The 96,550-nt window shown below is 63.7% G+C and carries 73 protein-coding genes, 3 rRNA genes and 1 pseudogene (2 of these 77 only partly in view); 35 read left to right on the forward strand and 42 right to left on the reverse strand.

All coding sequences use genetic code 11. From position 1 onward, the window contains the following. Both Q5Z11_RS20035 and Q5Z11_RS20040 read right to left on the reverse strand, forming a co-directional pair. Nucleotides 1-112, reverse strand: the 5' end (the start) of a protein-coding gene (locus Q5Z11_RS20035) for a two-component system sensor histidine kinase NtrB (protein ID WP_303748023.1). The gene continues 944 nt to the left of window position 1, outside the view; 112 of the gene's 1,056 nt are visible here — the first part of the coding sequence; it begins with the start codon at nt 110-112; its stop codon lies beyond the left edge, outside the window. Between the two features lie 28 nt (nt 113-140). Beyond that, nucleotides 141-887, reverse strand: coding sequence for an N-acetylmuramoyl-L-alanine amidase (locus tag Q5Z11_RS20040; protein ID WP_303748024.1), 747 nt, complete (start codon nt 885-887; stop codon nt 141-143). 234 nt (nt 888-1,121) lie between these two features. Here Q5Z11_RS20040 and Q5Z11_RS20045 point away from each other — a divergent pair, with 234 nt between their 5' ends. After that, a complete protein-coding gene (locus Q5Z11_RS20045; protein ID WP_303748025.1) occupies nt 1,122-1,343 on the forward strand; it encodes a DUF6500 family protein in 222 nt (73 codons plus the stop codon). Between the two features lie 120 nt (nt 1,344-1,463). On the opposite strand, the gene Q5Z11_RS20050 is transcribed toward Q5Z11_RS20045, so the two are convergent. From Q5Z11_RS20050 to glnA, 3 genes are all read right to left on the reverse strand, one after another. Beyond that, entirely contained in the window at nt 1,464-2,888 is a 1,425-nt protein-coding gene (locus tag Q5Z11_RS20050; protein WP_303748026.1) for an ammonium transporter, read from the reverse strand. A 90-nt stretch (nt 2,889-2,978) separates the two neighbouring features. Continuing rightward, nucleotides 2,979-3,317, reverse strand: coding sequence for a P-II family nitrogen regulator (locus Q5Z11_RS20055; protein ID WP_282269689.1), 339 nt, complete (start codon nt 3,315-3,317; stop codon nt 2,979-2,981). A 379-nt stretch (nt 3,318-3,696) separates the two neighbouring features. Continuing rightward, nucleotides 3,697-5,106 (reverse strand): type I glutamate--ammonia ligase, encoded by a 1,410-nt coding sequence (gene glnA / locus Q5Z11_RS20060; protein WP_282269691.1) that lies wholly within the window; start codon nt 5,104-5,106, stop codon nt 3,697-3,699. A gap of 212 nt (nt 5,107-5,318) precedes the next feature. Here glnA and Q5Z11_RS20065 point away from each other — a divergent pair, with 212 nt between their 5' ends. Then, the gene (locus tag Q5Z11_RS20065; RefSeq protein WP_303748027.1) at nt 5,319-6,113 is read left to right on the forward strand and encodes an undecaprenyl-diphosphate phosphatase; all 795 of its coding nucleotides are present in this window, start codon (nt 5,319-5,321) and stop codon (nt 6,111-6,113) included. An 83-nt stretch (nt 6,114-6,196) separates the two neighbouring features. After that, nucleotides 6,197-7,021 carry an META and DUF4377 domain-containing protein gene (locus Q5Z11_RS20070; protein WP_303748028.1) on the forward strand — a complete coding sequence of 275 codons (825 nt, stop codon included), beginning with the start codon at nt 6,197-6,199 and terminating at the stop codon, nt 7,019-7,021. A 174-nt stretch (nt 7,022-7,195) separates the two neighbouring features. On the opposite strand, the gene Q5Z11_RS20075 is transcribed toward Q5Z11_RS20070, so the two are convergent. Genes Q5Z11_RS20075 through Q5Z11_RS20090 form a run of 4 tightly spaced genes read right to left on the reverse strand, consistent with a single transcriptional unit; the run spans nt 7,196 to nt 11,784 of the window. After that, on the reverse strand, nt 7,196-7,807 hold the full coding sequence (locus Q5Z11_RS20075) for a YbhB/YbcL family Raf kinase inhibitor-like protein (RefSeq protein ID WP_303748029.1): 612 nt from the start codon (nt 7,805-7,807) through the stop codon (nt 7,196-7,198). A 13-nt stretch (nt 7,808-7,820) separates the two neighbouring features. Next, entirely contained in the window at nt 7,821-9,890 is a 2,070-nt protein-coding gene (locus tag Q5Z11_RS20080) for a tetratricopeptide repeat protein (protein WP_303748030.1), read from the reverse strand. Nucleotides 9,891-9,948: 58 nt separating this feature from the next. Next, entirely contained in the window at nt 9,949-10,935 is a 987-nt protein-coding gene (locus Q5Z11_RS20085) for a YheT family hydrolase (protein WP_303750094.1), read from the reverse strand. 57 nt (nt 10,936-10,992) lie between these two features. Further along, nucleotides 10,993-11,784 (reverse strand): lysophospholipid acyltransferase family protein, encoded by a 792-nt coding sequence (locus tag Q5Z11_RS20090; RefSeq protein ID WP_303748031.1) that lies wholly within the window; start codon nt 11,782-11,784, stop codon nt 10,993-10,995. Nucleotides 11,785-11,984: 200 nt separating this feature from the next. Here Q5Z11_RS20090 and Q5Z11_RS20095 point away from each other — a divergent pair, with 200 nt between their 5' ends. After that, nucleotides 11,985-14,555: an EAL domain-containing protein gene (locus tag Q5Z11_RS20095; protein ID WP_303748032.1), complete on the forward strand. Its 2,571-nt coding sequence runs from the start codon at nt 11,985-11,987 to the stop codon at nt 14,553-14,555. 298 nt (nt 14,556-14,853) lie between these two features. Here the strand turns inward: Q5Z11_RS20095 and Q5Z11_RS20100 are convergent, their stop codons facing one another. The 5 genes from Q5Z11_RS20100 to Q5Z11_RS20120 are packed head-to-tail and all read right to left on the reverse strand — an operon-like array spanning nt 14,854 to nt 18,995. After that, a complete protein-coding gene (locus Q5Z11_RS20100) occupies nt 14,854-15,282 on the reverse strand; it encodes a hotdog fold thioesterase (RefSeq protein WP_303748033.1) in 429 nt (142 codons plus the stop codon). Between the two features lie 29 nt (nt 15,283-15,311). Then, a complete protein-coding gene (locus Q5Z11_RS20105; RefSeq protein WP_303748034.1) occupies nt 15,312-17,297 on the reverse strand; it encodes a phospholipase D family protein in 1,986 nt (661 codons plus the stop codon). After that, entirely contained in the window at nt 17,294-17,824 is a 531-nt protein-coding gene (locus Q5Z11_RS20110; RefSeq protein ID WP_303748035.1) for a YceI family protein, read from the reverse strand. The genes Q5Z11_RS20105 and Q5Z11_RS20110 overlap by 4 nt, the downstream gene beginning before the upstream one ends. A 43-nt stretch (nt 17,825-17,867) precedes the next feature. Then, nucleotides 17,868-18,344 carry a SixA phosphatase family protein gene (locus tag Q5Z11_RS20115; protein WP_303748036.1) on the reverse strand — a complete coding sequence of 159 codons (477 nt, stop codon included), beginning with the start codon at nt 18,342-18,344 and terminating at the stop codon, nt 17,868-17,870. Nucleotides 18,345-18,362: 18 nt separating this feature from the next. Next, the gene (locus tag Q5Z11_RS20120) at nt 18,363-18,995 is read right to left on the reverse strand and encodes a ParA family protein (protein ID WP_303748037.1); all 633 of its coding nucleotides are present in this window, start codon (nt 18,993-18,995) and stop codon (nt 18,363-18,365) included. 134 nt (nt 18,996-19,129) lie between these two features. On the opposite strand from Q5Z11_RS20120, the gene Q5Z11_RS20125 reads away from it, so the two are divergent. Beyond that, nucleotides 19,130-20,611 carry an AAA family ATPase gene (locus tag Q5Z11_RS20125; protein ID WP_303748038.1) on the forward strand — a complete coding sequence of 494 codons (1,482 nt, stop codon included), beginning with the start codon at nt 19,130-19,132 and terminating at the stop codon, nt 20,609-20,611. Between the two features lie 179 nt (nt 20,612-20,790). On the opposite strand, the gene Q5Z11_RS20130 is transcribed toward Q5Z11_RS20125, so the two are convergent. From Q5Z11_RS20130 to Q5Z11_RS20145, 4 genes are all read right to left on the reverse strand, one after another. Beyond that, entirely contained in the window at nt 20,791-21,198 is a 408-nt protein-coding gene (locus Q5Z11_RS20130; RefSeq protein WP_303748039.1) for a hypothetical protein, read from the reverse strand. A 306-nt stretch (nt 21,199-21,504) separates the two neighbouring features. After that, nucleotides 21,505-22,569, reverse strand: a complete 1,065-nt coding sequence (locus Q5Z11_RS20135; protein ID WP_303748040.1) for a hypothetical protein — start codon at nt 22,567-22,569, stop codon at nt 21,505-21,507. Between the two features lie 41 nt (nt 22,570-22,610). Next, nucleotides 22,611-23,525, reverse strand: a complete 915-nt coding sequence (locus Q5Z11_RS20140; protein ID WP_303748041.1) for an AEC family transporter — start codon at nt 23,523-23,525, stop codon at nt 22,611-22,613. Nucleotides 23,526-23,630: 105 nt separating this feature from the next. Beyond that, nucleotides 23,631-24,269, reverse strand: coding sequence for a tetratricopeptide repeat protein (locus Q5Z11_RS20145; RefSeq protein ID WP_303748042.1), 639 nt, complete (start codon nt 24,267-24,269; stop codon nt 23,631-23,633). Nucleotides 24,270-24,437: 168 nt separating this feature from the next. On the opposite strand from Q5Z11_RS20145, the gene Q5Z11_RS20150 reads away from it, so the two are divergent. Next, the gene (locus Q5Z11_RS20150) at nt 24,438-28,148 is read left to right on the forward strand and encodes an indolepyruvate ferredoxin oxidoreductase family protein (RefSeq protein ID WP_303748043.1); all 3,711 of its coding nucleotides are present in this window, start codon (nt 24,438-24,440) and stop codon (nt 28,146-28,148) included. Between the two features lie 109 nt (nt 28,149-28,257). On the opposite strand, the gene Q5Z11_RS20155 is transcribed toward Q5Z11_RS20150, so the two are convergent. The 5 genes from Q5Z11_RS20155 to Q5Z11_RS20175 form a co-directional block, all read right to left on the reverse strand. Then, complete coding sequence (locus Q5Z11_RS20155) at nt 28,258-28,662, reverse strand: hypothetical protein (protein WP_303748044.1); 405 nt, start codon at nt 28,660-28,662, stop codon at nt 28,258-28,260. A gap of 309 nt (nt 28,663-28,971) precedes the next feature. Next, nucleotides 28,972-29,766, reverse strand: coding sequence for an SIR2 family protein (locus tag Q5Z11_RS20160; RefSeq protein ID WP_303748045.1), 795 nt, complete (start codon nt 29,764-29,766; stop codon nt 28,972-28,974). Next, nucleotides 29,763-30,323 (reverse strand): non-canonical purine NTP pyrophosphatase, encoded by a 561-nt coding sequence (locus Q5Z11_RS20165; RefSeq protein WP_303748046.1) that lies wholly within the window; start codon nt 30,321-30,323, stop codon nt 29,763-29,765. Before Q5Z11_RS20165 ends, Q5Z11_RS20160 begins: the two co-directional genes overlap by 4 nt. Beyond that, a complete protein-coding gene (locus Q5Z11_RS20170) occupies nt 30,320-31,321 on the reverse strand; it encodes an amidohydrolase family protein (RefSeq protein ID WP_303748047.1) in 1,002 nt (333 codons plus the stop codon). Before Q5Z11_RS20170 ends, Q5Z11_RS20165 begins: the two co-directional genes overlap by 4 nt. Nucleotides 31,322-31,789: 468 nt before the next feature. After that, entirely contained in the window at nt 31,790-32,734 is a 945-nt protein-coding gene (locus Q5Z11_RS20175; protein ID WP_303748048.1) for a 5'-nucleotidase, read from the reverse strand. 375 nt (nt 32,735-33,109) lie between these two features. On the opposite strand from Q5Z11_RS20175, the gene Q5Z11_RS20180 reads away from it, so the two are divergent. Continuing rightward, nucleotides 33,110-34,003: an NAD-dependent epimerase/dehydratase family protein gene (locus tag Q5Z11_RS20180; protein WP_303748049.1), complete on the forward strand. Its 894-nt coding sequence runs from the start codon at nt 33,110-33,112 to the stop codon at nt 34,001-34,003. A 78-nt stretch (nt 34,004-34,081) separates the two neighbouring features. Here the strand turns inward: Q5Z11_RS20180 and Q5Z11_RS20185 are convergent, their stop codons facing one another. Then, entirely contained in the window at nt 34,082-35,035 is a 954-nt protein-coding gene (locus tag Q5Z11_RS20185) for a helix-turn-helix domain-containing protein (protein WP_303748050.1), read from the reverse strand. A gap of 40 nt (nt 35,036-35,075) precedes the next feature. Continuing rightward, nucleotides 35,076-36,215, reverse strand: coding sequence for an IS30 family transposase (locus tag Q5Z11_RS20190; RefSeq protein WP_164170565.1), 1,140 nt, complete (start codon nt 36,213-36,215; stop codon nt 35,076-35,078). Between the two features lie 175 nt (nt 36,216-36,390). Between Q5Z11_RS20190 and Q5Z11_RS20195 the strand changes: the two genes are divergently transcribed. The 3 genes from Q5Z11_RS20195 to Q5Z11_RS20205 are packed head-to-tail and all read left to right on the forward strand — an operon-like array spanning nt 36,391 to nt 40,257. Continuing rightward, a complete protein-coding gene (locus Q5Z11_RS20195; protein ID WP_303748051.1) occupies nt 36,391-36,777 on the forward strand; it encodes a hypothetical protein in 387 nt (128 codons plus the stop codon). After that, a complete protein-coding gene (locus Q5Z11_RS20200) occupies nt 36,767-37,987 on the forward strand; it encodes an MFS transporter (protein ID WP_303748052.1) in 1,221 nt (406 codons plus the stop codon). Before Q5Z11_RS20195 ends, Q5Z11_RS20200 begins: the two co-directional genes overlap by 11 nt. A gap of 17 nt (nt 37,988-38,004) precedes the next feature. Beyond that, the gene (locus Q5Z11_RS20205; protein WP_303748053.1) at nt 38,005-40,257 is read left to right on the forward strand and encodes a TonB-dependent receptor; all 2,253 of its coding nucleotides are present in this window, start codon (nt 38,005-38,007) and stop codon (nt 40,255-40,257) included. A 255-nt stretch (nt 40,258-40,512) separates the two neighbouring features. Here the strand turns inward: Q5Z11_RS20205 and Q5Z11_RS20210 are convergent, their stop codons facing one another. Together Q5Z11_RS20210 and Q5Z11_RS20215 are read right to left on the reverse strand one after the other, a co-directional pair. Next, entirely contained in the window at nt 40,513-42,414 is a 1,902-nt protein-coding gene (locus Q5Z11_RS20210; RefSeq protein ID WP_303748054.1) for a M61 family metallopeptidase, read from the reverse strand. 48 nt (nt 42,415-42,462) lie between these two features. Then, nucleotides 42,463-43,098 (reverse strand): DUF938 domain-containing protein, encoded by a 636-nt coding sequence (locus Q5Z11_RS20215; protein WP_303748055.1) that lies wholly within the window; start codon nt 43,096-43,098, stop codon nt 42,463-42,465. Nucleotides 43,099-43,251: 153 nt separating this feature from the next. Here Q5Z11_RS20215 and Q5Z11_RS20220 point away from each other — a divergent pair, with 153 nt between their 5' ends. After that, on the forward strand, nt 43,252-44,892 hold the full coding sequence (locus Q5Z11_RS20220) for a TldD/PmbA family protein (RefSeq protein ID WP_303748056.1): 1,641 nt from the start codon (nt 43,252-43,254) through the stop codon (nt 44,890-44,892). A 161-nt stretch (nt 44,893-45,053) separates the two neighbouring features. Here the strand turns inward: Q5Z11_RS20220 and Q5Z11_RS20225 are convergent, their stop codons facing one another. Further along, on the reverse strand, nt 45,054-45,827 hold the full coding sequence (locus tag Q5Z11_RS20225; RefSeq protein WP_303748057.1) for an SDR family oxidoreductase: 774 nt from the start codon (nt 45,825-45,827) through the stop codon (nt 45,054-45,056). A gap of 107 nt (nt 45,828-45,934) precedes the next feature. On the opposite strand from Q5Z11_RS20225, the gene Q5Z11_RS20230 reads away from it, so the two are divergent. The 10 genes from Q5Z11_RS20230 to Q5Z11_RS20275 all read left to right on the forward strand — a co-directional run bounded on the left by Q5Z11_RS20230 (nt 45,935) and on the right by Q5Z11_RS20275 (nt 60,293). Beyond that, the gene (locus Q5Z11_RS20230) at nt 45,935-46,834 is read left to right on the forward strand and encodes a LysR family transcriptional regulator (RefSeq protein WP_303748058.1); all 900 of its coding nucleotides are present in this window, start codon (nt 45,935-45,937) and stop codon (nt 46,832-46,834) included. A gap of 296 nt (nt 46,835-47,130) precedes the next feature. Then, nucleotides 47,131-48,765: a TldD/PmbA family protein gene (locus Q5Z11_RS20235; RefSeq protein ID WP_303748059.1), complete on the forward strand. Its 1,635-nt coding sequence runs from the start codon at nt 47,131-47,133 to the stop codon at nt 48,763-48,765. Between the two features lie 21 nt (nt 48,766-48,786). Beyond that, complete coding sequence (locus Q5Z11_RS20240) at nt 48,787-50,121, forward strand: TldD/PmbA family protein (protein ID WP_303748060.1); 1,335 nt, start codon at nt 48,787-48,789, stop codon at nt 50,119-50,121. 263 nt (nt 50,122-50,384) lie between these two features. Beyond that, nucleotides 50,385-51,086 (forward strand): DUF4159 domain-containing protein, encoded by a 702-nt coding sequence (locus tag Q5Z11_RS20245; protein WP_293712417.1) that lies wholly within the window; start codon nt 50,385-50,387, stop codon nt 51,084-51,086. A gap of 16 nt (nt 51,087-51,102) precedes the next feature. After that, on the forward strand, nt 51,103-52,086 hold the full coding sequence (locus tag Q5Z11_RS20250) for an AAA family ATPase (RefSeq protein ID WP_303748062.1): 984 nt from the start codon (nt 51,103-51,105) through the stop codon (nt 52,084-52,086). A gap of 15 nt (nt 52,087-52,101) precedes the next feature. Beyond that, nucleotides 52,102-53,004 (forward strand): DUF58 domain-containing protein, encoded by a 903-nt coding sequence (locus tag Q5Z11_RS20255; protein WP_303748063.1) that lies wholly within the window; start codon nt 52,102-52,104, stop codon nt 53,002-53,004. Continuing rightward, nucleotides 53,001-54,149, forward strand: a complete 1,149-nt coding sequence (locus tag Q5Z11_RS20260) for a BatA domain-containing protein (RefSeq protein WP_303748064.1) — start codon at nt 53,001-53,003, stop codon at nt 54,147-54,149. Before Q5Z11_RS20255 ends, Q5Z11_RS20260 begins: the two co-directional genes overlap by 4 nt. After that, a complete protein-coding gene (locus tag Q5Z11_RS20265; RefSeq protein ID WP_303748065.1) occupies nt 54,146-56,302 on the forward strand; it encodes a hypothetical protein in 2,157 nt (718 codons plus the stop codon). Before Q5Z11_RS20260 ends, Q5Z11_RS20265 begins: the two co-directional genes overlap by 4 nt. Further along, a complete protein-coding gene (locus tag Q5Z11_RS20270; protein WP_303748066.1) occupies nt 56,299-58,029 on the forward strand; it encodes a carboxypeptidase regulatory-like domain-containing protein in 1,731 nt (576 codons plus the stop codon). The genes Q5Z11_RS20265 and Q5Z11_RS20270 overlap by 4 nt, the downstream gene beginning before the upstream one ends. A gap of 317 nt (nt 58,030-58,346) precedes the next feature. Continuing rightward, on the forward strand, nt 58,347-60,293 hold the full coding sequence (locus Q5Z11_RS20275) for an N-acetylmuramoyl-L-alanine amidase (protein WP_303748067.1): 1,947 nt from the start codon (nt 58,347-58,349) through the stop codon (nt 60,291-60,293). A 237-nt stretch (nt 60,294-60,530) separates the two neighbouring features. Here the strand turns inward: Q5Z11_RS20275 and Q5Z11_RS20280 are convergent, their stop codons facing one another. From Q5Z11_RS20280 to Q5Z11_RS20290, 3 genes are all read right to left on the reverse strand, one after another. Then, nucleotides 60,531-62,450: a M61 family metallopeptidase gene (locus Q5Z11_RS20280; RefSeq protein ID WP_450097589.1), complete on the reverse strand. Its 1,920-nt coding sequence runs from the start codon at nt 62,448-62,450 to the stop codon at nt 60,531-60,533. A gap of 304 nt (nt 62,451-62,754) precedes the next feature. Beyond that, nucleotides 62,755-63,927 carry an OmpA family protein gene (locus Q5Z11_RS20285; RefSeq protein ID WP_303748068.1) on the reverse strand — a complete coding sequence of 391 codons (1,173 nt, stop codon included), beginning with the start codon at nt 63,925-63,927 and terminating at the stop codon, nt 62,755-62,757. Nucleotides 63,928-64,012: 85 nt separating this feature from the next. After that, complete coding sequence (locus Q5Z11_RS20290) at nt 64,013-64,918, reverse strand: LysR family transcriptional regulator (RefSeq protein ID WP_303748069.1); 906 nt, start codon at nt 64,916-64,918, stop codon at nt 64,013-64,015. 124 nt (nt 64,919-65,042) lie between these two features. Between Q5Z11_RS20290 and Q5Z11_RS20295 the strand changes: the two genes are divergently transcribed. The 4 genes from Q5Z11_RS20295 to Q5Z11_RS20310 all read left to right on the forward strand — a co-directional run bounded on the left by Q5Z11_RS20295 (nt 65,043) and on the right by Q5Z11_RS20310 (nt 69,216). Continuing rightward, entirely contained in the window at nt 65,043-65,909 is an 867-nt protein-coding gene (locus tag Q5Z11_RS20295; protein WP_303748070.1) for a pirin family protein, read from the forward strand. 249 nt (nt 65,910-66,158) lie between these two features. Continuing rightward, on the forward strand, nt 66,159-66,848 hold the full coding sequence (locus Q5Z11_RS20300) for an isochorismatase family protein (protein ID WP_303748071.1): 690 nt from the start codon (nt 66,159-66,161) through the stop codon (nt 66,846-66,848). Between the two features lie 178 nt (nt 66,849-67,026). Next, nucleotides 67,027-67,653, forward strand: coding sequence for an isochorismate family cysteine hydrolase YcaC (ycaC, locus tag Q5Z11_RS20305; RefSeq protein WP_303748072.1), 627 nt, complete (start codon nt 67,027-67,029; stop codon nt 67,651-67,653). A gap of 135 nt (nt 67,654-67,788) precedes the next feature. Beyond that, nucleotides 67,789-69,216 (forward strand): short-chain fatty acid transporter, encoded by a 1,428-nt coding sequence (locus Q5Z11_RS20310; protein WP_405051709.1) that lies wholly within the window; start codon nt 67,789-67,791, stop codon nt 69,214-69,216. 131 nt (nt 69,217-69,347) lie between these two features. Here the strand turns inward: Q5Z11_RS20310 and Q5Z11_RS20315 are convergent, their stop codons facing one another. Next, nucleotides 69,348-70,127: a PIN domain-containing protein gene (locus Q5Z11_RS20315; protein WP_303748073.1), complete on the reverse strand. Its 780-nt coding sequence runs from the start codon at nt 70,125-70,127 to the stop codon at nt 69,348-69,350. Nucleotides 70,128-70,324: 197 nt separating this feature from the next. On the opposite strand from Q5Z11_RS20315, the gene Q5Z11_RS20320 reads away from it, so the two are divergent. Both Q5Z11_RS20320 and Q5Z11_RS20325 read left to right on the forward strand, forming a co-directional pair. After that, nucleotides 70,325-70,774, forward strand: coding sequence for a nuclear transport factor 2 family protein (locus tag Q5Z11_RS20320; protein ID WP_405051629.1), 450 nt, complete (start codon nt 70,325-70,327; stop codon nt 70,772-70,774). Between the two features lie 177 nt (nt 70,775-70,951). Then, entirely contained in the window at nt 70,952-72,133 is a 1,182-nt protein-coding gene (locus Q5Z11_RS20325; RefSeq protein ID WP_303748074.1) for a DUF3667 domain-containing protein, read from the forward strand. 163 nt (nt 72,134-72,296) lie between these two features. Here the strand turns inward: Q5Z11_RS20325 and rlmF are convergent, their stop codons facing one another. From rlmF to Q5Z11_RS20340, 3 genes are all read right to left on the reverse strand, one after another. Then, on the reverse strand, nt 72,297-73,277 hold the full coding sequence (gene rlmF, locus Q5Z11_RS20330) for a 23S rRNA (adenine(1618)-N(6))-methyltransferase RlmF (protein ID WP_303748075.1): 981 nt from the start codon (nt 73,275-73,277) through the stop codon (nt 72,297-72,299). A 161-nt stretch (nt 73,278-73,438) separates the two neighbouring features. Beyond that, nucleotides 73,439-74,101, reverse strand: a complete 663-nt coding sequence (tmk, locus tag Q5Z11_RS20335; protein WP_303748076.1) for a dTMP kinase — start codon at nt 74,099-74,101, stop codon at nt 73,439-73,441. A 76-nt stretch (nt 74,102-74,177) separates the two neighbouring features. Further along, the gene (locus Q5Z11_RS20340; RefSeq protein ID WP_303748077.1) at nt 74,178-74,678 is read right to left on the reverse strand and encodes a hypothetical protein; all 501 of its coding nucleotides are present in this window, start codon (nt 74,676-74,678) and stop codon (nt 74,178-74,180) included. On the opposite strand from Q5Z11_RS20340, the gene Q5Z11_RS20345 reads away from it, so the two are divergent. The 3 genes and pseudogenes from Q5Z11_RS20345 to Q5Z11_RS20355 all read left to right on the forward strand — a co-directional run. Then, nucleotides 74,610-77,111: an IgaA/UmoB family intracellular growth attenuator gene (locus Q5Z11_RS20345; RefSeq protein WP_303748078.1), complete on the forward strand. Its 2,502-nt coding sequence runs from the start codon at nt 74,610-74,612 to the stop codon at nt 77,109-77,111. The two genes, Q5Z11_RS20340 and Q5Z11_RS20345, sit on opposite strands and share 69 nt — an antisense overlap. Before the next feature lie 130 nt (nt 77,112-77,241). After that, nucleotides 77,242-79,725, forward strand: coding sequence for a DEAD/DEAH box helicase (locus Q5Z11_RS20350; RefSeq protein ID WP_303748079.1), 2,484 nt, complete (start codon nt 77,242-77,244; stop codon nt 79,723-79,725). Next, nucleotides 79,677-80,813, forward strand: a pseudogene (locus Q5Z11_RS20355) (ribonuclease H-like domain-containing protein); the annotation flags it as partial. The gene Q5Z11_RS20350 and the pseudogene Q5Z11_RS20355, both read left to right, overlap by 49 nt. Nucleotides 80,814-80,996: 183 nt before the next feature. Here the strand turns inward: Q5Z11_RS20355 and Q5Z11_RS20360 are convergent. From Q5Z11_RS20360 to Q5Z11_RS20370, 3 genes are all read right to left on the reverse strand, one after another. Then, entirely contained in the window at nt 80,997-82,826 is a 1,830-nt protein-coding gene (locus Q5Z11_RS20360; RefSeq protein ID WP_303748080.1) for a M56 family metallopeptidase, read from the reverse strand. 3 nt (nt 82,827-82,829) lie between these two features. Continuing rightward, entirely contained in the window at nt 82,830-83,216 is a 387-nt protein-coding gene (locus Q5Z11_RS20365) for a BlaI/MecI/CopY family transcriptional regulator (RefSeq protein ID WP_303748081.1), read from the reverse strand. Nucleotides 83,217-83,313: 97 nt separating this feature from the next. Beyond that, a complete protein-coding gene (locus Q5Z11_RS20370; RefSeq protein ID WP_303748082.1) occupies nt 83,314-84,429 on the reverse strand; it encodes a saccharopine dehydrogenase family protein in 1,116 nt (371 codons plus the stop codon). A 435-nt stretch (nt 84,430-84,864) separates the two neighbouring features. On the opposite strand from Q5Z11_RS20370, the gene Q5Z11_RS20375 reads away from it, so the two are divergent. Beyond that, nucleotides 84,865-85,194 carry a hypothetical protein gene (locus tag Q5Z11_RS20375; RefSeq protein ID WP_405051630.1) on the forward strand — a complete coding sequence of 110 codons (330 nt, stop codon included), beginning with the start codon at nt 84,865-84,867 and terminating at the stop codon, nt 85,192-85,194. 8 nt (nt 85,195-85,202) lie between these two features. On the opposite strand, the gene Q5Z11_RS20380 is transcribed toward Q5Z11_RS20375, so the two are convergent. Next, nucleotides 85,203-86,222 (reverse strand): DNA topoisomerase IB, encoded by a 1,020-nt coding sequence (locus Q5Z11_RS20380; RefSeq protein ID WP_303748083.1) that lies wholly within the window; start codon nt 86,220-86,222, stop codon nt 85,203-85,205. A 116-nt stretch (nt 86,223-86,338) separates the two neighbouring features. On the opposite strand from Q5Z11_RS20380, the gene Q5Z11_RS20385 reads away from it, so the two are divergent. The 4 genes from Q5Z11_RS20385 (at nt 86,339) to Q5Z11_RS20400 (ending at nt 94,311) form a co-directional block, all read left to right on the forward strand. Continuing rightward, nucleotides 86,339-86,725: an I78 family peptidase inhibitor gene (locus tag Q5Z11_RS20385; protein ID WP_303748084.1), complete on the forward strand. Its 387-nt coding sequence runs from the start codon at nt 86,339-86,341 to the stop codon at nt 86,723-86,725. 307 nt (nt 86,726-87,032) lie between these two features. Continuing rightward, a complete protein-coding gene (gene gltB / locus Q5Z11_RS20390; protein ID WP_303748085.1) occupies nt 87,033-91,487 on the forward strand; it encodes a glutamate synthase large subunit in 4,455 nt (1,484 codons plus the stop codon). Between the two features lie 134 nt (nt 91,488-91,621). Continuing rightward, entirely contained in the window at nt 91,622-93,067 is a 1,446-nt protein-coding gene (locus Q5Z11_RS20395) for an FAD-dependent oxidoreductase (protein ID WP_303748086.1), read from the forward strand. Nucleotides 93,068-93,438: 371 nt separating this feature from the next. Continuing rightward, nucleotides 93,439-94,311, forward strand: a complete 873-nt coding sequence (locus Q5Z11_RS20400; protein ID WP_303748087.1) for a methylglyoxal synthase — start codon at nt 93,439-93,441, stop codon at nt 94,309-94,311. A 430-nt stretch (nt 94,312-94,741) separates the two neighbouring features. Here Q5Z11_RS20400 and rrf (Q5Z11_RS20405) read toward each other — a convergent pair. From rrf (Q5Z11_RS20405) to Q5Z11_RS20415, 3 genes are all read right to left on the reverse strand, one after another. After that, a 5S ribosomal RNA gene (gene rrf, locus Q5Z11_RS20405) occupies nt 94,742-94,856 on the reverse strand. 131 nt (nt 94,857-94,987) lie between these two features. Then, a 5S ribosomal RNA gene (rrf, locus tag Q5Z11_RS20410) occupies nt 94,988-95,102 on the reverse strand. 124 nt (nt 95,103-95,226) lie between these two features. Continuing rightward, nucleotides 95,227-96,550: ribosomal RNA gene (locus Q5Z11_RS20415) — 23S ribosomal RNA — on the reverse strand; it runs 1,554 nt beyond the window's last position.

The raw sequence follows: 96,550 nt of genomic DNA on the forward strand, positions 1-96,550 counted from the left end.
CCAGCCAACGGCAGAACGCGGGGTTTGCACCCTGGATGCGCCCGTCCACACCACTCCAGACCAGCGGCGTGGCCAGCAACTCCGGGGTGGGCGAGAAATCGGCGTCGGTCATTGCACCAATATAGTGCAAAGCAGGCCGATCACTGCTTCTGCAACAACAGGGAATGCAGGATGCGGGCGTCTTCGGCGTCGAGTTCGGCGGGCAGGCTGTCGCTGCCACGGAAACGACGGTGGAAGGCGCGCGCAGCGGCAGCGCGATCATCCAGCGCGTAACCGAAGGCCTGCATCGCCATCCAGCTGTCGAAACCAGCCGGTGCCGGGCCGTGCGTTGGGTCCGGCCACAAGCCGAAGCCGGCTTCGGCCAGCTGCTGCCACGGGAAGTAGCGGCTGGGGTCGGCCTTGCGGGTCGGGGCCAGGTCGGCGTGGCCGATGATCTGGCTGCGCGGGATGTTGTAGCGCTTGCAGAGATCGTCGAGCAGGCGCAGCAGGCTGGCGATCTGCGGTTGGGTAAAGGGTGTGTCGCCGTTGTTGTCGATCTCGATGCCGATCGACGTCGAGTTGAGATCACTGAAGCCACCCCAGCGCCCACCACCGGCATGCCAGGCGCGTTCGCCATCGGCCACGAGCTGATAGAGCTCACCATCGCTGCCGACCAGGTAGTGCGAGCTGACCTTGCCGCCGCTGTTGGCGCTGCGCAGCGTGTCCAGGCTTTCCTGCACCGAATCCTGCTCGGTGTGGTGCAGCACGATCAGCACCGGCTGGCGATCGTTGTAGTTCGGCGACGGCACCCAGTGCGCGAGCGGATTGCGCTCCGGCGTGGAGGTGCAGGCAGTCAGCGTGGCCAACAGGGCGAGCGGCAGCAGCAGTTTGGTCTTCATGGGGGACATTGCACGTTGCCGGGCGCGGCATTGCAAGTGCGCTCGGGCATGGAACGACAACTGGGCCGATGACGGCGGCGATGTGGCTTGCGTGCATTGGAGGGCCTGCTCAGGGAGTTGGGGAGCCGACGTGGTGCCGGCACGGAACATGCGCTGCATGTCCAAAACGCTTTCCGCTGGGGATGGCTGGCCGATGTGGCTAGGCTATGCAGATGGGTGGTTCATCGATCTGCTGGAGCGGCAATGCGTGATTCACTGAAACAGAAAATCGTTGCGGTCTGCGATGCCAAGATCGCGGCGAAGGGGGCGACGGTTGGGTTGTCGTTCTATGCGTTTTTTGCGAATCGAAACGATGATCCCGAGCTGCTGATGGAAGCGGCTACCTGGTGGATCCAGATCCATCGGCTGGATCATTTTGAGAAAGCTGAGAAGGTGAAGGCGTTGGTATTGGCAGAGCGGCTGTAGTGCCGAGCCATGCTCGGCAGGGGCCTTACCGGTAATGCCTCAAAAGCTCCCCTCACCCCAACCCCTCTCCCGCTAGCGGGAGAGGGGCTTTGGTTTTCTGCGGGATCAGGGCTGAAGCGATTAGGCCTCGTAAGCCGACTCGCCGTGGGTGGTGACGTCCAGACCGGTGCGCTCTGCTTCTTCGCTGACGCGCAGGCCAACCAATGCACGGACCACCAGCAGGATGGCGGCGGTGACGACGGCCGACCACAGCACGGTGAAGCCGACGCTGACTACCTGCACCCACACCTGGTGGCCGATATCCAGATCAACCTTGGTGCCGCCCAGCGACTGTGCGCTGAACACGCCGGTAAGGATGGCGCCGACGATACCGCCCACGCCATGCACACCGAACACGTCGGCGGTGTCGTCGGCCTTAAGCAGACGCTTCAAGCCGGTCACGCCCCAGACGCAGACGATGCCGGTGACAAAACCAATGACGATGGCGCCCAGCGGACCGACAGTGCCGCATGCAGGGGTGACGCCAACCAGACCGGCCACGGCACCGGAAGCGGCGCCCAACGCTGACGGATGGCCCTTGGTGACGGCTTCGACCAGCGTCCAGCCCAGCACGGCTGCTGCGGTTGCCAGCACGGTGTTGATGAAGGCCAGCGAGGCAACGGTGTCGGCGGCGGCAGCGGAGCCGGCGTTGAAGCCGAACCAGCCCACCCACAGCAGCATCGCGCCAATCCAGGTCAGCGGCAGGTTGTGCGGCTTCAATGCGGTCTGGCCGTAGCCCAGGCGCTTGCCGACGAACCAAGCCGCCACCAGGCCGGCAACACCTGCATTGATGTGGACCACGGTGCCACCGGCAAAGTCGATCGCGCCCATCTCACCGAGGTAACCACCACCCCAGACGATGTGCGCCATCGGGATGTAGCTCAGGGTGAACCACAGCGCCGAGAACAGCAGCACCGCGCGGAACTTGATGCGCTCGGCGAAGGCGCCGACGATCAGTGCGGTGGTGATGCCGGCGAAGGTCGACTGGAAGGCAACGAACAGGAAGTCCGGCAGGCCGGCGATTGGCGTATTGCCCACCGAGTCCGGGGTGAAGCCCTTGAGGAAGGCGAATTCGGTGAACGAACCGAAGAACTGGTTGCCCGCACTGAATACCGCGCTGTAGCCGTAAGCCACCCACAGGATCAGCACCAGCGAGAACACCACCAGCACCTGGCTGAGCACCGACAGCACGTTCTTGGCCCGCACCAGCCCGCCATAGAACAGCGCAAGGCCGGGCACCACCATCATCAGCACCAGCAAGGTGGCGGTGAGCATCCACGCCACGTCGCCCTTGTCGAAGCTGGGTGCAGCTTCTGCTTCAGCAGCAGGTGCGGCTGCAGCCTCTGCCGGCGCGGCCGCCACTTCAGTGGCAGCTGCAGGTGGCGCCTGCGTGTCCTGTGCCCAGGCACTGCTGGTAAACATGCCCAGCAGCATCGCGGTGAGCATGAAAGACAGGCACAGGCCTCCGAGCCGGGCTTTCAACCCGGTGAAAAATTCCGTTCGCATTGTCGACTCCGGTTGTGGGGGTGGAACCTGCCAGCGACCTGTTGTCACCTGGCGGTCGCTGCCGCCGGAGGACGGGTCGGTAGCGGGTTCTTAAAGCGCGTCGGCGCCTGTTTCGCCGGTGCGGATACGCACCACTTGTTCAAGCGCGGTAACGAAGATCTTGCCGTCACCGATCTTGCCGGTGCCAGCTGCGCCCTGCAGGGCTTCGATCACCGCCTCGACGTTGTCGTCGGTGACGGCGGTTTCAATGCGGATCTTGGGGAGGAAATCGACGACGTACTCGGCGCCACGGTACAGCTCGGTGTGGCCTTTCTGCCGTCCAAAGCCCTTGACCTCGGTGACGGTGATGCCGGAAACGCCTGTGGCGCCCAAGGCTTCACGCACTTCGTCGAGCTTGAATGGACGGATGATCGCGGAGATTAATTTCATGCGCATGTCCCGATGTGGAGGAGACCGGCCTGCGGCTGCGGGCCGGCATCGTGTCTTCCACCGGCCGATGTGTGGCCGCTGGCTGTTGCGCCGAACGCATCATGGGCCTGGCTGTTGCCGCCGGCATTGCTGCCGGCGACCGCAACCACGCGGGAGGGAGGAGTGGCCCATGCCGCGCGCTCGGATTCTCTTGCCCCTGCAGGCGTGTTGCTGGCTGTTGCTTTGCCTGTGTGCTCCCCAGCAACAAAGGCGGCGGCGATGAACGCGGATGGGAGGGGGAGGGTCCACGCCACCGCCGCCTAAAAACAGCTAGAAACTACACCTGGTGTTGCCGGCGGCCAGCGCAACGCGGTGGCCGCCGTTACATCAGCTTGTCGACTCAGCTTGCGTAGTACAGCTGGTACTCGAGCGGGTGGGTCGCTGCGCGGAACGCAGTGACTTCCTTCATCTTCAACGCGATGTAAGCATCGATGAAGTCGTCGCTCATCACGCCGCCGGCCTTGAGGAACTCGCGGTCCTTGTCCAGTGCTTCCAGTGCCTGGTCCAGCGAGGAGCAGACCTGCGGGATCAGCTTCTCTTCTTCCGGCGGCAGGTCGTACAGATCCTTGTCACTCGGTGCGCCCGGGTCGATCTGGTTCTTGATGCCGTCCAGGCCGGCCATCATCAGCGCGGTGAAGGTCAGGTAGCCGGACTGGATCGGATCCGGGAAGCGCATTTCGATGCGGCGTGCCTTCGGGTTGGACACCCACGGAATGCGGCACGAGGCCGAACGGTTGCGCGCCGAGTAGGCCAGCATCACCGGTGCTTCGAAGCCCGGAACCAGGCGCTTGTAGCTGTTGGTGCCGGAGTTGGCGAAGGCATTGATGGCACGGGCGTGCTTGAAGATGCCGCCGATGTACCACAGCGCCATCTGGCTCAGGCCGCCGTAGCCGTCACCGGAGAACAGGTTGGCGCCGCCCTTGGCCAGCGACTGGTGCACGTGCATGCCGCTGCCGTTGTCGCCGACCAGCGGCTTGGGCATGAAGGTGACGGTCTTGCCATTGCGGTGGGCAACGTTCTTGATGACGTGCTTCATGCGCTGCAGTTCGTCGGCCTTGGTCACCAGGGTGTTGAACTTGGCGCCGATCTCGCACTGGCCGGCATTGGCCACTTCGTGGTGGTGCACTTCGACTTCGATGCCGACCTTTTCCAGCACCTTGCACATCTCGGCGCGGATATCGTGCAGCGAATCGGTCGGCGGCACCGGGAAGTAACCGCCCTTCACCGCAGGACGGTAGCCGGTGTTGGTGCCGTCATAGCTCTTGCCGGTGTTCCAGGAGCCTTCCTCGGAGTTGATCTTGAAGAAGGTGTGGCCCATGTCGTTGGCGAACTGGACCGAATCGAAGATGAAGAATTCCGGTTCCGGGCCGAAGAACGCCAGGTCGGCGATGCCCGAGGACTTCAGGTACGACTCGGCGCGCTTGGCGATGCCGCGCGGGCAGCGGCCGTAGCCCTGCATGGTGGCCGGGTCGAGCACGTCACAGGTCAGCACCAGGGTCGGGTCGGCGTAGAACGGATCAACGTAGGCGCTGGCCGGGTCCGGCATCAGCACCATGTCCGACTCGGCGATGCCCTTCCAACCGGCGATCGAGCTGCCGTCGAACATCTTGCCTTCTTCAAACAGCGACGGCTCGATGATCGACGCCGGGAAGGTCACGTGCTGCTCGATGCCACGCATGTCGACGAAACGCAGGTCGATGAACTCGATCTGGTTGTCCTTGATCAGCTTCTCAACGTTTTCCAGGGACATCGGGTGAAACCTCGGATGGATGAAGAATGTGTGTATTAAAGCAAACGCCGTGCCAACTTTAAAAACGACGTAAGCATTTGTTTTTAAATGGCAATGGTTGCACTTGCACCCTTATGTGCGCACCACGCTGGTGCATTTGGTGCGTCATGCACCGTTCGGGTGCGAAAAGCACAATGGACTATGCTGTGCCCGACTCCTCTCAATCCGCTTCCATGTCCGACCTGCTCTCCGCCCTGCTCCTTGGCATCCTCGAAGGCCTCACCGAATTCCTCCCGATCTCCAGCACCGGCCACCTGCTGATCGCCCAGCATTGGCTGGGTGAACGCTCGGATTTCTTCAACATCATCATCCAGGCCGGCGCAATCATCGCCATCACCCTGGTGTTCCGGCAGCGCCTGTGGTCCTTGGCCACCGGCCTGAACCAGCACGAAAACCGCGACTACGTGATGAAGCTGGGCGTGGCCTTCCTGGTCACCGCCCTGGTCGGCCTGCCGGTGCGCCTTGCCGGCTGGGAATTGCCCGAAACCGTTACCCCGGTGGCCTGGGCGTTGGTCATCGGCGGCGTCTGGATGCTGATCGCCGAGCGCTTTGCCGCACGCATGCCCGACAGCGAAACGGTGACCTGGAAAGTAGCCATCGCCGTTGGCCTGGCGCAGGTGGTGGCCGGCGTATTCCCCGGCACCTCACGTTCGGCTGCGGCGATCTTCCTGGCCATGTTGCTGGGCTTGAGCCGGCGTTCGGCGGCCACCGAGTTCGTCTTCCTGGTCGGCATCCCCACCATGTTCGCCGCCAGCGGTTATGCCTTCCTGGAACTGGCCAAGGACGGCAAGCTTGGCAGCGAGAACTGGACCGACGTCGGCGTGGCCTTCGCCGCCGCCGTGGTCACCGGTTTCATTGTGGTCAAATGGCTGTTGAGCTATATCAAGCGTCATTCCTTCAGCGGCTTCGCCCTGTATCGGATCGCCTTGGGCATCGGCCTGCTGTTGTTTTTGCCTGCTGGAAACTGAATGCGTCACTGCGGAGTTGACCCCGGCGCCCGCGCCGGTCCGTTTATCGCCCTGAATCTTTCCACGCTCCCAAGGAGTTCCAAATGAAGCGCATCCTCCTGTTGGCCCTGCCGTTCGCCCTGATGACCGCCTGCAGCAACCCGCCGGCCGCCAAGGACGCCACCGATACGGCCGCTCCTGCAGCCACGGCAGCGGCCGCCGCACCTGCCGCAGCAACGGCGAGCATCGACGCCAGCCAGCTCGGCGCCAACCACTGGCTGCTGGACAACGCCGTGGACGCCAGCGGCAAGCGCATCGACGGCCTGTTCGTGCAGGCTGACAAGCCGCTGACCCTGGACTTCAAGGACAACCGTCTGTCGGTCAGCAACGCCTGCAACAACATCGGTGGCGGCTACACGCTGGAAGCCGATGCCCTGACCGTCGGCAGCCTGATGTCCACCAACAAGGCCTGCCAGGGCCCGCTGATGGCGGTTGACGGCCTGATCAGCGAACGTCTGCAGGGCAAGCTGACCGTGCGTGCGCTGGATGCCTCGGCACTGACCCTGGTCACCGCGTCCGGCGACGTGCTGAGCTTCCGCGCCGAGCCGACCGCTGAAACCCGCTACGGCGGCCCGGGCGAGACGGTGTTCATGGAAGTTGAGCCGCAGACCAAGCCCTGCCCGCACCCGCTGATGAAGGACGCCACCTGCCTGCAGGTGCGTGAGGTGAAGTACAACGAGCAGGGCCTGGAACAGGGCAAGCGCGGTGCCTTCGAGAACTTCTACGGCAACATCGAGGGTTACACCCACCAGCCGGGCGTGCGCAACGTGCTGCGCCTGAAGCGCTACCAGATCAAGAACCCGCCGGCGGATGCACCGTCGCAGGCCTATGTGCTGGACATGGTGGTGATGTCGGAAACGGCCAAGTAAGCCCGAAGGGCTTACGCAAACAGCAAGGGCGCCGTCAGGCGCCCTTGCTGTTTTGTAGAGCCGAGCCATGCTCGGCTGGGGCATTCCGGTAAAGCCTCACCTGTAGAGCCGAGCCATGCTCGGCTGGGGCAATACCGGGAAAGCCTCTGCCGAGCATGGCTCGGCACTACCGATCTAGGCCAGCGCTTTGTTCAACGTATACGTGCCATGCACCGACGCTTCGGCCAGCACATGGCCCTGCATGGCGCGATGCACATCGGCGGCGGTGAATGCACCGTCGACCGGCAGGCGCTCCAGGTCCAGCGCGAACAGCCGGAAGAAATAGCGGTGCAGGCGTTCGTCGTTGAACGGCGGATACGGACCGTCGTAACCGAAGTACGTGCCACTCATCTGCGCATTGCCGGCAAACCAACCGGTGTAATCGTTGATGCCCTGGCGTGCACCGGCCGGGCCGGCCGGCTGGGTCTTGCCGTGCGCGGTGAAACCGTCGCTGCAGCTGCCGGCAGCGATTTCGCGCAGCTCCGCAGGAACATCCACCATCACCCAATGCACGAAGTCGGCACGCGGCTGGTCCAGCGGAATGCTGACGTCGTCACGGCCCACCAGCTCGGCCACGGTCGGCACATCCGGGTCCACGCAGATCAGCGCGAACGAGCGCGTGCCAGCCGGCACATCGCTCCACGCCAGCTGCGGATTGCGGTTGCCGGCGAAGCCATTGGCATCACCGGCGGCAAACTCGGCCGCGATCGGCTGGCCGTTCTGAAAACTCTGGCTGTCCAGTTTCATCATTGCTCCTTGATCAGGCTTCGGGATAGCCCAGGCGCACCGCGACCGGGGTCAACACTGCAAATTCGGATGCCAGCACCTGCGCGTAATTGCGCCAGTGGCCCGCCGGTACGGTGCCCGGGCCAAGGCTGCGCACGGCCGGGAAACGCAGGCCGAAGGCCTGCTCCAGCAATGCGCCCATCGCTGCCGGGTCGTTCACCGCGTCGTCGGTGCGGATGATCATGTGCGTGTACAGATCCTGCTCATGCAGCAGTGCGATCTGTGCCAGCGCGCGTGCCAGCCACTGTGCGGCCTCGCTGGACGAGGTCAGCGCCAACGGCGCCGGTGCACCCAGCGCCAGCCACTCCACCAGCATGTCGCGCGGATCACGCAGGGCAATGACCAGGCGGCCTTCCGGCAGCTGCGGGCGCAGCGCCCACAACAGCGCGTTGTCCCACCACAGCAGCCAGTCGATCACGTTGCCGTCTTCGATGCCGCGGGCAGGCAGCGCTTCGCGCCACTGCTGCACCAGCTGCTCCGGGCTGAGCTCGTCGTTGGCCAGGCGCTGCAGGGTCAGGAAGTTCTGGAAAGCATCTACGGGCGGGGTCGGCCCGAAGCGATCACCACGCAGCACGCGGCTGCCGGCCGCCATCACCGTGGCCACACGCTCCACGCCCGAGCCGGGCGCACCCCACAGGAACATCGGCCGCACCGGATTGTCGTCGGCGACCTCGCCCAGCGCCGGCCATTCGGCCGGTGCGCGTGCCTGCTGCGGCAGCGGCAGGCGGGTGGGTGCCAGTTCCGCATGCACATGCAGCCAGGTTGCCAGTGCACCGGCGCGATCGCCGGCGCGGTCCTGGGTGGCGCCCAGCCAGGTGCGCACGGCCGCGCGCGCCTGCTCGGGCGCGTTGTCCACCAGCCTCTGCACATGCGCGACCGCTGCGCTCGGCTCGCGCTGCAGCAGTGCTTCAACAATGCGCTGCTCGCCACTGACCCGGCCCGGCTCCAGTGCAACGATGTGCTGGGCGATTGCTTCGGCCTCTTCGGCCTGATCGTTCATGTCATGCAGGCTCATCCGCGCTTCCAGCGCCGGCAGATGCTCGGGCATCTGTGCCAACCAGCGCTCGACCACGTCGACCGCTTCTTCGCTGCCGACCTGGGCAACCGCCAGACGCGCCATCCACAGATCGTGGAACTGCGGGTTCGCCTGCACTGCGGCATCCAGCTCGCTGCGGGCTTCCTCGTCGCGGCCCAGGCGCTGCCAGGCCATCAGCAGCATCTGCAGCGTGGCACGGTCGCCCGGCACCTGCTGCAGCAACGGGCGCAGATGCTCCAGCGCCTGCAGCGGTTGCCCGGACACCAATTCCAGTTCGCCGGCCATGCGACGCAGGCCGGGGGTATCCCCCTCCGCCGTGGCCAGCACTTCGCGCATCATCTCCGCGGCGCGGTCGGCGTGGCCCTGGCGCAGGGCCAGCTGCACCACCATGCCGCGCAGCGCGTTGTTGCTTGGGTTCAATTCGATCACGCGGCGGAACGCCTGCTCGGCGAAGGCCAGCATGTCCTTTTCCAGATACGCGAAGCCCAGCGCGTACAGCACACGGACATCGTCCGGCAACCTCGCACTGGCAGCCGACAGGATGGCCAGCGCACGGTCGGCATCACCGCGACGCAGCGCGACCATGCCTTCGATCGCGCCCAACTCGGCGCTGTCCGGATCAACACGCGCGGCCATGCGGCCAAGGCGGTCGGCCTCGTCGACATCACCGCGGGCCAGCGCCAGATGCGCCTGCATCAGGTAGGCAGAGAATTCATTGGGATTGAGCGAGGTGCTGCGGTCCAGCGCCTGCCCGGCGGCATCGATCTGGCGCTGCGCCAGCAGCAGGCCGGCGTGCTGCAGATGCAGGGCGGCGTCATCCGGGGCCAGGCCCAAGGCTGTTTCCAGACTGCCCTGGGCCTGCTCCAGCTGGCCCTGCTGCTGCAATGCCAGCGCCAGCCAGCGGTGGGCGGCGGCGTGCTGCGGTTCGGCGCCAACCCATGCCTGGGCCAGGGACACGGCCTCGTCGGTGGCATTACGGCGCAGGGCTTCAGTGATCTTGTCTTGCATGGCGGTCCAGCGTTAGCGCAAACCCGCATTGTAGCGGGCACAGCCGCGCCCGCCGGGTTCAGCCGACGGCGGCGGCCAGGCGCTGCGCCACCCAGCGCTCGGAGAAGCCATCGCCACGCAGGTTCTCGATGAAGCCGCAGTGGCCGCCCCAGCGCGCGATCTCCAGGTGGGCATCGGCCGGCAGCTGCCAGTGATCGAAGGTGGTGAACGGAATCACCGGGTCATCGGCCGCCATCAGGATATCGGCCGGCACCTGCAACGCGGCCAGCTTGCTGCCGGCGATGGAGTAGCCGTCGAAGTACTCCTGCAGCGAACCGAAGTCGGTATGGCGGTCGACCAGCCAGCCGGTCAACGCACGGATATCCAGCTTCAGCACGCTGTCATCGCAATCGGCCAGCTCGGGGAAGAGCGCGCGCTTGCGGCGCAGCGAGCCGGTCCATTTGCGGCGGAAATACCAGTCGTACATCACCGGCCCACGCTGGATGCTGTCCATGGTGATGGCCGGGTCCAGCACCGGGCACACCGATGCCACGTGCAGCAGTGGCACACCAGCGGCAGGCGCGTGCAGGGCCAGGCGCAGCACGAAGTTGCCGCCCAGCGAATAGCCCGCGGCGACCATCGGCAGGCCGGCAAAGCGCTGTGCGACATCCGCGGCGGCGTTGACCACTTCGCCGATGCGGCAGGAGTGGAAGATGCCCGGATTGAGATGATGGGTATTGCCGTGGTCGCGGAAGTTCAACCGCACCACATCGAAACCCTGCTCCAGCAGGCGTGCGGTGGTCATCCGCATGTAGCTGGATTCGGCACTGCCTTCCCAGCCATGCAGCAACAACGCCAAGGCCTTGGGCGGGGCACCCGGCGGGCGGCTGTGCCAGGCCTGCAGGCGCACGCCGTCACCACCGTCAAGCATCATCTCCTGGGTATGTGCTCCACTGGCAACCAGCAGCTGCTGGCCGCGTCGCAGGCGCACCCGACTCGAGGCCAGCATCGACTGCAGGTGCGGGTTGCGCAGCCAGCGCGGTGGCCGGTAGTTGCAGGCGCTCAGCATGACCGACCCGGTTGGCGTTGACTGCCCACCACAGCGTTGGCCGTGATCTGCACCTTACGGCCCTTCCATCACCGCCACGATGCGCGCGCGCGAGGTCTCGGCGATGCGCCGGCGGCCTTCCAGGTCCTGGATGGCGATGGGCTCGAGGAAATGCACCTCGCCACGCCGCGCCGGCTCACCGAGCAGGCGCAGGAAATTACCGGCGAAGCTCTCGCCCGGCCCGAACGCCACCGTGGTCTGCGCATCACCGCGCACGCCGTAGCGCAACGCGATCGGCTGCACCGGCACGCCGGCCTCGACTGCCGCCTGGAAGATGCGTGCGTGGAACGGCCCCACTTCCTTGCCGCCGCGGGTGCGCCCTTCCGGGAACACTGCCACCGGTCGTTGCTCCTGCAGACGCTTGACCATTTCCTCCATCACTCCGCCCAGCGACTCGGTATTGCCGCGCTGGTGGAAGATGGTGTGGCCTCGGCTGGCGACCCAGCCAACTACCGGCCAGCCGGCAATCTCGCGCTTGGCGACAAAACCGACCATTTTCTGGCTGTGGATCACGCAGATATCGACCCAGCCCACATGGTTGGCAACGAACAGCACCGCACCGGGCAAGGGCTGGCCCACGCGTTGCAGGCGGAAGCCGAATATCCACATCAAACCACCCGACCACCAGCGCACGACCCGCTCTTCCAACGGGTTGCTGGCGGGGCCGATACGTCCCAACGGCTGCGTCATCAGCAGCAGGATCAGCGGTAGAAACAGGACAATGTGAACCAGCAGCAGCGGGGCGCGGTACAGGTAACGGAACACGCGGGCCACACCGCCCTGGCGGGCGGGACGGGGGGAAGTCATCCCTGCACGATACCGGATGCGGTCCAGCTTCCGCCAGCATGGCGGCACCGCTGGCAGGTGTTGCAGCCATGCACGCAAAAAGGTGCGCCATGCCACACTATCGGCAGGAAGTGCCGGACGGCCTTTCGAATCGGGGTACGCCGGCACCTTTCCCGGCATGAAGTGTGTACAACAACACTATCGTTCAGGGGAGCGGCAAGATGGACCGGCAGCTGCTGTCATCGACAGAAGACATGCTGCATTTGTTCTCTGCGGCATTGGAGCAAATCGGCAATGGCGTCATTCTGTTCGATGACACCAACACCATCCTGTACGTCAACCAGGCCATGGAGAACATCTCCGGCTGGTCGCGCGCCGAGCTGCAGGGCAAGAACCTGGGCACGCTGGCGCCAAAGAGCATGCGCGAGCGCTACAACACCCGCCTCTACCCCGGCGCCAGCAACCGTGTGCAGGAGCTGGAGGCCGACCCGCATGACATCCAGCTGATCCGCAAGGACGACGTTCCCCGCTGGATCAACGTTACTTTGTCGCATCTGGCCGACAATGGCCGCAGCATCCACCTGGCGCTGGTCAACGATGTCACCGCCAGGCGCGCGGCACAGGCGCGTGAACGGCTGTTGTCGCTGGGCTTCGATGAGACCCAGAGCGCGGTGCTGATCACCGATGCCGAAGGCCGCATCGTGCATCTGAACAAGGGCTTCCGGCGCCTGTTCGGCTTCCTCGACAGCGAGGCGATGGGCCAGTACGTGCCGGCTTTGCTGGCCCCGGACAACTACTCACCCGACCACGTGAGCGTGTATTTCGCGCGCCTGTTGGCAGGGCAGCCGATCCGCGCCGACGAACGGCTCTACCGCAAGAACGGGCAGCCGCTGTGGTGCTCGGTCAGTACCAACCCGATCTTCGACGACTACGGCACGCTGGTGAACCTGGTCATCGTGCTGATGGACATCACCCGTACCAAGGTGCATGAAGTCCTGCAGCACAAGATGCTCGACGCGATGGTGCGCGAAGTGCCCACCGCCGAGGTCATGCAGATGATGTGCCTGGAGGTGGAGAAGATCGCCCCGCAGGTGCTTTGCTCGGTGCTGCGGGTGGAGGACGGGCGCCTGCGCCACCTGGCCGGGCCAAGCCTGCCCGAGGCCTATATCCGGCTGGTGGAGGGCATACCCGCAGCGCCGAAGACCGGCAGCTGCGGCACCGCTGCATACAGCGGCCAGACCGTGATCAGCCGCGACATCGCCACCGATCCCAACTGGGAAGGCCTCAGCCACCTGGCCCTGCAGCACGGCCTCGCGGCCTGCTGGTCGACGCCGATCAAGGCCAATGATGGCCGCGTGCTCGGCACCTTCGCCTTCTACTACCGCCAGCCCCACGACCCGGACAGCTTCCATCGCCGGCTGGTGGAGGTGATCGTGCATCTGTGCGCGCTGGCATTGGAACGCGAGGAGGCGCGCAACCGGATCCGCCGGCTGGCGTTCTACGATGACCTCACCGGCCTGCCCAACCGCAGCCTGCTGCACGCCCAGGCCGACCAGGCGATCACTGCCGCCGACCACCAAGGGCAGACATTGGCGGTGATGTTCATCGATCTGGACCGCTTCAAGCAGATCAACGACTCCTTCGGCCACCCCGGTGGCGATGAGCTGCTGCGCACGGTGGCGCGTCGCCTGCAGGAAGAAACCGGGCCGATGGACATCGTCGGCAGGCTTTCCGGCGACGAGTTCGTGGTGATCCTCAACCGCTGCGATGTGGCTGCCGCCAGCGAGCGCAGCGAACGCATCCTGCGCACCCTCGGCCTTCCGTTGGCGCTGGGCGAGCTGGAGATCCGGCCGTCGGCCAGCATCGGTATCAGCATCTTTCCGCACGATGGCAGCAACATGGACTCGCTGCTGCACCATGCCGACGTCGCCATGTACCAGGCCAAGCACAACGGCCGCAACCGCGTGCGCTTCTACAGCAGCGAGATGGACGAATGTTCGCAGGAGCGGATGGCGCTGGAAGCCGCCCTGCGCGAGGCCTTGGAACAAGGCCAGCTGCAACTGCATTACCAGCCGCAGATCGACATCCACAGCGGCCAGCTGCACAGCGTGGAAGCCTTGGCACGCTGGCAGCATCCGCGCCTGGGCAGCGTGCCACCGATACGCTTCATTCCCCTGGCCGAAGAAGCCGGGTTGATCGGCGACCTCGGCCAATGGGCGCTCGGCGAAGCCTGCCGGCAACTGGGCCGCTGGCGTCGGGAAGGCCTGGAGGTGCCTTCGGTGTCGGTGAACCTGTCACCGACCAACTTCCACAGCGCAGCCCTGCCGGACTGCATCAGCCAGATCCTGCAGCAGGAATCACTGCATGCCAGCGACCTGATCCTGGAGATCACCGAAGACGTGTTGCTGGATGGTGACCCGATCACCCTGCAGACCCTGCACCAGGTGCACGCGCTGGGTGTAAGGCTGTCGATGGATGATTTTGGTACCGGTTACTCCAGCCTGAGCTACCTGCGCCAGCTGCCGATCAGCGAGCTCAAGCTGGACCGCAGCTTCGTGCACGGCATTGAAGGCGACAAGGTCGCCAGCGCACTGACCCAGGCCATCGCCCATATCGGCCAGAGCCTGCAGTTGAAGGTGGTGGCGGAAGGCGTCGAGAGCCTGGAGCAGCTGAAGCTGCTGGGCGCGCAGGGTTACGAGGTGGCGCAGGGCTTTCATTTCACCCCTGCCTTGCCGGCGCCAGCGCTGGCGGACTGGGTGCGCAAGCATTTGCCGGTGGCGGTGATGGTTTAGACAAGCACCGTAGTGCCGAGCCATGCTCGGCAGGGGCTTTCCCAGCAGCGCATGTGGCAGCGGAGCAAGAGCTTACCCCTCCCCAACCCTCCCCTTCGCTGCGCGAAAGGGAGGGGGTAAAGCTGCGCCCCCTCCCTTTGCCGCAGGCAAGGGGAGGGTTGGGGAGGGGTGCTTTTCAGCTCTTAGGCTCTTAGGCTCTTAGGCTCTTAGGCTCTTAGGCTCTTAGGCTCTTAGGCTCTTAGGCTCTTAGGCTCTTAGGCTCTTAGGCTCTCAGCACTGAGCCCTGAACACCAACCACTCACCCAACAGCCACAACCGCCAAAGTCAGCCGCGAAATACACACCGGCTTGCCGGCCTCGTCCTCGATGCGGATCTCCCACACCTGGGTTGTGCGGCCAACATGCAGCGCGCGTGCAGTGCCGGTGACCACGCCGCTGCGCGCCGCGCGCAGATGGTTGGCATTGATCTCCAGGCCGACACACACCTGCTGGGTCGGGTCCACGCAGAGATTGCCGGCGCTGCTGCCCAGCGTCTCGGCCAGCACCACCGAGGCGCCACCGTGCAGCAGGCCATACGGCTGCTTGGTGCGCGCATCCACCGGCATGGTTGCCTGCAGCCAATCATCGCCGGCGGCGGTGAAGACAATGCCCAGGTGATCGATCAGCGTGTTGCGGCTCAGCTCGTTGACCAGCTTCAGGTCAACCGGCGCGCGGAATACTTGGCTCATTGCAGCTACCTGTCAGGGGAATGGAACGCTCAAAGGATGGGGACCAGCCCGGCGCCGAAGGCGGTCAGCATGCGCACCAACACCCACTTGGGGCCGACATTCACTTCCGGGAAGTCGCCCACCGCGGTGTAGCAGCTGTGGAAACGCGGGTCCTGCCGGGTCAACGGCTGCGGACAGTCCGGGCCCGGCTTGAAGGCGTAGTCGGTGGCATAGCGCCACGGCCAGAAATCCAGGATCGGCAATGCTTCAGACGCCTTGCCGATGCTGTAGTTCAGGCCGGACAGCACCGGCGGCTTCTCGCGCGGCGCTACCACCCAGGAGTTGTCCGGGTGCACGTCGCGCAGGATGCTCTGCGCCAACTGCTCGGCGAAGGCCGGGTCTTCAATGATCACCGCGCCTTCGGTGTTGTAGTTCTCGCTGCGCGGATCGAAGTTGTGGGTGCCGATCACACCGATGCGGCGGTCCACCACCAGCGACTTGGCATGCAGGCCCATGCGCGCACCGCGACGGGTGACCGGCAGCGGTCGGTTGACCGCGCGCGTGCCGAGGAACGAGGGCCGTGTTTCGGTACGCAACACCTCGCGCTCGACCTCGCTGCCATCGGCGGTGAGCCGACGTCCTGGGCCACTGCCGCTGCCACTGCCGCGCACATTGCTGCCGGCCGCACTGCCGCCAATCACCCGCCGTCGTGCCGGCGCCGGCGGTTCGCCGTCAAGCGGCGCAGGCAGCAACTGCGCATAGTCGATGGGCGCATCCAACGGGAACGGTTTGTACTCGTAGATGTTGAAGCCCAGCTCGCGCATGTTGCGGCGTTTGTACTTGTAGGACAGCGCATAGACGATGGGGTTGTCGGTCGCCGCCAGGCTGTTGGTCGAGACCACCACACGCGGTGGCGCCTCGCGCTTGCGCAGGTCCTTGAACAGCTTCTGCGCAGGCTTGGACAGCACCAGGTAGGGGGTCTGCAGCAGCACCTCGCTCTGCGCCTGGGCAATGAGCGCATCCAGTTTCGGCTCGGTCACATGCTGGCCATTGAGCGGCTGCGCCTCGCGTTCACGACGGTGCTTGCGCGGCAGGTCGGCGACATAGCTGACTGAACTCACCGGCAGCGCCGTATCAACGAACGCCTGTTCGATGAATTCCGGATCCGAGGCTTCCTCGTCCACCCGTGCGATCCGCTCCGGGCGCCGGAACGCGGCCTCCGGCATGGCCGGCACACCTTCATTCAACAAGGTCCGGCCGACATCGTTCAGCCGTTCGGCCGGTACGCTGCGGCGCGCCACCCAGAAGGCCTGGAAGTTGGCCGCCATCTCGCGTGCTTCCGGCCCGGCCACCACCACGTCACGGTCGCGGAAGTTGTACTCGCTGTCCCAGTCGTAATAGTCGTCCTGGTAGTTGCGGCCGCCAACCACGCCGATCACATCGTCGATCACCAGCAGCTTGTTGTGCATGCGCTGGTTGAAACGACGGAAGCAACACAGCACGCTGCCGGCATAGTCGAAGTAATTGAGCTTGGCCTTGCCGAACGCCGGGTTGTAGACACGCAGCTCGAAGTTGGCATGCGCACCGGACAAGGCGCCGAGCATCTGCAGGTCGGAGATCGCCGAGAGCTGGTCGATCAGCACCCGTACCTTGACCCCACGACGCGCGGCAGCAAGCAATTCATCGATCACCATCCGCGCACTGTCGTCGGTGTCGAAGATATAGGTCTGCAGATCCACGCTGCGGGTAGCACTGCGGATCAGGTTCAGCCGCGCGATCAGCGACAGCTCGCCCTCATCGAGGATGGTGGCGTAATGCCGCGGCACCTGCGCGGTGGATTCGGCGATGGCCTTGCCACCGAGCGCGCGCAAGGGCGAATCCAGCGCGCAGCGATCGGGCTGGTCGCAATCCACCACCGTGGAACGCGCGGCCACGGCAATGCCTTCGGCACGCTCGCGCTGCTGATTGGACAGCGAGGCACAACCGCTGGCCAGCAGGACCGCCAGCACCAGGAAAAGACGAATCACAGCTTTCACGTTTTGGGGGCGCCAACCAGGCGTGTACGCAGTACGAATATCACTCGATCACTCAGGGCCATCTGCCAGCTGTCCATGCCATATCGGCCGCGCAGGATGGTACCGCGGCTGACGAGGTCGCAATCATAGCCGGGGCGCGCGCATTCAGGCTTTGCCAGGCGCATCACTTCGGGCCGGCTGATGCCACGGATCGTCAAGCGCCCCTGCACATCACCGCCGGTTTCGGTCAGACGCGGGTCATAGGGATCGGAGTCGAACTCCACCACCGGGTAGCGCGCAGCATCGAAGAAGTCCTCGCCGCGCATCCAGCCGGTATAGCGGGGCTTGTCGGGGATCTCCACATATTCGCTGTACATGCGCAGCCGCACCTGGTGGCGGCCATCGGGCAACACTGTGATCCAACCCTCGAAGCGCGGGAAAACACCCTCGACCTTCTGCCCGAAGCGGGTACGTATTTCAAAGCCAAAACGGGAATGTGCCGTGTCGAAATGCAATGGCTCGGCCGCAAGGGCCGAGCCAGACAGCATCAACAGAATCAGCAGCAGCCCAAACCGCGCCGCCGCCATGGACTCAGGGCCACCAGAATGCGGTCAACTTGGCGATGCCGGGTTCGATCGCCGCCTCCATCGGCAACGACAGCACCGCGACCGACGCCGGCGGCATGCCGCGGTAATCACCGGTCTGGCCACTGTGCATCAGCGCCACCAGCTGCTCCAGCCCCGGGTTATGGCCGACCAAAAGCACGCGCTCCACCTCGCTGTGCTCGTCCAGCAGGGCCGCCAGGGTGCCAGGCGCGGCGTCATAGATGCGCTCTTCAAGGCGCTGCTCGACGTAACCGGTACGCTCTAGCACTGCCTCCAGGGTCTCCCGGGCGCGGCGGGCCGGCGAGCACAGCACCCGGTCCGGAACCAGTTTGTTTTCCTGTAACCAACGGCCGGCCGACTCGGCCTCGGCCAGGCCATGCGGTGAGAGGGGCCGGTCGATGTCGGCTTGGCCATTGGCCGCCGGTTCGGCATGGGCATGTCGCAGCAGGATCAATTCACGCATGGTCGGGTAGTACTCCTGTCAGACCTTGTTCAACCACTTGAGCAGCGGCTCCCAGTCTTGCTGGTGCTCGCGTACCTGTGCTGAGTGATAGTCGAACAGGCTGCGCCCGAGCCCGACCATCACCACATAACTCTGGCTGTCGCGCAGCTGCGCGACCACCTCATACGGCCATTCGGCCAGCATCTGCCGGGCCTGTTGCGAGGTCTGCGTCCACGGCTTGGTGCGGTTGAGCACCAGCCCCACCGGCACTGCCCGCGAATGGATGCGCTTGATCCTGGACAGGCTGTTGAGGAAGCCGACGATCGCCTCGATGTCCAGCGCCGAGGGCAGCACCGGCACCACCACCGCATCGGCGATGTCGATGAAGCGTTCCAGGTCCTCGCCATAGGCACCGGCCGGGGCATCGATGATGACCTGTTCGGCGCCGTCGGGGATGAGCTTTTCCCAATTCTTCTTGCGGTGCACGTCCACCGGCAGCACGGCGCTCTCCAGGATCGAGCGGCGTTGCGCCCAGCGGGTGCTGGAGCCCTGCGGGTCGGCATCGGCGATCACCGTTGCCAAGCCGGACAAGGCCGAGTGTGCGGCCAGATGGGTAGCGATGGTGGTCTTGCCGACACCGCCTTTGGAGCCGGCTACCAGAATCGTCTTCATGCACGCCTCGTTTTCGCGGGACTTGCCCGCAGCGTACACCGGCCCGCGTTACCAAAGGTAGTCATCCGGTGAGGAAGCCGCCCCGGCAAGGCCTGCGGCTTTGCTATCGTGTCGCCCCCGGCATTGGAACCACCATGAGCGAGCTGCAGGACCTCACCGCACTGATCCGCGCCAACACCGCGCTGATCGTCATCGAAACGCAGGATGAGACCCGTATCGTGGGCCTGTTCCGCGAGGCCTTGATGCATGTGTGGCGCTCGCTGTACCGCTGGTCGATCACCGAGGGCCTGCGCCGCATCGACATGGACCGCGAGGACGAGGCGGTCGGCCCGCCCGATGCCAGCGCCGCCCTGCGCATGATCCAGGAGGCCGACCAGCGCGGCATCTACCTGCTGCTCGATTTCCACCCCTACCTGGGCTACGCCAGCCACCAGCGGCTGCTACGCGACATCATCCAGCGCCGCCACAGCCAGCCGCACGTGGTGGTGCTGGTCGGCGCCAAGGTCGAGCTGTCGGCCGAGCTGGAAGCACTGGCGACCCGCTTCAACCCGCGCCTGCCCGATGCCAATGCGCTGCTGAAGATGCTGCGCGAGGAAGCGGCCAGCTATGCCCAGGAGAACGGCGGACGCCGGGTCGAGGTGGACCAGGAGGCAGTGCAGCAGATCCTGCGCAACCTGCGCGGGCTGAGCATGACCGACGCCCGCCGCATCGCCCGCCAGCTGATCTTCGCCGATGGCGCGCTGAAGGCCGACGACCTGCCGCAGCTGGCCAAGCTCAAGTTCGAACTGCTCAACCGCAGCGGCCACCTGCATTACGAATACGACTCGGCCCGTTTCAGCGACGTGGCCGGCGCGCGCCGGCTCAAGCGCTGGATCGAGCAGCGGCGTGCGGTGTTTGTCTCCGGCAATGCCCCGCCCGGCTTGGACCCGCCCAAGGGCATGCTGCTGCTCGGCGTGCAGGGCTGCGGCAAGTCGATGCTGGCCAAGGCCACCGCCGCCGGTTTCGGGGTGCCGCTGCTGCGCCTGGATTTCGGCACGCTGTACAACAAGTACCACGGCGAGACCGAGAAGAACCTGCGCGACGCACTGGCCTCGGCCGAGCAGCTGGCGCCGTGCGTGCTGTGGATAGACGAGGTCGAGAAGGGACTGGCCAGCGGTGGTGAGGACGGCGGCGTGTCGCGCCGCGTGCTCGGTTACCTGCTGACCTGGATGGCAGAACGCAAGGCGCCGGTGTTCATCGTCGCCACCGCCAACCAGGTGCAGGAGCTGCCGGCCGAGCTGCTGCGCAAGGGCCGCTTCGACGAGATCTTCTTCGTCGACCTGCCCTCGCCCGACACCCGCGTCGAACTACTGCACCTGCATCTGCAGCGTCGCCAGCTGCAGCCGGACTTGTTCGCTCTACCCGCCCTTGCTGCCGCCAGCGAAGGTTTCTCCGGTGCCGAAATCGAACAGGCGGTGGTCGCCGGCCTATATGCGGCACATGCCGAGCAGAAGCCGCTGGATACCGAGCTGTTGATGGCCGAGATCCGCAACACAAGACCGCTGTCGGTGCTGATGGCCGAGCAGGTGCAGTCGCTGCGCGACTGGGCCCGCGAGCGCACCGTACCGGCGGATTGAGGCTGCTGGAAGACGCAATCACTGTTGTACGGGTAGTGCCGAGCCATGCTCGGCAGAAGCTTTCCCAGCCAAAGCAAAAGCCCCCTCCCCAACCCTCCCCTTCGCCATGCGAAAGGGAGGGCGCAAGCGGACCTGCCACGTCATCCGATGATCCGGGACCACGGCTGGGGCGACGCCCACTATCCGTGGCAGTAGACAACGACTATGTGGTGCCCGGGAAACTGCCTGCATATATCAATCGCGCGATCATTCCACGCGTGTGTCGCTGGCATCTGCGAATCCCTGTCCTCAATCCACTCGGGCCCAGGAGTGACGATTGCAGAGGTAACGCCGCTCTCGGCGAGCGTATCAGCCGGAAAAACCAGGTACTCGGAATCTCGCAAAGCGGTGGGCCAGTCGCGCAAGTCGACACCGTTTTCCTCAAGCCAATCCCGTGTGCAGCACCAGTAATAGTCCCACGCACCAGGTGACAGGTCGTCCTGCCACATCTGGAATGGCTTCATCTGCGTGGCAACGGCTGCTTCTATGGCATGTGCATCGCTGACATCCGTACCCATGGGCAATACGACCAGCGCATAGAATTTCATCGGAACCGGGAACCTTGATATCTGAACCAACCCGCGGTGCAAAGCGAGTCCATGGCCCAGCGTACATCACACGCGCAGTATCTATCTGCCCGTACGCCTGACTTCCGGGTTGCGCTGCGCTTACCCGGACTACACCAACGGAGCACGCATACGCTGTTGGTAGGAGCGGCGTAAGCCGCGAAGCACGTACTGCATCAGATAGCACAGCTGCGAGGACTCTCAGCAATGTCAGCTTCGCGGCTTACGCCGCTCCCACAAACGGAACCCCAGCCATCAAATATGGAGTCACGCGGCATGCGCTTGATGTCAACTGGTTGGCGGCACTGGCGGTGCAACCCAGTCGACTGGCGGCAGCAAGGGTTCACCCTGATGCTGCAGCAATCTGCGCATTGCCGGGATCTCGCCTTCTTCGCCAAACCAGCGCATATAGACCTGCGGCTCGACGGTCGATGCTTTCCGTGCGGGCTCATTGTTGTTCAAGAGTGTGGAGCTCTGCATCTGCAGCCAATCGAGTTGAAGCACTCGCTCAGCCAGATTCCTGGCTGCCTCTGGCTGCGCCTCAAACCTCGCCAACCGTTGCAAGCCAGCCTTTGCCATCAACATCGTGTCGCTGTCAGCGATGCGCCGCAGCAGGTTCCGACACTGCTCGCGCCGATGGATGTCGGATTCATCAGTTGGACAGAGCGACAATGCCGCCTTCAACTCCGGTTGCCACATGCCAGATGCGATGCTGAAGAGCGTCGCCACCCGCTCATGTTCTGCATACCGGCCATTGTTGGCCTGTTCCCATTGCAGCGCCCGCTGTGGCTGCACCACAGGCCAGATCATACCGGTGGTCGCCGCGTCCAGCAGCCGTATTATCGAAGGGAACTGATCGTCGTAACGTGGCGCATCCAAAGCGCGCTTCTTGGCCTTGTCGGCACCTGCCTGATCTCCATGCTTCTGCCCCCAACGCATCAATAACAGCTGCGCGTCGGCGCCGTCTTCTGCCTGTAGCGTCGCCACTGCTTTCTCCACCGCACAATCGCCGCCATCAATGCAGCGCCGCACGGCGGTGGCGGCAATCAAGGGTTCATCGCTGCCCGTGGCGATTGCTTCCAGCAACCAGCGCTCCGCTTCCGGCGCGGGCTTCAGCCTGCCGGTCTGCAGATCGAGTGAAATCGGCGCCAATCCAGCGGCGGCATACAGCTTCAGTGGTTCACCTGTGGCTGCCAGCTTGCTTGCCTGCTCCATCCGCGCTTGATTCTGCGCCTGTACGTGCACCAACAGCTCTTCAGGAGCAACGCCATCCTGGTCATCCGCAGCAGCCTGTGCACCCGCGTTTGCAGTAATCGCGCATAGCAGCAGTACCCACATTCCCTGTTTACGCATGCCGGTTTCCCTCCAAGAGCATCAAGCTTTACGGCGCAGACTCAAACCACCCGGTCCAACACCCAGACCCAGGCCGGCAAGGTGGCCAATGACAACACAATGCCATAACCCACCATTGCCGCTGCCAATCGCGGTGCCAGCCGGTGCGAGATGGCCAGGGCGGCGGCGGTGATCATCGTCGGCATCGCGGTTTCCAGCACGTTGACCCGCAGCATTTCGCCCTGCAGGCCGAATGCCCAGGACAGCGGCAACGCGGCGGCGGGTAACACCAGCAGTTTGAGCAGCAGGCCCACGCCCAGCGGCGCCAGCTCAGCGCGCGACAGCCGCAGCTGGATGGTCAGGCCCACCGCCAGCATCACCAGCGGCAGCATCGCGTCGGATACGTTCTTCAATGCGCCGGCAATCCATGTCGGCGGTGATGCCGGCATCACCAGCAAAGCGAAGATCAATGCCCACAGCGGCGGGAAGCGGGCGATGCGCAGCAGGATCTGGCCAGTGCTGGGCGGGGTATCGCCGCTGTAGCGCGCCAGCACATACAGGCCGAACGTCGACAGCATCACGAAGGTGCCGAACTGGTCGTAGACCACTGCATATGGCAGGGCGTGGTCACCCAGCAGCGCGCGCACCATCGGGTAGCCGATGAAGCTGGAATTGCACAGCGCCACGCACAGCAGCAGCACCGCATGCACCTGCCGCTCGAAACCGAATACGCGTGTGGCCAGGCTCACCAAGGCCAGGGTAAGCAGCATCAGCAACCACGGCGTCAGCATGATGCCGATCAAGGAGGCATCCAGCTGCAGGCGGGGTACATAGGTGAGCACCGCCGCTGGCAGGCAGATGTACAGCACCACCTTGTTGAGCACGTCGGCGGCGTTGTCCGGGAATACCCGGAACCGTGCGAAGACCATGCCCAGTGCGAGCATGGCCAGGATCAGTGCGAAAGCGTCGAATGCCATGGTGCAAGCATGCGCCGGGCTGCCCCGCGAGGGGAATCAGCGCCGACTCAAAGCCTCCCGTGAAGCGCCACCAAGGTGTGCCAGCGCTGCCTCACCTGTGCGGCCTTACGGCCATGCCGGCGGATTGGCTGCCCAGGCCTGCTGTACCTGCGACAGCTGTGTGCGCTCGGCGTCGTTCCAGGTCGGCAGCAACTGCGCATAAGCCGTGGTGTCGGTCCATTGCCCGGGTTCGGTGCGCACGGCAGCGGCATACCAGGCCACGGCTTCGTCCTTGCGCTCCAGCTTCCACAGCACAAGCGCCAGCGTTGTCGGCAGCCATGACGGGTTGCCGCGGGTACCTTCGGCCGCCCTGCTCCACAGGTTCAGCGCGTCCTGCGCATCGCCGCGGCGGTACAGATCCCAACCGTGGTTCCAGCGCAGGCTGCGGGCCTGCACGGAGGTGTCGGCAACCGCGGCCATGGCTTCCTCGTACAGTTTGCCGCCCAGCTCGGCACGCCCATCGCGGTAGGCGATGCTGGCCAGCTGCGCGGTGGCTTCCACGCCCTTGCGGCCACGCTCGCGCAGCTTCATCAGCTGATCGACCGCATCGGCCTGTTCAGGCGGCACGACATGGATCGGCTTGGCCGCCACGTCGTCATCGAAATAGAACTCGTTGATCTTCGGCAGGCTTTGCGCCTGCGCGTTTGCAAACAGCAGCGACGCCAGCATGACCACGCCGGCAACCACGCGCTTTGTAACCCCCATGACTGCAATCCCCATCGAACAGTTATCCCCCACCCGGCCCCGATCCTAACCGCTCCGGGCGCTACGCGCGACGGGTTACAGGGTGATGAAATCCCCCACTGCTACAATCCGCGGCTGCCACCGGCCTCCCGGTCGGCATCTGCCAGCCGTTTCCGCAATGGGCCAGCCATGACCAGCACCGCCGAACTTACCTCACCTGCCTCCGCCAACGATCCGCTGATCGGCGTGCGTGATTCTGATTACACTTTGGATCACAAGTACACGCGCACCGATGGCCGCATCTACCTGAGCGGCGTGCAGGCACTGGTACGCCTGCCCTTGATGCAGCAGCAGCGCGATGCCGCGGCCGGGCTGAATACCGGCGGCTTCGTCAGTGGCTACCGCGGCTCGCCGCTGGGCGGCTTCGACCTGGAGCTGTGGCGCGCACGCAAGCACCTGGAAGCAGCCAAGGTGAAGTTCGTGCCCGGCCTCAACGAGGACCTGGGCGCAACCATGGTCTGGGGCACGCAGCAGACCAACCTGTTCCCCGGTGCCAAGGTCGATGGCGTGTTCGGCATGTGGTACGGCAAGGGCCCGGGCGTGGACCGTTGCGGTGACGTGTTCAAGCACGCCAATGCTGCCGGTGCCTCCAAGCACGGCGGTGTGCTGGCGCTGGCCGCCGACGACCATGCCTGCCGCAGCTCTACCCTGCCGCACGGCAGCGAGGAAGAGTTCGTCAGCGCGATGATGCCGGTGCTGAACCCGGCCGGCGTGCAGGACATCCTCGACATGGGCCTGGTCGGCTGGGCGATGAGCCGCTACACCGGTCGCTGGATCGGCTTCAAGACGATTGCCGAGACGGTGGAATCGTCGGCCTCGGTGGACGTCAACCCGTTCGCCCGCCAGATCATCCTGCCGGAAGATTTCGACATGCCGGTCGCTGGCCTCAACATCCGCTGGCCAGACCCGCCGATGGAGCAGGAAATGCGCCTGCACCGTTATGCGGTGAAGGCGGCGCAGGCCTTTGCCCGCGCCAACGGCATCGACAAGGTGGTGATGGACTCGCCGCAGGCACGGCTGGGCATCGTCACCACCGGCAAGAGCTACCTGGACGTGCTGCAGGCGCTGGAATACCTGGGCCTGGACGAGAAGGCCTGCGCCGACATCGGCATCCGCGTCTACAAGGTCGGCATGACCTGGCCGCTGGAGCCGCAGGGCATCGGTGAATTTTCCCGCGGCCTGCAAGACATCGTCGTGGTGGAGGAGAAGAAGGCCTTCATCGAGCGGCAGATGAAGGAATACTTCTACAACTGGCCGGCCAACTGGGGCCCGCGCCCGTCCATCGTCGGCAAGTACGACGAGCAGGGCGAGTGGATCCTGCCGTCCACCGGCGAGCTGACCCCGGCGACGATTGCCGGCGTGATCGGGCGCCGCATCCAGCGTTTCTTCAACACCGAGTCGATCGAAGAGCGCCTGCGCTGGATGGACGTCAAGGAAGCCGAGATGGCCCTGCCGCGCGCACAGTTCCCGCGCGTGCCGCATTACTGCTCCGGCTGCCCGCACAACACCTCGACCAAGGTGCCGGAAGGCTCGCGTGCGCTGGCCGGCATCGGCTGCCACTACATGGTGACGTGGATGGACCGCGACACCGACACCTTCACCCATATGGGCGGCGAAGGCGTCACCTGGGCCGGCCAAGCCGCGTTCACCGACACCGAGCACGTGTTCCAGAACCTCGGCGACGGCACCTATTTCCACAGCGGCTCGCTGGCGATCCGCCAGGCCATCGCCGCTGGCGTCAACATCACCTACAAGATCCTCTACAACGATGCGGTGGCGATGACCGGCGGCCAGCCGGTGGACGGCACCCTGACCGTGCCGCAGATCGCCCAGCAGATGCGTTCGGAAGGCGTGCACACCATCGTGCTGCTGTCCGACGACATCCAGAAGTGGAAGTCGCGACGCCACGAGTTCCCCAGCGATGTGGAATTCCACGACCGCGCCGAGCTCGACGCCGTGCAGCAGCAGCTGCGCACGGTGAAGGGCACCAGCATCCTGATCTACGAACAGACCTGCGCCACCGAGAAGCGCCGCCGCCGCAAGCGCGGCAAGATCGTCGACCCGGCCAAGCGCACCATGATCAACTCGCTGGTCTGCGAAGGCTGCGGTGACTGTGGTGAGAAAAGCTTCTGCGTGTCGGTGCTGCCGAAGGAAACCGAGTTCGGGCGCAAGCGCGACATCGACCAGTCCAACTGCAACAAGGATTTCACCTGCACCACCGGCTTCTGCCCAAGCTTCGTCACCGTGCACGGCGGCCAGCTGCGCAAGGGCAGCAAGAGCAGCGCCGCCAGCCTGCTCGACAACCTGCCGGCGCCAACCTTCCGCACCGATTTCTCGCAGCCCTGGAACATCCTGATCACCGGCGTCGGCGGCACCGGCGTGGTGACCATCGGCGCGCTGCTCGGCATGGCCGGCCACCTCGAAGGCAAGGGTGCCAGCGTGCTCGACCAGACCGGTCTGGCGCAGAAGGGCGGCGCGGTCACCACCCATATCCGCATCGCCAACCGCCCGGCTGACATCCACGCGGTGCGCATCGCCGCCGGTGAGGCCGACCTGGTGCTGGGCTGCGACATGGTGGTGGTCAACGACTACTGGGCGCTGTCCAAGGTGCGCGGCGAGCGCTCGCAGGTGGTGTTGAACACCTATGAAGCGATGCCGGGCACCTTCACCACCCACCCGGACATGCAGTTCCCGGCCGCCGACATCATTGCCGGGGTGAAGCTGGCACTGGGCGGTCGCGACCCGATCCTGCTCGATGCCACCCAGCTGGCCACCGCCCTGCTTGGCGACGCGATTGCCTCCAACCTGTTCATCCTCGGCTTCGCCTGGCAGCAGGGCCTGGTGCCGCTGTCGCTGGAATCGCTGATGCGCGCGGTGGAGCTCAATGGCGCCGCCGTGAGCATGAACCAGACCGCGTTCGCCTGGGGCCGCCTGGCCGCCATCGATCCGCAGGCCGTGCAGCAGGCCGCCGGCCTCATCCACAACGCCCCGACCGATGCCGAGCGCAAGCCGGCCGCGCTGCGTGAACTGCCGCCGGGCGAATGGGAAGGCAACGAGGCCGGCGCACCGTCGGCACCGCGCAACCCGGGCAACGAGCCGGACGTGCGTGGCCTTCCCGCCGCCAGCCGGACCAGCGGTGAAGCCGCGTTCGCATCGCTGGACGATGCGCACCTGTCGCGCTCGCTGGACGAGTTGATCGCCCGCCGCAGCAGCTTCCTCACCGATTACCAGGACGCCGCCTACGCAAATCGCTACCGCACTCTGATCGATGCCGTGCGCAAGGCCGAGCAGCAGGCGATCCCGGGCAGCACCGCATTGAGCGAAGCCGCCGCGCGCTACTTCTTCAAGCTGATGGCCTACAAAGACGAATACGAAGTGGCCCGCCTGTACACCAGCGGCGACTTCGCCAAGCGCGTGGCAGAGAAGTTCGAAGGCGACTACCAAGTCCGTTTCCACCTTGCCCCGCCGCTGTTCGCCAAGCGCGACGAACACGGCCAGCTGCAGAAGAAGGAATACGGCCCCTGGATGTTCAAGGCCTTCGGCCTGCTGGCCAAGTTCAAGGGCCTGCGCGGCGGCCGCTTCGACGTATTCGGTTACACCGAGGAACGTCGCGGCGAGCGTCAGTTGATTGCTGACTACGAAAAGACCTTGCAGGAACTGATCAGCGGCCTGGATGCACGCCGGCTGGCGCTGGCGGTGGATATCGCCAGCATCCCCGAGCACATCCGCGGCTACGGCCACGTCAAGGAAGCGCACCTGCACGAAGCCAAGGCGCGCGAAGCGACGCTGCTGGCAACGTGGCGCAACCCAAAGGCGCTGCACATCGTGCAGGCGGCCTGAGCAGGCAACGGATAGGTTGCTTATGCGCAGTGCGACCAATGCGTTGCATTGCGCGGCCTGAGCTTCAGCGCCAACGTTGAAGCTCAGGCCGTTACCGACTGAAGCGGCGTCAGTGGATCTCGAAATTCATGGACACCAGGGAGGGCCGAGCTTGCCCGCCTACCTGTGCCGGCGTCCATTGAACGGAAAGAATCACCTGCTTCTCCTGTTCGGTCAGCCCCATTCGCGACGGATAGGAAACCAGCGCGCCCTGCGGCTTGCCGGTTTCGTCCAGGACAACCACGACGCAGGTCAGGCTGCTGCCGGAGCGCATCCAGATGCTGCGGGGGAACTGGGGCAGTTTCTCTACCGGCTCCGGCTCCACATCCGCGGTTTCACCGATCACGTGGTCGGGAAGCAGCTTCTGGATTTCTGCCAGAAGGGGCGCTTTTTCGCAGGAGCGGATGGGGCGGTCGCGGGCCAAAGCGCTGTTTGCAGCTAGAAGCGTCACCGCGAAGACCATGATTTTGAGCATGTGATTTGACCTTCCGATGGTTTGGGATCTGCTGAATCTCGTTAGGAGCTGAGTTTGGAAACGCGCGGATTCTGTTCGATGCCCGCTAACGGCCAGAAGCAGACGAAGCGGTCTTCACGCCACCTGGCCGCCTCAAGGCTGCCGCTATCTTGGACGCTGATGCAGGCAAGTTTCGCAGTTGCTCAGGCAGTTTCTCTTCGCGATCCAGCAATGACTGCCACGGTGCTTTCGAAGTCATGTACGTGGCTGCAATCGTGACCAAATGCTGTGCCTAGCATTGCGACTGGCGGTGCGAGCCTGCTCGGCTCGTCAGGTCACAAGCTCTTGCAGGAAGTCCGTGAGCGCTGCCTTGGGATCGTCCTGATCGGACACGATCATCTCAATTCCCCAGTGCCTCAGAACTTCTTCTGCCGCCGGGTTCGGGCGATTGGTGAAGACGTACGACTTGGGTCTCGCCGAAGCCAGCGGCGACTTCCCCCACATTTCGGTCAGGCGATAGAATAGCAACCGGATATTGAAGTCTGTCAGGCTGTAGCCAATGAAGAGGACAGAGTTGCTTAGCACGTCGTTGCGGAGCTTGATGTCCAGCGGCGTGTCGAAGGTCAGTCGCTGGTAGTAACTGGTCTCGTCGAGAACGATAGACTCGTCGGCTGCGAAGTCACCATGGAACTTGATGATTTGGCGGTGACCGTCTCTGACAGCGACCATGTCCGCTACGCTGGCAATCCTGTCGTACTTCACACCGAACTCGGCGTGAGCTATCTCAAGCCACCGGTCGTAGTTGGTGGTGTATATCCGCGAGAAGTTGCCCCGGGTGATGAGCCGGTGAATATCGGAGGTCTTTATGTTCGTGGAAGGCTTGTGCCATTCGCGGTCCATCCAGCTTCGTAGCTCGCCGAGGCCACCTCTTTTCTTTTTGTAGAACTCAGCCAGAGTCTGATAGTTCCCATAGGTGGCAAACACCGCCGGGTCGTAGCCCAGCTCCTCGGCAATATGCGCGATAAGTTGGCTCCAACTCGGCAAACCAAGGTTTGCAGACACACCAGCTCCGACAAATAGCATTAGCTTGCCATTGCTGTGGGCATCTAGAAGTTCAGCTCTCATGTCGGGACTCTCGAAACTTTAAGGTGGGCAGCAAACCTGTCCAATGCTAGGCGGCGCATGGATATATCGTCCTTTCCGGTACCCATTTGGGCAAACGTCGTCGTGTAGCCGTCAGGTACGAACACGCAGTCCCATTGGAAATCCTCCGGCCCAGCAGGTGCACGCGGAACCGTCCCCTCGATTGCGCCTTCGAACAGGTGCATCTCGCGCCCGTCGCAGTACCCAAGAACCGTCTTTGCGATGACCTTGTCGTCACCAAGAGCGGCCACGAGATCCGCGAAGCGCCTGGCTTCCAATCGGTCCCAAAAAATCTGGGTTAGGCCTGCGGGAAGGTCGTTCAGTCCCCGGAGATACAGCCCTGTGTGCTCGACGAACAGGGGGCGGCCAATCTCGTGAAACGCCTTGATTAGCTTGTCCCGCACGAGCGCATGGACGTCCTGAGTCTGCAGTTCCTCGATCTTTCTGGATACAGGCACGACGTCCACCCCAATAGGGCCGAGGATGCGTTGTACTTCCTTGATCTTGTGCTGGTTGCCGGACATGAATCGAATCTTCATTTCAGACCCTCCATGAATGAAAAGCGCTTGGCCACTTCGTACTGCTGCTGCATGTCGCAGATGGACAAGCCTTCGGCCATAGCGGCGGCTTGGTCGTCAGCCAGGCCGCGTTGATGGATCGCTGGGTTGTCGGAGCAGATGACGAACGGCACACCACGGCGTCGGAACTCCTGCAGAGGATGGGCCTCATCACTGGGAACGGCGCCCGTCAGCCGATTGCTGATTGGGCAGACCTCGACGCAGACCCCCTTGATAGCCAGCAGATCCATCAAGTCAGGGTCTTTGACTGCAGCCGTGCCGTGGCCGATCCGATCAGCGTGGAAGAGCTCCACGGCCGCTCGCACATTCTCCACGCGCCCAGTCTCTCCAGCGTGGATCGTGATGCCGAAGCCGTACCGGTCCTTGGCCTCACGAATGATCGCGGGCAGCTCAGCCGAATAGGGCGTCTCTTCATCTCCCGCAAGGTCGATCCCAACGACATCCTTCGGCCGTCCGATGTCCTCGTAGGCCTGCAAGAGCGTGGCGAGATTGGAGGCGCCGTAGTCGCCCCGGGTTACAGTGAGGATCAAGCCCCGCCGGATGCCGTATTGCTGAGAAGCGCTGCCTGTCGACTCGATGAGGCGGTCCAATGCTTGCGCCGGCGTGCAGCTCTGAAGTCCGGTCAAGTACAGGACGCTGCTGCGGAGCTCGACGAAACGAACGGCGTTTTCTGCCAGGCTCGCAAAAACAGCATGGGCGAGGCGGTCGAGGTTTGCGCGCTTCCTGGGGAAGAGCCGCAATACCTGCCACGGCGTGAGGTACTCCGCCAGCGATTTGCAAGGGACAAGGCGGGTTATGTCCCGCTCGAAATTGAACCCTGCCGGAAGCGAAGTTGCTTCATCGGCCATGATCTCCCGGATGATCGACACAGGGACGGCGCCGTTCATATGCAGGTGGAGTTCCCCTCGATCATGCACGCGGGCTCGCACGCCACCATCGTCGTCGAGGTCGTCGGCCAAGCCCAAGAGGCCTGGCAGATCAAGTTGCCGCTGATTCAAGCGCTGTCCCTAAATCTTGTTGTGGCCTTTAGGCCGTTCCATGTGATGCTAGCCCCATACCCGCATTGTGCGACTTCTCGTAGACCCGCAATTGAGTAAGCCTCCTTTACACCTAGGTACTTGAAAGTCGGACCTCTGGATCCAGCCATGCTCCTTATCCAGAGCGGATCGTATAGTGATCCAATCCACCGCCTCTCTACCTCTCGATCTTAGAGGCTCTGAGTGCGGCTTGCGAGCCGATTACCAGTCCCAGATATCCGGACAGAGAGCCGTGCTTGATCCAAGCAAGCGGACGTCTGCTATGGGTCGGGATTTGCCATGTCCTACCCTCGATAAACATCCCTAACCCCCTGCCCCGACGACGTCCGCTCTCGACCAGAAGCGGACGCTCATAGCTCAAGAGAAACAATGCCCTGACGTGGTATTGACTTAACAATCAACCATTTTGTTTGTGATGCCGAACGGAATGTGTACCGATGGAGCCACTTCACTCGCGGTTACAAGATGCCCCGATTGATCGTCAAAGAAGATATGTGGCTGTAGAACATCCAAGACAAGTTTCTTCTCCACTCCACCAAGAAAAAATGCATCGTTAGCCATCACACCCCAACTCTTCAACGTGTTGATAGCCCTCTCATGGGACGGTGCATTTCTTGCCGTAACAATAGATACGCGAAGCCGATTTCTGTAGTTTGAATCTTTCCTTCGCTTCTCCTCTTCAACCTTCTGGATCTTTGAGACCTTGAGCAAGAACTCCTTGAGCGGGCCGCCACCGAGCGGCTCCATGACGTTTGCAGTCTCATGGTCGTGAAACTTTAAGACGTCCTTGGTTTCCTGCATAACTGTCTCAGCGGTGTCATCGGCGAGCACGCCGTCAAAGTCGAACGCGATTCGCAAGGTTTTGTCTTGGGGGTCATCGATCTTCTTTGATTCCATCACGTAACCAGCCGGAAATCCTTTAGCAATGGCCTCGACGACATCGCTCTGATTCGATGAAAGGAATAATGAAATATTCAGAGCCGGTATGTAGTCGTATGGAGATACGCCTTGTTGAAAGATCGCACGAGTGATCCCTAACGCGTGATGTTCAATAGACTTCATCACCCTAAGCCCCGTATCCGGGTCATTACGAGATAACAAAACGACCTCTACCAGTGGCCCTACGTTCGAATCACTCAAGTCGTTCAGTGACAGCAGACGTTTGATGAATGAAAAAGCGACCCCTTCACTCAACGGATCATCCTTATGGGCCTCTTGATACTGTCGATACTTCTCCTCGCCCTGAGTCCTGAAAATCTTGTCTGACTCATTCAAATCAAACATTGCACTTGATGCAACGCCAACTACAAGCCGGTCTTTCAACTCGTATGCCACGACATTCCCCTGTGACTGTCAACTGCCTAGTAAACGGATCAGTGGATCCGGTTAGCGACCTCTCCGCAAAGCACCTTGTGGTGAGCTTTTCCCTGATTGAGCTCGATCTTAAGGCGGCAGGATCCGGCTAACAAGCCAATGTAAAGCGGTGCCCAGAGATAATTCTGAAAGATCATATAGCCTGAGCTGAAGGAATATGGAGCTCCGTTTTGTGTCAATAAACGATATCTACGCCTCAATCCAAAAAATTTGGGACATAGACACTCTCAGTTAGATCTCCATATTCTTGCCAGGACCATCGGGTAGCTGAAAATGAGGCAAGTGGTCTACCATGCCTCCATCCCGGCAGATCCCGGGCGCCAGACGCACTTTTCCGTGAACGCTCTTATCACCGGTAGTTCAGGCCGGATTGGCCGCGCAATCTACAGCGCGATTGCCGCAGACCATGAGGTCATTGGCCTCGACCGTTCCCCTTTCTCCTGCTCATCGCTTATCGGTGATTTCACCGATGACCGGCTGCTGCAACAAGCATTGCAGGGCGTCGATGTGGTCTTCCACACCGCTTCGTACCATGCGCCGCATGTTGGCCTGGTATCTGATAGCGAGTTCGAGCGGGTCAATGTTGCGGGCGTGCAACAGTTACTGGAAGCCGCACAGCAGGCAGGCGTGATGCAGGTGGTCTATACCAGTACCACCGCACTCTATGGCGATGCTGTCGCCGAGCAAGGTTGCACGTGGATCGACGAATCCGTGACGCCGCAGCCCAGGACGGTGTATCACCGCAGCAAGCTGGAAGCCGAGCAGATCCTGGCTGACTGGTCCGGTGCGGGGCTGACCCGCAGCATCATCCGCATGTCGCGCTGTTTCCCGCAGCCTGCGGACCAGATGTCGGTGCTACGCCTGCATCGCGGTATTGATGTCCGCGATGTTGCTGATGCGCATGTGGCGGCGTTGGCGCTGCCGGCTGGATCATTTAGTAGATTTGTCGTCAGCGGCTCTACGCCGTTCCAGCCCGAAGACCTTGAGCAGTTGGGACGCAATGCAGTGGAAGTCCTGCGCCTGCGCTGCCCCGAGTTGGTGGCCGAGCACCAGCGCCGTGGTTGGCCGCTGCCGTCGGTAATTGATCGGGTGTATGACAATTCTGCCATCCGTCGGGCGCTGGGTTGGGAGCCTGCTCATGGGTTCAGCGAAGTGTTGGCGCAGGTGGATCGGCGTAGTCTGGAAGTGCTGCCGTATACGCGGGACTTTGTTGACAGGACAGTCGATTGATCCGGCCCGATGTCGTTTCGATTGAGTTCGCTTGCTTCGCGGCTTACGCCGCCCCTACAAACAGCCGGACAGCGGGTGCTACTTCAGCTGCGAGGGTGATGTGCCGTATTGGCGCTTGAACGCGGCGCTGAAGCTGCTGGTGTGCGCGTAGCCGGCGATGGTGGCTGCCACATCCACGGGCACGCGCTGCCGCAGCAGTGCCTGGCGGGCGCGTTCCAGCCGCAGCTCACGCTGGTAGTTGGCGATGCTTTGACCATGGCAATGCTGGAAGCCTCGCTGCAGGTCCACCGCATTGGTGCCGAGCTGGCGCGCCATCTGCGCGATGCTCAGTGTGTCGGCCTCTCCACTTTGCAACCAATGCTGCAGGCGGGTGACGCAGCGCTGCAGGTGTGCACCCAAAGGCTTTTCGCTGCCTTCGCTGGCCAGTGTTTGCAGCACGTCGGCCGCCAGCTCCAGGGCAAAGCTTTCCTGCTGCAATCGGCGCAGCAATGGCAGCGAACCGGTCCTGTTCTCCAGCAGTTGCGCCGCCCGCTGCAACAACGGCGCCGGTGGCCGCCATGCATGGTTGTCGGCGTGGCCATTACAAACGCGTGCCAATCGGGCGCTGCCGCTTGAATCGGCCTGCAGCTGCCGCCGCAACCAGTCACCGCTGAGGTGCAGGCTGACCTTGCCTTCCTGTCGCCCGGCCTGCCAATGGCGCTGGAAGCTTTCTTCCTCACGCAGGTGGACAAGCATGGTCGGCATGCGCCGATGGTTGCCCTCCAGCCGCAAGCGATGCCTGCCGATGGCAACGTCGGCCTCGCCATCCACCAGGAAGCCGGCAGTGATGCCCGGTGCCAGACGGTTGTGGCTGCAGCCTCCCACCATGTCGCGGCTACGGCTCAGGTAGAGCGACACGCCATCGTCCAGCGCGTGCACCTGCTGCCAGCCGGCCAGCACCGGCGTGGCGTCGGCCATGCCGGCATCGAAATCAACCTGCCCGCCCAGCGCGTTTGCTGCGGTCATTAGTTCGGCGCAGGTGAAAACCTGCATGCAGGGCATCCCGGAATTTGGTCCTGGCGCTCTCAACCGGTCATTGCAACGCCTGGCTGAGCTTCTCAGCCGGCGTCATGAAGTCCAATGTCTGTCGCGGACGTTGATTCAATCGTAACGCAACTTTGTTCAGTTCCGCCTGCGAGTAGACCGACAGATCCGTTCCATTGGGGAAGTACTGGCGTAGCAACCCGTTGGTGTTCTCGTTGCTGCCGCGCTGCCAGGGGCTCTGTGGATCACAGAAGTACACGGCCACCTGCGTGGCGATCGTGAAGTCGCGGTGGCTGGCCATTTCCATGCCGCGATCCCATGTCAGTGATTTTCGCAGGCGCGCTGGCAGACGACGCACCTGACGACTCAGCGCACTGACCACGCTTTGCGTGTCCTTCCCATCGACTTTGACAAGCATCGTGAAGCGCGAGTGTCGCTCCACCAGCGTGGCAATGTGGCTGTTCCTGGCACCACTGAGCAGGTCGCCCTCCCAGTGGCCGGGCACGGCCCGATCCGATACGTCGGCAGGTCTGTCGCGGATGGAAACGGCGTCCCTGATACCGCCTCGTGGCTGGCGTGTGGCCTTCTGCGAGCGGCGCATCAGGCGATGGGTGCGCAGATGAGCCACCAGCTCCTTCTTCAGCACGCCACGCGCCTGGATGAACAGGCTCCGGTAAATGGTCTCGTGCGACACCTGATGTGTCTCGTCATGAGGAAAATGCCGCTTCAGCCAGCGGGCTATCTGCTGGGGCGACCATTGCAGCGAAAGCTTGCCTGCTACCCGCCGCCGCAGTGTGCCATATCGGGCCAGACGGCAAGGCTTCGGGCGACGGGCGTTATCCCAGGCGCGCTCATCGGCCCACGTCGCGCGATACCCCTTGATGCCGCCGTGGCGCCTCACCTCGCGACTGACGGTAGACGTTGGTCGCCCCAAGCGCCTGGCAATCTCGCTCAGGGAAAGGCTGCCTGCCAGGCCGCGCGAGATCTCTTCACGCTCATGTAGCGTCAGCGTACGAGGCGAGCGCGTGCGAGGCGCTGGAGCGATACCGCCTCGCGAGGCGAGCACACCCCATACCGAAGCCGGATGTTTGCCCAGATCACGGGCAATCTCGCTGCACGAAGCACCTTCTCGCCAGCGCATCCACAGTGCCTGCTTCTGCGCCAATGACAATCCAGGTCGACCCATCATCGCACTTGCCCTCCCGGTCAGCAGCAACACCTATGATGTTGCATCGACCGGTTGAGAGCGCCCTGCCTAAATTTTCCTTCGCTGCGCCTAAACTTTCAATGGTATTGATAACTATTCTTATTTGAGGGTTCGCGTATGGGCGCCTCTTCCCCGTATTCAGTGAAGGCAAGTGGCAATGGGTTTGACGATCAAGCAGGCGGCCGTGGTCCGCGCCGTCTTCCATGATGAAGTCAGCGCGGACGAGATCCGCCACTGGCTGCAGCGTGTGGAGGATTTGATCGCGGCCGCCACGCCGTTCTACTTCATCGCCAGCACCGTACCCGGCGCCAGCTTCAGCGACGATTACCGCGCCATCCAGGCGGTCTGGTACAAGCAGCACAAGCCCGCCTTCCGTGTTTACTGCAAGGGCCTGGTGCGCGTTGCCAGCAGCACCGCCGAGCAGCAGAGGCTGGATACACCGGCCCTGCATGCGGCCTGGGGCGTGCCCTATTACGTCACCATCGACGACGCCGATGGCATGCGCTGGGTCGGCCAACAGCTGGAGCAGGTCGATGCGCACTGAACACGGCGCGGCCTCCCGTTTCGGCCTTGGCGTCATCGTGGCGCTGTACATGGCACATGCGCTGCCGCTGTATTTCTACAACGTGGCGGTACCGGCCATCCTGCGCAGCCAGGGCGTGGATCTGCGCTGGATCGGCATGTTGTCGCTGCTGTACCTGCCGTGGGCATTCAAGTTCCTGTGGGCGCCGCTGGTGGACCGCTGGCACCTGCCTGCCCTGGGCCGTCGCCGCAGTTGGTTGTGGCTGACCCAGTTGTTGTTGCTGGTCGGCATCCTGGTACTGGCCTTCACCGGCCTGGACCATAGCCTGACCGTGTTCGTGCTGGTCGGCATGTGGATCTCCACCATCGCCGCCACCCAGGACATCGCCATCGATGGCTATACGGTGGAAGCACTGGCACCGGCCGAGCACCGCCTGGGCAGCATGGCGCAGAGCGTGGGCGTGGCGCTGGGCAGCATGGTCGGCGGCGCAGGCGTGCTGTGGCTGTACGAAACCCGCGGCTGGAACGTGGCCCTGCTCAGCCTGGCGGCGATGAGTGCGCTCACCCTGCTCGCCGTACAGCAGATCAACGAGGTGCCGCGCCCGGCGGCCAGCCAGCGGCCGAGCGTTCTGCGTGCGCTGCGCCGGCCTGAGCTGCGCTGGGCGCTGCTGCTGATCGTGCTGTATCGCATGGTGGAAGCACCGGCGATGGCGATGATCAATCCGCTGCTGGTCGACCAGGAGTGGAGCCTGACCGAGATCGGCCTGCTGATTTCGGTGGGCGGTGCCGGCGTTGGTTTGCTGGCTGCCATCGGCGCGGCCTGGCTGCTCAAGCAGCGCAGTGCCGAACAACTGCTGATGCACGCCGGTTGGTGGCGCACGCTGCTGTATGTGCTGCTGGCCGGCCTGCTGTACAGCGGTGTGCTTGCCTCCTCGCAGTTTGGGCTGGGCGTGCTGGTGATCGCCCTGCTCGCCCTGCGTTACGTCGCCATGACCAGCCTGTATGCCTTGTTCATGCGGCTCAGCTCGCGCGAGCAGGCCGGTACCGATTTCACCTTGCTGGTGTGCTTCGAGCTGCTGATCTTCTTCATCGGTGGTGCCTTGTCCGGCTTCCTCGCCAAAGGCCTGGGTTACCCCGCTTATTACGTGGCGCTGGCGATCGTCTCCGCGCTTGGGCTGCTGTTGTGCCGGCCGCTGCTGCGCCGCTTCGCGCCCTCTCCTTCTTCTCCCTGATACGTTCCGAGGACACCATGCGGCATACCGCAGCAACGCTTCCGCTCGCCCTGCTGAGCCTGGCCATCAGTGGCCAGCTGGCAGCACAGGCCAACACCACCAGCGGCACCCGCCAGCTGGATGCAGTCAGCGTCACCGCCGTGCGCGGTGCGCGCAGCGTGGCCGAGATCGCCGGCACCGTGTACGCCATCGAGCGCGAGCAGATCGCCCAGCAGACCGCTGCCGGCCGCAGCACCGCCGACATACTCGGCCAGCTGGTGCCGTCACTGGCACCGGCCAGTGGCACCACCAGCAACTACGGCATGACCATGCGTGGCCGCAGCGTGCAGGTGATGATCGATGGCGTGCCGCTGACCGGCGCACGCGATGGCTCGCGCCAGCTCAACAGCATCTCGCCGACGATGATCGAGCGCATCGAGGTGATCTCCGGTGCCACCGCGTTGTACGGCGCCGGTGCCAGCGGCGGCATCATCAACATCATCACCCTGCAGCCGGGCGATGCGCCGGTGCAGCTGGCCAGCCAGCTCGGCCTGCGCACGCCTTCGGATGTATCCAGCGACAACCTGGCCTGGAATGCCGCGCAGACCATGACCGTGCGCGGTGACAGCTTCAGCGGTGCCTTCGGTATCGCCTACGGCCGCCAGGGCGCATCGCTGGATGCGCATGGCCGCCGTATCGGTCCGGAGATCGCCCAGACCGACCGTCAGGACACCGAGACCAAGGAACTCAACGCGCGCCTGGAGTGGGCGCTTACCCCGGCCCAGCAGCTCAGCGTAGGCCTGCGTTGGTATGACGACCAGCAGGACAGCGACTACGGCCCGGATTACGGCCCGCGCCTGGCCGTACTGTTCAACCCCGCTTTCCAGCCCAGCCACAACGCCGTCGATGGCCTGCAGTTGAACGCACAGCCACGCACCCGCCACCAGGGCATCAATGCGCAGTACCGCAACCGCGATGTGTTCGGCGGCCAGGAGCTGAGCGTGGAAGCCTATTACCGCAATGAGCAGGGCCGCTGGTTCCCGTCGGTATCGACGCTGGTGCATCCGGCGCTGCCGGGCGGCTATGCCTATGTGGCCATGCAGTCCAATACCGACATTGACGTCTGGGGCCTGCGCAGCGCCCTGCACAAGAGTTTCGATATCGGCGGGCGCAGCCTGCAGCTGTCCTATGGCGTGGACCATGAGCGCGAAGAGGACAGCCAGCGCGGGCAGATGTACGACATCAACCGCTTCATCGCCAGCAACGGCCTGAACTACGTGCCGACCGCGCAATACGCGATGGGCCCGGATGTGCGCGTGGACACCACCGGCCTGTTCCTGCAGGCCGATCACGCGCTGAGCGAACGTTTCAGCGTGCAGGCCGGCGTGCGCCACCAGATCCTGCGCAACAATGTGGCCGATTCGCTGCCCTACACCGAGGCAATCACTGCCGACGCTGTGGCCGGCTATCAGCCGCAGCTGCTGGCCGGTGGCCGCGTGCGCCATTCGCAGACGCTGTTCAATGCCGGCGTGGTCTACAAGTTCAGCGATGCGCAGCAGTTGTTCGCCAACTTCTCGCAGGGTTTCAGCCTTCCCGATACGCAGCGCATGCTGCGCGACGTACCGGCCAACTTCGTCATCGACAGCCGCAACATCGGTCCGATCAAGGTCGACAACTACGAATTGGGCTGGCGCTTGAACAACACGCAGCTGCAGAGCGCAGTGACCGCGTTCTACAACCGCTCGGACAAGACCGTGCAGTTCAACCGCAACTACAGCGTGTCGGTAGCCGATACCGACGAGCGCGTCTACGGCGTGGAGGCCAACCTGCGCTATACGCCTACCGCGCAGCTGGAACTGGGTGCCAGCGTGGCCAGCACCCGCGGTCAGTACCGTGATGCCGCCGGCCAATGGCGTGAGCTCAACGCGTTCCGCGTATCGCCGTTGAAGGCAGGCGTGCATGGTCAGTGGCGCTTTGCCAACGATAGTCTGCTGCGCCTGCAGGGCCAGGCCGTCGGTGGCACTGATGATGCGTGGCGTGATGCGCAGCTGGCCTCGGCCAGCCCAAGCATCCGTGCGACGCCGGCGGCGAAAATCCGTGGCTATGCGGTGTTTGATCTGATTGGGGAGCTGCCGCTGGCTGGTGGGCGCTTCAGTGTTGGGGTCTACAACCTGGCGGACCGTGAGTACAAGACGGTGTATGGCCAACAGGCGGAAGCGACCTACGGCAAGATTTCCAGCGTGCCGGCGCAAGGGCGTACGTTTGGAGTTGGGTATCGGATCGAATACTGAGGCCTACGAGCACCAGGGACGCTGGTAGCCCCTCTCCCGTTTACGGGAGAGGGGTTGGGGTGAGGGGAAGCTTCTAGCAAGCAGACCCGTTGCTTTAAAAGCTCCCCTCATCCGCCCCTTCGGGGCACCTCGCTCCGCGCCCCGGCCCCGCGTAGCACGCGGGGCGTACGAACAGTCACGAGCCTTTGGCTCGTAAGCGCCTGTTCTTAACCCCGCGCGCGGGAGAAGGGACATTCAAGCTCCGCTTGGGCTGACTTACCGCTTTGCCGCCAAAATCCGCGTCAACAGGTCCGCCGTCCCCGCAATCCGCCGCAGATGCGGATAGCGCAGCCCTTCGCGGTAATCGATACGCACGGTGCGGAAGCTGTCCGCCTGCCGCACGATCAACTCGATCGGCGTGCCACTCTGCTTGCCATCAATCAGCGCCTGCTTGATCCGCCCGCCGCTGTAAGCCAAACCATTCACCGCAATAACCGTCACATCCTTGGCCAAACCTGCCTTGAAGGCCGGGCTGTCCCAACCAACCGCCTGCAGCACGCCATCGCTGCCGATCTTCAAACCCAAGGAATACTGCAGATCGGTAGCGCCATCGGCCTCGCCATCCGCAACCACAAGATTCGGCTGGTCATCGAAGTACAGCTCCCAACCTGCCGCCGCCAAACCATCCGGCGCCTTGCCATCGCGCGCATCCAGACGGCTACCGATGAAGGCATCCCAGTTGCCGGGCTGCACGGCTTCCAGGCCCTGCATCACATCGGCGCGGTCATACAGGCGGATCTCGCCCTGCTTGCCGCCCTGGTGGAAGCGCTTGGCGAAATCGTCCAGCGTGACCTTGCCTTTGGAAAGGCTGCGCAGGCGCGCATCCACCCCCAGCCACAACAGCGTGCTCTCGTTGTAGAACTCGAACGCACGCTGCCAGTCGGCCCAGGCCTGCGGCTTGGAATTGAAATCGAGGATGCCCTGGTGCACGGTGTCGTGCAGGTCGCGCCATTGCCGGCCCGGCTGGGTTGCGTAGTTGGCCTGCAGCTGGGCCAGCATCGCCATCGCGTAGTCCGGCTTCCACAGCCCTGAGCGCGCAGCCAACACTACCGCCCAGTACTGGGTCTGGCCTTCGTACATCCACAACTCGTCGTTGTGCATCGGCGCGTTGTAATGCGGCACCCAGGTTGGGCGCGGGCGCCAGGCCTTGCCTACCCATGCGTGCGCGTACTCGTGCGGCAGCAGGTCGTTGTCGAGGAAGGGGCGCTCGCCGCGCAGGTAGCCGTCGTGCATGCCGTTCTCGCTGCTCTGCGCATGCTCAAGGCCGATGCCGCTGAACACATCCGATACCGCCAGCAGGAAGTTGTAGCGGGTGTAAGGGCGTGAACCGAACACCGCATCGGCCTCGCGTACCAGCGCGCGGTGCGCATCCAGCACCTTGGCATCAGCCTGCAGGCCCTGCGGGTTCTCGCCAACCACGTCCAGCCACACCGGCTGTTTGGATGCCTCATCCAGCGCGAAGCGCTTGAAATACTGGCCAGCGAATACCGGCGAATCAATCAAGGTCATCAGCGACACCGGCGCGTACTGCTCGCTGCCGCCGCTGCGATGGGCCACATCGAGCGCGGTGCCGCTTTGCCAGCCGTCGGGCAAGCGCAGGCTCGGCTTTACCTGGATACCGCGTGCGTCATAGCCGGCCGGGTACAACAGCACGCGATGCCATTGCAGGTCGAGCATGTTCGGTGTCATCGCCACCCGGCCCTGGTCGCTGGCCGTCGGTGACAGGTACTGGAATTCGATATCGAGCGTGCTGACGCCCTCGGGCACCTGCAGCTGGAAGGCATACATGTCGCCGGAGTCGCGCGTCCACTGCAGCGTCTGGCCGTTGCCGCGGATTAGCAGCCCAGCGATCTGGTTGATCGGGCCGGTAGGCGCATGGTTGCCGGGTATCCACTGCGGATACCAGAGCGTCAGCTCACCGGCCGACACCGGAATGCGCTGATGGACTCGCTGGATGCGCCGCTGAACGTCGCTGGCATCCACCTCCAGCTCGATGACGCCTGGATAGCTTGCCTGCACCAGCATCGCCGCTGCCCGTGCATCCGGCGGCTGCGCCTGCAAGCACGCCAGCGGAGCAAAGCCCAGCACCATCGCCACCAACCACTTCCGTCCCTGCATCACGCCCCGCCCCTTGCCTGAAGTCTTCTCATCCTAGCCCGCCCGGCTTCAAACGGGCATCCGTCGCCAGACCAGGCAACGGTTGTTGGCCGGCATCGCCGCGTCCTCTTGCAGCTCCAGCTGCTGCGCGCGTGCCAGGGCATCGACCACCTCGAAATCACGGATGCCCGAGCGCGGATCGCGCGCCTTCAGCCAGCCATCGAAGTTGCGGTTGCTGTCGCTGGTGAAGGCGCCGTTGTAGTTGAACGGGCCATAGGCGATGAACAACGCATCGGGCGCCATCAGCGCCGGCAACCCGGCGAACAGCGCCTGCACTTCCTCCCAGCCCATGATGTGCAGGGTGTTGGCGCTGAACACGGCGTCGAAGCCAGCCACGCCGTCATGCAGCGGCAGCGGTGGCGAGGGCTGCAGGCCCGCGCCAACCACTGCCTGCAGTTCCAGCGGCGCGGGCGTGTTCGGCAGTGCCGCCTCGTCCAGCCACTGGCGTATCCCGGGCAGGTAGTCGCGGTGATCACTGGCCTGCCAGCGCAGCCACGGCATCGCGGCAGCGAAATGCACGGCGTGCTGGCCGGTGCCGCTGCCGATCTCCAGGACCGTGTGGGCCTGACCCAGATGCTGCTGCAGTACCTGCAGGATGGGCGCGCTGTTGCGCTCGCAGGATTCGGAGTACGGCTTGCTGCTCATCGTTCTGGGCCTCGGGATACGAAGCAGATTGTGCCGCAGTGCCTGTTTGGCGCCATGCATGACCATGGTCACTTGTGCGTGAACCCCCGCGCCACCGAGATTCAAGGGTCTTGTGCGATGCGCAGCATCGCTGGCTCTGGAGTTCCGCCCCTCATGCAACGCCGCCAGTTTCTTTCGCTCTCCGGCCTCGGCCTCGCCGGCTTCATGCTGCCCAATGCGCAACTGATTGCCGCCGAAGAATTATTGGCCCCGGCCGATGTGGCCAAGAAGAAGCTGCTGGCCGACACCGTGCTGGCGCTGGCCAAGCAGGGCGGTGCCAGTTACTGCGACGTGCGCATCGGTCGCTACCTCAACCAGGCCATCGTCACCCGCGAAGACAAGGTACAGAACGTCACCAACAGCGAGTCGGCCGGCGTCGGCATCCGCGTGATCGTCAATGGTGCCTGGGGCTTTGCCGCCAGCAACCAGTCCACGGCGCAGGGCGTAGCGGCCGCGGTGGCACAGGCGATTGCCATTGCCCGCGCCAACGCGAAGATCCAGACCAAGCCGGTGCAGCTGGCACCCACCCCGGGCGTGGGCGAGGTGCAGTGGAAGACGCCGATCCGCCAGAACGCGATGGCGGTACCGGTCAAGGACAAGGTGGATCTGCTGCTGTCGATCAATGCAGCGGCGATCAATGCCGGCGCCAACTTCATCAACTCGCAGCTGTTCCTGGTCAACGAGCAGAAGTACTTCGCCTCCAGCGATGGTTCGTGGATCGACCAGGATGTACACCGCATCTGGCTGCCATTCACCGCCACCGCCATCGACAAGGCCAGCGGCAAGGCCAGCGGCAAGTTCCGCACCCGCGCCGGGCTGTCGGCGCCTGCAGGCATGGGCTGGGAGTTCCTCGAAGGCAACGCCGCCGACAAGCATCAGCTGCCGGGTGGCGTGGTGGCCTACGGCCATTCCTATGACCCGGTCGAAGATGCCATCGCCGCCGCCAAACAGGCGCGTGCCAAGCTCACTGCGCCGTCGGTGAAGCCTGGCAAGTACGATCTGGTACTGGATCCATCCAACCTGTTCCTGACCATCCACGAGAACGTTGGCCATCCTTTGGAGCTGGACCGTGTGCTTGGCTACGAAGCCAACTACGCCGGCACCAGCTTCGCCACGCTGGACAAGCGCGAAGCGGGCTTCCGCTGGGGCAGCGACATAGTCAACTTCACCGCCGACAAGACCGTGCCTTACAGCCTCGGTGCGGTGGGCTATGACGATGAAGGGGTGAAGACCAAGCAGTGGGATCTGGTCAAGGACGGCATCCTGGTCAATTACCAGGCCACCCGCGACGAGGTGCATATCCTTGGTGAGAACGCCTCGCACGGCTGCAGCTATGCCGACTCGTGGAAGAGCGTGCAGTTCCAGCGCATGGCCAATGTGTCGCTGGCACCGGGCAAGACGCCGTTGACCCCGGCGCAGATGATCAAGAACGTGGAGAACGGCATCTACATCCACGGCCGTGGTTCGTACTCCATCGACCAGCAGCGCTACAACGCGCAGTTCGGTGGGCAGCTCTGCTACCAGATCAAGAACGGCGAGATTGCCGGCATGGTCGAGGATGCGGCCTACCAGATCCGCACGCCGGAGTTCTGGAATGCCTGCAGCGCGATCTGCGATGAGCGCGATTTCCGTATGGGCGGTTCGTTCTTTGACGGCAAGGGCCAGCCGGGGCAGGTGTCGGCGGTATCGCATGGTTCGGCGACCACGCGCTTTGATGGGGTGAACATCATCAATACGGCGCGGTCGTTGGGGTAAGGTGTAGAGCTGCCCTCACCCCAACCCCTCTCCCGCAAGCGGGAGAGGGGCTATCAGGTCGCAGGCTTGGCCGTGGACTCGCAGATCGCAGGCCTAGCCGTAGACACCCTTCTCCCGTCTACGGGAGAAGGTGCCCCGAAGGGGCGGATGAGGGGAAGCTTTCAGCGCGTCGTATACCCACCATTGACCAGGATCGTCTGCCCGGTCATCCACCAGCCCTCCGACACCAGGAAGCGCACCCACGGCACGATGTCCTCGATGTCGGTCAGCCCGGTCCTGGAGAACGGCGACAGCGCCGCCGCGGTCTTGTGGTAGGCCACCGCATCCGCACCCTCGGCCGGATAGAAGAACGAGGTATCCATCGGCCCCGGGCCAATCGCGGTCACTGAAATCCCACGTTCGCCAAATTCCTTGGCCGCCGCACGCGTGTAGTGCTCCACCGGTGCCTTGGTACCCGCATAGCTGGAATAGAACGGTGTGAATGCGCCCAGCAAGGACGTCACCAGCGTGCACACCTTGCCGTTGTCGGCGAGGTGGCGACCGGCTTCTTTCAGGAAGAAGAATGCGGTCTTGTTGTTCACCGCATCCATGGCGTCGAACTCGGCCTCGCTTATCTGCGTCATTGGCTTCTTCAGAACCTTGCCTACCGTGTTGATGGCAATGTCGATGCTGCCCAAGGCCTGCTTGGCATCACTGAACAGCTGCTCCATCGCCGCAGCCGAGGTCAGGTCGGCCTGGAACAGATGTGCATTGGCGCCGGCTGCGCGCACCGCTGCGGCGGTGGCCTCGGCCTCTGCACGCGCGGCCTCACTGTTGTAGTGGATGGCGACGCCGCTGGCGCCTTGGCGGGCGAAGTCGCGGGCCAACAGGCCGCCAAGGTTCTTGCCGCCGCCGGCAATGAGGACGGTCTTGCCGTGGATGCGATGGTCGGTCATGGCGAACTCCTGTGGCTTGGGGGAATGCCAACAGAGCCTATCGACTTGGTTTTCCGGATAAAGCCGGTCATTCTGACTTCACTTGTCGGCCTATCCGGACAATCGCCATGGATCGTATCGAGCTCTACCGCGTGTTCGTGCGGGTGGTGGACTGCGCCGGCTTCACCCGCGCCGCCGATCAGCTCAACCTGCCGCGCTCCACCGTGTCCGAAGCGGTACGCACGCTGGAACAGCGGTTGGGCACGCGGTTGCTCCACCGCACCACCCGCCAGGTAACGCCCACGCAGGATGGAATGCTGTTCCATGCCCGCTGCCAGCAGTTGATCGCCGACGTGGACGAAGCAGAGCAGTTGTTCCGGCAATCACCGCAGGCACTGAGTGGGCGGATCAAGGTAGATGTGCCCGGGCGCATCGGTCGCCTGATCATTGCTCCGGCGTTGCCTGGCTTCCTGCAGGCCTATCCACAGATCGATATTGAGCTTGGCATGACCGACCGCAGCGTCGACCTGATCGAGGACGGCGTGGATTGCGCGTTGCGGGTAGGTCCATTGCAGGACTCGCGACTGGTGGCGCGCAGCATGGGCCAGCTGCCGCTGATCAACGTGGCCAGCCCTGCGTATGTGGAGCGGCATGGACTTCCCACGCATCCTTCGCAGTTGGTTGCGCACTGGGGCGTGCTGTATGCCTCGCCCGGCAACGGCCGGGTCGAGGCCTGGGAATGGCGTGAGAACGGCGTACTGCGCAGCCAGCCACTTGCGGGACGTGTCACCGTCAACAGTGCCGAGGCCTATATCGCCTGCTGTGTTGCAGGCTTGGGGCTGATCCAGATTCCCGTCTATGACGTACGTGCCGAGCTGGCGGTTGGCAGCCTGCTGGAAGTGATGCCCGCGTATCGCGCAGATCCAATGCCGATGCATCTGCTGTTTCCGCACCGCCGCCATCCTTCGCAACGGCTGCGGGTGTTCGTGGATTGGTTGCAGCAGGTGTTGCTGGAGGTGGTTGGATGATTGGATGGTTTGCCTGCTCGCAGGCAAATCAAAAGCGTACACCTCCCCAGCCCTCCCCTTGGCCTATGGCCAAAGGGAGGGGGCGCACTCCCTCCCTTTCGCGCAGCGAAGGGGAGGGCTGGGGAGGGGTCGCCCTTCGCAGAAAGTCACAAAAATGTTGGCTCTTCCATGCCTAAAGTCACTACCGCTGCAAACACCTGCCCGCAAGAATCGAACAGTTCGCAGAACACCGCGAAGCCACCGTCGTTTGTTGCCGTAGCGCCCGCCTTGCGGGCCTTGCCCCGTGGAGAGCAGCCTTGCAGAGACGTGACTTCCTAGCCCTGACCGGGCTTACCGCTGGCGGCCTGATGGTGCCGTCCCTGTTTGGCAAGGCCATCGCCGCCGAACAACTGCTGACAGTGCTCGATCCGGCCCTGAAGAAGCGCCTGGCCGACGACGCGCTCAATGCCGCACGCGCCGCCGGCGCCACTTACTGCGATGTGCGCATTGGCCGCTACCTGCGCCAGTTCGTGATCACCCGCGAGGACAAGGTCCAGAACGTGGTGAATACCGAGTCCACCGGTACCGGCATCCGCGTCATCGTCAATGGTGCCTGGGGCTTTGCCGCCACCAATGACCTCAGCCCGGCCGGTGTGGTCAAGGCCGCGCAGCAGGCCGCCGCCATTGCCAAGGCCAATGCCAAGGTGCAGACCGCGCCGGTGCAGTTCGCCAAGGCACCGGGTTACGGCGAGGTCAGCTGGCGCACGCCGATCAAGAAGAACGCGATGGAAGTGCCGATCAAGGACAAGGCCGATCTGCTGCTGGGCGTGAATGCCGCCGCCATCGGCGCCGGCGCCAGCTTCGTCAATTCGATGCTGTTCCTGGTCAACGAACAGAAGTACTTCGCTTCCACCGACGGCTCCTACATCGACCAGGACGTGCACCGCATCTGGGCACCGATGACGGTCACCGCCATCGACAAGGCCAGCGGCAAGTTCCGCACCCGCGCCGGTCTGTCCTCGCCGATGGGCCTGGGCTACGAATACCTGGATGGCGACGCCTCCGGCAAGACCGTGCTGCCCAATGGCGTCACCGTCTACGGCCAGTCCTATGACATGCGCGAAGACGCCATCGCCGCCGCCAAGCAGACCCAGGAAAAGCTCAAGGCACCGTCGGTCAAGCCGGGCAAGTACGATCTGGTCCTGGACCCGTCGCACACCTGGCTGACCATCCACGAAGCCGTCGGCCATCCGCTGGAACTGGACCGCGTGCTCGGCTACGAAGCCAACTACGCCGGCACCAGCTTCGCCACCCTGGACAAGCGCGAGCAGCGCTTCCAGTACGGCAGCGACAAGGTCAACATCTTCGCCGACAAGGTGCAGCCGGGCTCACTGGGCGCCGTTGCCTACGACGATGAAGGCGTGAAGACCAAGCGCTGGCCGCTGATCAGCGACGGCAAGCTGGTCGACTACCAGACCATCCGTGACCAGGCGCATATCCTCGGCAAGACCGAGTCCGATGGCTGCTGCTACGCCGACTCCTGGTCCAGCGTGCAGTTCCAGCGCATGGCCAATGTGTCGCTGGCGCCGGGCAAGACCCCGCTGTCGGTGGCTGACATGATCAAGAACGTCGAGAACGGCATCTACATCATCGGTGACGGTTCGTTCTCCATCGACCAGCAGCGTTACAACGCGCAGTTCGGCGGCCAGCTGTTCTATGAAATCAAGAACGGCCAGATCACCCGCATGCTCGAGGACGTGGCCTACCAGATCCGCACCCCGGAATTCTGGAACGCCTGCAGCGCCATCGCCGACGAACGCGACTACCGCCTGGGCGGTTCGTTCTTCGACGGCAAGGGCCAGCCAGGCCAGGTCTCGGCCGTGTCGCACGGCTCGTCCACCGCCCGTTTCGACGGCATCAACGTCATCAATACCGCGCGCAGCCTCGGCTGATCGTCAAGGAGCTTCTGAACCATGAGCATCTTCACCGAACAGGAAGCCAAGGCCATCCTGGACAAGGTCATCGCGCTGTCCAAGGCCGATGAATGCACCGCCACGCTGGCCGGCTCGGTCGACGGCAACATCCGTTTCGCGCTGAACAACGTCTCCACCAGCGGCATCGTCAGCAACGCCGAACTGGCCGTGCAGGTCGCCTTCGGCAAGCGTGTTGGCACCGCCTCGATCAACGAGTTCGACGACGCTTCACTGGAGCGCGTGGTACGCCGTGCCGAAGACCTGGCCAAGCTGGCGCCGGAGAATCCGGAATTCATGCCGGCCATCGGCAAACAGCAGTACCGCTCGACCCCGACCTTCAGCGAATCAACCGCGGCAATCACCCCGGACTTCCGCGCACAGGTGGCAGCAGACTCCATCGCGCCCTGCCGTGGCCACGGCCTGATCGCTGCCGGCTTCCTGGAGGACGGCAACGGATTCGTTGCCATCGCCAACAGCAACGGCAACTTCGGTTACCAGAAGACCACCAACTTCAACTACACCTGCACCGTGCGTACCGAAGACGGTCGCGGCTCGGGCTGGGTGGGCCGCAACCTCGCCAACGCCGCCGACTTCAAGGCCGACCAGGACATCGAGATCGCCAAGCGCAAGGCCACCGAATCGGCCGAAGCCAAGGCACTGGAGCCGGGCAAGTACACGGTGATCCTGGAGCCGGCGGCCGCCGCTGGCCTGATCAGCTTCATGATGAATTTCTTCAGTGCACGCTCGGCCGATGAAGGCCGCAGCTTCCTGTCCAAGAAGGGCGGCGGCAACAAGTTGGGCGAGCAGGTCTACGACAGCAAGGTCAACCTGTTCGCCGATCCGTGGCATCCGGATGCAGCGGTGCTGCCATGGGACGGCGAAGGCATGCCGCGCGAGCGCATCGCCATCATCGAGGACGGCAAGGTCGCCAACCTGGATTACTCGCGCTACTGGGCACAGAAGCAGGGCAAGACCGCCAAGGCCAGCGCCGGCAACCTGCTGATGAGCGGCGGCACCAAGTCGATCGCCGAGCTGGTGCGTGGCACCGAAAAGGGCATCCTGGTCACCCGCACCTGGTACATCCGCATGGTCGACCCGCAGACCGTGCTGCTGACCGGCCTGACCCGTGACGGCACCTTCTACATCGAGAACGGCCAGATCAAGCATCCGGTGAAGAACTTCCGCTTCAACGAATCGCCGGTGATCATGCTCAACAACATCGACGAGCTGGGCAAGCCGGTGCGCGTGGCCGGTGACGAGTCCAGCTTCGTGATGATGATCCCGCCGATGAAGCTGCGTGACTTTACGTTCACGTCGCTGTCGGATGCGGTGTAAGGGCTTTTAGCTCTGGCTTTTAGCTCTGGCTTTTAGCTCTGGCTTTTAGCTCTGGCTTTTGGCTCTGGCTTTTGGCTTTTGGCTTTAGCAGTTGCACTTGCTCCATCCCTTCTCCCGCCTGCGGGAGAAGGTGCCCCGAAGGGGCGGATGAGGGGAAGCTCTTGCTCCACGTGCTTTAGGAGCACCCTCACCCCAACCCCTCTCCCGCACGCGGGAGAGGGGCTTTCAGCATCCTGAGATTTTCGCCTTTGTCCTCACCCCGTCTGACGCGAGCGCAATTCCTTCACCTGCTGCTGGGCGGCGCGGTGAGCGCCGCCTTGCCGGGTATCGCGCGGGCGCAGGCCAGCCGCTACGACTTCTGGTTCACCCGCCTGCGCTACGACTCCGGCGACTGGGACGTGGACGCGCGCATGCCGTCCAACCTGATCACCTCGCTGGTCGATTACACAACGCTGCGCGTGGACCCCAAGGAACACGTTATCGCGCTGTCCGACCCGAAGATGCTGGCCGCACCGTTCTGCTACCTGGCCGGCCACAAGCTGGTCGAGTTCAATCCGGAAGAACGCCGCAACTTCGAACGCTATGTGCGCAACGGTGGCTTTGTCTTCGTCGATGACTGCAACCACGACATCGACGGCCTGTTCGCCACCTCCTTCGAAGCACAGATGCGCAGCATCTTCGGCGCAAACGCAATGAAGAAACTGCCCAACACCCATGCGATCTACAACAGCTTCTTCAAGTTCCCCGAGGGCCCACCGGCCACCGGCTTCGAACTCAACGGCTGGGGTGATGACCTGGTCCACGACTACCTCAAGGGCATCGAGATCGATGGCCGGCTGGGCGTGCTCTACAGCAACAAGGACTACGGCTGCGAATGGGACTACGACTGGCGCAACAAACGCTTCCTGGCCGAAGACAACACCAAATTCGGCGTGAACATCGTGATGTACGCACTGACGCACTGACCCCACAGGTGACCGCATGACCGCCCCCGATCTTGACTCCTTGCTGCCGCGCTTGAACGAGCTGCGCAGCGCGCTCGCACAGGCCGTGGTCGGCCAGCACGAGGTTGTCGAACAACTGCTGATCGGCCTGCTGGCCGGTGGCCACTGCCTGCTCGAAGGAGCACCCGGCCTGGGCAAAACACTGCTTGTCCGCTCCCTCGGCCAAGCGCTCGAGCTGCAGTTCCGGCGTGTGCAGTTCACCCCGGACCTGATGCCCAGCGACATCCTCGGCACCGAACTGCTGGAAGAAGACCATGGCACCGGCAAGCGCGCGTTCCGCTTCCAGCAGGGCCCGATCTTCACCAACCTGCTGCTGGCCGACGAACTCAATCGCACCCCGCCCAAGACCCAGGCCGCGCTGCTGGAAGCGATGCAGGAACGCACTGTCAGCTACGCCGGTACGACCTACGCCCTGCCCTCGCCGTTCTTCGTGCTGGCCACGCAGAACCCGATCGAGCAGGCCGGCACCTATCCGCTGCCGGAAGCGCAGCTGGACCGCTTCTTGCTGCACGTCCGCGTCGATTACCCGAGCGAAACCGAAGAACGCGACATCCTCGCCCAGACCACCGGCAGCCACAGCGGCGCCGTGCCCAAGGTGATGGACGCAGATGCGGTGAAGGCCCTGCAGCTGGCAGTGCGCGATGTGCACATCAGCCCCGATCTGCTCAGCTGGATCACCCGCCTGGTCCGCGCCAGTCGCCCCGGTGATGGCGCACCGACAGAAGTGAACAACTGGATCAAATGGGGTGCCGGCCCGCGCGCCGGCCAGTCACTGGTACTGGCGGCGAAGGCACGCGCCCTGCTGCAAGGTCGCTTCGCCGCCACCCGCGAGGATGTGCAGGCATTGGCCGCGCCAGTGATGCGTCATCGCCTGCTGCTGTCGTTCGCTGCCGAGGCCGAGCACAAGAGTGCCGATGATGTGATTGCCGCGCTGCTGCGCGCGGTGCCGTTCCCCGCCTGATACGAACGCTGACGCATGGCCGCCGCCGCGCCACCGCTGATCCCCGCCGATGTGCGCAGTCGCCTGCGCAGCCTGCGGCTGTGGCCGCAGCGGGCCAGCGGCAGCCGTGGCATCGGCGCGCATGCCAGCCGCAGCCGTGGTGCCGGTTTGGAATTCGCGCAATACCGCGCCTACGAGCCGGGCGATGAGCTGCGGCAGATCGACTGGAAGCTTTATGCGCGCTCGGACCGCTTCTTCGTGCGCGAGTCCGAGCGCGAAAGTCCGATCACCGTCTGGCTGCTGCTCGATGCCAGCGCCTCAATGGCACAGGCCGATCAGGCACGGCCCGACTGGCAGCGCCTGGACGCGGCCAAGGCATTGGTCGCCTGCCTTGTCGAGCTGGCGATGCAGCAGGGTGATGCCTTCGGCCTGATCGCACTTGGTGGTGATGCCGTGCAGTTGCTGCCGGCCGGCAACGGCCTGCGCCAGCGTGATCGGCTGCACCTGCAGCTGCATGGGTTGAAGGCTGCAGGACAATGGCCACCACAGCAGAAGCTGTCGCCCTTATGGGAGCGCATCGCCAGCAATGATCTGGTGGTGATGATCGGCGATGGCTTTGATGCCGCAGGTGTTGAACTGGCCGAGCGCCTGGCCAAGGCCGGCCGCGACGTCACCCATCTGCAGCTTCTGACGGTGGAAGAGCGTGATTTTCCGTTCCGCGATGGCCATCGTTTTCGTGATCCGGAAACCGGCGATGAGCTGCTGAGCGATGGCGCAACGGTGCGCGCCGAATACCTCGCCCGTTTCAAGGAAGCACAGCACATGCTGGACGCACGGCTGCAGGCCGCCGGCATCCGCCATGACACCGCCTATCTCGATGAAGCCATCGACGCGCCGTTGCAGCGCCTGTTCGGGCGCCGTGCCGGGAGCGGTGCATGAGCCTGCTGTGGTTGTTCCCAGCTGGCTTCCTTGCATTGGCAGCACTGTTGCTGCCGCTGCTGATCCACCTCGCCCGCCGCAGCGAGCAACGCATCATCGATTTCGCCGCGCTGCGCTGGCTATCAGCCAGGCCGCGTCCGCGCCGCCGCATCCGCTTCGACGAATGGCCGCTTCTGGTACTGCGCTTGCTGCTGCTGGCCTTGCTCGCCGTCCTGTTGGCACGGCCAGCACTGACGGGGGTGCCTGATACCCAGCCGCGCGTCGCGGTGTTACCCGGTGTTGATCTTGCCGCCGCCCAACGCGCCGTGGGTAATGCCGATGCACAGTGGCTATGGTTGGCGTCGGGCTTCCCGAAAATCGACAAGACCGCAGCGCCGCAAGGTCCACAGCCAGTATCCAGCCTGTTGCGTGAGCTGGACGCATCGCTACCTGCCGATGCCACGCTCACCGTGGTTGTCCCGTCGATAGTCGATGGGCTGGACCCACAACGGCCACAGCTCTCGCGTGTGGTGCGCTGGCAGGTACTTGAGCAGAGCGCAGCTGCCAACAAACCAGCCGTCATTGCCGCGCCGGAACTGCAGATCCGCCACGACGAAGTTGGCAAGCAAGGCTTGCGCTATCTCAATGCGGTCGCCAGCGCGTGGCGTGGACCAAAGCCAGAGACGGCAGACGACACCGTCGCATTCGGAAATGACGACAAGCTGCGCGTCTGGCTGTCGGCCAAGCCACTACCCGCCGATACCGGCACATGGCTGCAGCGCGGCGGCCGCCTGCTGGTGGATGCACGCACACCGGTGCCCACCGACGCACAGCGCACACCACTATGGCGTGATGCCAACGGTGTGCTGGTAATCGAACAGATTGGCACGGCGCAAGGCCAGTGGCTGCGTTTCGCAACACCATTGCAGCCGGCAAGCTTGCCGACGCTGCTTGACGCGAATTTCCCGAACGACCTGCGCGGTGTGCTGCAGGCTGCGCCGACGCCACGGCGCGCGCTCGCAGCAACGATGCAACCGGAGACCGGCGCTGCCCCGTACCCTCAGCCCGCAACCGAGCTGAACCATTGGCTGCTGTTGGCGATTGCCCTGCTGTTCCTGCTTGAGCGCTGGCTGGCCAGCGCACCGCGTCGCCGGGGCCAGGCATGAGCGCGCCCTCTCTTCTGCGCGCTGCACGGCGACGCACGCTGCTGATTGCCTTGTCCGCCGGCCTGCCGCTGGCACTGGCTGTCGGCGTGCTGGCAACGCGCATGTTCGGCTTCGACGCCGGTTACATCACCACCACGGCGGCCTTGCTGGTTGCTGTTGGCGTCGCGGTTTGGCGTGCACGCCGCCTGGATCCGCGCTGGCTGGTCGCGCGTCTGAACGATCACCCGCGTTTCGAGGACAGTGCTGACCTGCTGTTCGCCACCGCCCCCACGCTCAACCCGCTGCAGCAACGCCAGCGCCGCCATGTCGAACAGCGCCTGCAAAGCAATCCGCCGGACCTGCGTCCTGCCTGGCCCTGGCGGCGACTGTTGTTGTGCCTGTTGGCTGCCGCGCTGATCGCGGGTGCTGCGCTGCTGTGGCCGCGCGCTACAGCCACCGCTCCAGTTGTCGCTGGTGGAAGCGCCACCGAAACTGCCGCGACGGACTGCACACCTGCATTGCGCGGCAGCTGGCTGCAGATCACGCCCCCGGCCTACAGCGGCCAGGCAGCAACGGCCGGCGACAAGCTCGATGCACGCGCCCTGCAAGGCAGCCGTCTGCAATGGCGCCTGCAGTTCGCACCACAGCCGCAGCAAGTGTGGCTGCAGTTCCACGACGGCCGCCGGGTAGCATTGCAGCGCGATGGCGATTACTGGCGCGCTAGCGAGGTGCTGCAGCGTGCAGGCCTGTACCGCATCCAGACCGAACCGGCGATGGCAGCTGCTGGACGCGCCTATCGCCTCGATGTGGTGGTGGACCGCCCGCCGCAGGTCAAGGTCATCGAGCCAGCGCAGACACTCAACCAGGCAGCGCCGCGTCAGCGCATGTGGCAGCTGCGCTTTGAAGCCAGTGACGACTTCGGCGTCAACAGCGCCGCGACGCTGGATATCACCACGGCAAAAGGCAGCGGCGAAAACATCAGCTTCCAGCAACGCCAACTGACGCTGAGTGGCAGCGGCCCGGCGACGGCGCGACGCTTTGCCTACAACGCTGACTTGGCTGCACTAGGCCTTGAGCCGGGTGACGAAGTAGTCGCCCGCCTGACCGTACGCGACAACCGCAGCCCGCAGCCGCAGGAAGCGCGCAGCGCCAGCCTGATCCTGCGCCTGCCCAGCGAACAACAGGTGCAGGCCAGCGATCTGGAAGGCGCGATCAAGAAGGTGATGCCGGCCTATTTCCGCAGCCAGCGGCAGATCATCATCGACGCCGAAGCCCTGCTCAAGCAACGCGGCAGCCTTGATGCCGATACCTTCATCAAGCGCTCCGATGCGATCGGCGTGGACCAACGCATCCTGCGCCTGCGCTATGGTCAGTTCCTCGGCGAAGAAGCCGAAGGTGGTGCGAAGGCACCGCCGACCGGCGACCTGCCCACAGGTGACGCCGCAAGCAGCGAAGGGCATGCGGATCACGCCGATCATGCCGAAGATGATGGACACGGCCACGACCACGGCGGCACAGCTGAAAGCACACCGGTGTTCGGCAGCGCCACCGACGTGCTGTCCGAGTACGGACATACCCACGACCACGCCGAAGCCGCCACCCTGCTCGATCCGCAGACCCGCGCCATCCTCAAGTCCGCGCTCGACCAGATGTGGCAGTCCGAGGGCCACCTGCGCCAGGGCCATCCGGACCAGGCGCTGCCTTACGCTTACAAGGCGCTGGCCTTCATCAAGCAGGTACAGCAGGCCGAGCGCGTCTATCTGGCCCGCGTGGGCAGCGAGCTGCCGCCTATCGACATGGCGCGCCGCATGACCGGCAAGCGCGATGGGCTTGGCAATCGCAGCGTGCAACTGGCAGCGCGTCCTGCAGGTGATGCTGTCGTTGCGAGCGCATGGCATGCATTGGCATCCAGCGACGAGAGCGTCGATCTTGATGCCTTGTCGCGCTGGCTGGACGCAAACCCCAATGCCGTACCGGATGCACTGGACGTCGTTGCCGCGATAGACGCGCTTCGCCAGCAGCCCGATTGCCGCACATGCCGCAACGCACTGCGTGCACAACTGTGGCCGGCACTGCGACGTGCTGAGGGACCTCCCGCGCGCCGCGCTGCCGCGGACGCCAGCGGCCGCCGCTACCTTGAAGCACTCTCGGCACCGCAGGAGCCAGCACGATGATGGCTTGGCTCCCGCTTGCGTTGATTGCATTGGCCGTGGTGTTGGGCAGTCTGCGCTTCGCGCTATCGCCACGACCTTCCGCACCGCGTCTTGCCGCGTTTTTGTTGCTGCAGCTTGCAGCCGGGATGTTGCTCTATTTCACATTGCAGCCACCATCGCGTCCCGGACACGCTGGAACGCTGGTTGTAGCCACGGCAGGGGCTGGTGCCGCTGACCTGGCTGCCGTGCCCGCGGCGGCCTATGTGCGCCTGCCCGAAGCGACGACCTTGCTGTCAGCAGCAGCGGCGCCGGATCTTGCAACCGCATTGCGCCAGCATCCCGGCACGCGCGAGCTGGTGATCGTCGGCCAAGGCCTGCCTGCACGTGATCGTGATATCGCGCTGCCGCCGCTGCGTTTCCTGCCCGGCCCTGCACCACGGGGGCTGGTGGAGTTGCAGGCGCCGCCGTTGCTCGCGCCGGGTGCGGCCTTTACCGTGCACAGCCGCGTGCAGGGCCTGTCTGATGCCCGCGTCGAACTGCTGGACCCTGCCGCTCATCGTGTCGATATCAGTGCTGTTGACGCAGCAGGCCGTACGAACCTGCGTGCCAGCGCCCGCGAGCCCGGCGACGTGGTCTTTACGCTGCGCGTGTTGGATGCCGGCGGCAAGATACTGGACCAACTTCCGGTACCCGTGCGTGTACGCGCAAGCACTGCGCCAAGCATCCGCGTGCTCGCCGGTGCACCTGGTCCTGAACTGAAGTACCTGCAGCGTTGGGGCAGCGATATCGGCGCAAAGCTGCAGACCAGCATGTTGATCGGTGGCGGCTTGCAGATGGGCGATGCGCCGGCCTCTCTCGATGCTGCCAGTCTCGCCCGCATGGACCTGCTGCTGCTCGATGAGCGCCGTCTTGCAGGCCTGTCATCCACGCAACGGGCAGCAATCACCGAAGCCGTACGCGGCGGATTGGGCGTACTGGTCCGCACCAGCGGCGCCCTGGATGCAAATGCGCGCCGCGCTTTGCACGAATGGGGACTGGAAACCCGCGGTGGTGACCAGACCCGGCCGGTCACTCTGCGCACTGTGAGCGACGCGGAGCAGAGCAAGGCCCCCCTCGCAGTCGAGCGCTTCAATCTGGAGTTCGACGGCACTGACGTTGTGCCTTTGTTGCGTGGCGTAGATGGCACTGCGATAGGCGGCTGGCGTGCGCTCGGGCTGGGTCGGGTTGGCGTGCTGCCGATCACCGACAGCTATGCGCTGGTGCTGGCTGGCCATGCTGACGTCCACGCCGAGCTATGGAACGCCGCCTTGGCGAGCGTGGCCCGGTCACTTCCTGGCTCACCAACCCTGCAATTGCCTGCGTGGGCCTGGAGTGGCGAACGCGTCGGCCTTTGCGGACTGACCACTCCCGCGCAGATGGTCGCCGAGGATGGCAGTCGTACCGAACTACTGCCCGATCCTTCCGCTGGCAACTGTGTTGCAGCTTGGCCACAGGTGGCCGGATGGCACCGCGTTGAAGCAGGCGAACAGCAACAGAGCATGCTGCTGCTGGATCCGGAGAAAGCAGTCGCATTGCATGCACAACAGATGCGCGATGCGACGTTTGCATTGAGCGGCAGTGCAGTGCGTACAACCCCACTGCCGATCCCGGGGCCGCGTTGGCCCTGGTTGCTGGGGTTCGTGCTGATCGCCTCCTTGCTTTGGTGGCTGGAGCGCAGGCGAACGGGTGGAGCGGCACCGCAAGACTGAAGTAATTGATGGCTTGGAAAGAGCAACATCAACAGCGCCCCCTTCCGCCCTTCAGGCACCTTCCCCCGCATGCGGGGGAAGGCAAGTCAGCAGCAGATAGTGCGTCGGGGCGCATGATCTGCCCCCTCCCTTTGCCGAAGGCAAGGGGAGGGTTGGGGAGGGGTGCCTTTCGCATTGGATTGCGGCCACACCTACGTGCAACCAATCCAGCAACACCTTGAACCCCATCACTGATTGATCTTCCCCTTCACCCGCGAGCGGGCCCGCTGCGGTAGAACCACAACCGCAGGGGGTTCCAAGCTTTGGGGGTCCTACCGATGATGCACCGTCATACCGCCGTGCTGCTGTCTGCCGTCATCACCAGTGCCGTGGTTGTTCCCGCACTTGCCCAAACCACGATCAAGGCACCTGTTGCCAACAACGAACAGGTGCTGGACATGCAGTTGAAGATGGAAGAAGCACGTATGCTGCCCTTGCGGGCGATGTATCTGCGCTACTTCCAGCAAGCCTATCGACGCTACCCCAGTATCCCGCGCGGCACGCTGGAGTCGTTGGCGTTTGTGCAGAGCCGCTGGTCGCCGCTGCAACCCGATGCGCCCGACCAGGATGAAGCGCATCTGCGCATGCCACCCGCATGGGGCGTGATGGGTTTGTATGCCGGTGGCGGCTTCGAGGATCAGGTTGGCGACGCAGCAAAGCTGCTTGGCGTATCCACAGCTGCCGTACGCAGCGACGCGGCCACCAATATTCTCGCTGCCGCTGCCTTGCTTGATGCGCAGATCCGCCAGGATCATCCCGGTGCCGGCACTGGCAGCGCACCGACAGCTGAAGCGATCCGCCCCGCGCTGATGCGTTACGCCGGCTACGCACCTCGCGGCAGCAACCTGGCTGCACGCAGCGCCGTCGATGACTACGCCCGCACCAGCTTCGCCTACGATGTGCTGCTGGCACAGGACCGCGGCGTCAATGATCGCGGCATCGTCGTTCCGGAGCGCGCGATCGCTTGGGAGCAGGCCTTCGATGCACCGCAGCTGGTGACCTTGCGCGCGCCAATGGTGCGATTGGACATCAGCAAGGATCACGTTGAAACCGATACGTTCCGAATCGATCCCATCAGCGAAACCCTGCAGGACCGCAGCACGGCTATCAGCGCCAGCACGGCTATGCCGTCACTGGATGCCAGCATCCAGAGCACCGACTACGGCCCCGCGATCTGGAGCGCCGCCTCATCCTCCAACTACGCAGCGTCGCGTTCCGCGGCGATCAGCGCGGTGACCATCCACACCACGCAAGGCAGTTATGCCGGCACCATCTCCTGGTTCAAGAATGCTTCCGCCCAGGTCAGCGCTCACTATGTGATCCGCTCTTCCGATGGCCAGGTAACGCAGATGGTCCGCAATGCCGACACCGCCTGGCACGTCGGCAGCCAGAACAGCTACACCCTCGGCATCGAGCACGAAGGCTATGTCGACAACAGCTCCTGGTATACCAATGCGATGTACGACGCTTCAGCAGCATTGGTACGCCACTTCTGCGCAACCTATAGCGCGATCAGCTGTACCAGCGCCTACAGTGGCGCGTCCAGCAGCGGCATCAACGTGTTGCCCACCAGCGTCAAGATCAAGGGCCACCAGCACTACAGCGGGCAGACGCACACCGACCCCGGCATCAACTGGAACTGGTCAAAGTACTACGGCCTGCTGAATCCAGGCAGCGGCGGCGGTACCGGAACGATTACCTATCTGGATCGCTTCGAGAGCAGTGTTGACCATTTCGATACCAGCCCCAGCTATTCGGGAAGCACCACCGGTATCAGCACCGCATCCACGGCTGCACGTGATTGCACCACGCAGAAGAATGGAAGCTGCTCGCTGCGCGTGTTGCTGAAGGACAACACCGCGAGCACTGCCGATTGGGCAGTGCGCTTGTTGTCGGGTAGCGGTGCACCTGCCAGCAACACCGCATTGACACGTGCCAATGGGGTTGTTGGCTTCTGGGTGTGGAGTGGCGGCACCGGAACCACGGTTGGCATTGGCATCGATGACAGCGATGGCACCGAGATATCAACCAGCAAGGCTGTCGCAGCCAACACCTGGACCTATGTATCGTGGGCCTTGAACGATGCGGCGCAGTGGAACGCGTGGGTGAACGGTAACGGCGCGATCACCGGCAGCAGTGTCACGCTGGATGCGATCTGGTTGTATCACGCCAATACCGCGTATGACCTCAATGTGTATATCGATGATGTGCAGGTAGCGAATTGATCATTGCCTGGGTGCTGCTGTTCTAGCCCTTCTCGGGTTGGGATGAGGGGGCTTTTGATCCTGCTGGTAAGGCCCCTGCCGAGCATGGCTCGGCACTACAGGAACTGCTTTGGCTTTGGCTTTGGCTTTAGCTTTAGCCCTTCTCCCGCGTGCGGGAGAAGGGTTGGGATGAGGGGAAGCTTTTGATCTTGCTGGTAACGCCCCTGCCGAGCATGGCTCGGCACTACAGTTCCCCGTTTACTTGCGGGCGGTGAAGATCGGCGTTAGGTAATCCGTGCTGCCTTCGATCCGCTCCAGCGTCGGGTAGCGCAGGCCACCGTGGTAATCGATGCTCAGCGTGCGGTACACGTCCATTTCCTTTACCAGCAGTCGTACCGGTTGCTTGCTGTCCTTGGCCGCACGTACCGCTTCCTCCAACTCGTCGGCACTGTATTGCAGGTCGTTCACTGCCAACACCTGCATGCCGGTGCCAACACCTGCATTGAACGCAGCGCTGTCCCAACGCACTTCATTGACGTAACCGGCCGGGCTCAAGGAGACACCCAACGAGTAGATGAAATTGGCGCCACGGCCCTTCATCGTCGACTTGAAGTAGGCGCTGGGCTTGTCCTTGTAGACCAGCTTCCAACCCGCCGCTTCAATGCCACCAACAAGCCCGGTCCTGCGCTCCAGGCGATCACGCAGGAACTGCGACCAGTCACCAGTCGGCTGCACTTGTTCCAGGGTCGCGGCGACATCGTCATAGGTGTAGGTGTCGGGACGTTCCCATTGGCCATCGTTCTGGCCGAAGAAAGCCTTGGCGAAATCGTCCAGGCTGCGCTTGCCACCGCTGAGCGTGCGCAGGCGCACGTCGGCTTCCAGCCACAGCATCTGCCCGCCCTGGTAGTAATCCTCGCTCATCTGGTAGCCGCGATAGGGCTTGGGCTTGCGCCGCGCGATCACCGGATCATTGGTGGTATCACCAAGTGAACGCCATTCCAGACCGGCGCGGTTATCGGCGTAGGTCGCCGCCACGATCGCCAAGGCTTCGCGCGAGGCGTCCTGCGGACGGATGCCAGCGCGCGCGGTCAGCACATTGCCCCAGTACTGGGTCTGTCCTTCGTACACCCACAGCAGGCTGCCCTGCATCGGCACGTTGTAGTTCAAGGTGGCCAGGTCAGCCGGGCGGCGGTACTTGCCGTCCCAGGAGTGGGTGTATTCATGGCCGAGCAGATCGCTGCTGCCGACCTTGGCATCCCAGCCACTGAAGTAATCGCGGTCCTCGCTGTTCTCGCTGGAGCGCTGGTGTTCAAGACCAATGCCACCGAGCTGGTTGGTCACCGCGAACAGGAAGTCGTAGTGATCGTAATGCTCGGCGCCGAACAGCTTGCGCGCCTGCGTCACCAGCGCGCGGTGCTGCTCGATGTGCTCGGGCTTGGCTTCAAGGTCCTTTGCGCGGTCGGCAAACACGTTCAAACGCACCGGGCGGGTGCCGGCCGGCGCCAGATCGAACGTGCGATGGTAGCGGCCGGCGAACACCGGCGAGTCGACCAGGATTTCCAGGTTGGTCGGCGCATAGGTGACGGTGTCGCCATTGCGACTGGCTACCGTCAGCGCACTGGCCGCCTCCCAGCCCTGCGGGTAGCGCGCACTGGCCTGGTAGGTGATGGCATGCGCGGCGTGACCGGCCGGATACAGCAGCATCGCGTTCCATTGCAGGTTGAGCATGTTTGGTGTCATCACCGTGCGGCCCTGGGCCGAGTCGGTGGGACTGAGGAACTGGAAGTCCATGCGCAGTTCGGTGACGCCCTCGGGCACCTGCACGTTGAAGGTATAGACATCGAGCGGATCGCGTACCCACTCCAGGCGCTGACCGTTGCCGTTGATGATCAACCCGGCCAGCTTCTCGATCTGGCCACTGGGCGAGTGATTGCCCGGCAACCAGGCCGGGTAGTGGAAACGCTGCAGGCCCGGCTGCACCGGCACTGTCTGCCGCACCTTGAACACGCGCTGGCCCAGATCGGTCGCATCGACCTCAAGCCGGATGGTGCCCGGGTATGCCGCCTCGCTGATTTTGACGCCGCGTGCGTCCACGTCCGGCACCTCCGGCGCCGCGTTGGCCAAGCCCATGGCGGCCATCAGGGCCAACCCCAGCACTGCAGGACGGAACACATGCATCAGCAACCTCTCGTATGTCTGAGAAGACCATGATGCGACAAGCCCGACCGGCATGACACGGGCCGATGGTCATCTGCAGATCATCGGTAGTGCCGAGCCATGCTCGGCAGGGGCCTCATGCACCAACCAATGATCACCAGATTGCCCGGCTTTTTAGGAGCGGCGTAAACCGCGAAGCCACGAATGCCTGCAAGCTGGGCATTCGTGGCTATTGCTATTCGGCCGGGTTGGATCTGGCTGTCTGCTGCTTCGGTGGGATTCCTGGCTTCGCGGCTTACGCCGCTCCTACAAACAAAGCGCGGGCTTACGTGCGAACGAATATCTCCACGCGACGATTCAACTGCCTGCCGCCCGGGTTGTCCTTGCCATCCACCTCATTGGGCGCAACCGGCTGCGATTCACCATAGCCATGTGCTGCCGCGTCGGTGGCACTGCCGCGCTCGCGCAATGCGGCCAGCACGGCCTGGGCACGGCGCTCGGAAAGATCCTGGTTGTAGTCGTCGCTGCCCTTGGAGTCGGTATGGCCGCGGATCTCCATCGCGCTGGATGGCACCTTGCCCAGCGCCGTCGCCAGCACATCCAACACCTTGCCTGCATCAGGACGAATCACGTCCTTGTCGAAATCGAACAGCACCTTGTCGTTGAGGGTGATCACATAGCCACATGGCGCGCCCGATGGCTTGAACTTGTCCAGCAGCGGGAATTTGCCGGCCGGCGGCAATGGCGGCAGCGGTGCCATCTTCACTTCACGCGGGACCGCGCCGATGGTGCCGGTGCCGTCGCCGCGGTTCTCGACGATGCCTTCAGGGCCGCCGATCCATTTGCCTGAACCGTCAGCGTTGATCTCGATGTTGCCATCGCTGCCAACCCAGCTGCCCGAACCGTCGCCATGGTTCTCGATGCTGCCGAAGCCACCTACCCAACTGCCGGCACCCTTGCCGTCCAGTTCGATGGTGCCGTGCGCACCCACAAAGGTGCCGGAGCCATCGGCATTCACCTCGAAGGTGCCGGCCTCGTTGACCACGCTGCCGCTGCCATCCGGCTTCACCTCCACCACGCCATCGCCGGTCACCGCCTGGCCACTGCCATCGGCACCGATGTTGAACACGCCATGGCCGCCGACGCGTTCCAGATTGCCTTGCGCATCGACATTGGTGAAGCCGCTTTCATTGACCAGCCCACCATCGGTGGCGCAGTTTGCAGGGCGTACCGTGATGCCTGAAAGCGGATCGATCAACGACTGCATCGACTGCTCAAGACGCTTCTGCGCCGGGCCGCTGCCGATGATGCTGGGCACCACGATGGTCGGTATCACCGGAAATTCAATGCTGCCTGCAGTCAGCACTTCCGCGCTGGACTGCGTTGCTGCAGGGGCCGCTGCAGGCGCGGCAGCAGGCGTTTGATCGGCAGGTGCGTCGCGCCCGCAGGCGGCGACAAGAACGCTGAGACAAGCCAGTGACAGGACAGCAACACGCATGCAGCAACTCCATTTGTGCGGGAGCAGGCATTGTTGCCAAGGCGCCGTTCAATTTCCGTGACCGCGTTGGACGAGTGCGTGTCTATCAGCACTCATCCAAGGCAGCGAACGAGCTTGCAAGGTGATCGATGAACAAACGCACCGACGGCAGCAAGCCTCGCCTGGAAGGAAACACCGCATGGATGATTTCCTTTGGCGGTGCCCAGTCCGGCGCGACATTGACCAGTTCCCCGGCCTCCAGGGCTTCACGCACGATCATCGTCGGCAGCTGCGCCACCCCAACACCGGCCAATGCCGCCGCCCGCAACGCTGTCATGCCGCGGGTGATCAGGCGCGGCTGATGCGGTACTTCGGCGGTCGCGCCATCGGGGCCGATCAGGCGCCAGACGTGTTCGCCCTGCGGCACACCAAGCGCGACGCTGGGCAGCAGGTGCAGATCCGCGGGTCCATGCGAATGCCCATGCGTCTGCAGCAATGAAGGGGCCGCCACCAGGCACTGGGTACGTTCGCCCAATACCTTCAGCACCAGCTCGCTGTCCTCCAACGGTGGCGGGCGCACGCGGATGGCGACATCCACGCCTTCGGCGATGACGTCGACGCGGCGGTTGGTGGCATCCAGGTGCACTTCCACATCCGGGCAGTGCGCCATGAACTCGGCCACCATCGCCGCCACCCGGAAATCCAGCAGCATGGTCGGGCAGCTGACCCGCACCACACCGCGCGGCTGCGAACGGGTCAGTTCAATGGATTCGGCCGCAGCCTCGGCCTCCACCAGCATCGCCCGGCAGTGCGCGTAGAAGGTCTGGCCGACCTCGGTGACCGAAAAGTGGCGGGTGGAACGCTGGATCAGGCGTACGCCCAGCCGCTCTTCCAGCAGCGCTATACGCCGGCTCAACTTGGATTTGGGCTCGCCCAGCGCGCGCCCGGCCGGGGCAAAGCCGCCGTGCTCGACCACCTTGGCAAAGTAGTAGAGGTCGTTCAGGTCCTGCATCGCGGCTCCAGTGTTCACCAAATAGGACTATCAGACCACTTTTTACCGTCTACCGGGGTTATCGTCCCAAATCTAATCTTCACTCCAACGCCGGCGCACACCGCGCCGCCCAAGGAGCAGACAGATGAAGAAGATCAGTGGCCTGTACAGCGCGCCCCGCCCGCATTGGGTCGGTGATGGCTTCCCGGTCCGTTCGTTGTTTTCGTACAACACCCATGGACGCCAGCTCAGTCCGTTCCTGTTGCTGGACCATGCAGGCCCGGCCGAGTTCGAGCCGGCGCAGACCCCACGCGGCGTCGGCCAGCATCCACACCGCGGTTTCGAGACCGTCACCATCGTCTATGACGGTGAAGTGGCGCACCGCGACTCCACCGGCGCCGGTGGCGAGATCGGCCCGGGTGACGTGCAGTGGATGACCGCTGCCTCCGGCATCCTGCATGAGGAGTTCCATTCCGAAGCCTTCACCCAGCGTGGCGGCAAGCTGGAAATGGTGCAGTTATGGGTCAACCTGCCGGCCAAGGACAAGATGTCCACGCCGGGCTACCAGAACATCAGCAATGCCGACATCCCGGTGGTGCCGCTGGCCGATGGTGCCGGTACGGTGCGGGTGATCGCCGGTGAGTTCGGCGGCCAGCGCGGCCCGGCCCGCACGCATACGCCGATGGACGTGTGGGATATGCGCCTGTTGCGTGACCAGCACACCACCCTGCAGTTCGCGCAGGGCCACACCGTGGCGATGGTGATCCTGCACGGCACCGTGCTGCTCAACGGCAGCCAGGTCGCCCGTGAAGGCCAGCTGGTGCTGTTCGACCGGCAGGCCGGCGAAGTGCAGCTGGAAGCCAATGCCGACGCCACCGTGCTGGTGCTGGCCGGTGAACCGATCGACGAACCCATCGCCGGCTACGGCCCGTTCGTGATGAACACCCAGGAAGAAATCCGTCAGGCGATGGACGACTTCAACGCCGGCCGCTTCGGCCAGATCGCAGCGTAATGCTCAAGCCCCTCTCCCGTAAGCGGGGTGAGAGGGGCAGCTTGCGAACCATCGGTTCGCTGCCCATCGAACGCCCTTGCGCCAGCGCAAGGGCAGGGGCGCGGAGCGGGGGTTGGGGTGAGGGCGAACGAAGCCAACACCAAACAAACAGCCGCGAAATCCCCGATGACAGGGCACGCCCCGGTCATCTCTTCCTGCACCACTGCAATCTGCGCGGTGCGATGCCATCCAGAGCAAGAGAGTCTCGCCATGTATACCTTCCCTCAAGTAGCCAACTTCAACGGCGCAAAACCCGTCATCGATCCGGACAACGTCGCGATGCTGTTGATCGACCACCAGAGCGGCCTGTTCCAGACCGTGCACGACATGCCGTTCACCACGCTGCGGCGCTTGGCCTCGACGCTGGCCAAACTGGCCTCGCTGGCGAAGATCCCGGTGATCACCACCGCCTCGGTGCCGCAGGGCCCGAACGGCCCGCTGATTCCGGAGATCCACCAGAACGCACCGCATGCGAAATACGTGGCGCGCAAGGGTGAAATCAACGCCTGGGACAACCCCGACTTCGTGCAGGCCGTAAAGGACACCGGCAAGCAGCAACTGATCATCGCCGGCACCATCACCAGCGTGTGCATGGCATTCCCGTCGATTGCAGCGGTGGCCGATGGCTACCAGGTGTTCGCGGTGATTGATGCTTCCGGCACCTACTCCAAGCAGGCACAGGAAATCACCCTGGCGCGGATGATGCAGGCCGGCGTGGTGGTGATCGACGTGGCTGCGGTCGCCTCCGAGCTGCAGAAGACCTGGAACCGCGAAGACGCCGCCGAATGGGCGCAGGCGTACACCAACATCTTCCCCAACTACCAACTGCTGATCGAGAGCTACAGCAAGGCACAGGACGTTGTGACCAACCACGAGCAGCTGGATTCGCAACGCAGCTGAAGCAAGCCACTGAGCAAGCCCCTCTCTCGCTGGAGAGGGGTTGGGGTGAGGGCAGACCGAAGCCAGCGATAAACAAACCATCCAATTCTTTCAGCGTCACAGCAGTGCGCAACCGCACCCTCTTCCGCCCCTTCGGGGCACCTTCTCCCGGAGGGAGAAGGAAACATCGGAGCCTCCCATGAGCAAGCCCTACACCCGCCTCGACAAAGACAACGTCGCCGTCCTGCTGGTCGATCACCAGACCGGCCTGCTGTCGCTGGTCCGCGACATCGACCCGGACAAGTTCAAGAACAACGTGCTGGCGCTGGCCGATATCGCCAAGTACTTCAAGCTGCCGACCATCCTCACCACCAGTTTCGAGAACGGCCCCAACGGCCCGCTGGTGCCGGAGCTGAAGGCCTTGTTCCCGGATGCGCCGTATATCGCCCGCCCCGGCCAGATCAATGCCTGGGACAACGAGGACTTCGTCAAGGCAGTCAAGGCCACCGGCAAGAAGCAGCTGCTGATTGCAGGCGTGGTCACCGAGGTCTGCGTGGCGTTCCCGGCTCTGTCAGCGCTGGCCGAGGACTTCGAGGTATTCGTTGTCGCCGATGCCTCGGGCACCTTCAACAGCATGACCCAGCAGGCCGCGTGGAGCCGCATGGAACAGGCCGGCGCACAACTGATGACCTGGTTCGGCGTGGCCTGCGAGCTGCACCGTGACTGGCGCAACGACGTGGAAGGCCTGGGCACCTTGTTCTCCAACCACATCCCCGACTACCGCAACCTGATCACCAGCTACACCACGCTGACTGCCGGCAAGTAAGGCCAGCGCCCAAGCCACAAGGACGCCGCCAGCCCACCGGCGGCGTCTTTGCATGAATACGCAGGCACTATCCGAAGGTCCAGTTCCCCGCATCGCCGCTGCCGCGCTACCGTCCCCCGGTTGCTCTCCCACGGTATCCCCATGCAGCCCACTACCCAAGACACCGCCTCGGCGCGCTTTGCGATCCGCTGTGCGAATTTCGCCGAACGCTGGTTCCCCGACTCCTGGGTGTTCGCCGCCCTCGCCCTGGCCGCTGTCTCCCTGGCGGCGCTGTCCATTGGCGCCGCCCCCACCGACACCGCCAAGGCCTTCGGTGACGGCTTCTGGAGCCTGATCCCCTTCACCATGCAGATGGCCTTCGTGGTGATCGGTGGCTATGTGGTGGCGTCTTCCGGCCCGGCCTCACGCTTGATCGATCGGCTGGCCCGCGTGCCGAAGAACGGCCGCAGTGCGGTCGCACTGGTCGCCATCGTGTCGATGACCGCATCGTTGTTGAACTGGGGCCTGAGCCTGGTGTTCGCCGGCCTGCTGGTGCGTGCATTGGCACGCCGCAGTGAGCTGAAGATGGATTACCGCGCCGCCGGTGCGGCTGCGTATCTCGGCCTGGGTGCGGTATGGGCCCTGGGCCTGTCGTCCTCGGCCGCACAGCTGCAGGCCAACCCGGCCAGCCTGCCGCCGTCGATCCTGTCGATCACCGGCGTCATCCCGTTCACCGAAACCATCTTCCTGTGGCAGTCCGGCGTGTTGCTGGCCGCGCTGGTGGTGGTATCGCTGATCATTGCCTACGTCACCGCACCGGCCGCCAACTCGGCGCGCGATGCCGCTGATTGCGGCGTGGACGTCATGAGCGATGCGGCACCGATCAAGGCCAAGCCCACCCGCCCCGGCGAGTGGTTGGAGCACAGCCCGCTGCTGATCCTGCTGCTGGTGGCGCTGGCTGCGGGTTGGTTGATCCACGAGTTCAGCACCAAGCCGGCGATCCAGGCGATCTCCGGACTGAACACCTACAACCTGCTATTCCTGATGGCCGGCGCGCTGCTGCATTGGCGACCGCGCAGCTTCCTCGATGCGGTCTCGCGCGCCGTTCCGTCGACCACCGGCGTGCTGATCCAGTTCCCGCTGTACGGCTCCATCGCCGCCATCATGACCACGGTCAACGGCAGCGAAGGCCATAGCGTGGCCCACATCATCTCCACTTTCTTCACCCAGATCGCCAGCCACGACACCTACGCGCTGCTGATGGGCAGCTACTCGGCGGTGCTGGGCTTCTTCATCCCCTCCGGCGGTGGCAAGTGGATCATCGAAGCCCCGTACGTAATGCAGGTGGCCAATGAACTGCATTACCACCTCGGCTGGTCGGTGCAGATCTACAACGCCGCCGAAGCTCTGCCCAACCTGATCAACCCGTTCTACATGCTGCCGCTGCTCGGCGTACTCGGCCTGAAGGCCCGCGACCTGATCGGCTTCACCTTCGTGCAGCTGCTGGTGCACACCCCGCTGGTGTTGCTGCTGTTGTGGGCGCTGGGTGCGACGCTGGCCTATACGCCGCCTGTAATGCCTTGATGGGTTATCGCAATTGTTGAAAGCAGAACGCCACGCAAAGCGTGGCGTTTCTTTTGTAGTGCCGAGCCATGCTCGGCAGGAGCTTTCCAAGCCAGAATCATCCAACAGCAATATGGCACCAACAGCACAAGTCAGCTGAAAACCACCTTGGTACCGACCACCTTCACTGTGCCTGCTTTTTTCAGACCGGCGATCAGGACCTCGACTTCTTGACTGTCAATCTTGTTCTGGAAGTGCGCCGCGATATGTTTCTTCAGCGCAGCCAAAGATCCAGGCCGTCCACTTTTTGCCTTTGTCAGCAGCTCTTTCATTCGAGCGAGCTTTTCTGCCGCGGTCATCGCTTTCGCCTGCACTGCTTTCTTGGGCACGGAAACCACGGCTTTCTTCACTGGAGGCGGCGCCTTCTCAACCACGATCGTTACGGCCTTTGCAGTTTTTTTCACTGACGCCGTCGGTGCAGGTGCAGGTGCAGGTGCAACCGGAGCATTAGCCAGCACAGGCTTGAACAGCGGCATATCACCAACCGCTGCCGAGCGGCATGCAAGAATCTTCTTCGTCTTCAGATGCTGGACCAGAGGATCGAATCCAGTGTCCTTGGAAATGATGTGGAAAAATCCACGTGGATCTACTCCCGCCAACTGACCAATATAGAAGGCGATGTGGAAATCCAAGGCGTTGGAACCATTCCCGGATATCCGCACATAGTCGGCACGCTCGCGCATCGCCTGCATCTGGATTGCCAGTTCCGACGACAGTTTGGTCTGCGCGGCACCAACGAATACCCAGAGACGGACATCCTCACGATCAAGCAGATTCAGATCGGTCGGCTGGACGTTCTCGTGATCGACCAACACGTAGTTGATGCGCCGGTTCTCTACCGGCACCAGCTTCGCAATAGTTTCAATCTGCATTCCCTGCAATTCCCCTGCTGCCCTGTTTCGGATCTTCGCCCAGCATTGCCCGTTTGCCAAACCACACCCTTGAACTGAACACATTCAGTTCGTTGCTTTCGATGCAATTTCGGTAGAACGACAAATGACCTCCAGCCCATTGCATCCAAATCAGTAACTGCCACGATTCCCCAGCCACCACCCATCAGGAGCCGGCCATGCTGTCAGCTGCACTACGCGTGTTTGTTGTGGGAATGCTGTGCATCGCCGGCAACGCCGCTGCGGCGCCTCCGGACGCCGCCACCCTGCAGGCCATCGAGGCGACGGCCTACGACTATATGGACGGGCAGTTGGAAGGCGACGTCGCGCGGGTGACGCGGGCGCTGCACCCGGACCTGGCCAAGCGCAATGTGGTTACCAATCCCAATGAAACCCTGGGCCTGGGCCGGATGAGCTCGGACGAGCTGATCCGCTTCACCCGCGAGGGCGCGCTGAAGACGCCGCGCGAGCAGTGGCAGCGGACGGTGACGGTGCTGCAGGTGGACGAGGACATCGCCACGGTGCGGCTGGAGAGCCCGTGGTTCATCGATCACCTGCAGATGGGCCGGTTTGATGGGCGCTGGGTGATCGTCAATGCGTTGTGGCATCGGAAGGTGCGGGGTTCTTGAGTGCATGGGTTGGGCTTTGGGGTCTACGAGCCAGGAGCTTCCCCCCACCCCAACCCCTCCCCCGCAGGCGGGAGAGGGGCTTTGCTTCGTTTTGATTTTTTCTTGAACTGATACTGAACAGAACCCGCAAACCCCGCTATCGTATGCGGCTTCCAACCGTTGCCGCCCGCGCCAGCCATGAGCCAGACCGAAGTCGTGCATTCCACTTCCGAATACGGTGCCTGCGAAAACTGCCGCACGCCGCTGCAGGGCCACTACTGCCATGGCTGCGGGCAGTCGGCGCATAACCCGCTGAAGAACTTCGGCCATGCGGTCGAGGAAGTCTTCGAATCGTTCTGGCACCTGGATGGGCGCATTTTCCGCACCCTGCGCGATCTGCTGGTGCCGGGCCGCATCGCCGTCAACTTCCTCAAGGGCCAGCGCGTCGGCTATGTGCAGCCGTTGCGGCTGTTCGTGATCCTCACCCTGTTCACCTTCTTCGTCGGCAAGCTGACCCTGCATTCCGATGACTTCGGCACCGGCAGCAATGCCGATCCGGCCTTCGCCAAGGCACAGACCGTGGCCGAGGTGGAAGCCGTGCGTACTGCCCAGGTGGCGCAGATTGAACAACAGCAGCAGGCGAATCCAGCCGCCGCTGCAGCGCTGGCCATGGCCGTGGCGGCGATCAACACATCCGCTGCACAGCGCACCGCCGAGCTCGAGGCAAAGGCACAGCCGTCCACAGGCAGCGCAACCGACTCGGCGCTGGCGCGCGCCAACGACGCAGCGGACCGCGTCAGCGCCGAGAACAAGGCTGTCTTCATCAATGTCCCGGTCAACGGCAAACCCTGGGATGCCGAGACCAACCCCATCGTGCTGGAGGGCTGGCCGAAATTCGTCAGCAACTGGTTGAACCGTCGCCTGGCCAATGGCCAGGCCAACGTCGAGCGCATGGGCAACAAGACCGATCTGTATGTCCAGGCCATCCTGACCTCGCTGCCCGGCGCGCTGTTCTTCCTGATGCCGATCTTCGCGCTGGTGCTTCGCGCCGCTTACATCCTGCGGCGGCCGATGGGCTACCTCGAACACCTTGTGGTGGCGCTGTACAGCCACTGCTGGCTGATGCTGGTGCTGTTGACCACCTTCCTGATCGCCGGCATCAGTGGTGCGATCGGCAATGCGGTGGTCAGCTCGATCTGCGGCTGGGTGTACGCGTTCCTGTGGCTGTCGGTGCCGGTATATCTGTTCTGGATGCAGCAGCGCGTCTACGGTGGCAACCCGATCCTGACGCTGCTGCGCTACAGCTTCATCGGTTTCATCTATTTCTTCCTGGTCACCTTCGTGGTGATGTACGCGGTGCTGGCCGGCGTGTCGGCTTGAAGCCGGTTTGACACCACGGCGCTGCTCACTGCAGCAGAGCGTGATTGACTCATGTAGCCCGGGTAAGCGCAGCGCACCCGCGGCTTTTGGCGCATGTTCTGAAGGACTTCCTGCAGCCCGCTCCCCGGGTGCGCTGCGCTTACCCGGGCTACGGCCTGATGGTTCAGGCCTGCGTTGCCTGCAGCCACGCCTTGCGCGCAGCAGCTGAGTGGAAGCTCCAGGCAACAAAGCGGCTCTGCTTGTTGCCCTGTGCCATCGCCACTTCACGCACCTCGGCCGCACCAACCTTGGCCAGCTGCTTGTGGATATCAGCCAGGTGCTCGCTCTTGGCCACCAGTGAACTGAACCACAGCACCTGATGCTGGATATCCACGCTCTCGCGGATCATCCGGCGCAGGAACGATGCCTCACCACCGGTGCACCACAACTCGTTGGCCTGGCCACCGAAGTTGAGCGCGGGCGCCTTGCTGGTGCGTGCCTGGGCGCCACCAAGATTACGCAGCTTGCGCTGACTGCCCTGTGCCGCTTCCTTCGCCGATGCGTGGAACGGCGGGTTGCATAGGGTCAGGTGGAAACGCTCATCGGCCTGCAGCAGGCCGGCGAACAGGTTGCCGCGTGCATGTTGCTGGCGCAGTTCGATGAGCTGGCCCAGGCCATTGGCCTGCACATTTGCGTTTGCCGCCTTCAAGGCATCCGCATCGATATCACTGCCAAGGAAGCGCCAGCCGTATTCGGCCTGCCCCAACAGCGGATAGATGCAGTTGGCGCCAACACCAATGTCCAGCGCGCGTACCGCGGGTCCACGCGGAATTGCACCGTCATTGTCTGCAGCCAGCAGATCCGCCAGACCGTGCAGGTAATCCACCCGACCCGGAACCGGCGGGCAGAGATAGCCGTCCGGAATATCCCAATGTTGGATGCCGTAGTCGCTGGCGAGCAGCGCGCGGTTGAGTTCGCGCACGGCAGCCGGGTTGCTGAAATCGATGCTGTCGCTGCCAGCCGGGGTCCGGACCAGGTATGCACGCAATGCCGGGTTCGCCGCGACCAGCCGCACCAGGTCATAGCGGCCCTGGTGGCGGTTGCGGGGATGCAGCAGCGGCTGTGCCGCTGCCTGCCTGTTCGAGCGTTGTGGCCGGGAGATCATGTTCTTGTTGGGTGCTAGGGGTGACGAACCAGGGCAATCGGTGTGCTTGTAGGAGCGGCGTAAGCCGCGAAGCACGTACGGCAGCAGATGACATGTACTGCCTGCACCTGAGGCATTGTCAGCTTCGCGGCTTACGCCGCTCCTACAGGTTCAACAGCCTTCTACAGCTTCAAACCCTGCACGTTCTGCAGCAGCTGCGCGCCATCCTCACCCACACGCAGCGCCAGGGCCGCGGCAATCGCCGCATGCGCATCACGCAGCACCTCGGCTTCGTTGCGGCTGGCATCGATGACCTGCTTGTTGGGCAGATCCAGCTGCTGGAAGATCAGCCGGCAACGCTCCAGGTTCTGCACGGTCTCGAAGTGGTTGGGCTTGTCGCCACGGGCGCGGATCCGCTCCAGCCCCTGCTCCGGCTGCAGGTCCAGCAACAGCAGCAGGTTCGGGCGCGGCGCGAAATCATTGGCCTGCAGCATCTCGTCCAGCGGCAGACCGGCGGCGCCCTGGTAGGCGACCATCGACGGGAAGTAGCGGTCGAGGATGACGACCTCGCCACGGGCCAGGGCCGGGGCAATCACCTCTTCCACGTGCTGGCGGCGGTCGTGCAGCAGGTATTCGACTTCCTGCTCCGGGCTCAGCCGGCCGGTGGCGGCAGTGGCGCGCAGGCGGGTGCCCCAGGGGCCGTTGGTCGGTTCCTTGCCCAGCACCACTTCAGCCCCTGCAGCGCGCAGGTGCTGGGCCAGGGTGTGGGCGAGCGTGGTCTTGCCAGCGCCATCAATGCCTTCGATGGCAATGAGCAGGCCGCCGGGAATCTGTTGTTTATCCATGGGCGCTACTTTAATCGGAACCGACCGATATCGGTTGGTCTGGCGCCGCTGCCGCCATCCCGGGAACAGCCCGGTATCAGCGCTCGGGCACGATGCAGCCGTTGATGGCGCAGTACTCGGCCGCCCGCCGCTGCTCGTCCTCGCTCAGCTCCGGCGGTGGTCGGGCGATGGCGGACTGGATCTGGTCGGGTCCGCCGGTGATCTTGTTCAGGCCCTGCGCGGCCTTCATCAAGCCGTAGCCGATGCCCATCATCAGGTAGCCGCCGCTCATGCCGACCTGCTCAGGCGTAGGTGGCTCGCTCCAGTTCTTGCTGAAACGGTTGGGGGCGGCCTGCACCGGGTTCTTGAAGCGGTACAGGTCCAGCGGCTCGTCGTCCTCGGGCTTGATCGCACGCACTTCGCCCAGGGTGGTGACATTGCCTTCCCCTGCGGCAGTCTGGGTGGCCTGATCTGTCGACGTGGTCACCTCATGCGGCTCGGCGGATCCTGCGGTAGGCGGTGCAGGCGCTTGCTGTGCCTGCGCGGTCACACACACCAATGCGCCTATCAGTACGAGTATCGACCTATATCGCCGCATCCCTGCCAGTCCTATCATGACGGTCTCAAGCTGTACGATTTTACCGACGCGACCTTCAAATTTCGTAGCGGGTACCGCGGCACTCGTGTTGTCTATTCACATTTAGCGACACGGTGGCCGGCTACATTCAAAGGAAAAAATGGATTTCACCGATCAGTTCATAGGAGGAACGATGGTCAGGATGGCAAGCGCATACGCGCAGTTCAGTGTGACAACCAGGCAAGGGTTGCACTCATGAGCTTCTACATTGTTGTAAAGATACTTCTTCTGGGCTTCGCCCTCGTCAGCTATCTCATCTATCAGTCAAGGCGTTCAAACAACCACGACGCCTTGATGGTGCTGCGCACGGCACCGGTGACACGCCAGCTGACGGAACAGGAAGCCGCCGCCCTTGAGCCACTGAAAGTTGCGGAGAAGCTGCTGTTCCTTTCCGAGGTCCGCATCCTGAAAGGGCCTTACCGCCAGCATGGGGTCAGCATCAATAGCGGCACCACCATGCACGACACCATCAATGATGTGACTGTCCTGCTGCCCTACGACGCCGCAGACTTCCTGGAGAGCGACAACGAAGCCGAGGTTGTCATCTCCGGCAACATCGCCATCGTCGTTACGCTGAATGGCTTCGACGTGGTTTCGGGACGGCAACGTGCCGCCAGTGGCCCGACAGTAACTATGCCAACGGCAGTTTCCGCAGAATCCAAGTCTTCTTCTGACTTGACCAACAGCGACCCGACTCAAACTCCATCGCTCCCGGTACAGAAAAGCGTGGAATGGCTGCGCCAGCGCACTGAAACCCCGGTCGAAGCACATCTACGCCTGCGGCAGCGCTGGAACAGGCCGCTGGCATTGGCCTGGCTTGCAGCCGTGATTCTGCTGTGGCTTGGAGCATGTCGACTGGGACATACCGCGCAGGTGATATTCATCATCTGCGGGCTGGTATGCGTGCTTGCAGGCGCTTTTCTGGTGCTGCGCCGCCCACGTACAGACACCCGCGTGCAGCGCAAGGTTGATCGCGCCAATGGCCCACTGTTTATTTTTTCGCAACGCACCGCCAACAATGCCGCCGTGGTCAACAAGCACGCACTTCTCGGCGACAGTCTCAAGCTGCAACTGCCCGAGCATTGGCAGAACAGCGGTCGCATCACCTCAGGCGAGTCGGTTGAAATTGAAGTGGATCGTGGCGATGGCCGGGTTCTGGGTCTGGGTGATGGCTGGTCGCTGGAAGACGAGCAACGGCGCTTCCCCGAAGCCCGCTGGCGCACGCCGCTGCTACTGACCTTGGTGGGGGCGCTTGGTTTGGTTCTGGCCCTGCTGGGTAGCGATGGACCGGTTTCGGAGCTGAAAGCCAGCGTAGCCGCAATCATGCCAGGCACCGTACGTGAAGATACCAGCGCACAGTCTTTGCTACAGGACCCACCATCTACAGGCGACACGCTGCGCATCTCCGGCAGCGGCTATTGCGCGCCCGCGATGCAGCGCGATGACTCTGGCGAAATGATTGCCAGCGCCGATTGCAAGCAGATCCGCTGGGGTGGCAGCCCCGTCAAGGTGGGCTCACTCAAGTTGGATCCAGCGCTCATGGCGCTGTATTCCGGTGATTACCTGCAGACACGCACGTCCAGTTCGCGCGCGATGCTCGCCGCCATGATGGCGGGGGCAAGCGGCTACCCCTTCGGTGCCTCTCCGTCCACCCTGGAAGTCAGCGGCCTGCATGATCTGGTTGCCCTGCTGGAGACCGTTTGCACAACCTCGTCCAACCAATGCGAAGCGCTCAAAGCCTCGCTTGCCAGCACTCTGCAACTGGAAGTCCACGATGAAAGCGGGAGCCGGCGGCTGACCGCCTGGCCTGAACTCGCGAGTGAATTGCGAAAGCTGGGCGATCTTCCGCGCAGTTTCAATTCCATCGAACTCAACCCGGGTGACGTAGATGCCGTCCGCAGGCTCACCCGTGATTTCGCCGCTGCAGACATCGCCCATGCGCTGGCCCAGCAAACCACGCGCATTCTGGATCAGGGCAAAGGCGGCGTGACCTTGGCATTGGATGAGCGCGCTGCTGCTCCTTCAGCGACAGATGGCGGTGCCGATCGTGGCTACGGCAGCGATGACGAGTACAGCTCGAACGGTCTACTGGAACAATGGGCTCGCACCCAACAGCTGCTCGGCAGCGAGTCACCGTTTGAAGTGAATGCCCGCGTCATCGGTACGACAAAGGACAATGGTGGCCTGCGCTTGCAGTTGTCGGCATTGGACGGCGACCCGGACAAAACGCCTTCCGCCATCGGCGGCACCCTGCTGTTGTTGCTCAGCTTGGCACTGGTCGGCAGCCAGCTACCACGACTGGTCATCGGCGTGCGTAATGCCAAGCGCCGGCGCGCGGCCTTGAACGAGGACCTGCGCAAGCGGCCTCCGCCGGGCCAGCCATTGCTGTTCTGAGTGTTGGGGCAATGATCGTGACCTGAACTGGACTCCGCGATCAAAGCACCCCATGCGCCGGATAGCCCGCCGTCTCAGCCCGTGAGACGGCGATGTGCTTCCATGGCGCTCTTTGATCGGCAGTCCGTGCATGGCGTTTTCCCTCGCTCCCCGCACCGAAGCCAGCGAACGGGCGCTGGCAACCACCGATGGCCTGCCATCGCGTGACGGCTCGCTGCTCGGCCAGCGCCTGGCCCGCCGCTACAAGGACCGGGTCACCGGCAGCTTCACCATTCCCGGCCGCGAAGGCAGCTATGCGCCGATTCCGGATGATGTGCCCGAGGCGCTGAAAGCGGCATTGAAGGCGCGCGGCATCGAGCAGCTGTACTCGCATCAGGCCGAGGCCTGGGACGCCAGCCAGCGCGGCGAGCACGTCGCCATCGTCACTCCCACCGCCTCCGGCAAATCGCTGTGTTACACGCTGCCGGTGGTAAGCGCGGCGATGCAGGGCAATGCCAAGGCCTTGTACCTGTTCCCGACCAAGGCGCTCGCGCAGGACCAGGTGGCCGAGCTGCTGGAGCTCAACCGCGCCGGCGATCTTGGGGTCAAGGCCTTCACCTTCGACGGTGATACGCCCGGCGATGCGCGGCAGGCGATCCGCCTGCATGGCGACATCGTGGTCAGCAACCCGGACATGCTGCACCAGGCGATCCTGCCGCATCACACCAAGTGGGCGCAGTTCTTCGAGAACCTGCGCTATGTGGTGATCGACGAGATCCACACCTATCGCGGCGTGTTCGGCAGCCATGTCACCAACGTGCTGCGGCGGCTCAAGCGCATCTGTGCGTTCTATGGCGTGCAACCGCAATTCATCCTGTGCTCGGCCACCATCGGCAACCCGCATGCGCATGCCGAGGCGCTGGTTGAAGAGAAGGTGCATGCGATCACCGAGTCCGGCGCACCGACCGGGCCCAAGCACGTGCTGCTGTGGAACCCACCGGTGATCAACCCGGATCTTGGCCTGCGCGCCTCGGCGCGCTCACAGGCCAACCGCATCGCCCGCATCGCGATCAAGAGTGGCCTGAAGACCCTGGTGTTTGCACAGACGCGCTTGATGGTGGAAGTGCTGACCAAGTACCTGAAGGACATCTTCGACAACGACCCGCGCAAGCCGGCCCGCATTCGCGCCTATCGTGGCGGCTATCTGCCGACCGAACGCCGCGAGGTGGAACGGGCGATGCGCGCCGGCAACATCGACGGCATCGTCAGCACCTCGGCGCTGGAGCTGGGCGTGGATATCGGCGCGCTCGACGTGGTCATCCTCAACGGCTACCCCGGCAGCGTTGCGGCGACGTGGCAGCGCTTCGGCCGTGCCGGTCGTCGTCAGCAGGCCGCGCTCGGCGTGATGGTCGCCAGCAGCCAGCCGCTGGACCAGTACGTGGTGCGGCATCCGGATTTCTTTGCCAACGCGACGCCGGAACACGCACGCATTTCACCGGACCAGCCGCTGATCCTGTTCGACCACATCCGCTGCGCAGCGTTCGAGCTGCCGTTCCTGGCCGCTGAGCCGTTCGGGCCGATCGATCCGCTGGTATTCCTGCAGGCGCTGGCCGAAACCGAAGTGGTGCATCAGGAAGGCGACCGCTGGGAGTGGATCGCCGACAGCTATCCCGCCAATGCAGTGAGCCTGCGCGCGGTTGCCGATGGCAACTTCGTGGTGGTGGACCGCAGCGATGGCAAGCAGCAGATCATCGCCGAGGTAGATTACTCCGCCGCTGCGCTGACGCTGTACGAAGGCGCCATCCACATGGTGCAGAGCACGCCGTACCAGGTGGAGCGGCTGGACTGGGACGGCCGCAAGGCCTACGTCACCCGTACCCATGTCGACTACTACACCGACAGCATCGACTACACCAAGCTCAAAGTGCTGGACCGCTTTGATGGCAACGGCGCCGGCCGTGGTGATTCGCATCACGGCGAAGTGCACGTGGTGCGACGCGTGGCCGGCTACAAGAAGATCCGCTACTACACCCACGAGAACATCGGCTACGGCCCGGTCAACCTGCCCGATCAGGAACTGCACACCACCTCGGTCTGGTGGCAGCTTCCGCAGGCCACGCTGCTGCGCAGCTTCGCGCAGAAGCAGGATGCGCTGGATGGTTTCCTCGGTGCCGCCTATGCACTGCACATCGTTGCCACCGTCGCGGTGATGGCCGACGCCCGCGATCTGCAGAAAACGGTTGGCAATGGCGATGGTGCCTGGTTTGCAATTGCCGACCAGACCGGCCGCGGCCAGCTGCGCGGCAATGAAGCCGGTGAAGCCACGGTGGAACTGATGCAGAGCTTCTTGCCCACGGTATACCTGTACGACAACTTCCCCGGCGGCGTGGGCCTGAGCGAACCGCTATGGCAGCGCCAGGGCGAGCTGGTGCAACGCGCGTTGGAGCTGGTGGAGCGTTGTGATTGCAATGCGGGCTGCCCGGCTTGTGTTGGTCCGGTGCTGGCTGCGCAGGAAGATGACAAGGGACCAACACCGCGTTCATTGGCATTGACCGTGTTGTCGCTGCTGTCTGCCGAGCGATGCGATCAGGTGCCGACCATCGTCATGGACGAGGCCGTCGACCTGCTGCCATGAGCATCAGCCTGGACAAACTGAAAGCCCTGCGCAAACAGGCGGGGCTGGCGACGGCAGCACCTGCGGAATCAGCGGGGCACCCAGTTGTTGTAGGAGCGGCGTCAGCCGCGAAGCCACCAATGGTGGACGCTGCAGCATTGCCTGTTGCTCCGGATGCAACTGGCTCTTCGTCGGCTTCGGAGGCGATACCGGCTTCGCGGCTGACGCCGCTCCTACAACAACAGCCGAAGCAGGAATCCTCGGTATTCGGCTGGGTCGATCAGATCAAGCACAAACCCGCGGTACCGCAGGACGGCGCTGCATTGCGGCGCTTGTTGGCAACACGCAACCGCGCCATCGCTCCTGCACAACCAATCGAACGTGGCCCGGTTGATCGCGATCTGCCCGGCACCGAAATCGCACCCGGACTGCATCTGATCGAAGCCTTCATCCCGCAGGCGATTCCAACGCAACCGCTGTCGTTGGCTTTCAGCAAGCGTCCCGAAGAATCAGTCGCGCCACAGGACCTGCTGTTCTTCGATACCGAGACCACCGGCCTTGCCGGCGGCACCGGCACCCGCGCCTTCATGATCGGCGCCGCCGACTGGCATCACGATGCAGCGCGCGGCGACGGCCTGCGCGTGCGCCAGCTGATGATGTCGACGATGGGTGCGGAGAGCGCGATGCTGGAGTTGTTCGCGAGCTGGCTGTCACCGACCACGGTGCTGTCCAGCTACAACGGCCGCTGTTACGACGCGCCGTTGTTGAAGACGCGTTACCGGCTGGCACGGCGTGGTGATCCGATTTCCGCATTGGACCATGTGGATCTTTTGTTCCCGACCCGCCGTCGCTATCGCGGTACCTGGGAGAACTGCCGGCTGGCGACCATCGAGCGGCAGTTGCTGCTCATCGCACGCGAGGATGACTTGCCGGGTTCGGAAGCGCCTGCGGCGTGGTTGAGTTATCTGCGTGGCGGCAGCGCGCGCAACCTGCGCCGCGTTGGTGAGCACAACCATCAGGACGTGGTGACCTTGGCGCTGTTGTTCCTGCGCCTGGTGCAGGCGGAAGCTGATGAGCGGGCGGAGTTGGCACTGGAGGCGGAGCGCTGAGTTTCGGTTGCTCGTCAGTCGTTGCTTGAAGCGCTTACCTCTCCCCAGCCCTCCCCTTGGCTGCGCCAAAGGGAGGGAGCGGAGCTTGCCCCCTCCCTTTCGCCGGAGGCGAAGGGGAGGGTTGGGGAGGGGTGCTTTTGCTGTAGCTCTAAAAGCCAAGCACCAGCAAACCCTCCCGGAACATCAACCACCAAGCGGCCGCGCAATCCCACTGCTGATCGCTTCACGGATCATCTGATCCGCATCACGGTTGGCCTTGGCGCTGGCCGCTGCCTGCTGCCTGCCCAGCTCGGCCTGCTGCTTGCCCAATGCTGCCTGCTGTGCGGCCAGGCTTTCCATCTCCGCACGCATCGCCGGGTTGTCCATTTCCTCGCGCGCTTCATCGATCTTGCGACGCGCTTCAGCGGCCGCACCGCGGCGCGCATCGGCGCTCCCGTCTGAGGTCAGCGCCAGCTGCGCCTGTTGGCTCGCCAACGCGCCGATCCGCGCACCAATCTCGCCCATGCGCTCACCGATCTCGCCCTGGCGCTCGCCCAGCCTGCCTTGGCGATCGCCGAGCTTGCCCTGTGCTTCACCCAGACGCACGGTTTCTGCGTGCAGTTGTTCAAAGCGCGACAGCGTGGCGGCGTCGCGAACTACATAGCGCTTGCCATCGCGGCGCAGCAGCAGCACGCCGCTGCCATCGTCCAACTGCTTGGCTTCGCGCAGATCCGCAACGGAACCATTCATGACGCTGTGGTCGCCCTTGATCAGCACATAGCTGTTGGCGTTCTGGTTGCTGGAGAGGTGAATCGTTCCCTGTGTGCGCAACGGAGCCGCGGGGGCTGCCGGTGCCGCAGGCGGTGCAGGTGGCACGGCCAGTGCCGGTGGCGCGGGCGGCGCAGGAGGTGCGGCCGGCACAGCGGCACCCGCCGCAACCAGATGCAGTTTTGCATGGGCAGCAGGTGCTGCCGGTGCAACGGGAGCGACCGGGACGACGGGCGCTGCCACAGGTGCGGGTGGTGCCGGCGGCGCAGGCGGTACCGGCATCGCCACCAGCCGCAGCGGTGCCACGCCAACCAGGGCGACGGCAGCGATGATCAAGGCCGCACCGACGCGCGGGAAAGATGAAGTGTCCTGCAACATGAGCAATCTCCGCTTGAGGCTTAGGAAGGTCGGCGACGCGCTGGCCAAACCAGCGCCGGGCCGGGGGGCGACGCCCAACTGCAGCAGCAGGCGTCCATAGTGTTGGCGGCAGTGCCGGTCACCGGCGACCACGGCTGCATCCACCGCTGCTTCGCGGGCGATGCCGTATTCGCGGGCGGCCAGGTGCACCACCGGGTGGAAGAAGAACAGGTGCTGGGCAAGTGCAGGCACCAGTCCCAGCCACAGGTCATGGCGTTGCAGATGCACCAGTTCATGGGTCAATGCCATGTCCAGCTGGTCATCGCCCATGCGCTGCAGGCCACGCGCCGGCAACAGCAGCACCGGACGCCATGGGCCGATCAGCTGCGGCGAGTCGATCGCGGTGCTGAGCATCAGTCGCGGTGCGCGGCGCAGGCCATGCGCATCAGCGGCCAGCGCAAGCGCGGCGTTGAGCTTGTGATCGTGGCAGGGCTGCGCGGCACGCAGCAGGGCACGACTGGCGCGGTACGCCAGCGCGGTGCGCAAGGCCATCACCAGCACGCCGGCGGCCCACATTGCCATCAACACCAGGCTCCATGACCAGCCGCTGTCCACCGGCAAGGGCTGCATCACGATGACTGGCGCGATGGTGGTCGGCGCAGCTTCTGCAGCAGCCTGCACAACCAACGGTGCTGCCTCCACTGCAGGCAGCAGCGGCAGCTCCAGCGGTGACGCCCAGAACAGGCCAACCACGGCCTGCACGGCCACCAGCCACCACAGCGCACACTGGGTGCTGGCCGGCAGGCGCCGAACGTAGCGGCACAGCAGCCACACCAGACCAGCCAACAGCGCGGTCTGCACGCTGGTTGCCAACAGGCGGCTGCCCAACAACTCAAGCGTCATCGACATGGCTCAATCCTCCCGGCGCTGCGACTGCAGCTTGCTGACCAGCGCTTCCAGTTCGGCCAGTTCGTTGTCGCTGACCTCGGCCTTCTCCGACATCCACGCCACGAACGGCGAGATCGATCCCTGCAGGGTCTTCTCGACGAAGCTGCCAACCGCGCCGTTGACCACTTCCTGCTGCTCGGCGGTGGAGCGGTAGCGATACACGCCCTCGTCCTGCTCGCGCTGCAGATAGCCCTTGGTGCGCAGGCGCTCCATCATCGTCAGCACGGTGGACCGGGCCAGCCCGCGGGCCTCACCGAAGCGCGCGGCAACCTCGCCGACGCTGGTGGGTTCGTTCTCTCCGATGTACTGCAACAGGGCCAGTTCCTGGTCCCCGATGGTCTTGCGGCGCATGGCCGTCTCCGTGACTACATTTGTCGTCACGGTAGATCTGCCTACATTTGTAGTCAATAGCCCGGATGGCACCCTGCACACTGCAAGGCTGAATGATTCAGCTGATTGCGCTGTCGATCTGCCAGCGCGCGAACTCGCTTTCGAACTCGGCCAGGCTCAACAGGCCGAGACAGGCATGGGCACCGATCGGTAGCGCCTCACCACGGGCAAAGCGGCGCGCCAGCAGCACGGCGGCAAAGGTCGGAATCTCCGGGCCGTGCAGCATTGGCGCGGTCAGGTCCCAATGCACGGTGTGCTGCAGGCCGCCACGTTGGCCACGCAAGGTGATGCGCATGCCGCCCAGATCGGTGCCGAAACGGTCGAACCAGCGCCCTGCTCGGGCGAACACGCCGGCCAAGGCTTCCATCGGCAATGGCAGGCCAATGCGGCGAAGCCAGGCCATCGCAGCCAGGCAACGCGACAGAAACGGCAACTCCAGCGCCGCGCGGAACCGCACGGTCGCCACGCCTGGATAGCGCTGCACCAGCAATGTGTGGTCCGGCACATCGCAGGGCGAAGCCAGGCGCGGACCAATGCGGGCGAAGCGTACCGGCTGCGGATCAGCCCAGCCGACCACGGTCTGCCAGCGACCATCCAACCAGCACTCGAACGGCTTGCCGCAATACGACAGCACCGCGCGCACCGTGGCCATGCCCAGGGGCGTGGCCTGCGCGGGTGCGATCACCATGTCGATGCTGTGCAGTTGATCGAACTGCGGGGCGAGTGCGTCCACGACTGCGCTGGACAGCGCCGGCAAGGTGCTGGCGCCGCTGATCGCACTGCGTTGTGTCTGTTCGGCCAAGGCCTGCAGTTGCTGCGGGAAGTCCGCGACGAAATCGCGACCATCGGCCAGGTCGATGTAGTGCATGCCGGCGCGCAGACAGGCCAGAGCCACGTCGTAGCCCTGGCCTTGGAAAGGACCGGCGGTGTGGATGACCAGTGCCGCCCGTGTTTCCGCCAGCTGTACTTCGAAATCAGCCGCAGCGGTATCCAGCCTGCACAGTTCGATTTTCGTCAGATCCACACCAGGCAGATTGGCTGCTGCCTGCATTGGATTGCGGCCCGCGGCGATGACGGTGATGCCCGGCGTGATGGCAAGCGCACGCACGATGCGCGCACCGAAGTGGCCGTAGCCGCCGAGTACCAGAACACGACAGCTTTCCTGCTGCGACATCGGATCTTCCTGTGTGGATTGCCATACAGATTATCGACGAGAGGAGCGTTGCTTGGCCCCTCCCCTTTGGCGCAGCCAAGGGGGAGGTTGGGAGGTGGTGGCTTTGGACGTTGCTTGCGCTGGCTGTTTGATGTTCCAGCGAACAGCACCCCTCCCCAACCCTCCCCTGCGCCTTGCGCAAGGGAGGGAGCAGGTCCGCCGCGCTTCGTGCAAGGGAGGGGGCTTTTGCCCCTCCCCTTTGGCGTAGCCAAGGGGGAGGTTGGGAGGGGGTGGCTTTGGCCGTTGCTTGCGCTGGCTGTTTGTTGTTCCAGCGAACATCACCCCTCCCCAGCCCTCCCCTGCGCCTTGCGCAAGGGAGGGAGCGAGTGGCGCTCTTCATGCTCCTCTTACACAAACAACAGCACCCTGCATGCATACCACCGCTTGGAGTCCGCCATGTACCGGATGCTGGTCATCGCCTGTTTCAGCGCCATCACCGCCACTGCCTGCAGCACTGCCCAGGTCAGCCAGGTGCAACCCATCGATGGCGTCATCTCCGGCCAATGCCATACCGACATGGTGCGCGGGGCAGTCGGCCTTGCCGCCGGGCCGGATACCGTGGAACGTGCCCGCGTGGACAGTGACAGCCTGCAGGTGCAGGTAGTGCGCGGCAACGACCAACCCGACAGCGCGGCCTCCATCCAGACCCAGGCATCGACAGGCGGTGAGCGCCTGACCATCGAAGTCGGCCGCACCAACAACATCACCGCCATCCGCTGCGGCTGAGCCCGCGCTCAGCCTGCCCGATGTGCGGCGCGCAGGAAACGCAGTGCCGCGGCCTCCCATTGGCGGGGGCCGCGCAGGGCCTGCATCGCGCTCAGCTTGCCGTCGCGCCAGCCGTCGAAGACACAGGGATCGATATAGGCCTTGCGGCACACCGCCGGGGTGTTGCCCAGCATCGCCGCCACCGCGGCGATCACCTGGTTCTGCGATGCGCTCAGCGCGCGCTCGCCACCGGTTTCGGGCACCGGCAGCTGGGCCAGTTCACGCAACGCCACCAGCGTGCCACCCCATGTGCGGAAATCCTTGGCGCTGAAGTCAGCGCCGGTGGCGTTGCGCAGGTAATCGTTGACGTCGCTTGAGCTTACCGGCCGCACCTTGCCGTCATCGTCGCGGTACTGGAACAACAGCTGTCCCGGCAGTTGTTGGCAACGCCGCACCAGCGCCGATAGTTGCCGGTCATCGATGACCATGGCCTGCGCCTGGCCAGACTTGCCACGGAAGCGCAACCGCGCCTTGCCTTGGCCAGCACGTTCCAGATGTCGGTTGCGCAGCGTGGTCAGCCCATAGGAATGGTTGTCGCGTGCATAGGCATCGTTGCCGATGCGGGCAAGCGTGCGGCCCATCACCGCAATCACTATCGCCAACACCTTCTCGCGTGGCAGGCCGGGCAAGGCCAGGTCGCTGCGCACGCGCCGGCGCAGGCTTGGCAATGCCTTGCCGAATGCAACAATGCGATCGAACTTGTTGTCACTGCGGGTGCGTACCCAGTCCGGGTGGTAACGGTATTGCTTGCGGCCACGCGCATCGCGACCGCAGGCCTGCAGATGGCCGTTGGCCTGCGCGCAGATCCATACCTGGGTATAGGCTGGCGGAATCGCCAGACGCTTGATGCGCTCCAGCGTAGCCGGCGCCCGCACCGTCTTGCCACGCGCATCCACATAGCGGAAGCCGCGCCCGGCGCGCTGGCGGAGAATGCCCGGTTCGCCATCATGGCTATGACGCAACGCAGACCCTGCCGATGTCGCGGCCATCGCTGCTCCAGCAAATAAACGGTGGCGGAGTATCGCGCAGTGCTTTGCGACGCAGCGTCAACATGGCCATCACTTGGCGATATGCTTGGCTCGTCCCTCAATAGCTTGGAGTTCCGATGCAATTCCCGTCGACGCCGCGCGCCCTGCGCCGCCCCGCCGCCCTGATTGCCACCGCTGCACTGCTGCTGGCCCTGAGCGCCTGCACAAAGCCGGCCCCGGAAGAACAGGATGAGGCACTGAACCAATCACAGCAGGCCGCCGAGGCCGCTGCCGCTCCCGCTGAAGCCACACCGCCGCCGGGCGCCTGCGACGCCAGCCAGGTGCAGGGTCTGGTCGGCCAGACCTACAGCGAGGCCATGCAGGCCCAGGCCAAGGAAGACGCCGGTGCCACCGACGTGCGCGTGCTCAAGCCCAACCAGCCGGTCACGATGGAGTTCATCGGCGAGCGCCTGAACATCGAAATCGACGACAAGGGCACCATCAGCGGCGTCCGCTGCGGCTGAATTGGCAGCGCCAAAGCCTTGCTGGGCAAGGCTTTGGTTGCGCTCGCAACGATGTATTGCGGCGTTGCAACAACTGTGATTTAGTCGAACCATCCGGTGACCTCAAGGTGCGCTCCAGGTTGAGCACATCATGTGCATTGGATGGGCGCGAGGGCGCTTGGATCAGGCGCAGGACGCCATCGGGGCGTGTGCCGGGTCTTATCCCAACAGCACGTGCGGCAGCACGGCGCGAACCATCTGATAGGCATGACGTGCTCTGCGAGCGGGCAGGAGTGTCGCCGCTCACCTGAATCGCACCGAGGCACAGATGGCAGTCCGCACCCCGCTAGGGCTTTACGACCCGCAAGACGAACGCGACGCCTGTGGTTTCGGCATGGTCGCGCAGCTCGACGACCAGCCATCGCGCCTGTTGGTGGATACTGCCATCGCCGCCCTGTCGCGCATGACCCACCGTGGTGGTGTTGCCGCCGACGGGCTCACCGGCGACGGTTGCGGCCTGCTGTTGCGCAAACCCACCGTGTTCCTGCGCCAACTGGCTGAAGAAGCCGGCATCGCACTCGGTCCGAATTTTGCAGCGGGTGTGGTGTTCCTGCCGCACGATCCCGTTGCCGCGCAGCGATGTCGTGAGGAACTGGATGCACAGCTGCGTGCCGCCGGCTGCCATCCGCGCGGTTGGCGTGAAGTCCCTACCGATGACAGCGTTTGTGGCCAGCTGGCGCGCGACACGCTGCCGAAGATCGAACAGGTGTTCGTCGATGCCGACATCGACCAGAGCGCCGAACAATTCGCGCTGGCGCTGTTCATGGCCCGCCGCCGCAGCGAACAGACCCTGCGCGATGTCGCCGACTACTACGTCACCACGCTCAGCGCCGAAGCCATCAGCTACAAGGGCATGGTGCTGCCGGACAAGCTGAGCACTTTCTTCCCGGACCTGCAGCGCCACGAACTGGCGTCCAGCGTGGTGGTATTCCACCAGCGCTTCTCCACCAACACGATGCCGCGCTGGCCGCTGGCCCATCCATTCCGCATGCTCGCCCACAACGGCGAGATCAACACCATCGAAGGCAACCGCCACTGGGCGCAGGCGCGCAGCAAGGTGTGGAAGACGCCGAAGTTCGACATCGCCGAACTCGACCCGGTGATCTCGATGCACGGCTCCGATTCGCAGAGCATGGACAACATGCTGGAGCTGATGGTGGCCGGTGGCATGGAGTTGATCCAGGCGCTGCGCATCCTGGTGCCGCCGGCAACGCAATCGTTGGAATTCAAGGACGCCGACCTCGCCGCGTTCTACGAGTTTTATGGCTTGAACAGCGAGCCGTGGGATGGCCCGGCCGGCATCGTCGCCTGCGATGGCCGCTACGCCGCCTGCACGCTGGACCGCAATGGCCTGCGCCCGGCGCGCTGGATGCTGACTTCCGACCGCCACTTCCTGGTCGCCTCCGAAGCCGGCGTATGGGAAGTGCCGACCGAGCGCGTGGTGCGCAAGGGCAAGCTCGGTCCGGGCCAGATGATGGCCATCGATCTCAAGCGTGGTGACCTGCTCGATTCCGAAGCCATCGACCGCATCAACCGTGCACGTGCGCCGTACAAGCAATGGCTGCACCAGGGTGTGACCTACCTGCAGACCGAGTTGATCGATCCCTCGCTGGCCGAGGAGCCGTTCGACGAAGCGACGCTGCGCAGTTACCACAAGCTGTTCCAGCTCACGACCGAGGAACTGGAGCAGGTGCTGCGGCCGCTGGCCGAAACCGGACAGGAAGCCACCGGCTCGATGGGCGATGACACGCCCATCGCTGTGCTCAGCCGCCACACCCGTCCACTGTACGACTACTTCCGCCAGGCCTTCGCGCAGGTCACCAACCCGCCGATCGATCCGCTGCGCGAAGAATGCGCGATGTCGCTGACCACCCAGCTCGGCAAGGAGACCAACATCTTCCATGCCGGCGCGGAGACGGTGAACCACGTCATCCTCAACTCGCCAGTGCTGAGCCAGCGCAAGCTACGCCAGTTGCTGAAGATGGAGCAGTACGTCGAGCGCAATCGTTTGATCGACCTGTCCTACAGCGTCGAGGAAGGTTTGAAAGCCGGCATCGAGCGCATCTGCGGCGAGTGCGAGCAGGCCGCACGCGATGGCGTGGTGATGTTGTTGCTGTCCGACCGCTACCCGGTCGCCGACCGGCCGATGGTGCATGCACTGCTGGCCACCAGCGCCGTGCATCACCATCTCTCGAAGGTCGGGCTGCGCTGCGACGTCAACCTGATCCTGGAAACCGGCACCGCCCGCGACGCGCACCACATGGCCTGCCTGCTGGGCTTTGGTGCGACCGCGGTGTATCCGTATCTCGCCTATCAGACGCTGTTCGACCTGGGCCGGCGCGGCATCCTGCAATTGAAGAAGGGCGGTGAGGTTTCACAGATCGGCCGCAGCTACCGCAAGGGCATCTACAAGGGCCTGAGCAAGATCATCTCGAAGATGGGCATCTGCACCATTGCCAGTTATCGCGGCGCGCAGCTGTTCGAGATCGTCGGCCTGGATCCGGATGTGGTTGAACTGTGCTTCCCGGATACCGCTGCCCGCATCGGCGGCGTGGGCCTGGCGCGTCTGGATACCGAAGCACGCGAGCTCACCGTGCGTGCCTGGAACGATCTGGCGCAGCCGGAAGTAGGCGGCCTGCTCAAGTACGTACACGGCGGCGAATACCATATGTACAACCCGGACGTGGTGATGACGCTGCAGCGCGCATCACGCACCGGCGATGCCGAAGACTGGCGCAAGTACATGGACGCGGTGCATTCGCGCCCGACCTCGGCGCTGCGCGATCTGCTGCAGCTCAAGCCGGCGGCAACGCCGGTGCCATTGGATGAAGTGGAACCGGCCGAGGCACTATTCAAGCGCTTCGATACCGCCGCCATTTCCCTGGGCGCACTGTCGCCGGAAGCGCATGAAGCGCTGGCGATTGCGATGAACCGCCTCGGTGGCCGCTCCAACTCCGGTGAAGGCGGCGAAGATCCCGCGCGCTATGGCACCGAGAAGCGTTCCAAGATCAAGCAGGTGGCCTCCGGTCGCTTTGGCGTCACCGCCGAATACCTGGTCAATGCCGAAGTGCTGCAGATCAAGGTCGCGCAGGGCGCCAAGCCCGGCGAAGGTGGCCAGCTGCCCGGCCACAAGGTCAACGAGCTGATCGCACGCCTGCGCTACGCCAAGCCCGGCATCGGCCTGATCTCGCCGCCACCGCATCACGACATCTATTCGATCGAAGATCTGGCGCAGCTCATCTACGACCTGAAGCAGGTCAATCCGGATGCGTTGGTATCGGTGAAGCTGGTCTCACATGCAGGCGTCGGCACCATTGCTGCCGGCGTGGTAAAAGCCGGCGCCGACCTGATCACCGTATCCGGCCACGACGGTGGCACCGGTGCCTCGCCGATCAGTTCGATCCGCTATGCCGGCGTGCCGTGGGAACTGGGCGTGGCTGAATCGCACCAGGCGCTGGTCGGCAACGACCTGCGCAGCCGCACCATCCTGCAGACCGACGGTGGCCTGAAGACCGGCCTGGATGTGGTCAAGGCCGCCCTGCTCGGCGCCGACAGCTTCGGCTTCGGCACCGGCCCGATGATCGTGCTCGGCTGCAGGTACCTGCGCATCTGCCATCTCAACAACTGCGCAACCGGCGTCGCCACCCAGGACGAGCGCCTGCGTGCCGGCTACTTCACCGGTCTGCCGGAACGCGTGGAGAACTTCTTCCGCCTGTTGGCTGAGGAAGTGCGCGAGTGGCTGTCGTACCTGGGCGTGCGTTCGCTGGATGAAATCGTCGGCCGCACCGATCTGCTGCAGCAGCTGGAAGTGTCGCCGCGCGAAGGCGTCAAGGTCGATCTGTCGCGCCTGCTCGCGCCTGCGCATTACGACGGCGCGCATTGCGCCGCGCAGCGCCTGTACCAGTCGCCAGACAGCCTGGCCACGCAGATGGACAACCTGCTCGCCGCTGCCATCGCCAACAAGCAGGGCGGTGAGCATCGCTTCCTGATCCACAACACCGACCGCTCGGTGGGCACGCGCCTGTCCGGCACCATCGCCCGCGCGCATGGCAACCACGGCATGAGCGAAACACCGTTGAACCTGCGCTTCCGCGGCACTGCCGGGCAAAGCTTCGGTGCGTTCAACGTCGGCGGCCTGAACCTGGAAGTGGAAGGCGAAGCCAACGACTACGTTGGCAAAGGCATGGCCGGCGGCCGCCTGGTGGTACGCCCACCGCGTGGCGCCCGCTTCGAGGCCCGCAACACCGCCATCATCGGCAACACCTGCCTGTACGGTGCAACCGGCGGCGAGCTGTTTGCCGCAGGACGCGCCGGCGAACGCTTCGGCGTGCGCAACTCCGGCGCACTGGCGGTGATTGAAGGCGCCGGCGACCACTGCTGCGAATACATGACCGACGGCGTGGTCGCAGTGCTTGGCAAGGTCGGCCTGAACTTCGGTGCCGGCTTCACTGGTGGTTTGGCCTATGTGCTCGACGTCGATCGCGATTTCGTCGACCGCTACAACCACGAGCTGATCGACATTCATCGCATCTCGACCGAAGGCTTCGAGAACCATCGCCAGCACCTGCACACCTTGATCGGCCGTCACCGCGAGTTGACCGGCAGCATCTGGGCGCAGCAGATCCTCGATGAGTTCCGCGATTACGTCGGCAAATTCTGGTTGGTCAAACCCAAGGCCGCCAGCATCGAGTCGCTGGCCGAGTCTTTGCGCCGCGCCGCTTGACGGCTTGAGCCCCTCTCCCGCTGACGGGAGAGGGGTTGGGGTGAGGGCAGCTTCAAAGCCCCTCATCCGCCCCTTCGGGGCACCTTCTCCCGCTTGCGGGAGAAGGGCTCCTTCCCAGACATCACGAGTCCGCCATGAGCCGCAAGCAAGCCTTCCAGTTCCTCGATCTGCCCCGCACCATGCCGCAGCGCATTCCGGTGGAATTGCGCACGTCCGGCGATTGGGGCGAGCTCTACGGCAAGTTCGACAAGGGCGATGCGCAGTACCAGGCCGGCCGCTGCCTGGATTGCGGCAACCCGTACTGCAGCTGGAAGTGCCCGGTGCACAACGCCATCCCGCAGTGGCTGCAGCTGGTGCAGGAGGACCGCATCCACGAGGCGGCGACACTCTGCCATTCGACCAACCCGCTGCCGGAAGTCTGCGGCCGCGTCTGCCCGCAGGATCGTCTGTGCGAAGGCAGTTGCACGCTGGAGGAGTTTGGCGCGGTCACCATCGGTGCGGTCGAGAAGTACATCGTCGATACCGCACTGGCCACCGGCTGGAAGCCGGACTTGCATGCCGTTGAGAGCACCGGCAAGCGCGTGGCGGTTGTCGGCGCCGGTCCAGCGGGCCTGGCCTGCGCTGATCGCCTCGCACGTGCCGGTGTGCAGGCCGTGGTGTTCGACCGTTACGAGCAGATCGGCGGGCTGCTGCAGTTCGGCATTCCCAGCTTCAAGCTGGACAAGAGCGTGATCGACCGCCGCCGCGAGATCCTCGAAGGCATGGGCGTGCAGTTCCGCCTGGGCGTGGAGATCGGCCGCGATATCAGCATCGAGCAATTGCAGGCCGATTACGACGCCGTGTTCCTTGGCACCGGTGCCTACCGCTACACCGACGGCGGCCTGATCGGCCAGGACCTGAAGAACGTGTTGCCGGCGCTGCCCTTCCTGGTACAGAACAGCCGCATCGTCAGTGGCAATGATCCGAAGGGTCGGCCGATCGCGGGTTGGGAAGACCAGATCGCCCTGCCCGACCTCAACGGCAAGCGTGTGGTGGTGCTCGGCGGTGGTGACACCGGCATGGACTGCGTACGCAGCGCGATCCGCCTGGGCGCGGCCAAGGTGACCTGCGCATACCGTCGCGATGAAGCCAACATGCCGGGTTCGGCCCGCGAAGTTGCCAATGCCCGCGAAGAGGGCGTGCGCTTCCTGTTCAACCGTCAGCCGCTGGCGATTGAGGCTGGCGCGGACGATGAAGTGATCGGCGTGACCGTGGTCGAGACCGAGTTGAGCGCGCCGGATGCCAATGGTCGTCGCAATGCGGTGGCGATCGAGGGCAGCGAATCGCTGCTGGAAGCCGATGTGGTGATCATCGCCTTCGGCTTCTCGCCGACGTTGCCGGAATGGCTTTCGTCGCAGGGCGTGGAGGCCAGCAGCAATGGTCGCATCCTTGCCGGTGGTGCGACGCGCCTGCCGTTCCAGACCCATAACGCCAAGCTGTTTGCCGGTGGTGATGCGGTGCGCGGCGCAGACCTGGTGGTGACGGCGGTTGCTGAAGGTCGTGATGCTGCTGAGAGCATTGTTGCTTTGTTGAAGCGGTGAGGTCGGGTCCGCGCCAAGAGCGCCCTCACCCCTACCCCTCTCCCGTTGAAACGGGAGAGGGGATTACTTCGGCATTGTTTGTCTAATAGCCGCTGAGTTCGCTGCTTCGGCTATTGACTCTGGCTGTTGGCTTTGGCTTTGGCTGTTGGCTTTGGCTTTGGCTGTTGGCTTTGGCTGTTGGCTTTGGACTATCCGTTCACCCGATAGCGCCGCATTCCCTTCTCCCGCATGCGGGAGAAGGTGCCCGGAGAGCGGATGAGGGGAGCTTTAGCTTTAGCTTTAGCTTTAGCTTTGGCTTTAGCTCCAACGCCACCAACAAGCCGGCACCCAGCTGCCCTACACTCAGAAACTCCGCACAAAGAGAAGCAGCAATGCGCATCGGTCTGGCCGCAAACCGTCTCCACCACGAAAGCGCCGACGCTGCGTTGTTCCGTTGGCTACGCGCCAGCGAAAACGGAATCCGCGAACTTGGCGTGGAACTGCACGCTGTTGGCCGCACCTACGACGCCATTGCCAGCACCCATCCCCTGCAGGATTACCCCGGACTTCAGCGCTATCCAAACGGCCGCGAAGGTGGCTTGATGAAGCTCGTTGCCGAAGTTGTCGGCATGGGAACCCCGGAGCGCACACTCGATGGCGCGATCTACTTCATCGATCCGGTCGATTCCTCGTCCGTCTTCCCGGAAGCCATCGCACTCAAGCGTCAGTGCGTCATCCACGGAAAGCCCTTCATCTCCACGGTGGCCACCGCACGTGACTGGATTGAAATGGAGCGCATCCACGCCGGCTTCGCTCCGGATCCAGGCGCAGATGATCTACACGACTTCAGCAAACAGACGCTGGCGCTGATCGCCCACGATGCGCGCAAGCCACAGATGCTGGCCTTCGCCGCCGAGCACTTCGACGTCTTGTCGCAATTCGAACAACGCATCGGTACCGGCACCACCGGTCAGCGCTTGAACGAGATGGCCTGGAGCCGCGGCTGGCCACGCGAGCAGGAATGGATCCACCGCTTCCAGAGCGGCCCGCTTGGTGGCGACGCACAGATTGCGGACCGTGTGCTCGAACACCGCTGTCAACGCGCGATCTTCTTTGAAGACCCGCATGTGGCGCGCCAGCATGAAGCGGACATCCAGCTGCTCGAGCGCGCAGTGACCACGGTCACCGACGATGCGGTATGTATCACCGCGCCCAATATCGCAGCCCGCTGGGCAACTGCCGCGCAGATACGCCAGAAAGCCTGACCGTAGTGCCGAGCCATGCTCGGCATCGGCTATCCAGGCGACGCCAGCAGAGCCCCTACGCTTTGGCTTTGGCTTTGGCTTTGGCTTTGGCTTTGGCTTCGGCTTCGGCTTCGGCTTCGGCTTTGGCCCTTGCTCCAGCTGTTGCTTAAGCCCTTCTCCCGCCTGCGGGGTGAGAGGGGCAGCTTGCGAACCACTGGTTCGCTGCCCATCGAACGCCCTTGCGCCAGCGCAAGGGCCGGGGCGCGGAGCGAGGGTTGGGATGAGGGGAGCTCTTGGCTCTTGGCTTTTGGTTATTGGCTTCGCTCAAGCCTTTCCGCGCCGTTGTTGCTACGAGCTTCGCGGCTTACGCCGCTCCTACAAGTGCGCGTGCGCCTTTGTTTCGCACAAAGAAAAACCCCGCTGCTTCTGGCAGCGGGGTTTTGGGTTTAAATCCTGACGATGACCTACTCTCGCACAGCTTAGGCTGCACTACCATCGGCGCGGCTACGTTTCACTTCCGAGTTCGGGATGGGATCGGGTGGTTCCATAGCGCTAATTTCATCAGGAAGACGGTTTGAGCAGCGCGTTGCGCCGGCTCCAATGCGTTTCCTTGCGGAACTAAAGCCAGGCTGTAAAACACCTGGCTTACATAAAAAGACGAACCCCGCTGCGTGAGCAGCGGGGTTCTTAGATAAAACCCTGACGATGACCTACTCTCGCACAGCTTAGGCTGCACTACCATCGGCGCGGCTACGTTTCACTTCCGAGTTCGGGATGGGATCGGGTGGTTCCATAGCGCTAATTTCATCAGGGAGACGGTTGGAGCGTCGCCATCCAAACAACGGATTTAGGCGCCTGCCTCTCATGGATCTTGTGACGTAGCGTGCACTTGGTATCTATCGACATGTCATGTCGGCCAAGGCAACTTGAGGTTATATGGTCAAGCCACACGGATCATTAGTATCAGTTAGCTCAATGCATTGCTGCACTTACACACCTGACCTATCAACCACATAGTCTATATGGTTCCTTTAGGGGGCTTGTGCCCCGGGAAGTCTCATCTTGAGGCGCGCTTCCCGCTTAGATGCTTTCAGCGGTTATCGCTTCCGAACATAGCTACCCGGCAATGCCACTGGCGTGACAACCGGAACACCAGAGGTTCGTCCACTCCGGTCCTCTCGTACTAGGAGCAGCCCCTCTCAAACTTCCAACGCCCATGGCAGATAGGGACCGAACTGTCTCACGACGTTCTGAACCCAGCTCGCGTACCACTTTAAATGGCGAACAGCCATACCCTTGGGACCGACTACAGCCCCAGGATGTGATGAGCCGACATCGAGGTGCCAAACACCGCCGTCGATATGAACTCTTGGGCGGTATCAGCCTGTTATCCCCGGAGTACCTTTTATCCGTTGAGCGATGGCCCTTCCATACAGAACCACCGGATCACTAAGTCCTAGTTTCCTACCTGCTTGATCCGTCGATCTTGCAGTCAAGCACGCTTATGCCTTTGCACACAGTGCGCGATGTCCGACCGCGCTGAGCGTACCTTCGAGCTCCTCCGTTACTCTTTAGGAGGAGACCGCCCCAGTCAAACTACCCACCATACACGGTCCCCGATCCAGATAATGGACCTAGGTTAGAACGTCAAGCACGACAGGGTGGTATTTCAAGGATGGCTCCACTGCAGCTAGCGCCACAGTTTCATAGCCTCCCACCTATCCTACACAGACGAACTCAACGTTCAGTGTAAAGCTATAGTAAAGGTTCACGGGGTCTTTCCGTCTTGCCACGGGAACGCTGCATCTTCACAGCGATTTCAATTTCACTGAGTCTCGGGTGGAGACAGCGCCGCTGTCGTTACGCCATTCGTGCAGGTCGGAACTTACCCGACAAGGAATTTCGCTACCTTAGGACCGTTATAGTTACGGCCGCCGTTTACTGGGGCTTCGATCAAGAGCTTCGCCTTGCGGCTGACCCCATCAATTAACCTTCCAGCACCGGGCAGGCGTCACACCCTATACGTCCACTTTCGTGTTTGCAGAGTGCTGTGTTTTTGATAAACAGTCGCAGCGGCCTGGTTACTGCGACCCTCTTCAGCTATAGCTCGCATGAGCCACCAAAAAGGGTGCACCTTCTCCCGAAGTTACGGTGCCATGTTGCCTAGTTCCTTCACCCGAGTTCTCTCAAGCGCCTGAGAATTCTCATCCTACCCACCTGTGTCGGTTTACGGTACGGTCTGCGTAAGCTGAAGCTTAGG

The sequence above is a fragment of the Stenotrophomonas sp. 610A2 genome (assembly GCF_030549615.1).
In the GTDB taxonomy this organism is placed as follows: Bacteria; Pseudomonadota; Gammaproteobacteria; order Xanthomonadales; family Xanthomonadaceae; genus Stenotrophomonas; species Stenotrophomonas pigmentata.

Coding starts and splice junctions, on each gene's coding strand:
- Q5Z11_RS20045 (WP_303748025.1), top strand. CDS start 1,122: ATGCGTGATTCACTGAAACAGAAAATCGTTGCGGTCTGCGATGCCAAG.
- Q5Z11_RS20285 (WP_303748068.1), bottom strand. CDS start 63,927: ATGCGTGTTGCTGTCCTGTCACTGGCTTGTCTCAGCGTTCTTGTCGCC.
- Q5Z11_RS20100 (WP_303748033.1), bottom strand. CDS start 15,282: ATGAGCCAAGTATTCCGCGCGCCGGTTGACCTGAAGCTGGTCAACGAG.
- Q5Z11_RS20250 (WP_303748062.1), top strand. CDS start 51,103: ATGACCGCCCCCGATCTTGACTCCTTGCTGCCGCGCTTGAACGAGCTG.
- Q5Z11_RS20155 (WP_303748044.1), bottom strand. CDS start 28,662: ATGCTCAAAATCATGGTCTTCGCGGTGACGCTTCTAGCTGCAAACAGC.
- Q5Z11_RS20260 (WP_303748064.1), top strand. CDS start 53,001: ATGAGCCTGCTGTGGTTGTTCCCAGCTGGCTTCCTTGCATTGGCAGCA.
- Q5Z11_RS20140 (WP_303748041.1), bottom strand. CDS start 23,525: ATGGCATTCGACGCTTTCGCACTGATCCTGGCCATGCTCGCACTGGGC.
- Q5Z11_RS20040 (WP_303748024.1), bottom strand. CDS start 887: ATGTCCCCCATGAAGACCAAACTGCTGCTGCCGCTCGCCCTGTTGGCC.
- Q5Z11_RS20240 (WP_303748060.1), top strand. CDS start 48,787: ATGAGCATCTTCACCGAACAGGAAGCCAAGGCCATCCTGGACAAGGTC.
- gltB (WP_303748085.1), top strand. CDS start 87,033: ATGGCAGTCCGCACCCCGCTAGGGCTTTACGACCCGCAAGACGAACGC.
- Q5Z11_RS20095 (WP_303748032.1), top strand. CDS start 11,985: ATGGACCGGCAGCTGCTGTCATCGACAGAAGACATGCTGCATTTGTTC.
- Q5Z11_RS20160 (WP_303748045.1), bottom strand. CDS start 29,766: ATGAGAGCTGAACTTCTAGATGCCCACAGCAATGGCAAGCTAATGCTA.
- Q5Z11_RS20075 (WP_303748029.1), bottom strand. CDS start 7,807: ATGAAACTGGACAGCCAGAGTTTTCAGAACGGCCAGCCGATCGCGGCC.
- Q5Z11_RS20090 (WP_303748031.1), bottom strand. CDS start 11,784: ATGACTTCCCCCCGTCCCGCCCGCCAGGGCGGTGTGGCCCGCGTGTTC.
- glnA (WP_282269691.1), bottom strand. CDS start 5,106: ATGTCCCTGGAAAACGTTGAGAAGCTGATCAAGGACAACCAGATCGAG.
- Q5Z11_RS20320 (WP_405051629.1), top strand. CDS start 70,325: ATGCTGTCAGCTGCACTACGCGTGTTTGTTGTGGGAATGCTGTGCATC.
- Q5Z11_RS20210 (WP_303748054.1), bottom strand. CDS start 42,414: ATGCAGGGACGGAAGTGGTTGGTGGCGATGGTGCTGGGCTTTGCTCCG.
- Q5Z11_RS20165 (WP_303748046.1), bottom strand. CDS start 30,323: ATGAAGATTCGATTCATGTCCGGCAACCAGCACAAGATCAAGGAAGTA.
- Q5Z11_RS20115 (WP_303748036.1), bottom strand. CDS start 18,344: ATGCGTGAATTGATCCTGCTGCGACATGCCCATGCCGAACCGGCGGCC.
- rlmF (WP_303748075.1), bottom strand. CDS start 73,277: ATGATCTCCCGGCCACAACGCTCGAACAGGCAGGCAGCGGCACAGCCG.
- Q5Z11_RS20130 (WP_303748039.1), bottom strand. CDS start 21,198: ATGAAATTCTATGCGCTGGTCGTATTGCCCATGGGTACGGATGTCAGC.
- Q5Z11_RS20195 (WP_303748051.1), top strand. CDS start 36,391: ATGGGTTTGACGATCAAGCAGGCGGCCGTGGTCCGCGCCGTCTTCCAT.
- Q5Z11_RS20350 (WP_303748079.1), top strand. CDS start 77,242: ATGGCGTTTTCCCTCGCTCCCCGCACCGAAGCCAGCGAACGGGCGCTG.
- Q5Z11_RS20360 (WP_303748080.1), bottom strand. CDS start 82,826: ATGTCGATGACGCTTGAGTTGTTGGGCAGCCGCCTGTTGGCAACCAGC.
- Q5Z11_RS20145 (WP_303748042.1), bottom strand. CDS start 24,269: ATGGGGGTTACAAAGCGCGTGGTTGCCGGCGTGGTCATGCTGGCGTCG.
- Q5Z11_RS20120 (WP_303748037.1), bottom strand. CDS start 18,995: ATGAAGACGATTCTGGTAGCCGGCTCCAAAGGCGGTGTCGGCAAGACC.
- Q5Z11_RS20125 (WP_303748038.1), top strand. CDS start 19,130: ATGAGCGAGCTGCAGGACCTCACCGCACTGATCCGCGCCAACACCGCG.
- Q5Z11_RS20370 (WP_303748082.1), bottom strand. CDS start 84,429: ATGTCGCAGCAGGAAAGCTGTCGTGTTCTGGTACTCGGCGGCTACGGC.
- Q5Z11_RS20300 (WP_303748071.1), top strand. CDS start 66,159: ATGTATACCTTCCCTCAAGTAGCCAACTTCAACGGCGCAAAACCCGTC.
- Q5Z11_RS20080 (WP_303748030.1), bottom strand. CDS start 9,890: ATGCAAGACAAGATCACTGAAGCCCTGCGCCGTAATGCCACCGACGAG.
- Q5Z11_RS20230 (WP_303748058.1), top strand. CDS start 45,935: ATGGATCGTATCGAGCTCTACCGCGTGTTCGTGCGGGTGGTGGACTGC.
- Q5Z11_RS20400 (WP_303748087.1), top strand. CDS start 93,439: ATGCGCATCGGTCTGGCCGCAAACCGTCTCCACCACGAAAGCGCCGAC.
- Q5Z11_RS20280 (WP_450097589.1), bottom strand. CDS start 62,450: ATGCATGTGTTCCGTCCTGCAGTGCTGGGGTTGGCCCTGATGGCCGCC.
- Q5Z11_RS20205 (WP_303748053.1), top strand. CDS start 38,005: ATGCGGCATACCGCAGCAACGCTTCCGCTCGCCCTGCTGAGCCTGGCC.
- Q5Z11_RS20290 (WP_303748069.1), bottom strand. CDS start 64,918: ATGCAGGACCTGAACGACCTCTACTACTTTGCCAAGGTGGTCGAGCAC.
- Q5Z11_RS20380 (WP_303748083.1), bottom strand. CDS start 86,222: ATGGCCGCGACATCGGCAGGGTCTGCGTTGCGTCATAGCCATGATGGC.
- Q5Z11_RS20190 (WP_164170565.1), bottom strand. CDS start 36,215: ATGATGGGTCGACCTGGATTGTCATTGGCGCAGAAGCAGGCACTGTGG.
- Q5Z11_RS20200 (WP_303748052.1), top strand. CDS start 36,767: ATGCGCACTGAACACGGCGCGGCCTCCCGTTTCGGCCTTGGCGTCATC.
- Q5Z11_RS20365 (WP_303748081.1), bottom strand. CDS start 83,216: ATGCGCCGCAAGACCATCGGGGACCAGGAACTGGCCCTGTTGCAGTAC.
- Q5Z11_RS20385 (WP_303748084.1), top strand. CDS start 86,339: ATGCAATTCCCGTCGACGCCGCGCGCCCTGCGCCGCCCCGCCGCCCTG.
- Q5Z11_RS20255 (WP_303748063.1), top strand. CDS start 52,102: ATGGCCGCCGCCGCGCCACCGCTGATCCCCGCCGATGTGCGCAGTCGC.
- Q5Z11_RS20340 (WP_303748077.1), bottom strand. CDS start 74,678: ATGCGGCGATATAGGTCGATACTCGTACTGATAGGCGCATTGGTGTGT.
- Q5Z11_RS20135 (WP_303748040.1), bottom strand. CDS start 22,569: ATGCGTAAACAGGGAATGTGGGTACTGCTGCTATGCGCGATTACTGCA.
- Q5Z11_RS20215 (WP_303748055.1), bottom strand. CDS start 43,098: ATGAGCAGCAAGCCGTACTCCGAATCCTGCGAGCGCAACAGCGCGCCC.
- Q5Z11_RS20295 (WP_303748070.1), top strand. CDS start 65,043: ATGAAGAAGATCAGTGGCCTGTACAGCGCGCCCCGCCCGCATTGGGTC.
- tmk (WP_303748076.1), bottom strand. CDS start 74,101: ATGGATAAACAACAGATTCCCGGCGGCCTGCTCATTGCCATCGAAGGC.
- Q5Z11_RS20375 (WP_405051630.1), top strand. CDS start 84,865: ATGTACCGGATGCTGGTCATCGCCTGTTTCAGCGCCATCACCGCCACT.
- Q5Z11_RS20150 (WP_303748043.1), top strand. CDS start 24,438: ATGACCAGCACCGCCGAACTTACCTCACCTGCCTCCGCCAACGATCCG.
- Q5Z11_RS20050 (WP_303748026.1), bottom strand. CDS start 2,888: ATGCGAACGGAATTTTTCACCGGGTTGAAAGCCCGGCTCGGAGGCCTG.
- Q5Z11_RS20185 (WP_303748050.1), bottom strand. CDS start 35,035: ATGCAGGTTTTCACCTGCGCCGAACTAATGACCGCAGCAAACGCGCTG.
- Q5Z11_RS20265 (WP_303748065.1), top strand. CDS start 54,146: ATGAGCGCGCCCTCTCTTCTGCGCGCTGCACGGCGACGCACGCTGCTG.
- Q5Z11_RS20275 (WP_303748067.1), top strand. CDS start 58,347: ATGATGCACCGTCATACCGCCGTGCTGCTGTCTGCCGTCATCACCAGT.
- Q5Z11_RS20270 (WP_303748066.1), top strand. CDS start 56,299: ATGATGGCTTGGCTCCCGCTTGCGTTGATTGCATTGGCCGTGGTGTTG.
- Q5Z11_RS20065 (WP_303748027.1), top strand. CDS start 5,319: ATGTCCGACCTGCTCTCCGCCCTGCTCCTTGGCATCCTCGAAGGCCTC.
- Q5Z11_RS20225 (WP_303748057.1), bottom strand. CDS start 45,827: ATGACCGACCATCGCATCCACGGCAAGACCGTCCTCATTGCCGGCGGC.
- Q5Z11_RS20315 (WP_303748073.1), bottom strand. CDS start 70,127: ATGCAGATTGAAACTATTGCGAAGCTGGTGCCGGTAGAGAACCGGCGC.
- Q5Z11_RS20325 (WP_303748074.1), top strand. CDS start 70,952: ATGAGCCAGACCGAAGTCGTGCATTCCACTTCCGAATACGGTGCCTGC.
- Q5Z11_RS20395 (WP_303748086.1), top strand. CDS start 91,622: ATGAGCCGCAAGCAAGCCTTCCAGTTCCTCGATCTGCCCCGCACCATG.
- Q5Z11_RS20070 (WP_303748028.1), top strand. CDS start 6,197: ATGAAGCGCATCCTCCTGTTGGCCCTGCCGTTCGCCCTGATGACCGCC.
- Q5Z11_RS20110 (WP_303748035.1), bottom strand. CDS start 17,824: ATGCTGTCTGGCTCGGCCCTTGCGGCCGAGCCATTGCATTTCGACACG.
- Q5Z11_RS20220 (WP_303748056.1), top strand. CDS start 43,252: ATGCAACGCCGCCAGTTTCTTTCGCTCTCCGGCCTCGGCCTCGCCGGC.
- Q5Z11_RS20055 (WP_282269689.1), bottom strand. CDS start 3,317: ATGAAATTAATCTCCGCGATCATCCGTCCATTCAAGCTCGACGAAGTG.
- ycaC (WP_303748072.1), top strand. CDS start 67,027: ATGAGCAAGCCCTACACCCGCCTCGACAAAGACAACGTCGCCGTCCTG.